This window comes from Agrococcus sp. AC640b (assembly GCF_979255995.1).
The window spans coordinates 84,900-179,204 of record NZ_CEEDMM010000001.1 but is presented as its reverse complement, the minus strand read 5'-3'; the positions used below and the strand labels follow the sequence as shown (position 1 = coordinate 179,204).

Annotated in this window: 92 protein-coding genes and 1 riboswitch; of the genes, 39 read left to right on the top strand and 53 right to left on the bottom strand. The window is 72.6% G+C overall.

From position 1 onward, the window contains the following. Positions 1-1,316 (top strand): HNH endonuclease signature motif containing protein (locus ACZ6H8_RS00915; RefSeq protein ID WP_464143491.1); only part of this gene is annotated, 1,316 nt, incomplete at its 5' end. A gap of 9 nt (positions 1,317-1,325) precedes the next feature. Here ACZ6H8_RS00915 and ACZ6H8_RS00910 read toward each other — a convergent pair. Beyond that, on the bottom strand, positions 1,326-1,973 hold the full coding sequence (locus ACZ6H8_RS00910) for a LysE/ArgO family amino acid transporter (protein WP_464143490.1): 648 nt from the start codon (positions 1,971-1,973) through the stop codon (positions 1,326-1,328). 85 nt (positions 1,974-2,058) lie between these two features. On the opposite strand from ACZ6H8_RS00910, the gene ACZ6H8_RS00905 reads away from it, so the two are divergent. Next, positions 2,059-3,000 carry an ArgP/LysG family DNA-binding transcriptional regulator gene (locus ACZ6H8_RS00905; protein WP_464143488.1) on the top strand — a complete coding sequence of 314 codons (942 nt, stop codon included), beginning with the start codon at positions 2,059-2,061 and terminating at the stop codon, positions 2,998-3,000. On the opposite strand, the gene ACZ6H8_RS00900 is transcribed toward ACZ6H8_RS00905, so the two are convergent. Next, the gene (locus tag ACZ6H8_RS00900) at positions 2,945-3,484 is read right to left on the bottom strand and encodes a YflT domain-containing protein (protein ID WP_464143486.1); all 540 of its coding nucleotides are present in this window, start codon (positions 3,482-3,484) and stop codon (positions 2,945-2,947) included. The genes ACZ6H8_RS00905 and ACZ6H8_RS00900 overlap by 56 nt on opposite strands. Positions 3,485-3,560: 76 nt before the next feature. Between ACZ6H8_RS00900 and ACZ6H8_RS00895 the strand changes: the two genes are divergently transcribed. The 3 genes from ACZ6H8_RS00895 to ACZ6H8_RS00885 are packed head-to-tail and all read left to right on the top strand — an operon-like array spanning position 3,561 to position 6,425. Next, positions 3,561-4,793 carry a magnesium transporter MgtE N-terminal domain-containing protein gene (locus ACZ6H8_RS00895; RefSeq protein WP_464143484.1) on the top strand — a complete coding sequence of 411 codons (1,233 nt, stop codon included), beginning with the start codon at positions 3,561-3,563 and terminating at the stop codon, positions 4,791-4,793. After that, positions 4,786-5,346, top strand: coding sequence for a DUF1003 domain-containing protein (locus tag ACZ6H8_RS00890; RefSeq protein ID WP_464143482.1), 561 nt, complete (start codon positions 4,786-4,788; stop codon positions 5,344-5,346). Before ACZ6H8_RS00895 ends, ACZ6H8_RS00890 begins: the two co-directional genes overlap by 8 nt. Further along, positions 5,343-6,425, top strand: coding sequence for an Mrp/NBP35 family ATP-binding protein (locus tag ACZ6H8_RS00885; RefSeq protein WP_464143480.1), 1,083 nt, complete (start codon positions 5,343-5,345; stop codon positions 6,423-6,425). The genes ACZ6H8_RS00890 and ACZ6H8_RS00885 overlap by 4 nt, the downstream gene beginning before the upstream one ends. 17 nt (positions 6,426-6,442) lie before the next feature. Here ACZ6H8_RS00885 and ACZ6H8_RS00880 read toward each other — a convergent pair whose 3' ends face one another. From ACZ6H8_RS00880 to ACZ6H8_RS00870, 3 genes are all read right to left on the bottom strand, one after another. Beyond that, on the bottom strand, positions 6,443-7,861 hold the full coding sequence (locus ACZ6H8_RS00880; RefSeq protein WP_464143479.1) for a pyridoxal phosphate-dependent decarboxylase family protein: 1,419 nt from the start codon (positions 7,859-7,861) through the stop codon (positions 6,443-6,445). Then, positions 7,858-9,213: an MFS transporter gene (locus tag ACZ6H8_RS00875; protein WP_464143477.1), complete on the bottom strand. Its 1,356-nt coding sequence runs from the start codon at positions 9,211-9,213 to the stop codon at positions 7,858-7,860. The genes ACZ6H8_RS00880 and ACZ6H8_RS00875 overlap by 4 nt, the downstream gene beginning before the upstream one ends. 69 nt (positions 9,214-9,282) lie before the next feature. Further along, a complete protein-coding gene (locus tag ACZ6H8_RS00870; protein WP_464143475.1) occupies positions 9,283-9,705 on the bottom strand; it encodes a twin-arginine translocase TatA/TatE family subunit in 423 nt (140 codons plus the stop codon). 107 nt (positions 9,706-9,812) lie between these two features. On the opposite strand from ACZ6H8_RS00870, the gene ACZ6H8_RS00865 reads away from it, so the two are divergent. Further along, a complete protein-coding gene (locus ACZ6H8_RS00865; RefSeq protein ID WP_464143474.1) occupies positions 9,813-10,445 on the top strand; it encodes an O-methyltransferase in 633 nt (210 codons plus the stop codon). A gap of 83 nt (positions 10,446-10,528) precedes the next feature. Here ACZ6H8_RS00865 and ACZ6H8_RS00860 read toward each other — a convergent pair whose 3' ends face one another. From ACZ6H8_RS00860 to dapE, 3 genes are all read right to left on the bottom strand, one after another. After that, the gene (locus ACZ6H8_RS00860) at positions 10,529-10,702 is read right to left on the bottom strand and encodes a DUF3117 domain-containing protein (protein WP_144718937.1); all 174 of its coding nucleotides are present in this window, start codon (positions 10,700-10,702) and stop codon (positions 10,529-10,531) included. Positions 10,703-10,800: 98 nt separating this feature from the next. Next, positions 10,801-11,964, bottom strand: a complete 1,164-nt coding sequence (locus ACZ6H8_RS00855; protein ID WP_464143473.1) for a hypothetical protein — start codon at positions 11,962-11,964, stop codon at positions 10,801-10,803. Positions 11,965-11,992: 28 nt separating this feature from the next. Then, positions 11,993-13,081 (bottom strand): succinyl-diaminopimelate desuccinylase, encoded by a 1,089-nt coding sequence (gene dapE, locus ACZ6H8_RS00850; RefSeq protein ID WP_464143472.1) that lies wholly within the window; start codon positions 13,079-13,081, stop codon positions 11,993-11,995. Between the two features lie 24 nt (positions 13,082-13,105). On the opposite strand from dapE, the gene dapD reads away from it, so the two are divergent. From dapD to ACZ6H8_RS00830, 4 genes are all read left to right on the top strand, one after another. Beyond that, the gene (gene dapD / locus ACZ6H8_RS00845) at positions 13,106-14,044 is read left to right on the top strand and encodes a 2,3,4,5-tetrahydropyridine-2,6-dicarboxylate N-succinyltransferase (RefSeq protein WP_464143471.1); all 939 of its coding nucleotides are present in this window, start codon (positions 13,106-13,108) and stop codon (positions 14,042-14,044) included. Between the two features lie 71 nt (positions 14,045-14,115). Further along, the gene (locus ACZ6H8_RS00840) at positions 14,116-14,877 is read left to right on the top strand and encodes an ABC transporter ATP-binding protein (protein WP_464143470.1); all 762 of its coding nucleotides are present in this window, start codon (positions 14,116-14,118) and stop codon (positions 14,875-14,877) included. Then, the gene (locus ACZ6H8_RS00835) at positions 14,859-16,448 is read left to right on the top strand and encodes a hypothetical protein (RefSeq protein WP_464143469.1); all 1,590 of its coding nucleotides are present in this window, start codon (positions 14,859-14,861) and stop codon (positions 16,446-16,448) included. Before ACZ6H8_RS00840 ends, ACZ6H8_RS00835 begins: the two co-directional genes overlap by 19 nt. Before the next feature lie 44 nt (positions 16,449-16,492). Beyond that, positions 16,493-17,158, top strand: coding sequence for a Type 1 glutamine amidotransferase-like domain-containing protein (locus tag ACZ6H8_RS00830; RefSeq protein WP_464143467.1), 666 nt, complete (start codon positions 16,493-16,495; stop codon positions 17,156-17,158). Between the two features lie 40 nt (positions 17,159-17,198). On the opposite strand, the gene ACZ6H8_RS00825 is transcribed toward ACZ6H8_RS00830, so the two are convergent. The 7 genes from ACZ6H8_RS00825 to msuE all read right to left on the bottom strand — a co-directional run bounded on the left by ACZ6H8_RS00825 (position 17,199) and on the right by msuE (position 24,184). Beyond that, positions 17,199-18,143, bottom strand: coding sequence for a hypothetical protein (locus tag ACZ6H8_RS00825; protein ID WP_464143466.1), 945 nt, complete (start codon positions 18,141-18,143; stop codon positions 17,199-17,201). 48 nt (positions 18,144-18,191) lie between these two features. Next, positions 18,192-19,640: an NCS2 family permease gene (locus tag ACZ6H8_RS00820; RefSeq protein ID WP_464143465.1), complete on the bottom strand. Its 1,449-nt coding sequence runs from the start codon at positions 19,638-19,640 to the stop codon at positions 18,192-18,194. A gap of 47 nt (positions 19,641-19,687) precedes the next feature. Then, positions 19,688-20,977, bottom strand: coding sequence for a citrate synthase (locus tag ACZ6H8_RS00815; protein ID WP_464143463.1), 1,290 nt, complete (start codon positions 20,975-20,977; stop codon positions 19,688-19,690). 9 nt (positions 20,978-20,986) lie between these two features. Then, on the bottom strand, positions 20,987-22,087 hold the full coding sequence (gene dapC / locus ACZ6H8_RS00810; RefSeq protein ID WP_464143462.1) for a succinyldiaminopimelate transaminase: 1,101 nt from the start codon (positions 22,085-22,087) through the stop codon (positions 20,987-20,989). 18 nt (positions 22,088-22,105) lie between these two features. Beyond that, positions 22,106-22,423 (bottom strand): ferredoxin, encoded by a 318-nt coding sequence (gene fdxA / locus ACZ6H8_RS00805; RefSeq protein ID WP_464143460.1) that lies wholly within the window; start codon positions 22,421-22,423, stop codon positions 22,106-22,108. A 68-nt stretch (positions 22,424-22,491) separates the two neighbouring features. Beyond that, a complete protein-coding gene (locus ACZ6H8_RS00800) occupies positions 22,492-23,544 on the bottom strand; it encodes a PIG-L family deacetylase (protein WP_464143458.1) in 1,053 nt (350 codons plus the stop codon). 61 nt (positions 23,545-23,605) lie between these two features. Further along, entirely contained in the window at positions 23,606-24,184 is a 579-nt protein-coding gene (gene msuE, locus ACZ6H8_RS00795; protein WP_464143456.1) for an FMN reductase, read from the bottom strand. 119 nt (positions 24,185-24,303) lie between these two features. Between msuE and ACZ6H8_RS00790 the strand changes: the two genes are divergently transcribed. Next, entirely contained in the window at positions 24,304-25,692 is a 1,389-nt protein-coding gene (locus ACZ6H8_RS00790; protein WP_464143454.1) for an LLM class flavin-dependent oxidoreductase, read from the top strand. A gap of 99 nt (positions 25,693-25,791) precedes the next feature. Here the strand turns inward: ACZ6H8_RS00790 and typA are convergent, their stop codons facing one another. After that, complete coding sequence (gene typA, locus ACZ6H8_RS00785) at positions 25,792-27,702, bottom strand: translational GTPase TypA (protein WP_464143452.1); 1,911 nt, start codon at positions 27,700-27,702, stop codon at positions 25,792-25,794. 133 nt (positions 27,703-27,835) lie between these two features. Then, positions 27,836-29,719 carry an ABC transporter ATP-binding protein gene (locus ACZ6H8_RS00780; protein WP_464143451.1) on the bottom strand — a complete coding sequence of 628 codons (1,884 nt, stop codon included), beginning with the start codon at positions 29,717-29,719 and terminating at the stop codon, positions 27,836-27,838. Positions 29,720-29,776: 57 nt separating this feature from the next. Here ACZ6H8_RS00780 and ACZ6H8_RS00775 point away from each other — a divergent pair, with 57 nt between their 5' ends. Beyond that, on the top strand, positions 29,777-30,412 hold the full coding sequence (locus tag ACZ6H8_RS00775) for a PH domain-containing protein (protein ID WP_464143449.1): 636 nt from the start codon (positions 29,777-29,779) through the stop codon (positions 30,410-30,412). Positions 30,413-30,415: 3 nt separating this feature from the next. On the opposite strand, the gene ACZ6H8_RS00770 is transcribed toward ACZ6H8_RS00775, so the two are convergent. The 3 genes from ACZ6H8_RS00770 to ACZ6H8_RS00760 all read right to left on the bottom strand — a co-directional run bounded on the left by ACZ6H8_RS00770 (position 30,416) and on the right by ACZ6H8_RS00760 (position 34,835). Next, entirely contained in the window at positions 30,416-31,366 is a 951-nt protein-coding gene (locus tag ACZ6H8_RS00770; protein WP_464143447.1) for an ABC transporter permease, read from the bottom strand. A gap of 1 nt (position 31,367) precedes the next feature. After that, a complete protein-coding gene (locus ACZ6H8_RS00765; RefSeq protein WP_464143446.1) occupies positions 31,368-32,903 on the bottom strand; it encodes an ABC transporter permease in 1,536 nt (511 codons plus the stop codon). 123 nt (positions 32,904-33,026) lie between these two features. Further along, positions 33,027-34,835: an ABC transporter family substrate-binding protein gene (locus ACZ6H8_RS00760; RefSeq protein WP_464143444.1), complete on the bottom strand. Its 1,809-nt coding sequence runs from the start codon at positions 34,833-34,835 to the stop codon at positions 33,027-33,029. A gap of 323 nt (positions 34,836-35,158) precedes the next feature. On the opposite strand from ACZ6H8_RS00760, the gene ACZ6H8_RS00755 reads away from it, so the two are divergent. The 3 genes from ACZ6H8_RS00755 to ACZ6H8_RS00745 are packed head-to-tail and all read left to right on the top strand — an operon-like array spanning position 35,159 to position 36,688. Beyond that, on the top strand, positions 35,159-35,437 hold the full coding sequence (locus ACZ6H8_RS00755) for a hypothetical protein (RefSeq protein WP_464143443.1): 279 nt from the start codon (positions 35,159-35,161) through the stop codon (positions 35,435-35,437). 46 nt (positions 35,438-35,483) lie between these two features. Continuing rightward, positions 35,484-35,882, top strand: a complete 399-nt coding sequence (locus ACZ6H8_RS00750) for a thiol-disulfide oxidoreductase DCC family protein (protein ID WP_464143440.1) — start codon at positions 35,484-35,486, stop codon at positions 35,880-35,882. Continuing rightward, on the top strand, positions 35,879-36,688 hold the full coding sequence (locus tag ACZ6H8_RS00745) for a CPBP family intramembrane glutamic endopeptidase (protein WP_464143439.1): 810 nt from the start codon (positions 35,879-35,881) through the stop codon (positions 36,686-36,688). The genes ACZ6H8_RS00750 and ACZ6H8_RS00745 overlap by 4 nt, the downstream gene beginning before the upstream one ends. Before the next feature lie 24 nt (positions 36,689-36,712). Here ACZ6H8_RS00745 and ACZ6H8_RS00740 read toward each other — a convergent pair whose 3' ends face one another. From ACZ6H8_RS00740 to gcvT, 4 genes are all read right to left on the bottom strand, one after another. Continuing rightward, a complete protein-coding gene (locus ACZ6H8_RS00740) occupies positions 36,713-38,476 on the bottom strand; it encodes an ABC transporter substrate-binding protein (protein ID WP_464143437.1) in 1,764 nt (587 codons plus the stop codon). Positions 38,477-38,575: 99 nt separating this feature from the next. After that, positions 38,576-41,401, bottom strand: coding sequence for an aminomethyl-transferring glycine dehydrogenase (gene gcvP, locus ACZ6H8_RS00735; protein ID WP_464143436.1), 2,826 nt, complete (start codon positions 41,399-41,401; stop codon positions 38,576-38,578). Continuing rightward, the gene (gene gcvH / locus ACZ6H8_RS00730; protein WP_464143434.1) at positions 41,401-41,757 is read right to left on the bottom strand and encodes a glycine cleavage system protein GcvH; all 357 of its coding nucleotides are present in this window, start codon (positions 41,755-41,757) and stop codon (positions 41,401-41,403) included. The genes gcvP and gcvH overlap by 1 nt, the downstream gene beginning before the upstream one ends. Further along, positions 41,754-42,854 carry a glycine cleavage system aminomethyltransferase GcvT gene (gene gcvT, locus ACZ6H8_RS00725; protein WP_464143432.1) on the bottom strand — a complete coding sequence of 367 codons (1,101 nt, stop codon included), beginning with the start codon at positions 42,852-42,854 and terminating at the stop codon, positions 41,754-41,756. Before gcvT ends, gcvH begins: the two co-directional genes overlap by 4 nt. Before the next feature lie 62 nt (positions 42,855-42,916). Next, positions 42,917-43,005, bottom strand: a riboswitch (glycine riboswitch). Positions 43,006-43,206: 201 nt separating this feature from the next. Between gcvT and ACZ6H8_RS00720 the strand changes: the two genes are divergently transcribed. Beyond that, positions 43,207-44,043: an endonuclease domain-containing protein gene (locus ACZ6H8_RS00720; protein ID WP_464143431.1), complete on the top strand. Its 837-nt coding sequence runs from the start codon at positions 43,207-43,209 to the stop codon at positions 44,041-44,043. A 49-nt stretch (positions 44,044-44,092) separates the two neighbouring features. Here the strand turns inward: ACZ6H8_RS00720 and mnhG are convergent, their stop codons facing one another. From mnhG to ACZ6H8_RS00690, 6 genes are read right to left on the bottom strand one after another with little or no spacing between them, the layout of a single operon-like run. Continuing rightward, positions 44,093-44,437, bottom strand: coding sequence for a monovalent cation/H(+) antiporter subunit G (mnhG, locus tag ACZ6H8_RS00715; protein WP_464143430.1), 345 nt, complete (start codon positions 44,435-44,437; stop codon positions 44,093-44,095). Beyond that, a complete protein-coding gene (locus tag ACZ6H8_RS00710) occupies positions 44,434-44,721 on the bottom strand; it encodes an MrpF/PhaF family protein (RefSeq protein ID WP_464143429.1) in 288 nt (95 codons plus the stop codon). Before ACZ6H8_RS00710 ends, mnhG begins: the two co-directional genes overlap by 4 nt. Then, positions 44,718-45,263, bottom strand: coding sequence for a Na+/H+ antiporter subunit E (locus ACZ6H8_RS00705; protein WP_464143495.1), 546 nt, complete (start codon positions 45,261-45,263; stop codon positions 44,718-44,720). Before ACZ6H8_RS00705 ends, ACZ6H8_RS00710 begins: the two co-directional genes overlap by 4 nt. Then, positions 45,263-46,759, bottom strand: a complete 1,497-nt coding sequence (locus ACZ6H8_RS00700; RefSeq protein ID WP_464143427.1) for a Na+/H+ antiporter subunit D — start codon at positions 46,757-46,759, stop codon at positions 45,263-45,265. The genes ACZ6H8_RS00705 and ACZ6H8_RS00700 overlap by 1 nt, the downstream gene beginning before the upstream one ends. Further along, complete coding sequence (locus ACZ6H8_RS00695) at positions 46,759-47,310, bottom strand: Na(+)/H(+) antiporter subunit C (RefSeq protein ID WP_464143426.1); 552 nt, start codon at positions 47,308-47,310, stop codon at positions 46,759-46,761. The genes ACZ6H8_RS00700 and ACZ6H8_RS00695 overlap by 1 nt, the downstream gene beginning before the upstream one ends. Next, a complete protein-coding gene (locus tag ACZ6H8_RS00690; protein ID WP_464143424.1) occupies positions 47,307-50,183 on the bottom strand; it encodes a Na+/H+ antiporter subunit A in 2,877 nt (958 codons plus the stop codon). The genes ACZ6H8_RS00695 and ACZ6H8_RS00690 overlap by 4 nt, the downstream gene beginning before the upstream one ends. A gap of 144 nt (positions 50,184-50,327) precedes the next feature. Between ACZ6H8_RS00690 and ACZ6H8_RS00685 the strand changes: the two genes are divergently transcribed. After that, a complete protein-coding gene (locus tag ACZ6H8_RS00685) occupies positions 50,328-50,906 on the top strand; it encodes a hypothetical protein (RefSeq protein ID WP_464143422.1) in 579 nt (192 codons plus the stop codon). Here the strand turns inward: ACZ6H8_RS00685 and ACZ6H8_RS00680 are convergent, their stop codons facing one another. After that, positions 50,907-51,386 carry a glutathione peroxidase gene (locus ACZ6H8_RS00680; RefSeq protein WP_464143421.1) on the bottom strand — a complete coding sequence of 160 codons (480 nt, stop codon included), beginning with the start codon at positions 51,384-51,386 and terminating at the stop codon, positions 50,907-50,909. 49 nt (positions 51,387-51,435) lie between these two features. Beyond that, the gene (locus ACZ6H8_RS00675) at positions 51,436-53,007 is read right to left on the bottom strand and encodes an APC family permease (protein ID WP_464143419.1); all 1,572 of its coding nucleotides are present in this window, start codon (positions 53,005-53,007) and stop codon (positions 51,436-51,438) included. Between the two features lie 81 nt (positions 53,008-53,088). On the opposite strand from ACZ6H8_RS00675, the gene ACZ6H8_RS00670 reads away from it, so the two are divergent. Further along, on the top strand, positions 53,089-54,192 hold the full coding sequence (locus ACZ6H8_RS00670) for an LOG family protein (RefSeq protein ID WP_464143417.1): 1,104 nt from the start codon (positions 53,089-53,091) through the stop codon (positions 54,190-54,192). 38 nt (positions 54,193-54,230) lie between these two features. Here ACZ6H8_RS00670 and ACZ6H8_RS00665 read toward each other — a convergent pair whose 3' ends face one another. Together ACZ6H8_RS00665 and ACZ6H8_RS00660 are read right to left on the bottom strand one after the other, a co-directional pair. Continuing rightward, complete coding sequence (locus ACZ6H8_RS00665) at positions 54,231-54,950, bottom strand: hypothetical protein (RefSeq protein WP_464143415.1); 720 nt, start codon at positions 54,948-54,950, stop codon at positions 54,231-54,233. Between the two features lie 71 nt (positions 54,951-55,021). Beyond that, entirely contained in the window at positions 55,022-56,521 is a 1,500-nt protein-coding gene (locus tag ACZ6H8_RS00660; RefSeq protein ID WP_464143414.1) for an MDR family MFS transporter, read from the bottom strand. 182 nt (positions 56,522-56,703) lie between these two features. Between ACZ6H8_RS00660 and ACZ6H8_RS00655 the strand changes: the two genes are divergently transcribed. Continuing rightward, on the top strand, positions 56,704-57,282 hold the full coding sequence (locus ACZ6H8_RS00655) for a CDP-alcohol phosphatidyltransferase family protein (RefSeq protein WP_464143412.1): 579 nt from the start codon (positions 56,704-56,706) through the stop codon (positions 57,280-57,282). 13 nt (positions 57,283-57,295) lie between these two features. Here the strand turns inward: ACZ6H8_RS00655 and ACZ6H8_RS00650 are convergent, their stop codons facing one another. Next, a complete protein-coding gene (locus ACZ6H8_RS00650) occupies positions 57,296-58,210 on the bottom strand; it encodes a LysR family transcriptional regulator (protein WP_464143410.1) in 915 nt (304 codons plus the stop codon). Positions 58,211-58,311: 101 nt separating this feature from the next. Between ACZ6H8_RS00650 and ACZ6H8_RS00645 the strand changes: the two genes are divergently transcribed. The 3 genes from ACZ6H8_RS00645 to ACZ6H8_RS00635 all read left to right on the top strand — a co-directional run bounded on the left by ACZ6H8_RS00645 (position 58,312) and on the right by ACZ6H8_RS00635 (position 62,508). Continuing rightward, positions 58,312-59,640 (top strand): MFS transporter, encoded by a 1,329-nt coding sequence (locus ACZ6H8_RS00645; RefSeq protein ID WP_464143409.1) that lies wholly within the window; start codon positions 58,312-58,314, stop codon positions 59,638-59,640. Continuing rightward, the gene (locus ACZ6H8_RS00640) at positions 59,637-61,289 is read left to right on the top strand and encodes an amidohydrolase (protein WP_464143407.1); all 1,653 of its coding nucleotides are present in this window, start codon (positions 59,637-59,639) and stop codon (positions 61,287-61,289) included. Before ACZ6H8_RS00645 ends, ACZ6H8_RS00640 begins: the two co-directional genes overlap by 4 nt. Before the next feature lie 163 nt (positions 61,290-61,452). Beyond that, positions 61,453-62,508 carry a Glu/Leu/Phe/Val dehydrogenase family protein gene (locus ACZ6H8_RS00635; RefSeq protein WP_464143406.1) on the top strand — a complete coding sequence of 352 codons (1,056 nt, stop codon included), beginning with the start codon at positions 61,453-61,455 and terminating at the stop codon, positions 62,506-62,508. A gap of 12 nt (positions 62,509-62,520) precedes the next feature. On the opposite strand, the gene ACZ6H8_RS00630 is transcribed toward ACZ6H8_RS00635, so the two are convergent. The 8 genes from ACZ6H8_RS00630 to ACZ6H8_RS00595 form a co-directional block, all read right to left on the bottom strand. Beyond that, positions 62,521-63,102, bottom strand: coding sequence for a DinB family protein (locus ACZ6H8_RS00630; protein WP_464143405.1), 582 nt, complete (start codon positions 63,100-63,102; stop codon positions 62,521-62,523). Between the two features lie 80 nt (positions 63,103-63,182). After that, positions 63,183-65,306 (bottom strand): DEAD/DEAH box helicase, encoded by a 2,124-nt coding sequence (locus tag ACZ6H8_RS00625; RefSeq protein WP_464143404.1) that lies wholly within the window; start codon positions 65,304-65,306, stop codon positions 63,183-63,185. A gap of 223 nt (positions 65,307-65,529) precedes the next feature. Continuing rightward, positions 65,530-66,819: an SRPBCC family protein gene (locus tag ACZ6H8_RS00620; RefSeq protein WP_464143403.1), complete on the bottom strand. Its 1,290-nt coding sequence runs from the start codon at positions 66,817-66,819 to the stop codon at positions 65,530-65,532. A 9-nt stretch (positions 66,820-66,828) separates the two neighbouring features. Continuing rightward, positions 66,829-67,734: a lysylphosphatidylglycerol synthase domain-containing protein gene (locus ACZ6H8_RS00615; RefSeq protein ID WP_464143401.1), complete on the bottom strand. Its 906-nt coding sequence runs from the start codon at positions 67,732-67,734 to the stop codon at positions 66,829-66,831. Next, positions 67,731-68,471, bottom strand: a complete 741-nt coding sequence (locus ACZ6H8_RS00610; RefSeq protein ID WP_464143399.1) for a class I SAM-dependent methyltransferase — start codon at positions 68,469-68,471, stop codon at positions 67,731-67,733. The genes ACZ6H8_RS00615 and ACZ6H8_RS00610 overlap by 4 nt, the downstream gene beginning before the upstream one ends. Further along, on the bottom strand, positions 68,471-70,750 hold the full coding sequence (locus ACZ6H8_RS00605; protein WP_464143396.1) for a hypothetical protein: 2,280 nt from the start codon (positions 70,748-70,750) through the stop codon (positions 68,471-68,473). Before ACZ6H8_RS00605 ends, ACZ6H8_RS00610 begins: the two co-directional genes overlap by 1 nt. 5 nt (positions 70,751-70,755) lie before the next feature. Next, positions 70,756-71,736 (bottom strand): glycosyltransferase family 2 protein, encoded by a 981-nt coding sequence (locus ACZ6H8_RS00600; RefSeq protein ID WP_464143394.1) that lies wholly within the window; start codon positions 71,734-71,736, stop codon positions 70,756-70,758. Between the two features lie 63 nt (positions 71,737-71,799). After that, a complete protein-coding gene (locus ACZ6H8_RS00595) occupies positions 71,800-72,165 on the bottom strand; it encodes a winged helix-turn-helix transcriptional regulator (RefSeq protein ID WP_464143393.1) in 366 nt (121 codons plus the stop codon). Between the two features lie 118 nt (positions 72,166-72,283). On the opposite strand from ACZ6H8_RS00595, the gene ACZ6H8_RS00590 reads away from it, so the two are divergent. From ACZ6H8_RS00590 to ACZ6H8_RS00575, 4 genes are all read left to right on the top strand, one after another. After that, a complete protein-coding gene (locus tag ACZ6H8_RS00590) occupies positions 72,284-73,132 on the top strand; it encodes an NAD(P)H-binding protein (protein WP_464143391.1) in 849 nt (282 codons plus the stop codon). 106 nt (positions 73,133-73,238) lie between these two features. Then, a complete protein-coding gene (locus tag ACZ6H8_RS00585; RefSeq protein WP_464143389.1) occupies positions 73,239-73,574 on the top strand; it encodes a hypothetical protein in 336 nt (111 codons plus the stop codon). 139 nt (positions 73,575-73,713) lie between these two features. Continuing rightward, complete coding sequence (locus ACZ6H8_RS00580; RefSeq protein ID WP_464143387.1) at positions 73,714-74,070, top strand: hypothetical protein; 357 nt, start codon at positions 73,714-73,716, stop codon at positions 74,068-74,070. A 32-nt stretch (positions 74,071-74,102) separates the two neighbouring features. Continuing rightward, on the top strand, positions 74,103-74,438 hold the full coding sequence (locus ACZ6H8_RS00575; protein ID WP_464143385.1) for a TraR/DksA C4-type zinc finger protein: 336 nt from the start codon (positions 74,103-74,105) through the stop codon (positions 74,436-74,438). A gap of 64 nt (positions 74,439-74,502) precedes the next feature. Here the strand turns inward: ACZ6H8_RS00575 and ACZ6H8_RS00570 are convergent, their stop codons facing one another. Beyond that, a complete protein-coding gene (locus tag ACZ6H8_RS00570) occupies positions 74,503-75,732 on the bottom strand; it encodes a CHRD domain-containing protein (protein WP_464143384.1) in 1,230 nt (409 codons plus the stop codon). Positions 75,733-75,974: 242 nt separating this feature from the next. Here ACZ6H8_RS00570 and ACZ6H8_RS00565 point away from each other — a divergent pair, with 242 nt between their 5' ends. The 3 genes from ACZ6H8_RS00565 (at position 75,975) to ACZ6H8_RS00555 (ending at position 77,548) form a co-directional block, all read left to right on the top strand. Beyond that, on the top strand, positions 75,975-76,538 hold the full coding sequence (locus tag ACZ6H8_RS00565) for a sigma-70 family RNA polymerase sigma factor (RefSeq protein ID WP_464143383.1): 564 nt from the start codon (positions 75,975-75,977) through the stop codon (positions 76,536-76,538). After that, the gene (locus ACZ6H8_RS00560) at positions 76,531-77,289 is read left to right on the top strand and encodes a hypothetical protein (protein WP_464143381.1); all 759 of its coding nucleotides are present in this window, start codon (positions 76,531-76,533) and stop codon (positions 77,287-77,289) included. Before ACZ6H8_RS00565 ends, ACZ6H8_RS00560 begins: the two co-directional genes overlap by 8 nt. Before the next feature lie 82 nt (positions 77,290-77,371). Further along, positions 77,372-77,548, top strand: coding sequence for a hypothetical protein (locus ACZ6H8_RS00555; protein WP_464143380.1), 177 nt, complete (start codon positions 77,372-77,374; stop codon positions 77,546-77,548). On the opposite strand, the gene ACZ6H8_RS00550 is transcribed toward ACZ6H8_RS00555, so the two are convergent. The 3 genes from ACZ6H8_RS00550 to ACZ6H8_RS00540 are packed head-to-tail and all read right to left on the bottom strand — an operon-like array spanning position 77,549 to position 81,036. After that, positions 77,549-77,764 (bottom strand): hypothetical protein, encoded by a 216-nt coding sequence (locus ACZ6H8_RS00550; protein ID WP_464143379.1) that lies wholly within the window; start codon positions 77,762-77,764, stop codon positions 77,549-77,551. 46 nt (positions 77,765-77,810) lie between these two features. Next, a complete protein-coding gene (locus ACZ6H8_RS00545) occupies positions 77,811-78,644 on the bottom strand; it encodes a M23 family metallopeptidase (protein WP_464143377.1) in 834 nt (277 codons plus the stop codon). Positions 78,645-78,684: 40 nt separating this feature from the next. Beyond that, positions 78,685-81,036, bottom strand: coding sequence for an excinuclease ABC subunit UvrA (locus ACZ6H8_RS00540; RefSeq protein ID WP_464143493.1), 2,352 nt, complete (start codon positions 81,034-81,036; stop codon positions 78,685-78,687). 387 nt (positions 81,037-81,423) lie between these two features. On the opposite strand from ACZ6H8_RS00540, the gene ACZ6H8_RS00535 reads away from it, so the two are divergent. Continuing rightward, on the top strand, positions 81,424-82,602 hold the full coding sequence (locus ACZ6H8_RS00535; RefSeq protein WP_464143376.1) for a N(5)-(carboxyethyl)ornithine synthase: 1,179 nt from the start codon (positions 81,424-81,426) through the stop codon (positions 82,600-82,602). A 16-nt stretch (positions 82,603-82,618) separates the two neighbouring features. On the opposite strand, the gene ACZ6H8_RS00530 is transcribed toward ACZ6H8_RS00535, so the two are convergent. Then, the gene (locus tag ACZ6H8_RS00530; RefSeq protein ID WP_464143375.1) at positions 82,619-83,440 is read right to left on the bottom strand and encodes a DUF1206 domain-containing protein; all 822 of its coding nucleotides are present in this window, start codon (positions 83,438-83,440) and stop codon (positions 82,619-82,621) included. 122 nt (positions 83,441-83,562) lie between these two features. On the opposite strand from ACZ6H8_RS00530, the gene arfB reads away from it, so the two are divergent. Further along, a complete protein-coding gene (gene arfB / locus ACZ6H8_RS00525) occupies positions 83,563-84,003 on the top strand; it encodes an alternative ribosome rescue aminoacyl-tRNA hydrolase ArfB (protein WP_464143374.1) in 441 nt (146 codons plus the stop codon). A 58-nt stretch (positions 84,004-84,061) separates the two neighbouring features. Then, positions 84,062-84,217 (top strand): hypothetical protein, encoded by a 156-nt coding sequence (locus ACZ6H8_RS00520; protein ID WP_464143373.1) that lies wholly within the window; start codon positions 84,062-84,064, stop codon positions 84,215-84,217. A gap of 40 nt (positions 84,218-84,257) precedes the next feature. Here ACZ6H8_RS00520 and ACZ6H8_RS00515 read toward each other — a convergent pair whose 3' ends face one another. After that, positions 84,258-84,851: an IMPACT family protein gene (locus ACZ6H8_RS00515; RefSeq protein ID WP_464143371.1), complete on the bottom strand. Its 594-nt coding sequence runs from the start codon at positions 84,849-84,851 to the stop codon at positions 84,258-84,260. Between the two features lie 169 nt (positions 84,852-85,020). On the opposite strand from ACZ6H8_RS00515, the gene ACZ6H8_RS00510 reads away from it, so the two are divergent. The 4 genes from ACZ6H8_RS00510 (at position 85,021) to ACZ6H8_RS00495 (ending at position 87,983) form a co-directional block, all read left to right on the top strand. After that, on the top strand, positions 85,021-86,019 hold the full coding sequence (locus ACZ6H8_RS00510) for an NADP-dependent oxidoreductase (protein ID WP_464143369.1): 999 nt from the start codon (positions 85,021-85,023) through the stop codon (positions 86,017-86,019). A gap of 44 nt (positions 86,020-86,063) precedes the next feature. After that, positions 86,064-86,930: an alpha/beta fold hydrolase gene (locus tag ACZ6H8_RS00505; RefSeq protein ID WP_464143367.1), complete on the top strand. Its 867-nt coding sequence runs from the start codon at positions 86,064-86,066 to the stop codon at positions 86,928-86,930. Between the two features lie 74 nt (positions 86,931-87,004). Continuing rightward, positions 87,005-87,601 (top strand): TetR/AcrR family transcriptional regulator, encoded by a 597-nt coding sequence (locus tag ACZ6H8_RS00500; protein WP_464143365.1) that lies wholly within the window; start codon positions 87,005-87,007, stop codon positions 87,599-87,601. Positions 87,602-87,713: 112 nt separating this feature from the next. Continuing rightward, positions 87,714-87,983 carry a hypothetical protein gene (locus tag ACZ6H8_RS00495; RefSeq protein ID WP_464143364.1) on the top strand — a complete coding sequence of 90 codons (270 nt, stop codon included), beginning with the start codon at positions 87,714-87,716 and terminating at the stop codon, positions 87,981-87,983. 42 nt (positions 87,984-88,025) lie between these two features. Here ACZ6H8_RS00495 and ACZ6H8_RS00490 read toward each other — a convergent pair whose 3' ends face one another. The 3 genes from ACZ6H8_RS00490 to ACZ6H8_RS00480 all read right to left on the bottom strand — a co-directional run bounded on the left by ACZ6H8_RS00490 (position 88,026) and on the right by ACZ6H8_RS00480 (position 90,964). After that, a complete protein-coding gene (locus tag ACZ6H8_RS00490) occupies positions 88,026-89,003 on the bottom strand; it encodes an NAD(P)H-quinone oxidoreductase (protein WP_464143362.1) in 978 nt (325 codons plus the stop codon). Between the two features lie 9 nt (positions 89,004-89,012). Then, positions 89,013-89,936, bottom strand: coding sequence for a helix-turn-helix domain-containing protein (locus tag ACZ6H8_RS00485; protein ID WP_464143361.1), 924 nt, complete (start codon positions 89,934-89,936; stop codon positions 89,013-89,015). Positions 89,937-90,019: 83 nt separating this feature from the next. Continuing rightward, entirely contained in the window at positions 90,020-90,964 is a 945-nt protein-coding gene (locus ACZ6H8_RS00480) for a zinc-binding metallopeptidase family protein (protein ID WP_464143360.1), read from the bottom strand. A 274-nt stretch (positions 90,965-91,238) separates the two neighbouring features. On the opposite strand from ACZ6H8_RS00480, the gene ACZ6H8_RS00475 reads away from it, so the two are divergent. From ACZ6H8_RS00475 to ACZ6H8_RS00465, 3 genes are all read left to right on the top strand, one after another. Further along, positions 91,239-91,391: a hypothetical protein gene (locus tag ACZ6H8_RS00475; RefSeq protein ID WP_464143359.1), complete on the top strand. Its 153-nt coding sequence runs from the start codon at positions 91,239-91,241 to the stop codon at positions 91,389-91,391. A 106-nt stretch (positions 91,392-91,497) separates the two neighbouring features. After that, the gene (locus tag ACZ6H8_RS00470) at positions 91,498-92,895 is read left to right on the top strand and encodes a serine hydrolase domain-containing protein (RefSeq protein ID WP_464143358.1); all 1,398 of its coding nucleotides are present in this window, start codon (positions 91,498-91,500) and stop codon (positions 92,893-92,895) included. A 115-nt stretch (positions 92,896-93,010) separates the two neighbouring features. Next, positions 93,011-93,634, top strand: coding sequence for an endonuclease III (locus ACZ6H8_RS00465; protein WP_464143357.1), 624 nt, complete (start codon positions 93,011-93,013; stop codon positions 93,632-93,634). A 45-nt stretch (positions 93,635-93,679) separates the two neighbouring features. On the opposite strand, the gene ACZ6H8_RS00460 is transcribed toward ACZ6H8_RS00465, so the two are convergent. Continuing rightward, positions 93,680-94,305: Na+/H+ antiporter NhaA (locus ACZ6H8_RS00460; RefSeq protein ID WP_464143356.1), on the bottom strand; the 626-nt coding region annotated here is incomplete at its 5' end.

Sequence of the window (94,305 nt, the reverse complement as noted above, 5' to 3'; positions counted from 1 at the left end):
CGGCGATCGTCGCGGTGGCGGCGGAGGTCGGTGCGCGTTCGAGCGGTCGCCCTGTCGACGAGTCGCTCGTGCGTCGCGCCGGCTACGGCTCGGTGGAGCGGATGCTGCAGTCCCGCATCGGCGTGCGCTGGCACGAGGCGAAGCAGCTGTGCAGCGTCGCAGCGGCGACGACCACGACGGTCGCCGTGTCCGGCGGCACGATCCCGGTGTCGTTCGCGCATGTCGCCGACGCGCTGCAGGCAGGGTGGCTGTCGGTGGCGCAGGCGCACGCGATCACCACCGGCCTCGACAGGAACGGCGGCCGCGCGTCGCTCGAGGATCTCGACGACGCGGAGCGGCTGCTCGTCGAGGTCGGGTGCGGCACGGGCGAGGATGCGGAGCCAGCGACACCCGAGACCCTCGCGACCGCCGCGCGGCGGTGCCTGGACTGCATCGATCCCGACGGCGACGAACCCCGCTACGACGACCACCTCGCGAGGCGGTTCCTGCGCATGTCACGTCGCCGCGACGGTGACTACGCGATCGAGGGCCGCTGCACCGCCGAGCAGGCCGAGGTGCTGCTGACGGCGTTCGACGCGCACGTCAAGCCACGCCGCGTGCAGTTCGAAGACGCGTGCGGCGCGACCGACGAACCCGACACCGACCTGCCCAGCGGTGACGAAAACGGCGACGTCGAGGTGTCCGTCGACGAGCGCACCACCGAGCAAGGTCGCATCGACGCGCTCGTGACGATCGTGAGCCGGCACGCCGAGACCACCTCGCCGCGCATCTCGGGCGAGGCCCCGACGCTCACGATCACCGTCGCCGAGGACGCCCTCCATGGCCGCCCCGACACCCTCGACGACCTCGCGACGCTCTCCCGCTCCGGTGACACGATCCCCGTCAGCATCGCCGCCCGCATCCTCTGCGACGGCTTCGTGCAGGTCGTCGCGCAGGATCCCTCGGGCGAGCCGCTGCGGCTCGGCCGCCGCCGGCGCCTGTTCTCCAAGGCCCAACGCCGCGCGATCGTCGCCCGCGACCGCCACTGCAGGGCTCCGGGCTGCACCGCCCCGCCCGGCTGGTGCGAGACCCACCACGTCCTGCCCTGGTCGCACGGCGGCACCACCGACGTCGACAACGGCATCCTGCTCTGCCAGCACCACCACACCGAGGTCCACCGCGGCGCCCTCACCATCCACCACGCCACCCACGACCATCCGAGCACGGCCGCATCCGTGCCCCGCAGCCCGCGCTCCCGTCGCACCCGCCGCCGCCGCTGGCGCATCACCACGGCCTACCCCAGACGCGCACGCACTCGAGCACCGCTGCGCAGCTGACGCGCAGGCTCAGAACGTGACGAGCGCGATCGCGATGCCGACCATGACGACGGCGATGCCGGCGTCGAGGATGCGCCAGGCACGCTCGGTGCGCAGCAGGGGTGCGAGGAACCTGGCGCCGTAGCCGAAGCCGACGAACCAGACCACCGCGGCCAGCAGCCCTCCCACGAGGAACGACCAGCGGCCGTCGCCGTGCGTCGCCGCGATCGAGCCCATGACGAGCGTGGTCTCGATCACGGCCTGCGGGTTGAGCCACGTGAGCGCGAGGATCGTGAGCACCGCGGTGCGCCGCGTCGTGCGCTGCCGCACGGCCACGCCGCCCGCACCAGCGTCCGCAGCGTCGGCAGGCGCCTCCACGAGCGCCCCGCCACCCCTCCACGCACGCCGGACGCACAGCGCGGCGTAGCCGAGCAGGAAGATGGCGCCCACCCACCGCGCGACGGGCTCGAGCCACGGCACGTGCTGCACGAGCAGGCCGACGCCCGCGACGCCGGCCGTCTGCAGCACGACCTCGCTCGCGATGCACGCGACGACGATGGCACCGACATGCTCGCGTCGGATGCCCTGACGCAGCAGGTACGCGTTCTGGGCACCGATCGAGATGATGAGACCGAGGCAGAGGGCGAGGCCGGCGACGAAGGCAGCGAAGGAGAGCACGCCTCGACGCTACGGCCGCCGCATCTGCAGGTCCAGCGCAGGATCCTGCACCACCTGTAGCCACGCTTCAGGTAGCGTGCAGCACATGGAGCTGCCCCGCGACCTGCTGCGCACCCTCGTCGCCGCCGTCGACGCCGGCACGCTCGACGGTGCCGCGACGGCGCTCGCCCTCACTCCCTCGGCCGTGAGCCAGCGGATCCGCGCCCTCGAGCGCCAGCTCGGTCGCGTGCTGCTGACCCGCACGAGGCCCGTGGCGCCCACGCCCGACGGCACCGTGCTGCTGCGGCTCGGTCGCCAGCTCGCGCTGCTCGAGCACGAGGCCCTCACCGAGCTCGGCGCCGAGCAGGGCACCGCCACCGTGCGGCTGGGGGTCAACGCCGACTCGCTCGCGAGCTGGTTCCTGCCAGCCGTCGCCGCCGTCGCCGCCGAGCACGACGTCGTCGTCGAGCTGCACCGCGAGGATCAGGATCGCACGGCGGCGCTGCTGGAGTCGGGCACCGTCATGGGTGCCGTGACGGCGCAGCGCGAGCCCGTGCCCGGCTGCGTCTCCTCCCCCATCGGCGGCATGCGCTACGTCGCCGCCGCGAGCGCAGGCTTCGCAGCCAGGTGGCTGCCGAACGGCGGCACCGCCGAGGAGCTCGCCATCGCACCGTACGTCGACTTCGACGACTCCGACGTGCTGCAGTCCAGGCATCTCGCCGCACGCGGCGTCGACGGCTCCCCGCCGCGGCACCTCGTGTCAGCCTCCGCCGAGTTCGGCCGCGCCATCGAGCTCGGTCTCGGCTGGGGCATGCTGCTGCCGTCGCAGCTCGCCGACGGCGCGTTCGTCGCGCTCGACGGCGACCCGATCGACGTGCCGCTGCACTGGCAGCGCTGGAACCTGTCGTCGACGCTGCTCGACGCCATCACCGACGCGATCGCGTCGGCGGCGGCCCACGCGACCGACATCGTGCCCGCGTCGGGCGCGAGGGCTACGGCTGCGGCGCCTCGGGCGTCGGCTCGACCGGCGCCTCGGCGGGGGTCGTGACGGGCGCCATGGCACCGCGCTGACCGATGACGTGCATCGCCTTGCCTGCGATCTCCTGCGGCGCGACGATGTCGTACCGCGTGGCGAGCACCTGCTGCACGCTCGAGAACTGGCGGCGCTTGCGCCCGATCGAGTGGGTGACGATCGCGAGGATGATGCCGATCGCGGCACCCAGCAGCGGCAGCACGAGCGCCGACTGCAGCGACTCGGGCATGAGCAGGTAGATCGCGAGCGCGAAGAAGATGCCGAACGAGAGGCCGCGCACGAGGCCGCCCATCGCGACCCTGCCCCACGTGAGCCTGCCCATGACGCGCTCCACGAGCTTGAGGTCGTTGCCGACGATCGCGAGCCCGCGGATCTCGGTCTCCGACTCCGACACCGTGTTCACCGCAGCCTGCGCCTCGGCGTAGGTCGGGAACGAGGCGACGACGATGCCGTCGGGCAGTCGCTGCTCGCCGCGGTCGGAGGGCTGGAGGATGCTCACCTCCCCATCGTCCCACGCCGCTCGCAGCCCGCGTGGCCCGTTCGCGCCCCGCGAAGCGCACAGGTAGCGTTGCACCGTGAGCAGCAAGGCGTTCGTCGCACGGCTCGCGGGCTGCCCCGTCTTCGACCCTCAGGGCGACAAGGTGGGCCGGGTTCGCGACGTCGTCATGGTGCCGCGCGAGAGCGCACCGCCGCGCATCGTCGGCTTCGTCGTGGAGGTCTCGGGCAAGCGACGCGTGTTCCTGTCGATCGGTCGCGTCATGTCGATCGGCGGCGGGCAGCTCATCACGACGGGCCTCATCAACCTGCGCCGCTTCGAGCAGCGAGGCGGCGAGCAGCTCGTGCTCGCCGAGGTGCTCGGCCGCAGCGTCACCCTGCGCGACGGCACGAGGGCGACGCTCGAGGACCTGTCGATCGTCGAGCAGCACTCCGGGGACTGGATCGCGCAGCAGGTGTTCCTGCGCAAGCCGCGCACGTCGCCGTTCGGCAAGGGCCCGACGACCCTCGCAGGCTGGAACGACGTGCTGCACTCGTCGGAGGGCGAGCAGGAGTCGGACCACATCCTCGCCCAGCTGCAGGACCTCAACGCCGCCGACGCTGCGACGGCGCTGCGCGACCTGCCTGCGCAGCGCATGCTCGAGGTCGCGGAGGACCTCTCCGACGATCGCCTCGCCGACGTGCTCGAGGAGATGGGCGAGGACGACCAGGTCGCGATCCTCGACGCCCTCGGCGACGACCGCGCCGCCGACGTGCTCGATCAGATGCAGCCCGACGACGCCGCCGACCTCATCGCGCAGCTGCCGGCGGCGCGCGGCGAGGCGCTGCTGGAGCTCATGGAGCCCGAGGAGGCCGAGGACGTGCGCATGCTGCTCGCGTACGGCCAGGACACCGCCGGCGGCCTCATGACGACGGAGCCCGTGATCCTCGCATCCGACGCGACCGTCGCGGAGGCGCTCGCGACGATCCGCAAGCACGAGATCGCTCCGGCGCTCGCCGCAGCCGTGTTCGTGACGCTGCCGCCGTACGAGGCCCCGACGGGCGCGTTCCTCGGCGTCGTCCACTTCCAGCGACTGCTGCGCTATCCGCCGAACGAGCGGCTCGGCACGCTGCTGGATCCCGCGATCGAGCCCGTGCGCGTCGACGAGACCGCCGCGGAGCTCACGCGCACGATGGCGACGTACAACCTCGTGTCGGTGCCCGTGGTCGACGCCGCCTCGCGCCTCGTCGGCGTCGTGACGGTCGACGACGTGCTCGACCACATCCTGCCCGACGACTGGCGCAGCAACGACGGCGAGGTGCGCCGTGGCTGAGCGTCGCGACCGAGGCGAGCGGCAGGATCGGCTCGCGACCCCGAAGGGATCCGGCCCGGGACTGCTGAGCCGTCGCCGAGGCAAGCGCGAGTCGAAGGACCGCTTCGGCGGCTTCAGCGAGGCGCTCGCGCGCGGCATGGGCACGCCGTGGTTCCTCATCGGCATGACGATCTTCGTCGGCGTCTGGCTCGGCTACAACTCGATCGCACCGCACGACTCGCAGTTCGACCCGCAGGATCAGGGCTTCCCGCTGCTGACGCTCGCGCTGTCGCTGCAGGCCTCGTACGCGGCGCCCATGATCCTGCTGGCGCAGAACCGGCAGGACGACCGCGACCGCGTGCAGATCGAGCAGGATCGCGTGCGCGCCGAGCGCAACCTCAACGACACCGAGTACCTCGCCCGCGAGGTCGTCGCCCTCCGGCTCGCGATCAAGGACATGGCGACGAAGGACTTCATCCGCGCCGAGCTGCGCAGCCTGCTCGAGGACATCGACGAGCAGCGCAAGGCCGACGAGCACGCCGACGAGCAGCGGCAGCCCGGCCACCGCCCGTGACCGTCGACGCGATCCGCGCGGCGCTCGCCGGCGTCATCGACCCGGAGATCCGCAAGCCCGTCACCGAGCTCGACATGATCGGCGAGGTGTCGCTCGTCGGCTCGACGGCGCACGTCGACCTGCGGCTCACGATCGTCGGATGCCCGGCCGCCGACCGCATCGAGGCCGACGTGCGGGCCGCGGCAGGCTCGGTGCCTGGCGTCGAGTCGGTCGACGTGGCCGTGGGGGTCATGACGCCGTCCGAGCGGCAGGCGCTCGTCGAGCGGCTCCGAGGCAAGCGCACCATGGCGTTCGGACCCGACTCCCTCACGCGCATCCTCGCGGTCACGAGCGGCAAGGGCGGCGTCGGCAAGTCGACGCTCACCGCGAACCTCGCCGTCGCGCTCGCCGCGACGGGGCTCAAGGTGGGGCTCGTCGACGCCGACGTGCACGGCTACTCCATCCCTGGCATCCTCGGCGTCGAGGGCGTGCCGACGCGGGTCGGCGACCTCATGATGCCGCCGAGCGCGCACGGCGTGCACGTGGTGTCGATCGGCATGCTCGTCGAGGGCAACCGCGCGGTGTCGTGGCGCGGCCCCATGCTGCACCGCACGCTGCAGCAGTTCCTCACCGACGTGTGGTGGGGCGATCTCGACGTGCTGCTCATCGACATGCCGCCTGGCACGGGCGACGTGGCGATCTCGCTCGGGCAGCTGCTGCCGCATGCGGAGGTCGTCGTCGTCACGACGCCGCAGCGCGCTGCGGCCGACGTCGCCGAGCGCTCGGCCGAGGTCGCGAGGCAGACGGGGCAGCGCGTCGCGGGCGTCGTGGAGAACATGGCCGGCCTCGTGCAGCCCGACGGCTCGGTGCTCGAGCTGTTCGGCTCCGGAGGCGGCACGGAGGCGGCGCGGCGCCTCGACGTGCCGCTGCTGGCGAGCGTGCCCCTGTCGATCGCGCTGCGCGAGGACGGGGACGCGGGCACGCCCGTCGTCGTCACCCATCCCGACGACCCAGGGGCGCAGGCGATCGTCGCGCTCGCGCGACGACTGCGCGGCGGGCTCGGGCTCGCCGGCAGGTCGTTGCCCTTCTCGACGCGCTGACTCCCGTGCCCGCTGCGTCAGTCGCCGAGGCGGCGCGCGAGCAGCTCCACGAGCAGCCGGTGGATGACCGAGCGCGGCGTCGCCTCGATGATCGCGATGAGCTCGGCGCGGTCGGTGCCGAGCTCGTCGACGCCGAGCTGCGCGAGGATCGCGCCCGCCGTCGTCGCATCGAGCGGCACGCCCTCGAGCGCCTGCAGCGCCGCCGCACCCTCGCCGGTCGCGGCAGCGACGCCGCGCACCTCCTCAGCGCAGTCCCGCAGCGCCGCGAGCAGCTCGTCGAGATGCTGCGCGAGCGCGGGCGTCACCGTGAGGTGCAGCGTCGTCGGCAATGCGGCGGCGCCCACCTGCTGCAGCCCGGGCTGCGCCTGCGCGAGGAAGCCGCGGCTCACGAGCGCGTCGCCGAGGCGCAGCGGATCGACCGGCGACGGCGACGTGGCATCCGAGGCGATCGCGATCGCGACGCCCACCGGGCTGCCGACGACGCGCAGGCCCTCGATGCCCTCGACGGCAGCGACGATGGCGCCGGAGATGCGCGCGCACTGCGACTGCAGCTCGCCGAAGCCGGCGGTGCCGAGCGACTGCAGCACCGCCCACGCCGCGACGAGCCCGGCCGACTGCCTGGAGCCCAGCAGCGTCGACGTCGCGACGGGGTAGCCGGGCCAGTCGGCATCGGCGAACATCATGCTGCGCTGCCGATCGGCGCCGCGCTGCAGCAGCACGGAGGCGCCCTTGGGGCCGTAGCCGTACTTGTGGAGGTCTGCGGAGATCGACGTGACGCCGGGCACCGCGAGGTCCCACGCAGGCAGCCCGGGCAGGAACGGCAGCACCATGCCGCCGAAGCACGCGTCGACGTGCACGTCGATGCCACGTTCGAGGCATGCGGCCGCGACGTCGGCGATCGGGTCGACGACGCCGTGGGGGTAGCTGGGCGCCGACACGACGGCGAGCGCGACGTCGTCGCCGAGGGCTGCCACGAACGCGTCCACGTCGACGACGCCCTCCTGCGTGACCGGCACGACGTCGAGCGTCATGCCCAGCAGGTGCGCGGCCTTCGCGAACGCGGGGTGCCGCGTCGTGGGGGCCACGATGCGCCGACGCCCCGGGGACGCCTCGCGGGCGGCGAGCACCGCGAGGATGATCGACTCGGTGCCACCGGAGGTGCACGTGGCGACGACGCCGTCGTCGCCGTGCAGCAGCGTCCGCATGGTCGCGCCGATCTCACGCTCGACGACGGCGAGCGAGCCGTACACGAACGGGTCGAGGCCGTTGAGGTGCAGCACCTCGAGCGCCGCATCGTCGACGAGCGCATGCAGCTCGGGCACGCCGGGGTCGTACACGTACGACAGCACGCGGCCACCTCGCGTGGGGGCGTCGTGCTCCGCACGCAGCGTTCGCAAGCGCGCGAGCACCTCGTCGGGTCGGATGTCGAAGATCACCGTGCGGTCTCCTGCTCGGGTGCCACGTCGGCGTCGACGACGGCGCGGGTCAGACGGTAGCCGCGCAGCGGCAGCAGGGACACGAGCGCGATGCCTGCCGGCACGACGCTGAAGGCGACGGCGATGGCGATGAGCACGCCTTCCGGCTGCTCCGCGCCTCCCCGGCTCTCGACGTAGCCGGAGGCGGCGAGCACGAGCGCCATGACGAGGCCGCCGAGCGCGAAGCCCGTCGTCTCCATCGCCGTCCACACGCCGCCGATGACGCCGGAGCGGTCGACGCCCGAGCGCTTGCGGTCGTGGGCCATGGCATCCGGCAGCATCGCCATCGGCAGCGACTGCATGCCCGCGTAGCCGAGGCCCGCGAAGGCGACGGGCGCGTAGACCCACAGGTCGGGCACGAGCAGCGCGGGCACGAGCATGACGCCGCCGACGATGAAGACGATGGATGCCAGCTGGAACGCGAACCGCTTCGACGTGCGACCGGAGAGCCACTGCCAGCCTGGCGCCGCGACGATCGCCGGGGCGATGAGCGCGACGAAGAGGAAGGTGATCGCGTCCTCGTCCTGCAGCACGTACGTCGCGACGTACTGACCGCCGGCGAGCATGAGGCCGGTCGCGACGGCCTGCAGGAAGAACGGCACGACGAGCGCGCGCAGGCTCGGGCCGTGCGCGAGCACGTCCCACGTCTCGCGGTAGATCGCGCCGATCGAGCGGCGCTCGACGACGCGCGGCGCGTGGCGGGGCGCGCTCGAGACGGCGACGAGGCCGCCGACCGCGAGCAGCGCGGCGCACACGAGGGCCATGAGCAGATAGCCGGAGTGGTCGTCGCCCCCGAGGCTGCGCAGCGCGGGTCCGCCACCGCCGAACGCGAGGATCGCGATCGTGAGGATGACGACGCGCGCCGTGAGCAGTCGCGTGCGCTCGTCGTAGTCGTGCGAGATCGCGGCAGGCAGCGCCATGTACGGCACCTGGAAGACGCTGAACGCCGTCGCTGCGCCGAGGAATGCGATGCCGACCCAGATGGCGGCGGCGATCGGTGCGAGATCCGCGGGCACCGCGAAGGTCGCGACGAACAGCACGGGCAGCGCGAGCGCGCCGACGAGCATCCACCGCCTGCGGGACCCCGTGCGGGCGTCGTCGTCGTCGGAGAGCGCGCCGATGACGGGGTCCGCGACGATGTCCCACACCTTGACCGCGCCGATGAGGAGACCCGCCCACAGCGCCGACACCCCGAGCGTGTCGGTCATGAAGTAGAGGAGCACGAGGCCGGGCAGCGTGCTGAACCCGCCCGTGCCCAGCGATCCGATCGCGTAGCGCCAGACCGTGGAGCGCGGGATTCGGTCAGCGGGCATGCAGCAGACTCTACGGTAGGAAGTGAGACATCGTCACTGCCGCGCCCGAGGTCGTGCGACGCGTCGCGCTCACGTCGCCTCGACGTCGTACGGCGCACCGTCCGTCAGCGGGTCGCGCGGCGTCGGCCTCCGCTGCGGGCGGCTGGAGGATCCGGCTGCGGCTGCGGCTCCCGCAGCACCCATCGCGGCCCCCGTCGCTGCGCTCGCCGCGGCCTTCGCACCCGCAGCGGGCGCGTCGTCGAGCAGCGCCTCGCGCACGATGCGGCGCGGGTCGTACTGCCTCGGGTCGAGCCTGCGCCAGTCGACCTCGTCGAACTCCGGGCCCATCTCCTCCCGCATGCGGTCCTTCGCACCGTTCGCGAGGTCGCGCACGCCGCGCACGAGGCCCGCGAGCCGCTCGGCAGCCGCAGGCAGACGCTCGGGACCGAGGATGATCGCAGCGATCACCGCGATGACGATGAGCTTGTCGAGGGTCAACCCGAGGAACGTCACGGCCCTCTCCTCTCGACGCCCACCAGCCTACGCGGTGCACGCAGCACGTGCGGCGCGGCGTGGCATCGAGCGTCGCGCACCCGGCTAGCCTCGCACTCGGAGGCACCGTGGAGACTGCACTGACGTCGAAGTACCTCGACGACCTGAGCCCGGAGGATGCGATCCTCGCCGGCGCACGCGACGCCGCAGAGGAGCTGGGCGTCGCGGCGATCGAGCCTGCCGTCGGAGCGCTGCTCGCGCTCACGACCGCGACGGTCGGCGCTGGCGCGATCCTCGAGATCGGCACCGGCACCGGCGTGAGCGGCCTGTGGCTGCTGCGCGGCGCCCCCACGGCGACGCTCACGTCGATCGACACCGAGCTCGACCACCACAGCCACGCGCGATCGGCCTTCACGCAGGCCGGCTACGCGCAGGCGAAGGTGCGGCTCATCACCGGCTCCGCAGGCGAGATCCTGCCGCGCATGAACGAGGCGAGCTACGACGTCGTGCTCGTCGACGCCGACCCCGCCGACCGCATCGAGCACGTGGAGCATGCGCTGCGGCTCGTGCGCGTCGGCGGCACGGTGCTCGTCGCGCACGCGCTGCTGGGCGGCCGCGTCGTCGACCCCGCGCAGCGCGGCGACGACGTCGCCGACGCCCGCGCGCTGCTCAGGGAGCTCAGCGGCAGCGACGCCGTCGCGATCGCCGTGAGCCCCGTCGGCGACGGCCTGCTCCACGTCACGCGCCTGCCGGAGCCCTGACCGGACCGACCTCAGCCCGCTGCAGCGGGCGAAGACGTGAGCAGGGGGCGAGCCGAACGGCTCGCCCCCTGCTCACGTCGGCGTCAGGCCGAGACGACGACGCCGCTCAGCGCAGCGTGCAGCTCGGCCGCCTCCGCATCGTTCACGGACACGACGAGGCGACCGCCGCCCTCGAGGGGGACGCGCACGACGATGAGCCGTCCCTCCCTCACTGCCTCCAGCGGACCGTCACCAGTACGAGGCTTCATAGCAGCCATGTGGGGGTTCCCCTCTCGTTCCCAGGCATCCAGTATCCCACGGAACTTCGAGGCGACCCTGGGATGCGGCGTGATGCGACAGGAATGTCACGCAATCGTCATGGGATCGTCCAGTCGACGCCGACGACCAGCCAGCACGCCCACAGCCATGCCGCCTGCCCGGCGACGCATGCGACGAGCGCGACCGGGCGCCACCAGCGGCCGGGCAGCACCGCGATCACCGCGACGAGCGGGAACGCGGGCAGCAGGATGCGGAACGTCGACGACTGCGGGAACCACACCGCCAGCAGGTACAGCAGGTACGCGACGACCCACGCCCACGCCTCCACCCCCATCGCGACGCGACTCGCACGCCTGGCGAGCACCCATGCGAGCGCACCCACGACGAGGGCGAGCACCGTGAGGCCCGCCCCGCCGAGCCACCACTGCGACCCCGCGACCCATCCGGTGCCTGGCACGAGCTCCATCGGCCCGACGTACGGCGCGCGCCACCGCAGCTCGGTCGCGACGTAGGCGCCCGGCTCGCCCGTGCGGACCGCGGCCCACGCAGGCCACGCGAGACCCCACGCGAGCGACCATGCGGCCAGCACGGCGAGCGCGACCCGATCTCGGCTCGGCCACGCATCCCTGCCCCGCGTCAGCGCCCACGCGAGCACGATGCCGAGCGCGAGCGCCGTCGCGAGGCCCGACGGCCGGGTGAGCGCCAGCAGCGGCACGAGCGCCGCGAGCATGCCCCACGACCGATGCCGCACCGCCAGCAGCGCCCCCGCGAGCAGCGCGAGGTGCAGCGACTCGGCGTAGCCGACCTGCAGCACGGGCGACACGGGGCCCAGCAGCACGAGCGCGAGCGCGAACGGCGCGGCCTGCGGGATCGTCTCGCGCAGCAGCCGGAACGCGAGCACCGCGAACGCCGCGGATGCGACCCACGCGATCGCGAGCGCCGCGACCTGCCAGTCGAGGCCGAGGCGCACGAGCGCGCGCACGAGCATCGGGTACACGGGCATGAAGGCCCACGCGTTGTCGACGACCGCGCCAGACGCGTCGCGCGGCAGCGCGTCGGGGTAGCCGTTCGTCGCCACGTGCTCGTACCACCTGGCGTCCCACATCGTCGAGAACGTCGTGAGCGAGGGCGAGGCCGCCGTGTAGACGTTCGCGGCCTGCGCGGCGGCGAAGCCCGCGAGCAGCGCCGTCGACACGACGCGGCTCGCTGCCCAGATCGCGAGCGCCTGCCCCCACCACGGCACCCGCGCCCACATCGTCATCCCGCGCCGTGCCGCGTCGGCGCGCTGCTCAGCCGGTGACGCCGGTGAGCCAGGCGCGCAGGCCCCGCTCGACGTCGACGATCTGCTGCAGCTCGACGCGCTCGTCGTCGGCGTGGGCCTTCAGCGGGTCGCCGGGGCCGTAGTTCACGGCGGGGATGCCGAGGCTCCAGAATCGTGCGACGTCGGTCCAGCCGTACTTCGGCCGCGGCTCGACGCCCACGGCCTCGACGAACTCGCGTGCGAGGGCGGCGTCGAGGCCGGGCCTCGCCCCCTCCGCCGCGTCGAGCACCTCGACGTCGAAGCCCTCGAAGAGCTCGGTGACGTGCTCGATGGCCTCGCGCACGGTGCGCGAGGGGGCGAAGCGGTAGTTGACGTGCACGCGGCACTCGTCGGGGATGACGTTGCCTGCGACGCCGCCTGCGATGCCGACGGCGTTGAGCCCCTCGCGGTAGACGAGCCCCTCGACCTCGACGTCGCGCGCGCGGTAGTCCTGCAGCGTCTGCAGCACCTGCGCCGCATCGTGGATGGCGTTGTGGCCCACCCACGAGCGTGCCGAGTGGGCGCGCACGCCGCGCGTGCGCACCTCGACGCGCAGGGTGCCGTTGCAGCCGCCCTCGATGTGGCCGTTCGACGGCTCCCCGAGGATCGCGAAGTCGCCGTGCATGAGGTCGGGCCGTTCGGCGGCGAGGTGGCGCAGCCCGTTCTGCTCCTCCCCCACCTCCTCGTGGTCGTACCAGATCCACGTCACGTCGACGACGGGCTCCGCGAGCTGCACCGCGAGCAGCAGCTGCACCGCGACGCCCGACTTCATGTCGACGGCGCCGCGACCCCACAGGTACTCGACGGCGCCGAGCGTCTCGAGCCGCGAGGGCACGTTGCCGTTGATCGGCACCGTGTCGATGTGGCCGGCGATGACGACGCGGCGGTCGCGGCCGAGCTCGGTGCGCGCCACGACGGTGTCGCCGACCCTCGTGACATGCAGATGCGGCACGGCGCGCATGGCCGCCTCGATGGCGTCGGCGAGCGGACCCTCGTCGTCGGAGACCGAGGGGATGTCGAGCAGCTGCCGTGTGAGATCCACGGCGGATGCGTTGAGGTCGAGCGTGGGGACAGCCATGCGACCCAGCCTAGGCTGGGAGCCATGGTTCGCCTCGCTCACGGTCACGCACTCGCGACGTTCGCGCACGAGCAGCTGCTCGACGCCTGGTTCCCCGAGCCGACGCTCGGCGCCGCCCCGGATGGCGACGCGCGCTGGCTCGCGTCGCGGGCCCTCGACGAGCACGCGGGCCCCATCGCGGCGCTCGGGGTGGAGCGTCGCGTCGTGCACGCCGAGATCGACCTCGACGCCGCCCCCGTCGATGCGCTCGACGTGCACCTGCGCCTCCACCTGCTGAGCCATCGCCTCGTGCAGCCGAACACGATCGCGCTCGACGGCGTCTTCGGCCTGCTGCCGGTCGTGGCGTGGACCACCCACGGTCCGACGACGCCCGAGCATGCCCGCGCCGCGGCACCCGCGCTGCGCCTCGCCGGCGTGCAGGTGCAGCTGATCGACCGATTCCCGCGCATGACCGACTACGTGCTGCCGGAGGGCGTGCGCATCGGCGACGCGTCCCGCGTGCGGCTCGGCGCGCATCTGGCACCCGGCACCGTGGTGATGCACGAGGGGTTCGTGAACTACAACGCGGGCACGCTCGGCGCCTCGATGGTCGAGGGACGCATCTCGCAGGGCGTCGTGGTCGGCGACGGCTCCGACGTCGGCGGCGGCGCCTCCATCATGGGCACGCTCTCGGGCGGCGGCACCGAGCGCGTGCGCGTCGGCGAGCGAGTGCTGCTGGGCGCGAACGCCGGCGTCGGCATCTCGATCGGCGACGACTCGATCGTCGAGGCCGGGCTGTACGTCACGGCCGGCACGAAGGTCACGGTGCTGACGCCAGGCTCGGATGCCCCGCCAGAGCAGGTGAAGGCGTCGCGCCTGTCCGGCGTGCCCGGCCTGCTGTTCCGACGCAACTCGGTCACGGGCGCCGTCGAGGTGCTGCCGCGCGAGGGCGCGGGCGTCGCGCTGAACGCCGCGCTGCACTAGGGAGCGCTCCCCCGCCCGGACTCCCCCTCCGGACGGATGCCGCGTCCAGCCCGTGCTGGTGGGATGGGTGCATGACCGACTCCGTGCTGTCCCTCCGATCGCTGCACAAGCGGTTCGGCCAGAAGGTCGCCGTCGGCGACGTGTCGCTCGACGTGCCCGCAGGATCGATGCTCGGCCTCCTCGGCCCCAACGGGGCAGGCAAGACCACGACGCTCTCGATGGCGACGGGCCTGCTGCGCCCCGACGCCGGCACGGCGCACGTGCTCGGCGTCGACGTGTGGGCCGACCCCGTCGCCGCGAAGGCGCGCATGGGCGTGCTGCCGGACGGGCTGCGCATGTTCGACCGCCTCACGGGCGCCGAGCTGCTGCGGTACACGGGCCTGCTGCGCGGCATGGCCGAGGCCGACGTCACCTCGCGCGCTGGCGAGCTGCTCACGGCGCTCGGGCTCGACGAGGCCGCCACGACGCTCGTCGTCGACTACTCGGCAGGCATGCGCAAGAAGATCGGGCTCGCGTGCGCCCTCATCCACGCACCCCGGCTGCTCGTGCTCGACGAGCCGTTCGAGGCCGTCGATCCGGTCTCGGGCGAGGCCATCCGATCCATCCTGCGCGGCTTCGTCGCCTCCGGCGGCACGGTCGTGCTCTCGAGCCACGTCATGGAGCTCGTCGAGTCGCTGTGCGACCGCGTCGCGATCGTCGCAGAGGGCCGCATCCTCGCAGACGGCACCCTCGACGAGGTGCGGGCGGGCGACTCGCTGCAGCAGCGGTTCCTGCAGCTCGTCGGCGTCCACGAGCTCGGAGAGGGGACGCTCGCATGGCTGCGCTCCTCGTAGGGCTCCGCCTCAAGCAGCTCGGGCGGTCGCTCACGCGCAGCCCATGGCACATCGTCGGGCTCGCGTTCGGCGTGCTCGGCGCCATGTCGATCCTCGGCCTCGTCGCGACCGCCGCGATCGGGCTGCGCATCGGCGCCGCCCAGTCGCCCGAGATCGTGCCGCTCGTGCTCGTGCTCGTCACGAGCGTGCTCGTCGTCGGCTGGAGCGTCGGCGCGGTCCTCACGAGCGCCGACGAGTCGCTCGCCCCCGAGCGCTTCGCGCTGCTGCCCGTGCGCGCGCGTCAGCTGCTGCCCGGCCTCGCGCTCGCGCAGCTGCTCGGCATCGGCGGCATCGCCACGACGCTCGCGCTCGGCGTGCTGCTCATCGCGTGGAGCACGTCCGGCGCCGCGCTCGCCTCGGCGATCGTCATGCTGCCCGTGACGCTGCTCACGTGCATGCTCGGCGCGCGCGTCGTCGCAGGGGTCCTCGCCCGCACCCTCGCGTCGCGACGCTCGCGCGACGTCACCGCCATCGTGCTCATGCTGCTGCTCATCTCCTCGGGGCTGCTCATCAACGTCGCCGTGCAGGCGATCTCGACGTCCGCATCGCTGCAGGCCATGCTCGAGTCGGCCTCGGGCGCGCTCGCGTGGACGCCGCTGGGCGCGACCGCAGGCGTGCCGGCGGCGATCGCGAGCGGCGACTGGGTCGCCGCCGGCATCCGCCTGGCCGTCGCCCTCGGCACCGTCGCGCTGCTGTGGTGGGCGTGGGGCTCGCAGCTCGCGGCACGGCTCGTCGCGCCGGTGCAGGCATCCGGCGGTGGCCGCGTGCACTCGGGCGGCCTCGTCGACCGCCTGCTGCCTGCCACGGCCGTCGGCGCGATCGCAGCCCGCGGCGTGCGGTTCCAGCGGCGCGACCCCAGGCACCTGCTCAACGCGATCGCGACGCTCGCGCTGCCGCTCATCCTCGTCGGCACGCAGCTCGTCACGGGCACCGTCATCGCCGAGCTCGCCATCTTCCTGCCGCTCGTCATGGCGCTCATGGTGCTGCAGATCGCGCAGCTCTCCCTCGCCTACGACAAGGACGCGCTGTCGCTGCACGTGCTCTCCGGGGTCTCCGGACGCGCCGACCGCGCAGGTCGGCTGCTCGGCGTCGGCGTCGTCATCGGGCCCATGATCGTGCTCGCGCCCGTGCTCGTGTGCGCCTTCACGGGCCGATGGGACCTCCTGCTCGCCGGGATGGGCGCAGCGGTCGGCACGTCGCTCGTGGCCGCGGGCGTCGGCACCGCGGTCGGCGCGTTCCTGCCCGGCCGCGCACCCGCACCCGAGCAGGGCCCGTTCGGCCGTGGCTCGTCGGGCGGCGCGCAGTCGCTCGTGGCGCTGCTCATCATGGCGCCCATCACGGCCATCGCCGCGGCACCCGCCGTGGCCCTCGCGATCATGGGCGTCGCATGGATGCCGTGGCTCGGCTGGCTCGCGCTGCCCGTCGGACTCGGCATCGGCGCGCTCGCCGTGTGGCTCGGCATCCGCATCGGCGGCGACCGCCTCGACCGGGCGTGGCCGGAGGTGCTCGCGGCCGTCTCGAGCGACGACTGACCCGCGACCAGGTCGGGCCGGAGGCGAGGAGTACCGTCGGGCGCATGCGGTACCTCCTCACCTCGGGCGGGCTCACGAACCCGACGATCCGCGGCACGCTCGATGCGCTGCTGCCACGCCCCCGCGCCGAGTGCTCGGCGCTCGTGATCCCCACGGCGGGCCACTGGTTCGACGGCAGCATCGCCGCGCGTCTCGTGTCGGGTGCCGACGGGAGCGGCTTCGCCGACGCCGGCTGGGCGTCGCTCGGCGTGCTCGAGCTCACGGCGCTCCCCAGCATCCCCGAGGAGGCGTGGCTGCCTCGCCTGCAGCAGACCGACGTCCTGCTCGTCGGCGGCGGCGACCCCACCTACCTCGCAGGCTGGATGCGGCGCTCGGGCTTCGCCGACGCGCTGTCGACCCTGCGCGACGACGTCGTCTACGTGGGACTGTCCGCCGGCAGCCAGGCGGTCGGCGCGAGCCTCGGGGCCACGTACAACGACCGCGTCCTCGACCCCGCCGGGCCCGAGGCGCCCCTCGCGCTCGTCGGCCTCGCCCTCTACCCGCATCTCGAGCATCCCGAGATGGAGGACACCCGCATCGACGCCGTCCGAGCCTGGGCGCGGGACGTGCCGTGCGCCGTCTACGCCATCGACGACGCGACGGCCGTCGTCGTCGACGGCGACGACGTGGACGTCGTGTCCGAGGGACGATGGGAGCGCATCCCGGCATGAGCCGCTGCGCCTGGGTCGCCGCGCGCGTGCAGCACGCCGATCAGCGCTCGGCGTCGGCCCACCGCAGCACGCGCAGCGCCCGCAGGGTGTTCCATCTGCTGGGCTCGCCTGCTGGGACGTCGAGGTGCAGCTGCACCGCGCCGGGGTCGTCGTACTCCGACGACCAGCGCCCGTCGGCTCGACGCTTGCCGCGCACGACGGCGACGGTCTCGTGCATGCGCGGCTCGGGAGCCACGCCCGCCGCCCGCAGATGGTCGAGCGCCCGCAGCACGTCGTAGCGCCACCGCGGCGGGAACGGGAAGGCGAGGAACGACTCCGACACCACCTCCCCCGATCGCAGACCACGCAGCAGCGACCGCTCGAGCAGGTACTCCATGCCGCGCTGCCGCATCGTCGCCGTCGACTCCCCCGTCGCGAGCTCGTGCTCGAGCAGCCCCTCGAGCACGCTGAGCGTGCTCGCGAACGATGAGCGCGACGACCCCTCGTGCTCGAGCCGGAAGCAGTTCCAACCGCCGTCGGGCTGCTGGTCCTCCCCGCAGTACTCGACGATGCGCGAGACGTCGGCGCCGAACTGCGCCCCCGCGCGCATCGTGCGGCCGTTGATGCACGAGTCGACCTCGCCGTGCCAGAAGGGCTGGCCCTCGTGCTCCCACCGTCCGTGCTCGGCGATGAGCGCCACGGTCTCTGCCATGACGGGCGCGTCACCCGGCATGCCGAGATCGCAGAGCGACTCGAGCACCCACGACGTCGACGACCACGGCTGCGGCTCACCGAGGTCCCACGACCACCCCGCCGGCGCCCACGCGCCTCCAGCCCACAGCCCGTCGTCGCCGCGCGCTGCGAGCAGCGCAGCACCGAGGCCCGCAGACGCCACCCGCTCCCGCTCGGCCGCGACCACGTCGCCGGGGGCGTCGAGCAGGTCCTGCAGCACCTGCCAGCGGATGCCGGGGTCGCCCTCCAGCAGCCACGCCGTCACGTCGTCCATGCCCGCAGGCTACGACGATCCTGTGACGCGGGGCGCCAGGGCGACGCGTCAGAGCCCCAGCAGCGCCTCGATCGGCCCACGCACGAAGAACACGACGAACAGCCCAGCGACGATCCACAGCAGCGGGCTGATGGTGCGCGCGCGACCCGACACGGCGTGCACGAGCACCCAGGCGATGAAGCCGACGCCGATGCCGTTCGCGATGTTGTACGTCAGCGGCATGACGACGATCGTGAGGAACGCGGGCAGGGCGACGCGGAACTCCGTGAAGTCGATGTCGCGGATCTGGCTCATCATGAGCGCGCCGACGATCACGAGCGTCGCGGCCGCGACCTCGAGCGGCACGACCTGCGTCAGCGGCGTGAGGAACATCGCTGCGAGGAACAGCACGCCGGTCACCACCGAGGCGAGCCCCGTGCGAGCGCCCTCGCCGATGCCTGCGGCGGAGTCGATGAACACCGTGTTCGACGATGCGCTCGCGCCGCCACCGGCGACCGCGCCGACGCCCTCGACGATGAGCGCGCGCTTCAGGCCGGGGAACGTGCCATCCTTCGCCGCGATCCCCGACTGCTTCGCCAGGCCCGTCATCGACCCCATCGCGTCGAAGAAGTTCAGGAAGAAGAGGGTGAAGACGAGCATCGACGCCGCGAGCGGCCCGACGCGTGCGAACGCGCCGAACGGGTCGACCTGGCCGACGAGCGACAGGTCCGGCAGCGCGAGCAGGGCGGTCGGCAGCGCAGGCTCGTTGAGGTTCCACGCGTTCGGGTCCGCGCCGAGCGACGGCCCCACGTGGAAGATCGACTCCGCGACGATCGCGACGGCGGTCGCCGCGACGATGCCGATGAGCAGCGCCCCGCGCACCTTGCGCGCCACGAGGACGCCCATGAGCGCGACGGCGAGCAGGAACACCGCCGTCGGCAGCGACACGATCGACCCGCCCTCGCCGAGCTGCAACGGCGGTGACGCGCTGCCCGTCGCGCGCACGAAGCCCGAGTCGACGAACCCGATGAACGCGATGAACAGTCCCACGCCCACCGCGATCGCGCTCTTCAGCTCACCGGGGATCGCGTCGAAGATGCGGCGCCGCAGCCCCGTGACGCTCAGCACCACGATGAGGACGCCGTTGATGACGACGAGGCCCATCGCCTCCGGCCACGTCAGCTCTCCCACGAGCGTGAACGCGAGGAACGAGTTGATGCCGAGACCCGCGGCGAGCCCGAACGGCACGTTGGCGACGACGCCCATCGCGATCGTCATGAGCCCGCCGACGAGGGCCGTCACCGCCGCGACCTGACCGTTCTCGAGCCAGCCGCCGACCACGTCGGTCGCGGCCTGATCCTCGGAGAAGCCGCCGATGATCAACGGGTTCAGCACGATGATGTACGCCATCGCGAAGAACGTCACGAGGCCGCCGCGGACCTCCTGCGGGATCGTCGAGCCGCGCTCGCGGATCTTGAAGTAGCCGTCGAGCCTCGACGCGAACGCGGTGCGTGCCATGGCGGGATCTCCTGGGTGCGGCCGCGGCGCTGCGGAAACGGGTGCTGCTACGGGATGTTGCGCTCGGCAGGGCCGACGTACAGCTGCTGCGGGCGGCCGATCTTCGTCTGCGGGTCGTCGACCATCTCGCGCCAGTGCGCGATCCACCCCGGCAGGCGACCGATGGCGAACAGCACCGTGAACATCCGCTCCGGGAAGCCCATGGCCTTGTAGATGACGCCCGTGTAGAAGTCGACGTTCGGGTAGAGCTTGCGCTCGATGAAGTACTCGTCCTCGAGCGCGACCTGCTCGAGCTCCTTCGCGATGTCGAGCAGCGGGTCGGAGACGCCGAGCGCCTCCAGCACCTCGTCGGCCGACGACTTCACGAGCTTCGCACGCGGGTCGTAGTTCTTGTACACCCGGTGGCCGAAGCCCATGAGGCGCACGCCCTGCTCCTTGCGCTTCACGCGCTCCACGAAGCGCTGCACGCCCTCGCCGGACTCCTGGATGCCGCGCAGCATGGTCAGCACCGCCTCGTTCGCGCCGCCGTGCAGCGGACCCGACAGCGCGTGGATGCCAGCGGAGACCGACGCGAACAGGTTCGCCTCCGTCGAGCCGACGAGGCGCACGGTCGACGTCGACGCGTTCTGCTCGTGGTCGGCGTGCAGGATGAGCAGACGCTCGAGCGCCTTCACCATGACCGGGTTGAGGTCGTACTCCTCTGCCATGAGGCCGAAGTTGAGCTTGAGGTAGTTCTCGGTGAACGACAACGAGTTGTCGGGGTAGAGGAACGCCTGCCCGATCGACTTCTTGTGCGCGTACGCCGCGATCACGGGCAGCTTCGCCAGCAGACGGATCGTCTGCAGCTCGACGCGCGCGGGGTCGTGCGGGTCGTGGTCGTCGGCGTAGTAGGTCGACAGCGCCGACACGGCGCTCGAGAGCGCGCTCATCGGGTGCGCGTTGCGCGGCAGCGAGTCGAAGAACCGGCGGAGGTCCTCGTGCAGCAGCGTGTGGCGACGGATGCGCGTGTCGAACTCGCCGAGCTCGTCGGCCGTCGGCAGCTCGCCGTAGATGAGCAGGTACGCCACGTCGAGGAACGACTTCTGCTCCGCGAGCTGCTCGATCGGGTAGCCGCGGTAGCGCAGGATGCCCGCGTCGCCGTCGATGTACGTGATGGCGCTGCGCGTGGCGGCGGTGTTCACGAATCCGTAGTCGAGGGTGGTGTGGTCGGTCTCGCGCATCAGCTTCGACACGTCGATGCTCGACCGACCATCCGCGGCGGCGAGGACGGGCAGCTCGATCGTACGACCGTCGACGGTCAGGGTCGCCGTCTTGGGCGTCTCGTCAGCGTGGGTCACCATCACACCCTACGGCGTACGCAGTACCGGTCGGAAACCGGCGAGGCGCCGCGCCGCCTCCGCGATGCGCTCGTCGGATGCCGTGAGCGCGACGCGCACGTGACGCCCGTCGCCGTAGAAGTCGCCGGGGGCGGCGAGGATGCCGTGCGCGGCGAGATCCGCGACCTGCTCGCGGGCGGGACGGCCGTCGCTCGACCACAGGTAGAGGCCTGCGTCGCCGCGCACCGTGAAGCCCGCAGCCTCGAGCGCCGGGCGCAGCGCGTCGCGCCTGGCGCGGTAGCGCTCGCGCTGCTGGGCGACGTGGTCGTCGTCGGCGAGGCCCACCGTCATCGCGTGCTGCACGGGCCCCGGCGGGATGAGGCCGATGTGCTTGCGCACCTCCAGCACGCGCCCCACGACCTTCGCGCATCCCGCGACGAACGCCGCACGGTATCCCGCGACCGAGGACTGCTTCGACATCGAGTGCACGACGAGCAGCCCCTCGCGCGTGTCGCCTGCGACCCGCGGATCGAGGATCGAGGGCACCTCGTCGACGTCCCACGGCAGCAGCGCGTAGCACTCGTCGCTCGCGACGACCGCGCCGATCGCGCGTGCGCGCTCGACGATGCGGCGCAGCGCGTCGACGCCGAGCACGTCGCCCGTGGGATTCGACGGCGAGTTCACCCACACCAGGCGCGTGCCGGCGGGCCACTCGTCCGGATCGTCGGCGGGCACGGGCGTCGCGCCCGCGACGCGCGCACCGATGTCGTACGTCGGGTACGCGACGCTCGGGTGCACCACGACGTCGCCCGGGCCGAGGCCGAGCCACAGCGGCAGACCCGCCACGGTCTCCTTCGACCCCACCGTCGGCATGACGTTCGCGTGGCCGAGCCCTGGCACCCCGCGCGCCCGCGCGAACCAGTCGACGATCGCGTCGCGCAGGGCCGGGGTGCCCCAGCACGTCGGATACGTCGGCGCGTTCGCGGCATCGGCGAGCGCAGCCTGGATGATGGCGGGCGTCGCATCCACGGGCGATCCGACCGACAGATCCACGATGCCGCCCGCATGCGCGGCGGCCGTGGCCTTCGCGTCGGCGAGGGAGTCCCACGGGAAGGCGGGCAGCTGGTCCACGGCGGGTCCTTCCGCTGGTCAGGCCTGCGGCGGGAGGGCCTTGACGATGGCGTGGTCGTCGGCGATGACGCCCACCTTCGCCGCGCCGCCGGGCGAGCCGTGCGTCTCGAAGAACTGCACGTTGACGTCGTAGTACTGCGCCCACTCCTCGGGCACGTCGTCCTCGTAGTAGATGGCCTCGACGGGGCACACCGGCTCGCACGCGCCGCAGTCGACGCACTCGTCGGGGTGGATGTACAGCATCCGCTCGCCCTCGTAGATGCAGTCGACGGGACATTCGTCGACGCACGCGCGGTCCTTCACGTCGACGCATGGCAGCGCGATCACGTAGGTCACGAGAGGGGTCCTTCCGACCGACCCAGCCTACCGGCGACGAGCATGCGCTCTGCGTCACCCACCGCGTGTCAGCCGCGGGCGGCGTCGCGGATGCGGCCGATCGCGGCGCGCGTCGGCCATGCGAGGGCGACGAGCGCCGCGGCGCCCGGCACCAGCACCCACAGCCAGCCCACCGCGTCGGCCTCGAGCAGGCCGGAGGAGCCCGCGGTGCCGAACGGGTCGAGCGACACGACGCCGATCGGCACGAGCACGCCCACCGCGGCGGCGATCGATGCCGCTCGCGAGCCCAGCAGTCGCGGACCGACGATGATGCCGACGGCTGCGACGAGCGCGAGCACGAGCCCCCACGGCTCGACGGCGCGGCTCGTGAACGTGCCCACGACGCCGATCACCGCCGCGACGAGGCCGACGACGACCGTCGTGCCCCATCCGATCGGCGACGCCGCCCGCACGAGGCGGTAGTGCTCGACCTGCGCGAGCGGCTCGCGCTGCCCGCCGACGTGCACGACGACGTCGCCGTCGCGTGCGAGCTGGCTCGCGTGCGCTGCGAGCGCGTCGTGCACGCGATCGGCGACGGGCGCGAGCGGCACGGCGACGTCGGCGGGCTCGTCGACGCGCACGTACAGCGGCAGACGGAGGTCTCTCGCGACGGCGACGACCGCGTCGTGCACGGCGCGATGGTCGGGGTGGCCGTAGCCGCCGTCCTCGTCGTACGTGACGATCGCCGATGGCCGCAGACGCTGCACGACGTCGAGGATCAGCAGCTCGACGTCGGCCTGCCGCTGCGCGGTGAGGGCCCTCGGCCCCACGTCGGCCGCCGGCACCGCCAGCTGCCCGTCCCACGCCATGCCGGAGTCCTCGAGGCGCGCCTCGGGCTCGATGCGCGTCGCACCGAGCGCGACGATCGCACGGTCGAGCTCCACGTCGCGCAGCCTCGGCAGGCTGCCGGCGGCCGCGAGCGCCGACTGCGCCTCCGGTCGGACCTCGCCGCGCTCGCCGAGGGTGAGGGTGAGCACGGAGGCGAGGCCGGTCTGGGCGATCGTCGCGATCGCCGCCCCGGTCGAGAGCGTCTCGTCGTCGGGGTGCGCGTGCACGAAGAGCACGTGCTCGCCGAGGTCCATCCCCCCATCCTCGCACCCGTGCGGCGCCGTCGACGCCGCACGCGGGCCCCGCGCCCGCTCGCTACCAGCGCGCGGGGACCGTGGGTCGCACGCGGTGCAGGATGAGCGGCAGCGAGCGGTCGACCGCGGCGTCGATGCGCTCGAGCAGGTCGGGCGACGCGACGCGGCCGTCCGCGAAGTCGCGCGACGAGCCGTAGACGCCCGTGGGCAGCGTGAGCGCCTGGAAGAAGCCGAAGAGCGGCCGCAGCTGATGCTCGATCGTGAGCGTGTGGCGGTCGCTCCCACCCGTCGCCGTCAGCAGGACGGGCGTGTCGACGAGCGCACGCTGCTCGACGAAGTCGAAGAAGTGCTTGAAGAGGCCCGTGAAGGACGCGCGGTACACGGGCGTGCCGACGACGAGCAGGTCGGCGCCCTCGACCGCGACGAGCGCATCCTCGACGTCGGCGGAGAGCTGCTCGCGTGCGAGGGCGCCCGAGAAGCCGGGCGCGAGCCGTGCGAGGTCGATGTGCCGCAGCTCGGCGTTGGTGCGCTCGCCGATCGTGCCGAGCACGGCGTCGAGCAGCGCACCCGTCTTCGACACGGCCTGCAGGCTGCCGTTGACGCCGACGACGCGCAGCGGGGTCTCGGGGCTGTCGCTCATGCTGGCACGCTACGACGGCGCGGCGCCCGAGCGCGGGTGCGTTGCGTCGCATGACGACGCATTGCGTCGTGCGACGGCCGGGGGTCGACAGGCGTGCGGCATCTCGATTGCATCCCTGCATGACCAGGCAGATCCGCTTCAACGCGTTCGACATGAACTGCGTCGCCCACCAGTCCTCCGGCCTGTGGCGCCATCCCGACGACCGGTCGCGGCACTACACGACCATCGAGTACTGGACGGGGCTCGCGCGCCTGCTCGAGTCGGGCACGTTCGACGGCATCTTCATCGCCGACGTCCTCGGCACCTACGACGTCTACGGCGGCACGAACGAGGCGGCGATCCGCAACGGCGCACAGGTGCCGGTCAACGATCCGATCCTGCTCGTGAGCGCCATGGCCGCCGTCACCGAGCATCTCGGCTTCGGCATCACCGCCGGCACGGCGTTCGAGCATCCCGTGCCGTTCGCGCGTCGCCTCACGACCCTCGACCACCTCACGCGAGGCCGCATCGGCTGGAACGTCGTCACGGGCTACCTCCCGAGCGCCGCGCGCAACATGGGGCAGGAGGACCAGCTCGCGCACGACGATCGCTACGACCACGCCGACGAGTACCTCGAGGTGCTCTACAAGCTGTGGGAGGGCTCGTGGGAGGACGACGCCGTCGTCGAGGACCGCGAGCGCGGCATCTTCACCGACCCCGCGAAGGTGCACGCCATCGCGCACGAGGGCACGCACTTCCGCGTGCCAGGCATCCACATCTCCGAGCCGTCGCCGCAGCGCACGCCCGTGATCTACCAGGCGGGCGCGTCACCGCGCGGCATCCGCTTCGCGTCGCAGAACGCGGAGGCGATCTTCGTCGCCGCGCGCTCGAAGGAGGTGCTCGCCTCGACCGTCGCGCGCATCCGCGACGCGCTCGAGGCCGAGGGACGCGACCGGCGCTCGGCGCGCATCTACACGCTGCTGACGGTCATCACCGCCGCGACGCACGACGAGGCGGTCGCGAAGGAGGCCGACTACCGCTCGTACGCGTCGGAGGAGGGCGCCCTGACGTTCCTCTCCGGCTGGATGGGCGTCGACCTCGCGGCGTACGAGTCCGATCAGCCGGTGGGCGACGTCGAGTCGAACGCGATCCAGTCGACGCTGCAGCATCTCAAGGAGGAGGCCGACCTCGGCCGCGAGTGGACCGTCGGCGACCTCGGCAGGCACGCGGCCATCGGCGGCCTCGGTCCGACGATCGTCGGCTCGGGCGAGGAGATCGCCGACGAGCTGCAGTCGTGGGTCGAGGAGACCGACGTCGACGGCTTCAACCTCGCGTACGCCGTGACGCCAGGCACGTGGGAGGACGTCATCGAGCACGTCATCCCCGTGCTGCGCGCCCGCGGCGCCTACCCGGAGTCCTACGCGCCGGGAACGCTGCGCGAGAAGCTGCACGGCGCGGGCCCGCGGGTGGCCGACACGCACCGAGCGGCCCGCTACCGCCTCGCCCCGTCGCAGGCGCCCTCCACCTGATCGGTCGCCTCCGGCGCTCGATCGGGCAGGAGCGGCTCGCGACACGGGCGTGTCGCGAACCACCGCTGCCCGATCACCCGGCAGCAGCGACCGATCGGGTCAGGACTGCGACTGCTTCTTCAGGCGCGAGGCCGCACGGGCACGCAGCGTGCCGTCGAGCTCGACCTTGCGGATGCGCACCGCCGTGGGCGTGACCTCCACGCACTCGTCGTCGCGCGCGAACTCCAGCGACTCCTCGAGCGAGAGCTGACGAGGAGGCGTGAGGCGCTCGAGCTCGTCACCGGTCGCCGACCGGATGTTGTTGAGCTTCTTCTCCTTGGTGATGTTCACGTCCATGTCGTCGGCACGCGACGACTCGCCGACGACCATGCCCTCGTAGACGTCGTCGCCCGGCTGGATGAAGAACTCGCCGCGGTCCTGCAGCGTCATGAGCGCGAACGTCGTCGAGACGCCCGAGCGGTCCGACACGAGCGAGCCCGAGCTGCGCACGACGATCTGGCCCGCCCACCGCTCGTAGCCGGCGGAGATCGCGTTCGCGATGCCCGTGCCGCGCGTGATGGTGAGGAACTCGGTGCGGAAGCCGATGAGGCCGCGGCTCGGCACGATGAACTCGAGGCGCACCCAGCCGGTGCCGTGGTTCGACATCGTGACCATGCGGCCCTTGCGGCCGGCGAGCAGCTGCGTCACGCCACCCAGGTACTCCTCGGGCACGTCGATCGTGAGGTCCTCGAAGGGCTCGTGCACGACGCCGTCGATCCGCTTCGTGACGACCTGCGGCTTGCCGACAGTCAGCTCGTAGCCCTCGCGACGCATCTGCTCGACGAGGATGGCGAGCGCGAGCTCGCCGCGACCCTGCACCTCCCACGCGTCGGGCTGGCCGATGTCGAGCACGCGCAGCGACACGTTGCCGATGAGCTCGCGGTCGAGACGCTCCTTCACCATGCGCGACGTGAGCTTCGAGCCCTTGACGCGGCCGACGAGCGGCGACGTGTTCGTGCCGATCGTCATCGAGATGGCGGGCTCGTCGACGTGGATGGGCGCGAGCGGCCGCACGTCGTCGGGGTCTGCGAGGGTCTCGCCGATCGTGATGTCGGAGAATCCTGCGACCGCGACGATCTCGCCTGCGGATGCCGACTCGGCCGGCACGCGCTCGAGGGCCTTCGTCACGAGCAGCTCGGTGATGCGCGCCGACTGCACGGAGCCGTCGTGCCGCACCCACGCGACCGTCTGGCCCTTGCGCATCGTGCCGTTGAAGATGCGCAGCAGCGCGATGCGGCCGAGGAACGGCGACGCGTCGAGGTTCGTCACGTGCGCCTGCAGCGGCGCCTCGTCGTCGTACGTCGGCGCGGGGATGTGCTCGAGGATCGACGCGAACAGCGGCTCGAGGTCCTCGCTCTCTGGCAGGTTCCCGTTGCCGGGCGACGCGATCGACGCACGGCCGGCCTTGCCGGAGGCGTAGACCACCGGCACGTTCAGGACGGCGTCGAGGTCGAGGTCGGCACGGTCCTCCGACAGGTCGGAGGCGAGGCCGAGGAGCAGGTCCTGGCTGTCGCTCACGACCTCGTCGATGCGGGCGTCGGGACGGTCGGTCTTGTTGACGAGCAGGATGACCGGCAGCGACGCCTCGAGCGCCTTGCGCAGCACGAAGCGCGTCTGGGGCAGCGGACCCTCCGACGCGTCGACGAGCAGCACGACGCCGTCGACCATCGACAGGCCGCGCTCGACCTCGCCGCCGAAGTCGGCGTGCCCGGGGGTGTCGATGACGTTGATCGTCACGGGCGAGCCGTCCGACGACGGACCCGCGTAGCGGACCGCCGTGTTCTTGGCGAGGATCGTGATCCCCTTCTCGCGCTCGAGCTCGTTGGAGTCCATGACGCGATCGTCGACGGTGCCGTGCGCGGCGAACGAGTTCGTCTGCTTCAGCATGGCGTCGACGAGGGTCGTCTTGCCGTGGTCGACGTGCGCCACGATGGCGACGTTGCGGATGTCGGGTCGCGTGGCAGTGGCCATGCTCAGCCTCTCGGGCTCGGATGCGGCTCGCAAGGCACCGCTGCACGACCAGGTCGGCAGGCGGCACCGACAAGCTGAAGCCGCTGCGTGTACGGGTGTCGGGGCTGCGCGAAGACGCGCCCCTGCGACCAGCCTACCGGCTCGACGGCGGGTTCGCCGATCGGTGGGCGTCGGCCTCCGACTCCTCGACCTGGATCCCGGCCTCCTCGGTCATCGGCACCTGTCCCTCAGCCTCGGCCGCGGTCTGCAGGAGCACCTGGTGGCGCAGGGCGCGCCTGGCCGTCTGCTCGTCGGGATCCGGCACGGGGATGGCCGCGATGAGGCGCTGCGTGTACGGGTCCTTGGGAGCGCGCAGGATCGCGTCTCGGGGGCCCTGCTCGACGAGCCTGCCGTGGTGCATCACGGCGATGCGGTCGGCCATGAGGTCGACGACGGCGAGGTCGTGGCTGATGAACAGGCATGCGAAGCCGCGCTCGGCCTGCAGCTCCTTCAGCAGCTCGAGCACCGTCGCCTGCACGGAGACGTCGAGCGCGCTCGTCGGCTCGTCGGCGACGAGCAGGCGCGGATCCATCGACAGCGCCCTCGCGATGCCGACGCGCTGCTTCTGCCCGCCGGAGAGCTCGTGGGGGTACCGGTTGCGGTACGACGCTGGCAGCCGGACGGACTCGAGCAGGTCGACGACGCGCTCGTCGAGCTCCTTGCCCTTCGCGACCTTCGCCAGCAGCATCGGCTCGCCGATCGACTCGCCGATCGGCAGTCGCGGGTTGAGCGACGACGACGGGTCCTGGAACACGATGCCGACGGCCTTCACGAGCTTCGCGCGCGTCTGGCGATCGCGAGCCGTGACGTCGATGCCGTCGACCGTGAGCGTGCCGGCCGCGGTGGGCTGGAGCCCGATCGCCGCGCGGCCGATGGTCGACTTGCCGGAGCCCGACTCGCCGACGAGGCCGAGCACCTCCCCCTCGCCGATGTGCATCGAGACGCCGTCGACGGCGCGGAACGTGCCGAGCTTGCCCTTGCGGCCGTACTCGACGACGACGTCCTCGATCACGAGCACGTCGGTGCGGGCAGCCTCGGCGGCAGCGGCCTCGGATGCGGCGCGCTCGGCGATCCGCAGGTTCTCGGCGGCGCGCGCCTCGAGCTCGGCCGACCCCGCGTCGCCGTCGGCGCTCAGTGCGAGCGCGGCCGTGACGTCGATGGCCTCGCCTTCGCCGCCGGCGCCGAGCCGCGGCACGGCTGCCAGCAGCATCTGCGTGTACTCGTGGCGCGGCGCCGAGAAGATCTGGCGCACGTCGCCCTGCTCGACGAGGTCGCCCTTCTGCATGACGACGATGCGGTCGGCGAGGTCGGCGACGACGCCCATGTCGTGCGTGATGAGCAGCACGGCGGAGCCGAGGTCGTCCTTCAGGTTGCGCATGAGGTCGAGGATCTCGGCCTGCACGGTCACGTCGAGCGCCGTCGTCGGCTCGTCGGCGATGAGCAGCTCGGGGTCGAGCGACAGCGACTGCGCGATCATCGCGCGCTGCCGCTGCCCACCGGAGAGCTGGTGCGGATACGACTTGAACGCCTTCATCGGGTCGGGCAGCTCGACCATGTCGAGCAGCTCGAGCGCACGCGCCTTGGCGGCGCTGGGCAGCATCGACCGATGCGTGCGCAGCGCCTCCATGATCTGGAAGCCGACGGTGAAGACGGGGTTGAGCGCCGTCATGGGCTCCTGGAAGATCGCGGCGACGCGTTCGCCGCGCAGCGAGCGCATCTGCGCGGGCGTGATGCCGAGCAGCTCCTCGCCGTCGAGCTTGATGCTGCCGCGCACGCGCGCCGTCTTCGGCAGCAGGTCGAGGATCGCCATCGAGCTCACGCTCTTGCCGGAGCCCGACTCGCCGACGACCGCGACGACCTCGCCGCGGTCGATCGAGTAGGTGAGGTGCTTCGCTGCCGGGGTCCAGTACCCCTCGACGGCGAAGTCGACGCTGAGGTCCGTGATCTCGAGCGCTGGAGGTGCGAGGCGGTCGGTCACCGTGTCTTCCTTCCGTCGAGGCCGCGCCTGTGGGCGTCGGCCTGCGAGAATGCTTCGGTGCCACAGGGGGAACCGGTCGTCGTCCACTCGCGAACGCATCGCGCGTTCGCCATCGTCATCTGGCTGCTGCTGTGCGCGCTCGGCGTGGCGCTGTGGATCAGCGGCGCAGAGGCACCCGAGGCGCGTGCCGCGATCCCGGCGCTCGTCGCCGTCGCGATCGCCGCGTGGGCGGTGCTGTGGCGGCCATCCCTGAGCGTCGACGCCGACGGCGCGACGGTGCGCAACGTGCTCTCGACGCGTCGCGTGCCGTTCGACGCGCTCGTCGACGTCTCGACGCGGTGGTCGGTGGCGTTGCACACGCCGCGCGGCGCCGTGTCGGTCTTCGTCGCGCCGCAGCCGAGCAGGCTGTCGGCCTGGGGCGCCGAGCGTCGCGTGCGCCGCGAGGGCACCCCGGACGAGCGCGCGCGGCTCGAGCGCGTCGTCCACGTCGGCGACGTGCCCGGCACGGAGTCCGGCGACGTCGCGGCGCTCGTGCGCGACCGCTGGCAGCGGGCGCTCGACGAGGGCCGCGTCGCGGTCGGCGACGCCGACGAGGTCGCGGTGCCGCGGACGTGGCACGTCGCGACGATCGCCGTCGTGGTCGCCGCGATCGTCGCCGCGCCCGTCGCAGCCTGGCTCATCGCCGGCTCCTGACGATCACTGCGCATCGGCGGGCAGCTCCTTCGTGCGCCGCCGCGAGAACCGCTTCTGTCGCGGGTCGAACGCGTCGCGCAGCCCATCGCCGATGAAGTTGATGAGCAGCGCGGGCGCGACGATGAAGAGCGCGGGCCACCAGTAGAGCCACGGCCTCGTCGCGAACGACGTCTGGTTCTCGGAGATGAGGCGCCCGAGCGACGACTCGGGCGGCTGGATGCCGTACCCGAGGAAGCTGAGCCCCGTCTCGAGCAGGATCGCGGCAGCGGCGAGCAGCGTCGAGGCCACGATCACGACGCCGACGGCGTTCGGCAGGATGTGCTTGAAGATGATGCGGGCGTCGCTCGCGCCCGCGACGCGGGCTGCCTCGACGAACTCGCGCTCGCGCAGCGAGAGGAACTCGGCGCGCACGAGGCGCGCGATGCCCATCCACACCGTGAAGCCGAGCAGGATCGCGAGCAGCCACACGCCGAGCGAGCCCGAGACGAGCTTGCCGACGATGGCGCCGATGACGATCGACGGCAGCACGATGAAGACGTCGGTGACGCGCATGAGCACCGCGTCGACCCAGCCGCGGTAGTAGCCGGCGATCGAGCCGACGAGCGTGCCGACGACCGTGCCGACGCCCGCGATGATCACGAGGACGAAGTACGAGTTCTGCAGGCCGCGCATGACGAGCGCGAAGTAGTCGATGCCGATGCGGCTGAGGCCGAACGGGTGCTCGGCGGTCGGCGACCTGCCGGAGCCCGGCAGCGGCGTCGTGTAGTCGTACTGCCACCATCCGGGGATGGGTCCGAGACCGATCGCCGAGACGGAGAACACCCAGATCGCGACGAGCAGGATGAGCGACACCATCGCCACGGGGTTGCGCACGAAGCGCAGGAGGATCAGCTGACCCTGGCTGCGGCTCTCCTTGCCCTCGACGTGGGCGGACTGCTGCGTGGTCGTCGTCATGTCACTTCACCCGCACTCTCGGGTCGAGGGCTGCGTAGCAGAGGTCCGCCACGAAGTTGAACAGGATCGCCATGATCGCGATGACGACGAAGTAGCCCATGAGCGGGTTGAGGTCGCTCGTGCGCAGCGAGTTGTTGAACAGCTGTCCCATGCCCGCGATCGCGAAGATCGTCTCGGTGATGATCGCGCCTCCGAGCAGCGCGCCGATGTCGGCCGCGACGATCGTGGTGAGCGGGATGAGCATGTTGCGGAACGCGTGGCGCATGATGACGGTGCGCTCGGCCAGGCCCTTCGCCCGCGCGGTGCGCACGTAGTCCTGGTTGAGCACCTCGAGCATGCCTGCACGCGCGTAGCGCGTGTACCCGGCGAACGAGATGAGCAGCAGCGCGATCGTCGGCAGCATGTAGTGCATCGTCGCGTCGATCGTCGTCGCCCACACGTCGCCGGAGAAGCCTGCCGTCTCGCCGCTGACCGTCGCGATCGGTCGACCGCGGATGCGCGAGTGGTCGAGGTAGGCGGGCCACGACTGCATGACGCGGTCGAGCACGACGAAGGAGCCTGCGACGAAGGCGGTGATGCCGGAGGCGAGCATCGCCTGGCCGCGGTCGGGGCCGCCGAGCACCGCGCCGATCGCGACGCCCACGACCACGGCGGCGATGCCGAGGATGAGGATCGTCCAGATCGAGGAGACGTCGAAGAGCGGCTGCAGCAGGAACGAGCACACGTACGCGATCGCACCGCTGATGCCTGCGGACAGCAGCGCGCGACGGTTCTGGAAGCCGGACACGAGGGCGACGACGCCCGCGACGGTGCCTGCGATGAGCACGAGGAGCCCGACGGGGCCGAGCGACGGCGTGAGGAAGAAGTTGGTCGCCTGCATCGCGATGAGGAGTCCGGCGGTCGCGACCGCTGCGACGACCGCAGTGGTGAGGCGCCGCCTGAGCGCACCGCCGATGATCGACTGCCAGACGAAGGCGGAGACGATCGTCATCACGATGAGGATGACGATGGGGATCTGCGGATCTCGGAAGAAGTCGTTGCCACCGATGGCGATGAACTCCTTGAGGAGCACGGCGATCAGGAACGACGGCAGCGAGAAGAGGAAGAAGCTGATGAACGTGACGGTGACGTCGAGGCCCGAGTACTGACGCAGGGCCGAGACGACGCCGATCGTGATGCCGAGCGCGATCGCGACGACCGTCGCGATCGACACGAGACGGATGGTCGAGACCATCGCGCTCGGCAGGAGCGTGGTGACCTCGATGTTCTGCAGGTTGACGCCGAGGTCGCAGCCCGCGAACGGCACGACGCAGCGTGCGGCTCCAGAGAGCCACAGCACCCACCGCAGCGGCGGCGGCACGTCGAGGTCGAGCGCCGCGATGCGCGCGGCGATGAGCTGCTCCTTGTTCGGCGCGTTCGACGCCTCGAGCTCCTGGAGCGGGTTGCCCGCATACGCCGCGAGCACGTAGATGATGAACGATGCCACCACGAGCGTCAGGATCGATGCGAGCACTCGCCGCACGATGAAGCCGATCACGCTGCCTTCTTCCGTCGTCGGAGCGTGCGACGGATCGCGTCGCACGCACACGCTAGTACACGAACGGAGGGGGGCGCCGGAGTCGTGCTCCGACGCCCCCCTCCGTGTCGTGGTCCTGCTGGATCAGCCCTCGAGCGTCCAGTCGAGGACGTTGTAGAAGATGCCGGTCTGGCCGCCGAAGTACTCTCCGACGCCGCCCACACGACCGTTGCCTGCAGTGAGGCCCGGCGTCTGGAACAGCGGGAGGCCGTAGGCGTCAGCCTGCGTCAGCGCGTCGATCTGCACCTGCAGCGCGTCGATCGCCTCGGCGTCGTCGATGATGACCTGCGTCTGGTCGACCAGCGCGTCCACCTCGGGGTTCGAGTAGGCGTTGTAGTTGCCACCGCCGCCGGTCTTCCAGATCTGCGGAAGGCCCGCGTAGCCGGCACCGGGCGAGACCCAGCCGAAGATGGAGGCGTCGTAGCCGCCGCCACCCAGCAGCGAGGACCACTCGGGGTCGCCACCGTCGTTCACGATGAAGCCGGCCTCCTGGGCGCTCTGCTGGATCAGCTGGAACGTGTCCACGCGGTTCGGGTTCGCCGTGTTGTACAGGATGGTGATCTCAGGCGTGGCGCCTGCGAGCAGTGCCTGCGCACCCGCGATGTCGACGTCGCCGTATGCCTCTGCGTAGCCGTTCTCGGCGGTCGCGTCGGCGTACTGCGGCTGCGACGAGACGAAGAGCTGCGAGTTGAGCACCTCGGCCTCGGGGCTGATGGGCGTGATGATCGACTCGAGGATCTGCTGACGCGGGATCGTGAGCAGGAACGCCTCACGGTACGCCGGGTTCGAGAACACGGGGCTGTCGAACGACAGGTCGAGGTGGTCGTACGAGAGCGCGTCGCCCAGGTCGACCTCGAGGCCGGCCTCCTCGAGCGCCTGCGTCGTGTCCGCCGTGATGCTCGACGGGGCGATCAGGTCGACCTCGCCGTTGCGCAGCGCGGAGACCTGTGCGGTCGTGTCACCGATGAACGACATGATGACCGTGTCGAAGGCCGGAGTCTCGCCCGCCCAGTTCTCGTTGAGCGAGAACACGGCCGAGCCGCCGTCGTCTGCCGTGAAGTCCGACAGGACGTACGGGCCGACGCCGACGAGCACGTTCTCGTCCGACGGCATCTCGGTGATGTTGAAGCCCGTGAGCCATGCCTCGGCGAGCGCCGTGAGGGTCGCGTCGGGCTCTGCGGGTGCTGCGGGGTCGCCTGCGGTCTCGTTCGCGAGCGCCGTCTCGACGTCCTCGAGCGTGACGCCGGCGATCTCGGCCATCGCGTGAGCAGGCTTCGTGAGCATGTTCACGAGCTCCCAGTCGACGTACGGCTCGCCGTACGTGATGGTCATCGTGCCCGCCTCCTCGTCGATCTCGGGGTACGAGGTCGTGTCGAGGCCTGCCGTGCTGCCTGCGAGCTGGAAGTACTGCGTGCCGGAGACGGGGTCGCCCGTCTCCTCGTCGAGCGTGACGTCGTCGTAGTAGCCGGAGCCGATGGCCCACGAGAGCAGCATGTCGGTCGTCGTGATGGGCTCGCCATCGGACCACACGGCACCGTCGTTGATCGAGTACTCGACCGTCAGCGGGTCGTCGCTCACGAGCTCGTACGACACGTTCGTCTCGTCGGGGACGATGTTGTAGTCGCCATCGAGCGTCCAGAACGTGCCGAGGCCACCGTTGCTGCCGGTGATGTACTCGGCCATGCCGTTGGTGTTGAGGTTCGTGTCGGGCGTCGCCGAGTTCATCGACGTCAGGGCGTTCGTGACGGCGACCGTCACCGACTCGCCCGAGCCCTCTGCGCCGCCTTCGTCGTCGCCACCACCGGTGGTCGTGCATGCCGACAGGGCGAGGCCCGCGACTCCGACCGCAGCGACGGCAACGAGGCCCCGCGCACGCGTCTTCTTGTGGAACAAGATTCCTCCTGCTGTTGAAAGGGGACTGCGCCGCACAGCCGAGGCATGACGAGACGCAGGGTTGACCCGACCCTAGCCGCGCGCCGTCACCCGAGTCCTCGCACACCGCGAAACGTTACGGAGCGGTGATGTTCCTCGGTGACGACCAGCGCCGAGCACAACGACGCTGCGCACAGCCCGGTGTCGACGCACGATCGTTGCGATCCTCCGCAAACATGAGCGTTCCCTCACCAATGCTCGCGCGCCTTCCGTAGCATCGCCGGTCACGGGACCTCGGGCACCCGCTCGACGGTCGAGCAGAAGGATGACGAAGGAGACAGGACATGAGCAGGAAGCCGAGATGGATGGCCAAGGGCGCTGCGACGGCGGCCGTCGCGATGGCCCTCGTCGTCGGGTCGGGCGTCGCGGGAGCGTCGGCGCACACTGGCAGGGAGAGGATCCCGACGCAGCAGACGCAGTACCAATGCCAGCAGCAGCTCAGCGTGCAGGCCAGCTACTGGCGAGGCTCCGGGCATCAGCTCATCTTCGACGAGCCCTGCCACCTGACCTCGACCGGCTGGACCGCGTCGTTCCAGTACTACCACCCTGGCGGACCGCTGTGACCGGGGTCCGCGGCCTCTGAACGCGGCGCGGGGATAGGCTGGCGCCGTGCGCCCAGCCCTCCTCGTGTTCGACGGCGACTGCGGATTCTGCACGACGAGCGTCGAGCGTCTGCGCGCCGTGCTGCCCCGGTTCCCCGAGGCGAAGCCGTGGCAGCGGCTCGACCTCGACGAGCTCGGGCTCACGCTCGACGACGTGACGACGTTCGCATGGCTCGTCGACCGCGAGTCCGGCCGACGCTGGCACGGCGCCCAGACGTTCGCTGCCCTGCTGTCCGGGCAGCGCGGCGCGCTCCCCCGCCTCGCCGGCGCCGTGCTCGCAGCCCCCGTCGTGCGCACGATCGCCGCACGCGGCTACGACTGGGTGTCTGCGCACCGGCACGCGTTGCCAGGTGGCACGCCGGCGTGCGCGATGCCGGAGCCGCCGCCGCGCGGAGCCGACAGGTGACGACCCCCGCGACGGCCCGCACCTGGTTCCCCGCCGCCGATCCCCTCACGGGCTCACGCCGATCGCGCTGGGTCGAGATCGCATGCGTGCTGCTCGTGTCGCTCGGTGCGAGCGCCATCTACTCGATCATCCAGATCGCCGACCTCGCGACGCGGCCGGATCCCATCGGCGACCAGGTGGTCGCGCTCAACCCGCAGCGCAGCGACCGCGCCTGGCTCGACCTCTCCTACCAGCTCACGGGTCACCTGCTCGACCTCGTGCCCGTCGTGCTCGTGTGCTGGCTGCTGTGGCGCTCGCGCAGGCCGCACCTGGCCAGGCTCGGCATCACGTTCGACCGGCCGGGGCGCGACCTCGGCTGGGCCGGCGTGCTGCTGCTCGTCGTCGGCATCCCGGGACTGGCGATCTTCGCTGCCGGCCGGGCGATCGGCGTCACCGCCGCCCTCGCGCCGAGCCCGCTCGATGCGCAGTGGTTCACGGTGCCGATCCTCCTCCTCGCGGCGTTCCGCGCCGGCGTCACCGAGGAGGTCATCGTCATCGGCTACCTGTTCGAGCGGCTGCGGAGCCTCGGATGGGGCAGGTACCAGATCATCGTCGGCGCCGCCGTGCTGCGCGCGACGTACCACCTCTACCAGGGCGTCGGCGGGTTCTTCTCGAACCTGCTGCTCGGCCTGCTGTTCGGCTGGCTCTACACGCGGTTCGGCAGGCTGCTGCCGCTCGTGATCGCCCACATCCTCATCGACGTCGTCGCGTTCGTCGGCTACCCGGTGGCCGCAGCCGCATGGCCTGCGCTGTTCGGGCTCGACTGACCGACGACGAGCCGCCCGCGACCGCTACGCGTCGGGCAGCGCCCACTGCGAGAGCTGCCACGTCAGCCGGGCGTCGGGTCCGTTGCGCGGCTGCACGCTCTCGACGTCGGGCCCCACGACGGTCGCTACGATGACGTTCGACAGCGGCAGCACGACGGCCTGCGCGACGATCGAGGTCTCGACGAGCACGAGGTCGTCGCGCTCGGCGAACGGCTCCGTGCGCGTCCCCGACGACGCGATCCACTCGTCGCGATCCGATGCGCCGATGCCCGTGAGGTTCTCAGGCCCGCCCGTGCCCCACTGTGCCGTGACCTCCGCCGCAGTCGTCGGTAGCTCGACCTGCGCGATCACCGCGTCCCAGCCGCCCTCCGCGATGCGAGCGTCGACGTCGTCGGCGCCGCAGTCCGCCACCGCCCAGCCCGACTCGGCGACGCCGAGCGCGAGTGCCTGGAACGCGCGCACCGCGTACGGCTCGGTGCGGTCGTAGACGACGCAGACGGCCGTGCCGGCCGCGACCCCCGCCTGCTCCCGTTCGAGGGCGGAGACCTCGGCGTCCGACGTTCCCCACGCGGCCGCGAAGCCGGCATCCTCCTGCGACACGGAGTACCCGTCGCTGCCGGTGGGGAACAGCACCGAGTCCGTCGACGACGTGCTCGACGCCCACTGCCCGGCTCCGGCCTCCATCACCGCGTCGCGCGGGATGGCGTGGAGCAGCGATCGGCGGGCGAGCGTCGACTGCAGCACGCCGCGGTCGCCGCGCAGCTGCAGCGTCCAGATCGACCCCGTGTCGACGGGGATGAGGGTGAAGCCATTGCGCGAGAGGTCGCGGATCGGCACGAAGTTCTCCTCCGTCGGCTCGACCTCGACGACGTCGAGATCGGGTCCGACGGCCGTCAGCAGACGATCGGGAGGCAGCACGGTGAGCTCGACGGTCTCGATCGTGGGCGTCGAGCCTGCGAAGCGGCGGTTGACCTCGAGCACGACCCCGTCGTCGCGCACGTCGGCGACGACGTACGGTCCGCTCGAGACCAGCAGGCCAGGATCGGGGTCGCCGTCGATCGCGAAGCCGTCGTTCCACACGGCGGCGATCGCTGCGAGCGCCTCGGGGTCGGCGATGCGGATCGCGTCGACGACGGCCTGCTTCGCCTCCATCGGATCCTCGACGCCGAACGCCAGCTGCCCCACGACGTGCGCAGGCACCGCGACCTGCAGCATCGTCTGCCAGTCCTCGACGGGCGACGACAGCGGGATGTCGATCGACCGTGCGAACTCGTCGACGTCGGGCTCGCCGTCCGCGAGCGCGAGCCCACCCGCCTCCGCGACGTCGAACCATGCCACGTCGTCGGGCACGACGAGCTCGCCCGTCTCGTCGACCGCGTCTGCGGGATCGAAGCCCTCGGGTGCGAGCGCGTTCGACCCCGCTGCCCACGCGAGCAGCAGATCGGCGGCGTCGAGCGGCACGCCGTCGGACCACGGCACGCCGTCGGCGACGTCGTAGCGCACCGTGAAGGCGTCCTCGTCGACGATCTCGACCGCTCCGAGCTCGGTGTTGGCCACGAGCGTGCCGTCCTGACCGATCGACGCGAACTGCGACCGGGTCGCCGCGGCGACGTCGAGGTTCGCCGGGGTCAGCCCCTCGCGAGATGCGACGTTGACGCTCGTCAGCTCGCCCTGCCAGCCGACGGAGACCTCGCTGCCCTCGACGACGCTCGCAGGCAACGACGCCCCGCACGCGCTGAGCAGCAGGGTCGCGACGATCGCTGCAGCGAGCGGGCGCGCACGGCGCATGGCCACCTCCGGGAGTCTCGAGCGCATCGAGGATGCGCCGACGATCCTACGGACGCACCCTGACCGCCGGCCGCAGCCGGCGGTCAGCGCGCGAATCCGCTACGCGAACGCCTCGGGCGGCGGGCACGCGCACACGAGGTTGCGGTCGCCGAACGCCTGGTCGATGCGCGACACCGGCGGCCAGTACTTCGCGTGCTCCACGCCGGGCACGGGGAAGACGGCCTCCTCGCGCGAGTACGGACGATCCCAGTCGCGCACGATGCTGCCCGCCGTGTGCGGCGCACGACGCAGGGGGCTCTGCTCGAGCGACCACTCCCCCGCAGCGACGCGCTCGGCCTCCTCCTTGATCGCGATCATCGCGTCGCAGAAGCGATCGAGCTCGGCGAGGTCCTCCGACTCCGTCGGCTCGACCATGAGCGTGCCCGCGACGGGGAACGACATCGTCGGTGCGTGGAAGCCGTAGTCGACGAGCCGCTTCGCGACGTCGTCGTTCGTCACGCCCGTGGCCTCCTTCAGCGGCCGCAGGTCGAGGATGCACTCGTGCGCCACGAGCCCGCCGGGGCCCGCGTACAGCACCGGGAAGTGCTCGCGCAGCCGTGCCGCGACGTAGTTCGCTGCGAGCACGGCAGCTGCCGTCGCCGCCGTGAGGCCCTCGGTGCCCATCATGCGCACGTAGCTCCACGAGATCGGCAGGATCGACGCGGAGCCCCACGGCGCCGCCGACACGGGCCGGTCGCCCAGCACGAGGCCGTCGACGGTGATCGGCGCCTCGCGCGGGTCGCGCGGCAGGAACTCGGCGAGGTGCCGCTTGGCCGCGACGGGGCCGACGCCGGGCCCGCCACCGCCGTGCGGGATGCAGAACGTCTTGTGCAGGTTGAGGTGGCTCACGTCGCCGCCCACGTCGCCGAACGACGCGTGGCCGACGAGCGCGTTGAGGTTGGCGCCGTCGATGTACACCTGGCCGCCCGCAGCGTGCACGAGCTCGCACACGCGCCGCACGCCCTCCTCGTAGACGCCGTGCGTCGAGGGGTAGGTGATCATGAGGGCCGACAGCCGGTCGGCGTTGGCGTCGATCTTCGCCTCGAGGTCGGCGAGGTCGACGTCGCCTGCCTCGTCGGTCGCGACGACGACGACGCGCATGCCCGCGAGCACGGCCGAGGCCGCGTTCGTGCCGTGCGCCGACGCGGGGATGAGGCACACGTCGCGCCCCTCGTCGCCGCGGGAGCGGTGGTAGCCCCGGATCGCGAGCAGGCCTGCGAGCTCGCCCTGGCTGCCCGCGTTCGGCTGCAGCGAGACGACGTCGTAGCCCGTGAGGGCTGCGAGCCACTCGGAGAGCTCGTCGATCATCGCGAGGGTGCCGGCGGCGTCCGCGGCGGGAGCGTACGGGTGCAGCTCCGCGAACTCCGGCCAGGTGACCGGCTCCATCTCGGTCGCCGCGTTGAGCTTCATCGTGCACGACCCCAGCGGGATCATGCCGCGGTCGAGCGCGTAGTCCTTGTCGGCGAGCCGCTTCGCGTAGCGCATGAGCGACGTCTCGGAGCGGTGGCTCGCGAACACCTCGTGCGTGAGGTACTCCGTCGTCCGCGGCATCGCGATCGACGGGGCGACGGCACCGGCGTCGGCGAGGTCGAGCGCGGCGAGCAGGTCGCCGATGCCCGTCTCGGCCCACACCTCGTCGACCGACGCCTGCAGGGTGTCCTCGTCGATCACGTGCACGAGCACGCCGCGCGAGCGCGCCGTCTCGCCCGCCTGCCTCGCACGGCCGGGCAGCCGCAGCCGCACGGTGTCGAAGACGTCGTCGTGCACGACCTCGACGCCGGCCGCGCGAGCGGCCGCCTGCAGCCGCAGGGCCGCGAGGTGCACGTCCTCGGCGATGCGACGGATGCCGTCGGCGCCGTGGTAGACGGCGTACATGCCCGCCATGACCGCGAGCAGCACCTGCGCGGTGCAGATGTTGCTCGTGGCCTTCTCGCGGCGGATGTGCTGCTCGCGCGTCTGCAGCGTCAGCCGGTACGCGGGGTAGCCGTCGGCATCCTTCGAGACGCCGACGAGCCTGCCGGGCATCTGCCGCTCGAGGCCCGCGCGCACCGCGAGGTAGCCCGCGTGCGGGCCGCCGAACCCCATGGGCACGCCGAAGCGCTGCGTCGAGCCCACGGCGATGTCGGCGCCGAGCTCGCCCGGCGACTCGATGACGGCGAGCGCCAGCAGGTCCGCGCCCGCGACGGCGACGCCGCCGGATGCCTTGACCGCGTCGATGACGGGGCGCGGATCCCACACGCGGCCGGAGGCGCCCGGGTACTGCACGAACGCGCCGAACGCCTCTGGCAGGTCGTCGCCGACCGTCTCGCCGTCGAAGGGCGTGACGACGAGCTCGATGCCCACGGCCTCGGCACGGTGCGCGAGCAGCGCCTTCGTCTGCGGCAGCGCATCCGCGTCGACGAGGAAGACGTTCGAGGTCGACTTCGACACGCGGCGGGCCAGCAGCATGCCCTCGACGACGGCCGTCGACTCGTCGAGCATCGACGCGTTCGCCGTGTCGAGGCCCGTGAGGTCGGAGACCATCGTCTGGAAGTTGATGAGCGCCTCGAGCCGGCCCTGCGAGATCTCCGGCTGGTACGGCGTGTAGGCGGTGTACCAGGACGGGTTCTCGAGGATGTTCCTGCGGATCGGGGCGGGCGTGATCGTGCCGTGGTAGCCGAGGCCGATCGCGCTGCGGCGGACGGTGTTGCGGCGCGCGAGCTCCGCGAGCCGCTCGGTGGCCTCGCGCTCGGTGAGCGCGGCGCCGATGCCCTCCGGCGTCGAGCGGATGCCCGCCGGCACCGCCGCATCCATGAGCGCCTCGAGCGAGTCGTGGCCGAGCAGCTGCAGCATCGTCTGCTGCGCAGCCGCCGACGTGCCGATGTGGCGGTCGCGGAAGGCCCGCATCAGGCGAGCGTCGCCTGGTAGGCGGCGGCGTCGAGCAGCTCGGGCTCCGACGTGAAGCGCACCTTCACGAGCCAGCCCGCGCCCTCGGCGTCCTGGTTGACGAGCGTCGGGTCGTCGGCGACGGAGTCGTTGACCTCGACGACCTCGCCGTCCGCGGGTGCGAAGAGCTCGCCGACCGACTTCGTCGACTCGATCTCGCCCAGCGCCTCGCCGCCGGCGAACGTGCGGCCGACGGCGGGCAGGTCGACGTAGACGACGTCGCCGAGCTGCTGCTGCGCGTGGTCGGTGACGCCGATGACGTGGACGTCGCCCTCGGCGCGAACCCACTCGTGATCTGCGGTGTACTGCGTGGTCATGCTCGCTCCTGACGGCGATAGAAGGGGAGGTCGACGATGGTGACGGGGATGCGCGTGCCGCGCACGTCGATGGCGAGCGACCCGGAGTGGCCGGGCCGCACGAGCGCCATCGCGATGGGGTGGCCGAGCGTCGGCGAGAGGGCGCCGGAGGTGACGACGCCGACCTCGGCGTCGCCGTCGCCGTCGACGACGGGGTAGCCTGCGCGACCCGCGCGGCGCCCCTCGGCGACGAGGCCGACGAGCACGGGCGCGTCGGCGGCGGGGCCGGCCTCGACGGCCGCGCGCCCGACGAAGTCGCCCTTCGTCTTCAGCGCGACGGAGCGGCCGACGCCGACCTGCGCAGGCAGGGTGTCGATGGAGAGCTCGTGGCCGTAGAGCGGCATGCCCGCCTCGAGGCGCAGGGTGTCGCGGGCGGCGAGGCCGCACAGCGTCAGCCCCAGCGGCGCGCCGACGCGTGCGAGCGCATCCCAGAGGTCCTCGGCGGCGTGGCTGGGCACGTACAGCTCGAAGCCGTCCTCGCCCGTGTAGCCCGTGCGGGCGACGAGCACGTCCTCGCCCTCGAAGACGGCCTCGGCGACGCGGTAGTAGCGCAGCTCGTCGAGCGGGTCCGACTCGAGGCCGATCGCCTCGACGATCGCCTGCGACGCAGGGCCCTGCACGGCGATGAGCGCCGTCGACTCGGTCTCGTCGACGATCGTCGCATCGAAGCCCGCGACGCGCTCGGCGAGGGCAGCCACGACCGCGTCGCGGTTGCCTGCGTTTGCGACGACGAGCCACTCGCTCGCGCCCGTGCGGTACACGATGAGGTCGTCGAGGATGCCGCCGGAGGGGGCGAGCAGCAGCGTGTAGCGTGCCTGCCCGACCTCGAGCGCCGACAGCCTGCCCGCGAGTGCGTGGTCGAGGAACGCGCCTGCATCGGCACCGCCGACGCGCAGCTCGGCCATGTGGCTGAGGTCGAACAGCCCGGCGCGCTCGCGGACGGCCGCGTGCTCCGCGAGGTCCGAGCCGTAGCGCAGCGGCATCATCCAGCCGCCGAACTCGGTCAGCTGCGCTCCGGCGGCGACGTGTCGCGCCTCGAGCGGGGTGTGCAGGGTCATGAGAGTCCTCCGTGGTCGGGACTCCCCCTCAGTCGCACCGGTCGACGGATGCTCCTGAGCGGCCTGCGCATGCGGTCTTCGGACCTGAGAGGTTGGCGGGGAGTGCTTGCTCCTTCGGTGTCGCGCGAGGCGACTCTTCCGCATGGGCTGCGACGGCCGTGTTCTGCAGTTGTGCCTCGATCGTAGCCGACGCGCAGCGCCGTGGGCGCGCTCGTCGCGCCGAGATCACGCGAGTTCGGAGCATCGGGTGGCATGTGCGCCCGACGTCCCGCACAGGCGTGGATCCGGCGGACGATCCACAGCGCCACCGCACCCGACCGGTCGCGGCTCGGGCTCGCAGCATGCTCGTCGGGTGATCGATCCCCCGCTCCTGAGGCTCGGCGTCCTCACGGCTGCGCAGCTCGATGCGCTCGGCGTCTCGAGGCCCGACCGCGACTCCGCGCTCGCCGATGGGCGGCTTCGCCGTGTTCGACGAGGCTGGTACCCGCGAGCGGACGCGGACGCGCGCGTCGCCGCCGCGGTCGGGTCGCACGGCTGCGTCGCGTGCGCGGACGCGCTTCGCCTTCGCGGTGCCTGGGTGCCCGAGTCGCTCGGCCGCGGCCACGTCCGTCGGCCGGCGCACCTGCGTCGGCTGTCGGTGCGGGGTTGCTCGCCCTTCGGGGTCGCACCTCCCGTCCACGCTGCCGTCGACGACGTCGAGACCGCGTTCCGATGCCTGCTCCGCTGCGGCAACGCGGAGGATGCCATCGTCGTCGCAGACTCCCTGCTGCATCTCCGGCTCGCGAGCCGCGACGAGCTCGAGCGATGGTGCCTCGGCGCCCCCGCCAGGATGCGCACCATCACCCGACGCGTCGACGTCGCCGAATCGGGGCTCGAGAGCATCGCGCGGGTGCGGCTGCGCTCACGCAGGGTGCACGTGCGCGCGCAGGTGTGGATCGACGGCCGACGCGTGGATCTGCTCATCGGCGACCGGCTCGTCATCGAATGCGACGGCGCCGAGCACCACGCGCGCTGGGATGCCCAGTCAGCCGACCGCGCTCGCGACCGCGCCCTGACGGCGGCCGGCTACCTCGTGATCTGCCTGACCTACCGGCAGATCCTCGACGACTGGCCGGGCGTCGAGCAGGACGTCCTCGCCCTCGTCCGTCGAGGCGCGCACCGCTGGCCGCGCCGCCGCATCCACGGCTGAGGGGACCATCACGCGCACATGACGCCCGACGTCCCGCACAGGCGTGGACTCAGCGGGCGTCGTCGGTCGTCTCGTCCTCGACGAGCAGCTCCTGCTTGTACTGCCCTGCGCGGTAGGCGCTGCGCGCGATCATCTGGCTCGCGACCGGCGCCGTGAGCAGCTGCAGCAGCGCGACCAGCAGCAGCATGCCCGTCGCCGCCGGCTGCTGCAGCTCGAGCGCGAGGCCGACCGCGAGCATCGCGATGCCGAGGGTCTGCGGCTTCGACGCGGTGTGCATGCGGCCGAGGGCGTCCGGCAGTCGCAGCACGCCGAACGCCGCGATGGCCGTGAACAGCGCGCCGAGCAGGATGAGCACCGCGCCCGCGATGGTCATGGCGTCGGAGATCCAAGTCATGCCTCCTCCTCCTCGCTGCGGACGGTGCTCGTGCGGCCCGCGACGAAGCGTGCCATCGCGACGGTGCCCGCGAACGCGACGAGGGAGAGCGCGAGCATGACCGGCACGGTGTACGAGTGCTGCGACACGGCCGCCTCGATCGCGAGCGCGCCGACGACGACCGCGATGAGCACGTCGGTGGCGATGACGCGGTCGATGGGCGAGGGCCCGCGCACGAGCCGGACGATGGCCATGGCCGCGGCTCCCGCCAGCAGCACGCCGGCGACGATCAAGACCCAGGTCATGCTGCGACCTCCTGCTGGTAGCGGTCGCGCTCCTCGCGCGAGGCGAAGGCCCGCACGAGCAGGCGCTCCGCGTCACGCACCTCGCGCCTGGCCTTGTCGATCGACGCCTCGCTCGACGCGTCGAACACGTGCAGCACGAGCTCCCCGCGCTCGAGCTCGACGACGATGGAGCCTGGGATCAGCGACACCACCTCGACCGTCATCGCCTGCACGAAGGCGCTGTCGGTGTGCAGCCGCACGCGGATGAAGGCGTGCTGCACCGGCCGTCGCACGGCGAGCACCCCGACCGACAGCTCGACGCTCGCTCGCACGAGGCCCACGCCGATCCACGCGAGCAGACGCGCGAGCGCGATGGGGCGGAACCGCTCCATCTCGGGCACGTCGGGCAGCGGGAAGGCGAGCTGCACGACGATCGCGACCACGAGGCCCAGCGCGAGCGTCGCGATCGCGAAGTCGCCCCAGAGCACGGCCCACACGATGGTGAGGCCGATGGTCGCCGTCCACGACAGCCTGGCCTTGACGCGGGAGTGCATGCTGCGCATCACGGCACCGCCTCCTCGACGGCCTCGACGTACGCGCCGTCGCGCAGGTCGTGCGCGGCATCGGTCGAGAAGCTCGACAGCGGACCTGCCACGACGGTGATCGCGCACGTCACCGCGACGAGCGCACCCGCCGTGACGAGCCAGCTCGCGGGCAGGCGACGGTGCTTCGCGTCCTCCTCGCGTGCCGGCTCCCAGAAGGCGCGGTGCCAGACGCGGATGATCGCGAGCAGCGTCAGCAGGCTCACGGCGATGCCGCCGAAGACGAGCGCGTACGCGAGCGGGGTGCCGACGTCGATGCCGGCCTGGATGAGCGCGACCTTGCCGAGGAAGCCGGAGAACGGCGGAAGGCCCGCGAGGTTGATCGCCGGGACGAAGAACAGCACCGCGAGCACGGGGATGGAGGCGAGACCGCCGATCTTCGACATCGACGTCGACCCGCCTGCGCGCTCGATGAGCCCGACGACGAGGAACAGCGCCGTCTGGATGAGGATGTGGTGCGCGACGTAGAAGATCGCACCCGCCATGCCCGCCTCGGTCGCGAGCCCGATGCCGAGCACCATGTAGCCGATGTGGCTCACGAGCGTGAACGACAGCAGTCGCTTGATCTCGTTCTGCGCGAGCGCGCCGAGGATGCCGACGACCATGGTCGCGAGCGCCGCCCACAGCAGCAGGTCGGTGAGCGGGCTGTCGGGGAAGAACAGCGTCTGCAGGCGGATGATCGCGTACACGCCGACCTTCGTGAGCAGGCCTGCGAACACCGCCGTCACGGATGCGGGTGCCGTCGGGTACGAGTCGGGCAGCCACGACGACAGCGGGAAGATCGCGGCCTTCACGGCGAAGACCGTCAACAGCAGCAGCTGGATCGTCAGCTGCAACCCGTCGCCGAGGTCGCCGAGTCGCTCCGACATCTGGGCGAAGTTCACGGTGCCGACGGCCGCGTAGACGATCGCGATCGCGAGCAGGAACAGCGTCGACGACACGATGCTCACGACGATGTAGGTGCTGCCTGCGCGCACGCGCTCGCGGGGGGCGCCGAGGGTCAGCAGCACGTACGACGCGAACAGCAGGATCTCGAACCCGACGAAGAGGTTGAACAGGTCGCCTGCGAGGAACGCGTTCGCGACGCCCGCCGACAGCACGAGGTACGTCGGGTGGAAGATCGACACCGGCGCCTCGGTCGTGCCGGCGTCCTGGTCCTGCCGCGTCGCGAACACGAGCACCGTGATCGTCACGATGCTCGACACGAGCACCATGAGCGACGAGAGCCGGTCGGCGACGAGCACGATGCCGAGGCCCTCTGGCCACGCACCGACCCACAGCACCTGCGGGCCGCCGGTGGAGAACGCCACGAGGAACCCGGCGACGATGAGCACGACCGAGAGCGACGTGGCCGACACGATGCGCTGCACGCGCGGGCTGCGCGGGAAGCACAGCGCGACGCCCGCGCCGATGAGCGGCAGCAGCACGGGCAGCGGCACGAGGTTGGCTGCGTCCATCAGCCCCTCCCCTGCGGGTCGATCGCGGCGTCGTGGTCGTCGGTGCCGCGCGCTGGCAGGTCGGACGAGGTGGCTGCATCGGGGTCTGCCAGGGCGTCGACCTCCTCCGGGGTGAGGTTCGGCGCCTGCACGCCGCCGGACTCCGTGTCGTCGCCGAGGCCGGGGCGCTCGGCGAACGACGCGCTCGTGAGGTCGGCGTCGGCACGACGGCGCACGAGGGCGTCCTCGACGTCGTCGGCGACCTCGTCGTGGCCGTCGAGCTGGAACGAGCGATACGACAGCGCGAGCATGAAGGCGCTCGCCGCGAGCGAGATGACGATCGCGGTGAGCACGAACGCCTGCGGCAGCGGGTCGGCGATCGCATCCGCCCCCTCGCCGATGATCGGCGAGCGTCCCGCGGGGCCGCTCGCGACCATGAAGAGCAGGTTCACGCCGTTGCTGGCGAGGATGACGCCCGCCATGATGCGCAGGATGGAGCGCTCGAGGATGAGGTAGACGCCGCACGCGAGGAGCGCGCCGCCCGCCACGACGAGTGCGAGGCTGGGGATCATCGCGCATCCCCCGTCTCGACGCGGTCGGAGGAGGCGATCGGCACGGGCGCGAGGCCCTGACGGACCTGCACGTCGATGCCTGCGCCGAGGCTGCGGACGAAGTCGAGCATGGCGCCGATCACGATGAGGTAGACGCCGACGTCGAACACGACGGTCGTCACGAGGTAGGACTCGCCGAGGATCGGCAGGTCGAGGTCGATGCGGTACGACTCGCCGATGCGGCCGCCGATGAGCCACGGCCACAGCATGCTCGCGACCGCCGTGGCCATGCCGACGCCCAGCAGGCGTCCCGCGTCGAACGGCGCCGCGTTCGCGAGCTCGTCGCGGCCGGCCGCGAGGTAGCGCAGCGCGAACGCGAGCCCGCCGACGAGGCCGCCCGCGAATCCGCCGCCAGGCAGGTTGTGGCCGACGAGCAGCAGGTAGAGCGACACGACGATCATCACCGGGAAGATCAGGCGCGTCATCATCTCGAGCACGGGCGCTGCATCCTCGACGCGGATGCCGCGTGCGCCGCGCAGGAACGCGCCGGAGCGCTCGGTGCCCGTGGAGGGGCGGCCGCGGTCGCCGCGGAGCGTGCCGCGCGGGTCGGCAGAGCGGGTGCGGATGAAGATGAGGCTCGCGACGCCCGTGGCCGCGACGAGCAGCACGGCGATCTCGCCGAGGGTGTCCCAGGCGCGGATGTCGACGAGCGTGACGTTGACGATGTTCGAGCCGTACCCGAAGTCGTACGCCCGATCGTAGAACCGGTCGGAGATGGGCGTCGCGACGCGGGCACCGGCGGCTGCGACCGTCACGAGCGACGCGACGGCCCCGACGCCGACGGCGAGGGAGGCGCGCAGCCACCGCGCGGAGCGCACCGGGCGGTCGGTGAAGTACTTCGGCTGCCTGCGCAGCACGAGCACGAGCAGCACGAGCAGCACCGTCTCGCACAGCACCTGCGTGAGCGCGAGGTCCGGCGCGCCATGCAGCAGGAAGATCACGGCGACGCCGTAGCCGACGACCGACAGCAGCATGAACGTCTTGAGCCTGCCGCGGGTGTTGGCGGCGAAGATCGCGGCGACCGTGATGGCGATCGCGACCGCCAGCTGGCCGATGCCGTCGGCGACGCGCACCTCCTGCAGGAACGCGCCGCTGGCGAGCACGACGACGCCTGGCAGGGCGACGACCGTGAGCAGGATGGCCGACACGTGCAGCGGCAGCGAGCCGGTCTGCGTGCGGCCCGTGACCTCGACGGCGAGGCGGTCGATGCCACGGATCATGCCGCGGAAGCCACGCTCGAGCGGGTCGCGGTCGTGGACCTCGCCGAGCCTGCGCCCGATCGACCACCACACGACGATGCCGACGACGATCGCGGCGATCGTGAGGATGAGCGGCAGCGTCACGCCGTGCCACAGCGCGAGGTGCTCGATGTCGTCCGCGGCCATCGCGGGTGCGAAGGCGGGTTCGAGCACCGCGGTGATCGCGTCGCCCGCGAAGCCCAGCGCGAGGCTCGACGCGGCGAGCGCGACGGGGAAGGCGACGATGGCCCAGCCGATCGACGTCGGCGTCGTCGCCTCGTCGCGGCGCGCGCCGAAGAAGACCGTCACGACCAGTCGCATCGTGTACGCGACGGTGAGCGCGGCGCCGACGGCGAGCGCGATGAGCCCCACGTAGCCGACCCACGGGTCGAGGCCCGGCAGGTGCGTCGCCTGCTCGGCTGCCGCGAGCCCGGACTCCTTCGCGACGAACGCGAGCGCAGGCGGCACGCCTGCCATGGCAGCGGCCGCGACGATCGCGGCGGCGGCGAGCACCGGCTGCTCGCGGGCGACGCCGCCGAGCCTGCGCAGGTCGCGCGTGCCGTACGTGCGGTCGACGACGCCGACGACCATGAACAGCGCCGCCTTGAACATCGCGTGGGCCGACAGCATCGCGAGCCCCGCGAGCATCGCCTGCGCCGTGCCGATGCCGAGGATCGTGATGAGCAGGCCGAGCTGGCTGACGGTGCCGTGCGCGAGCAGCACCTTCGCATCGACCTGACGCAGCGCTCGCACGGCCCCCAGCAGCATCGTCACCGCACCGAGCACGATGAGCGACGGACGCCACCACGGCAGGTCGGCGAACGCCGGGGTAAGCACGACGACGAGGAAGACGCCCGCCTTCACCATCGCGGCGGCGTGGAGGAACGCCGACACGGGCGTCGGCGCCGCCATGGCGCCGGGCAGCCAGAACTGGAACGGCACGATGGCCGACTTCGCGAGCGCACCGACGACGGCGAGCGCGACGCCGACGGAGGCGACGGCGGAGTGCGGGGCGTCGGCGAGGACCGCGGCGAGCGAGAGCGACCCGGCCTCGTGCCCCACCATGAGCACGCCCACGAGGAGCGAGAGTCCGCCGATCGTCGTGACGACGAGCGCGGAGTGCGCGGCGATGCGGTTCTTGCGGACGTGGTGGTTGAGGCCCACGAGCAGGTAGCTGAAGACGGTCGTGAGCTCCCAGAACACCGCGAGCAGCACGAGGTCGTCGGAGAGGACGAGGCCGAGCATGCTGCCTGCGAAGCCCGTGAGGAGGCCGACGGTGCGGGGCGCGAGCGACGAGGAGCGGAAGTACCAGGCGCAGTAGGCGAAGATGAGCGCGCCCACGCCCGTGACGACCATCGCGAGCAGCCAGGCGGGCGCCGTGAGCCGCAGGTCGATGGCGATGTCGAGCGTCGGCATCCACTCGATGCGCTCCTGCAGCACCTCGCCTGCCGCGACCGCGGGGCCGTGCGCAGCGAACCATGCGGCGCCCGCGGCGCTGAGCGCTGCGGGCACGAGGAACACCCAGCGCCCCATGACGCGACTGAGCATGCTCGCGCCGACGGCCACGAGGGCGAATGCGGCGACGAGTGCAAGCACGGCGGCCTCTCTCCGCACCCTGTCGGTGCGGTGGGGTCGGAGTGTGCTCCCAGCATACCGTCAGCGGCATGCGATGCGATCGGCAACGGCGCGGTCCGCGCACGCCGTGGGCGAACGTCGCCCGGATGCGCGAGGATCGTCACCATGCGCAGCCGCCGAGCGTCCGTCCCCGCCGCACTCGCACTCGTGCTGTGCGCCGCGCTGTCCGGGTGCGTCGTGCTGCCGAGCGCGGCTCCGGTCGCGGCGCCCTCGACCATCGAGAGCCCCGGCGCCGAGCCCGGCGGCACGGCGGCGCCCTCCGACGACGACTCGGATGCCGAGCCCACCGCCGACGCGGTGCCCGGTGAGGCCTCGAACACCGTCGACGACGGGGTCGGCGACACCTGGACCTACGCGGTCGTCGACGTCGAGCGCGCGCCCGCGCTCGACTCGGGCACCGCCCCAGAGGGCTTCGAGGTGCTCGCGGTCGTGCTCGATGCCACCCATGACGAGGGCTACGCGAGATGGCGCGTGTGCTTCGACGTGCGCGTCGAGACCGCGGGCGGCGTCTTCTCGTCGATCGACGACGCATCGCTGGCCGTCGTGCCCACGGGCGACGCCTCCGACGAGGTGCTCGACTTCACCGGCGGTCGCATCGCCGTCGTCGTGCCGGAGGGCACGACGACGGGCACGATCGTCGTCGTCTCCGTGTACGGCGACGACGCCAGGTCGTTCCCGCTCTAGCTACGCCGCGAGCGCCCGCTCGACGTCGCCTGCGATGTCCTTCGGCTCGACGGTCGGCGCGTACCGGCGCACGACCGAGCCGTCGCGCCCGACGAGGAACTTCGTGAAGTTCCACTTGATCGCATCGCCCAGGATGCCGCCGCGCTCCTTGCGCAGCCACTGGAACAGCGGATGCGCCGCCTTGCCGTTCACGGCGACCTTCGTCGACAGCGGGAAGGTGACGCCGTAGTTCACCTGGCAGAACTCGGCGATCGACTCGTCGTCGCCCGTCTCCTGCTTGAACTGGTCGGACGGGAAGCCGAGCACGACGAGGCCGTCGTCGCCGAAGCGCTGGTACAGCTCCTCGAGGCCCTCGTACTGCGGGGTGAAGCCGCACGACGACGCCGTGTTCACGACGAGCACGACCTTGCCCCGGTATGCGGCGAGCGACTCCTCGACGCCGTCGTTCCTGGTCATGCTGAAGTCCGCGATCGTCGTCATGGTCTCAGCGTCCTCCCGCATCCTCTGCGTCTCCTATGCCGCGCGACCGTCATGTCGCGTCGGAGCGGGAGGCTGCGCCCGCGAGCTCGATGGGGCCGAGCGCAGCCGTCGCGATCTCCTGCGTCACCGTCTCGCCTCCCCTGCGCGAGAAGAACGCCCGACCCTGCCCCAGGTACCAGAGCACCATGAGCACGAGGCCGACGACGAACAGCCCGATCGCGATCGCCAGCGGCGCCCCGATGCCGAGGATCGGCGTGCCGGAGTACGACGCCTCCGGGTCGGCCTGCTCGATCGCGGCGGCGACGAGCAGCACGATGAGGGTCGCCGACCCGATCGCGGGCCCGAGGCCGACGAGCAGGAAGCCCTTGACGCTCCGCAGGAGCGCATGGCGCCAGTAGACGATGCAGGCGACTCCGGTGAGGGCGTAGTAGAACGCGACGACGATCGACAGCGCCGTGAGGGAGTCGAAGAGGAAGTTCTCGCTCACGATCGACGCCGCGACGTACCAGACGATCGCGACGCCGCCGATGACCCACGTGCCGAACGCGGGCGTCTCGAACCGCTCGTGCACCTTCGCGAACGCCTTCGGGAAGGCGCCGGACACCGCCATCGACAGGGAGGTGCGCGACGCGGGCAGGATCGTCGTCTGCGTCGATGCGAGGCCCGAGATGATGATCGACAGCACGAGGATCCAGCCGAACGGTCCCATGACCTGGCTCGCGACCGCGCCGAAGAGCCCCGCGTCGTCGTCGAACTCCTGCACGGTCGACAGGCCGGCGACGCCGATGATCGCGATGGCCGTCGTGATGTACGTGACGAGCAGCAGCACCGTCGAGACGACGCCTGCGAGGCCGGGTGCCGTCGCCGAGTCCTGCGACTCCTCCGTGAGGTTGACCGCCGACTCCCAGCCCCAGTAGATGAAGACGCCCAGCAGCATGCCCGCGATGAGGCCGCTCGGCGCGACGCCCACGGGGTTCAGCCAGTCGATCGAGAACGTCGGCGCGTCGGCCGCGACGTTCCCCGTCGCCATCGCCGCGATGCCGAGACCTGCGAACAGCAGCACGGCCCCGACCTGCGCGAGCACCATGACGCGCTGCACCGCAGCCGACAGCTCGGTGCCGATGACGCAGATGAGCGTCATGACGACGATGATGACGACCGCGAGCGCGATGACGATCCAGCGCGTGTCTCGCAGGTCGTGGAGCCCGACGATGTCGAGCAGGTAGTAGGCCGAGACATCTGCCTGCGCGCCGATGACGAGCACGCCGGTCGTGAAGATGGCCCAGCCGCCCATCCACCCGACCCACGGCCCCATGGCCCTCGTGACCCACGAGAACGTGGTGCCGCAGTCCTGGTCGGCGCGGTTCATGTAGTAGAACGCGCCGGCGATGAGGAACATCGGGATGAACGACACCAGCAGCACCGCTGGCGCCTTGACGCCCACGATGACGACGATCGAGCCGAGCACCGCCGCGAGCGAGTACGCGGGCGCCGTGGAGTCGAGGCCGATCGCGAGACCGTCCCAGAAGCCGATCGCGCCGGGCTTGAGGCCCTTGCCGACGCGCTCGGCGCCGTCTGCGCGTGCCGGTGCCGTGCCCGTGGGCTCGTCGGATGCCTGCATGGCGCCTCCTTCGCTCGTGAGGGTGATTCTGCACCCTCGCGCGCGAGCGACGTCCCCCGTGGCGCGGCTAGGCTCCCGATCATGCGCGCCGAGCACGGCAGGATCGTCGACGTCGACTCCCTCGACCAGCTGGATCGCCTGCTCGTGCGCGGCGCGAGGACCATGGCGGGATGGCGGCTGCAGGACCTCGACCTGCGCGGCCGCGACGAGCAGCTGCGGCGGCTGGACCCGCACGGCGCGGTGCTGCTGGGCTGCGACCTCACCACCGAGCAGGAGGCTCGGCTGGTGGCGGGCGGCGCGCTCGTGTTCCGCGACGTGCCCGAGACGCCGTTCAACGCGTACCGCTCGAGCCTGTACTCCCCGGACGAGCTGCTCGACGTGCCCGCCGACCACCATGAGCAGAGCCTCGACGCGCGCGTCTACGCATGGTCGCGGCAGCGCTCGCGCGACGTGGCGCACACGCTCGCGAGCGCGATGCACGACCACGCGATCGACGACGCGCTCACGACGTGGGCGCGCGGACGTCGCATCGTGGGCGTCATGGGCGGCCACCGCGTGCAGCGCGACGACCCCGCCTACGTCGACGCCGCGCGGCTCGGACGCGCGCTGACCATGGCGGGATGCACCGTCGCCACGGGCGGCGGACCCGGTGCCATGGAGGCCGCGAACCTCGGTGCGCGTGGCGCGCGCTCCGACGACGCGGCGCTCGGCGAGGCGCTGCGCATCGTCGCGACCGTGCCCACCTACGTCGATGCCATGGCGGCGTGGCTGCGCACGGGGCTCGAGGCACGCGCCCTGCTGACGCCCGCATCCGACACGCTCGGCGTACCGACGTGGCACTACGGGCACGAGCCGCCGAACCTCTTCCAGACCGTCGCGGCGAAGTACTTCCAGAACTCGGTGCGCGAGGATCTGCTGCTGCGCGTCGCGACCGCCGGGCTCGTCGTGCTGCCCGGCGAGGGCGGCACGGTGCAGGAGATCTTCCAGGACGCGTGCGAGGTGTCGTACGCCGACGAGTCGGGGTGGACCCCCATCGTGCTCGTCGGCAGGGCGTACTGGACGCAGCGCTACCCCGCGTGGCAGCTGCTCGAGGCGGTCATGCGCGGCCGCCCCGGCGCGCAGGGCATCCGACTGGTCGACTCCGTCGACGAGGCCGTCCAGGTGCTCGCGACCCTGGGTCGCTGAACGACCGTCCGCGCGCCTCGTGCGAGCGCGCCGCCGGATCAGGCGGTGGTCGAGCCTCGTTCGATCGCGCCCGCGATGCGCTGCTCGATGTCGGCAGCCGCCGCATCCGGCAGCACGATGAGGCCGTCGAGCTCCGCCCGGGCCCTGCGATACGCGCTCTGCCGCTCGGCAGCGGTCGCAGCGTCGTCGATCGCGATGCCCACGAGCATCCTCGCCGTCTGCAGCCGCTTGCGCTCCACGTCGGTGAAGTCGTGCTGCGCGCGCCTGCGCGCCTCGGCGAGGGCGACCTCGAACGCGTCCTCGAACGCGTCGACCGCATCGCGGTACTCGGCGACGCGCGCGGCATCGGGCGCCTCGTGCTCCTCGGGCCGCAGCGCGTCGGCGCGTCGCTTCGCGCGGTGGAAGTCGCGCGTGAGGGGCTCGCGCATGTCGGTCATGAGCGGGTAGTCGATGATCTTCGCGGCGTCGAGCTCGTGGTCGAGCCACCGCCGCGAGACGGCGTCGTGCGCCGCGACGACGCGTGCGAGATCGGGCACGGCCGACCCATGCGGAGCCTGCTGCCACGGCGCTGCCGGCATCGGCGAGACGGGAGCGCCCGCGACGCCGTGCTGCAGCCGCAGCCGCTCGAGCTCGAGCTCGTGCCGGTCGCGCCTGCGCCGCTCGAGCATCTTCCCGGCGCTCGCGACGGCGCCGCCGATCGCGGGGCCGACGAAGAAGATGAGCCACCAGCGGTCGGCGAGGAACTGCAGCACGTCCACGCCGCCGACCCTAGCCCCCGCATCCTCCACGGATGCAGTGGCGGCGCCGCTGCCGGCGTCGAGCCGAGGCGTCAGGCCGCAGGCGCCTCGACCGGACGGTCGCGATCGACGACGACGTCGTCGGGCCTGCGCACCATCGTCGCGAGCACGATGCCCACGATCCACAGCGCCGCGGCACCGAGGAACGCGAGCCGAGCGCCGTCGACGAACGACGCCTCGAACGTCGCCCCCGACTCCTGCAGCGACGCCGATCGGGTGGCGAGCACCGTGACGAACAGCGCCGTGCCCGCAGCCCCCGCCACCTGCTGCACCGTCGAGACCATCGCCGACCCGTAGGAGTACAGCCTGCGCGGCACCGAGCCGAGCGCGACCGTGAACAGCACGGGGAACGTCGCTGCGAACCCCAGGCTCATCGTCACGTGCAGCACGAGCACGAGCCAGAAGGGGGTGTCGACCGACAGCAGCACCGCGAAGCCCACGAGCGCGGCGAGCACGACCAGCGAGCCCGGCACGAGCAGCACGCGCGGACCGTGGCGGTCGTACAGACGACCGACGACGGGCCCGAGCAGACCCATGAGGAGCGCGCCCGGCAGCGTCACGAGACCCACGAGCAGCGGGTCGAGCCCGAGGGCGCGCTGCAGCACGAGCGGCAGCGCGATGATGGCGCCGAACATCGCGATCATCGCGATCGCCATGACGGCGAGCGCCCGCGTGAACAGCGGATAGCGGAAGGTGCGCAGGTCGAGCAGCGCCTCGTCGGTGCGCTGCAGCACCCGCTGCCGCAGCACGAAGCCGGCGAGCGAGCCGACGCCCACGATCGCGGCGAGCGGCAGCTCCCACGACGGCGCCTCCGCATCGCCGATGAGCGCGAGCGCGTAGACGCTGCCGCCGAATCCGAGCGCGGCGAGCGGCACCGACGGCCAGTCGAGACGGGCTGGGCGCACCTCCCCCACGTCGCGCAGGCGCCGGAGGCCCACGACGGCGAAGCCGATCGCGATCGGCAGCACGACGATGAAGATGAAGCGCCAGTGGAAGGCCTGCAGGATGACGCCCGAGAGCGTCGGGCCGAGCGCGGGGGCGCACGAGATGACGAGCGACACGTTGCCCATCACCATGCCGCGAAGGCTCGGCGGCACGAGGTCCATGATCGTCGTCATCATGAGCGGGAAGACGATCGCCGTGCCCGCTGCCTGCACGATGCGGCCGCCCAGCAGCATCCAGAAGCCGACCGACGACGCGGCGATGAGCGTGCCAAGCACGAACAGCGCCATCGCGAGCGCGTACGTCTGCCGCGTCGTGAGGCGCTGCTGCAGCCAGCCGGTGATCGGGATGACGACGGCCATCGTCAGCAGGAAGCCCGTCGTGAGCCACTGCGCCATGCGCTCGGTGATGCCGAGGTCGTCGATGATCGCGTCGAGGGCGACGTTCATCGCCGTCTCGTTGAGGATGACGACGAACGCCGACAGCAGCAGCACCGTGATGGTGACCTTGTCGGCGGGCGCGAGCCGCGGCGAGATGGGCTGCGAGCCGGTGGCGGGGCGCGGGATGCGCTGCGCGTCGGTGGATGCCATGGGGAGCTCCGAGCGGTGGGGCGACGGGCGATGCGTCGAGGGCGTCGAGCCGCACGCGGATGCGCGTCGCGACGAACGGAGGCAACGCGGCCGCGTGGGCCGGCATTCCCCTGCCGCGCTGCGCGCGACACGGTCTGCGGCCGCATGCCGCAGGCGGGTCTCCATGCTGCCAGACTGACCGCATGGAGTCGACGCAACGAGACGCCGGCTGGAAGACGTGGCCGAACCTCATCACCGTGGTGCGGTTCCTGCTCATCGTGCCCGTGTGCGTCGTGCTGCTGCGCGGCGGCGAGGGCGACTGGCTGCCGGTCGTGCTGCTGGGCGTGTGGGCCTCGACCGACTGGGTCGACGGCCAGCTGGCGCGCAGGACCGGCCAGGTGTCGGTCATCGGGGCGAAGCTCGACCCGTTCGTCGACCGCCTCGGCACCGCGATCATCGCGGTCGTGCTCGCCGTCATCGGGGCACTGCCAGTGTGGATGCTCGTCGTGCTCATCGTCTTCGACGTCGCGGCGACGCTCTTCGGCGTCAAGGCCGCCGCCGAGGGCAGGCTGCCGGTGACGTGGGTCGGCAAGGTGCGCACGTTCGTGCTCTTCACGGCGCTCATCGCGCTCGTCGCCGCCGTGACGATCGCGCCGTGGCTGCTCGTGCCCGCCTACGTGCTGCTGGGCGCCGGCCTCGTGCTGCACGTCTGGGCGGCGCTCGGCTACGTCATCTCGGCCGTGCGACAGGGCCGCGACCGCCGGGCGCGCACCGCCGGCTGAGCGAGCCGACCGCTCACGTCTCGAGCGTGCGGGCGACGCGCTGCAGCCGCCGACGGGTCGCGCGCAGCATGTGCCTGGCGAAGCGCGCGACGACCTCCTCGACGAGGTCGGCGTTCGGGTTCGCCGGATCCCACCCCGCGATGAGCGGAAACGTGACGGGCACGCGATCGGCGACGACCGGCACGGCGACGCAGCCGGGGAACGGGTCGTCGGTGAGCACCGCGACCCCCTGCCCGGTACGCACGAGCACGCGCGCGATCGAGGGGTGCCGCACGACGACGTGGTCGCGGTAGGCGGCGCCGCGGGCGTGCACGGCCGCGTCGAGCACGCGACGCGCGGCGCTGTTGGGCGTCAGCAGCACGAGCGGCTCGGCGAGCAGCTCGTCGACCTCCACGCCCCCGCGGCGTGCGAGGGGATGCGTCGCAGGCATGTGCGCCCGCACGACCCCGTCGGCGAGGCGGCGGTGCGTCCACCCGGGTGCAGGGGTGCGGGTCGAGACGCCGAGGTCGGCGCCGCGGGCGCGGGCGACGTCGAAGACGCGGAACGGGTCGGCGGCCTCGCAGTCGAGCACGGGCAGCCCCGCACCGTCCGCGACGAGGAACGGCACGATCGCCGAGTCGATCGTCGCCGACGGCGCGATGACGTGCAGGCTCGTGCGCTGCTGCTCGGCCTCCTGCTTCGTGCGGCCGACGACGTGCTCGGCCTGGGCGAGGAGGTCGGAGACGCGATCGTAAAATCTCGCACCGTCGTGGGTCGTGCGGAGGGCGCCCGCGCCGCGCACGAGGAGCGTGACACCCAGCTCGTCCTCGAGGCCGCGCATCTGCCTGCTCATCGCGGGCTGCGTGATGCCCACGCGGCGCGCGCCGCCGGAGATCGACCCCTCCTGCACCACGGCGACGAACGAGGCGAGCACGCGAAGATCGGGCATGCATCCAGAGCATAGAGGCCTGCCGAGAATGCATTCGACAACGAGCCGCGCTCGTCGCAGCATGGTCGCGACGCGTTCCCCCGCGCACCGAGAGGACTCCCATGACCACCACGACGGCAGCGACCGACCCGCAGACGCGGGCTCGTCGCGCACGCTTCGGCTCCTTCGTCGGCACCGCGATCGAGTGGTACGACTTCTACCTGTTCGGCACCGCGGCTGCGCTCGTGCTCCCCCAGGTGTTCTTCCCAGACGCCGACGCGGCCACCGGCCTGCTCGCATCCTTCGCGACCTTCTGGGCGGGCTTCCTCGCCCGCCCCATCGGCGGGCTCGTCTTCGGCCACTTCGGCGACCGCCTCGGGCGCAAGCACACCCTCGTGATCACGCTCATGATCATGGGCGTCGCGACGTTCGGCATCGGCCTGCTGCCGGGTGCCGACGCGTGGGGCGTCGCCGCCCCCGTCCTGCTGATCGCGCTGCGCGCCTTGCAGGGCATCGCAGTCGGCGGCGAGTGGGGCGGGGCCGTGCTCATGGCCTCCGAGAGCTCCGAGCAGGGCCGCGGCGTGCGGTCGGGCATGTGGGTGCAGCAGGGCTCGCCCGTCGGCAACATCCTCGCGACCGTCGCCTTCCTCGCCGTCGGCACGCTCGACATGGATGCGTTCGTCGCGTGGGGCTGGCGCGTGCCGTTCCTGCTGTCGGCCGTGCTCGTGCTCGTCGGCCTCATCATCCGGCTCAAGGTCGAGGAGTCGCCCGAGTTCGAGGAGCGCGCTGCCGAGCACGTCGTGCCGCGCCTGCCGCTGGGCGAGCTGCTGCGGCACCACTGGCGCATGCTCGTCGTCGGCACCCTCGCGTGCGGCCTCGGCATCGGCGGCGCGTACTTCACGTCGACCTTCATGCTGTCGTACACGACCACCGAGCTCGGCGTCGACCGGCAGACGATGCTCATGGTGCTGCTCGCGACCGTCTTCGTGCAGTTCGCGTGGCAGCCGGTCGCGGCACGCCTGGCGGAGCGCTTCGGCACCACGCGGTTCATGGTCGCGGTGCTGCTCATCGCGATCGCGATCGCCTTCCCCGCGTTCCTGCTCATCTCCAGCGGCGAGACGTGGGCGATCCTCGTCGTGCTGTGCGCCGTCATGCTGCCGACGTCGGGCTACTACACCGTGCTCGCCGGGTTCCTCGCGCAGGCCTTCCCCGTGCAGATCCGCTACACCGGCATCTCGGCGTCGTACCAGCTGTGCGCGACGCTCATCGGCGGCACGACGCCGCTGCTGGCGCAGCTGTCGCTCAACCTCGCAGGCGGCAGCTGGGTCGGCATCGCGATCTTCTACGTCGTGCTCATCTCGGTGACGCTCGTCGGCGTCGTCGGCGTCGGCCGCCTGTCGGGCTTCTCGGCCTCGGCGGAGCGCGCCGAGCGCGAGGGGGTGTCGGCATGAGGCTCGACGCCATCCTCCAGCACGGCCGCATCTGGACGGGCGACGCGACCCGGCCCACCGCGTCGCGCGTCGGCGTCATCGGCGGCCGCATCGTCGGCATCGACGACGAGCTCGACGGCCTCGCAGCCGACTCGGTCGTCGACCTCGGCGGCGCACCCGTCGTGCCCGGCTTCCACGACGCGCATCTGCACTTCTCGCTCTACGGGCAGAAGCTGCTGCGCCTCGACGTGTCCGCCTCCGCGTGCCCCACGCTCGACGACGTGTACGAGACGGTGCGTGCAGCGGTCGCCGACGCACCAGCGGGCACGTGGATCCTCGGCAGGGGCCACGACCAGAACAAGCTCGGCGGGCATCCCACGCTCGCCGTGCTCGACCGGCTCGCACCCGAGCACCCCGTCTACCTCGAGCACACGTCGGGCCACATGGGCGTGACGAACTCCGCGGGGTTCCGAGACGCCGGCCACGCAGATCTGCGACGACTCCCCGACCTCGAGGGCGGGCACGTCGAGCGCGGCGGCGACGGGATGCCGACGGGGCTGCTGCAGGAGCGTGCCCAGGAGCTCGTGAACCACCGGTTCCTGCCCGTCGACCTCGAGACCCACCGAGCGGGCTCGCGCCTCGCGTCGCGCGAGCTGCTCGCGATGGGCATCACGTCGGTCACCGAGCCCGGCATCGGCGCGCCCGGCCAGGTCGGGCAGACGCCCGTCGAGCTGCGCGCCTACCAGGACGGCATCGAAGCGGGCGACATCCGACTGCGCATCGACGCCATGCCGTACCACCGGGTGCTGCACGACCTCGGCGGCATCGGCGGCGACGAGACCGGCTTCGGGCTCGACCTCGGCATCCGATCGGGCTTCGGCGGCGACCGGCTGCGCATCGCAGGCGTGAAGGTGCTCAGCGATGGCTCGCTCATCGGCCGCACCGCGGCGATGTGCTGCGACTTCGACGACGATCCCGGCAACAACGGGTTCCTCATCGACGAGGTGGACGACCTCACCCGCACGATCGTCGCCGCGCACGCCAACGGATGGCAGGTCGCCACGCACGCGATCGGCGACCGCGCCCTCGACGCCGTGCTCGACGCCGTCGCCGAGGCGCAGCGCGTCGCGCCCAGGCACGATCCGCGTCACCGCATCGAACACTGCGGCGTCTCGCGCCCCGAGCAGCTCGACCGCGTCGCATCCCTCGGGCTCATCCCCTCGCCCCAGGGTCGCTTCGTGTCCGAGACGGGCGACGGGCTGCTGTCGGCCGTCGGCCCCGATCGCACGGCGTGGGTCTATCGCATGCGATCGTGGCTCGACCGCGGCATCGTGCTGCCCGGCTCCACGGACGCGCCGATCGTCCACGCCGACCCCATCTGGAGCATGCAGGACATGGTGTCGAGGCTGACGGCCGCCGGGGCGCCGCTCGCGCCCGACGAGGCCGTGACGGCCGAGGAGGCCCTGCGCGCCTACACGTTCGGCTCCGCCTACGCCACGCGCGACGAGGCCAACCGCGGCACGATCGCCCGCGGACGGCTCGCCGACATGGTCGTGCTCACCGACGACCTGCTGCAGGTCGATCCGTCGCGCATCGCGAACGTGCGGGTGGGCGCGACGATCGTGGGCGGCGAGGTCGTGCACGACGCCGGCGCGGTGACGGTGCGCTGACGCGCTGAGGACTCCGTGACGACGGGCAGGATGCGCCATGCGATCGGCTGCATGGCGCATCCTGCCCATCGTCACGGATCGTGATTGCGCGAACCGCTCGCTGCAGTCACGATGTGAGGCATGCCGCGCGATCCGCGGCCTCCCCCGCGAAGGAGCGAACGCCATGAGCGCCATCCCCGAACTCACCCACGAACGCGTCGTCACCGCGGCCGGCACGAGGTCGGGGCTGCCGATCACCGTCGCGCTGCACTCGTCGGTGCTCGGCCCCGCGCTCGGCGGATGCCGCATGTGGACGTACCCGACGTGGGCGGACGGACAGGCGGACGCGCTGCGACTGTCTGCGGCGATGACCTTGAAGAACGCAGCCGCCGGCCTCGACGCCGGCGGTGGCAAGGCCGTGATCGCGCTGCCGATGGGCACGGTGCTCGGCGACGACCTGCGGCGTGCGGCGCTGCTCGACCTCGGCGACCTCGTCGAGACGCTCGGCGGCCGCTACCGCACCGCGGAGGACGTCGGCACGACAGAGGACGACATGGTCGTCGTGCGCGAACGCACCGCCCACGTCGTGGGCCTGCCCGCCGACCGCGGCGGCGCAGGCGAGCCCACCGTCGGCACGGCGCTCGGCGTCTACGCCGCCGTCGCCCCCACCCTCGAGGAGGCCTTCGGCGACGGACGCATCGCCGGTCGCAGCTTCGTCGTCGCAGGACTCGGCCAGGTCGGCGGTCGTCTGGCGCGCATGCTCGCCGACGCGGGCGCCGACCTCGTCGTCACCGACGTCGTGCAGGCGAAGCGCAGCCTCGCCGACGAGCTCGGCGCACGCTGGATCGCACCGGAGGAGGCGCTCACGACCCCTGCTGACGTGCTCGTGCCCGCCGGCCTCGGCGGCGTGCTCACCGCCGCCGCCATCCGTGCCCTGCCTGTGCGTGCCGTCGTCGGCCCCGCGAACAACCCGCTCGACGAGCGCGAGGGTGCGGCGCAGCTCGCCGAGCGCGGCATCGTGTACGCACCCGACTTCCTCGTGAACGCAGGCGGCGTCGTCCACCTCACCCTGCTCGACGCCGGCGCCTCCCGGCGCGAGGTCGACGCGCGCGTGCTCGCGATCGGCGACACCGTCCGGCGCGTGTTCGCCGCCGCGCGAGAGCACGACACGACGCCGCTCGAGGCGGCGGAGCGACTCGCGCTCGCCAGGATCGACGCCGCGCGCCTCGTGCACGCCTGACGCGCCGCGCGGTCAGTCGACCGCGGCCTCGGCCACGGCCCGCAGCCGCTCGACGTACGACGACCACCATGCGGCGTCCTGGTCCGGCAGGTTCGACGACGATGCGCGATGGCCGACGGCGCCGTCGACCTGCTCGCGCAGCACGTCCATGTGCCCCGCATGCCGCGCGACCTCGGCGACGAGGTGCACGAGGATGCGGTGCAGCGTGACGTCGACGCCGTCGTCACCCCACCACGGCACGGTGCCCGTCGACGTGAGCGTGAGCGCGGCGACGGTCGCGTCGCCGTGCGCCTGCACGCGCAGGTAGCGGTCGACGACGTCGGCCATCGACTCGTCGGCCTCGGCCCACATGTCGGCGTTCGCCTCGGCCTCGTCGGCCATCCACGGCATGGGCTCCGGCCACGGCCTGCCGAAGACGCTGCCGAGGTAGTCGGCCTCGACCGACGCGACGTGCTTGACGATGCCGAGCAGGTTCGAGCCCGTCGCGGTGCGCGGCATGCGCGCCTCGCGCTCGGAGAGACCGTCGAGCTTCCACAGCAGCGCATCTCGGTGCTGCTGGAGGTACCGCAGCAGCGCCGCCTTCTCGTCGTCCAAGCCTCGAGGATGACGCATGCCACCGACGCGGGCGGCGTCGCGGCGCCGGTCGGTCGCAGCCGACCGGCACCGCGCACGCCTCAGTCGCCGCGCTGGCGCAGCGACTGCTCGAGCAGACCCACGAGGGTCTCGAGCCGCATGTCGACGCTCGTGACGTCGCGCTCGATGCCGTCGAGCGCAGCCTGCGCGAGCCCGGCCTTCGAGTCCAGCAGCTCCGCGATGCGGGTGTCGACCGTGTGCGCTGCGACGATGCGCCACACCGTCACCGGCATCGACTGGCCGATGCGGTGGATGCGGTCGATCGCCTGCGTCTGCTCGGCATCCGTCCACGACAGCTCGGCGAGCACCATGTTCGACGCGACCTGCAGGTTGATGCCGATCCCGGCCGCCGTGAGCGAGCAGACCGCGACGGACACCGACGGGTCGTGCACGAACGCGTCGATCGCGGCCTGCCGTGCCGCTGGCGTCTGGTCGCCGCGGATCGACACGGTCTTCATGCCGCGCTCGGCGAGCGTGCGCTCCGCGATGTCCATCGCATCCACGTGCTTCGCGAACAGCACGACCTTGCCGGCGCTGCGCGCGAGCTGCGCGGCGTAGTCGGCGGCGAGCGCCGCCTTCGCCGTGCCGATCTGCCGCACGAGGCGGAAGACGTTCTCGCCGGAGCTCGCGCCGTCGTCGCCATCGACCTCGCTCGTCGCGATGCGCCGCACGAGGGCGTGGTCGATGCCGTCGGTCGGCTCGGTGCGCGCCGCCACGGCGCGGTCGTAGCGCTGCACGAGCCTCGAGGCGAGCTCGCGCTCCGCCTCGCGGATCGAGCGCGCCGCGACGGCGTCGAGCTCGACGGGCAGGTCGGCGATCGTGCGAGCGGGGATGTCGGAGGCCACGTCGACCTTGCGGCGACGCACGATGCCCATGTCGACGACCGCGTGCCGCGCGGCACGGTAGAACGCCGAGTCCATCGGCGTGAGGTGCGTCGCCTCGAGCGCCTCGGTGAGCTCCGCGTTCGGCTGACGGCCGTCGATCCACCCCAGCAGCTGCCAGATGGCGCGGAAGTCCTCGATGTCGTTGATGAGCGGCGTGCCCGTGAGCGCCATCAGCAGCGGCCGCGCATGGCGGGCGCGGATCGACGCCGAGATGTCGAGCACGTGCCGCGATCGCTTCGAGGCCGTGTTCTTGATGAAGTGCGCCTCGTCGACGACGAGACCGCGGAACCCGTGGCGGCGCAGCCAGCCGACGTGACGGTCGAGCACCTCGTAGTTGATGACGATGACGTCGGCGAAGCCGTCGAGGCGGGCACCGTCGCCCTGCACGATCGACACGGTGCGACCGGGGATCCAGCGCTCGGCCTCGCGCGCCCAGTTCATCTTCACGACGCTGGGGCTCACGACGAGCAGCGGGAAGGCGCCTGCGGCCTCGGCCGCGAGCAGCGCCTGCGCCGTCTTGCCGAGCCCGGGCTCGTCGGCGAGCAGGAACGAGCGGTGGCCGTCGTCGACGGCACCCACGAGCTGCGCCTGGTGGCGCATGAGCTCGAGGCCCTTCGGCGTGAAGCGGTCGATGCCCTCCGGCAGCTCCATCGTCGCCGCCGTGCCGTCCGCGCCGTACTCGAACGAGTGGAACAGGGGGTCGAGCAGGTCGAAGCCCGCGAGCCTGTCCGGTCGCGGCGTGCGACGGGGCGCGTCGAGGTCGGGTGCGAGGAACGGGTTCGCGAGCTGCTGCGCCTCGACGGACGCGGGCACGACCTGCCGCTCGAGCTCGATCGTCGTCACGGGGTCCGGCGTGGGCTGCGGCTCCGGCTCGACCTCGATGCCCGCCGCCTGCAGCATCGTGCGACGCGCCTCCTGCGCGGCCGCCGACGGCGGTGCGCCCTCGCCGAGCAGCGGCAGCAGGGAGGGGTCGCGCGATGCGGCCTTGCCGAGGATGAGCGCGACGCCGTCGAGGCGCTTGAGCTCCTCCGCGCGACGCTCGTGGCCGAGCGATGCGTCGCCCTTCACGCGGGCGCGCTCCTCGCGCACGAGCATCGCGGACGCCTGCAGCTTGGCGCGAGCCGTTCGACTCGCCGCGCCGCGCTGCACGCTGCCCTCGACCTCGCGCGCCGCGCGCGCGAGCCTCGGGATGATGCCGCCCTCGCGGCGCTGCTGCTGCTGCTGGCGCTGCGCGTCCGGCCGCTCGGCCGTCGCGGTGCCGGCACCCTGCGGATCTGCCACTGCGTCTCCTCTCGACGCGTACGCGTCACAAGTCTGCACACGAGGCGTCGAGGTCTCCGTCGACGAGCCATGCGGATCCTCGAACGCGGATCGGCAGGTGCCGGACGGTGGCGGGGGCGGGAACGGTCGTGCCTGGGATCGTGGCGACGACCGGCCGGACGCCGGTGCTGCCGACCATGCTACCCCGTCATGGGCTGGATCCGCCCTGTGCGCGCGGCGCGCGTCACCGACGTGCCGTGCGGCGCTCCCTCGTCGTCGCTCGGATCGCGTCGATCGCGAGCGCCGCCACGAGCACGACGGTGCCGACGACCGCGAGCGCGGCGGCCAGCACCATGCCGGGCAGCACGCCGAGACCGACGATCGCGGGGACGACGAGCGCGAGGCCCAGCAGCACGCCTGCGACGACGATCGCGGCCCCCACGGCGGCGAGGATGCGCAGGACGCGGCGATCCAGCGCGCCGAGCACGAGCCTGTCGTGCCAGGCGTGCCAGCCGTCGAGCACGTCGTGCATCGCGGGCGCGTCGCGATCGTCGACGTCGACGCGGGCGACGGCGAGCCCGAGCGACGTCGCCACGATGGCGACGCGTGCGACGCCGCCGTCGATGCGGTCGGCGACGACGGCGGCGACGTCGGCGTGCATCGCCGCGAAGCCCGGCGCCGCGGCGATGGCGAGCCCGTCTCCCACGACGACGTCGACGTCGCGCTCGTCGAGCCGTGCCAGCAGCACGGGCAGCTCGGCGGGGTCGTTGCGTCCGTGACCGCCGAGCGTCACGACGACGTCTGCGCGACGTGCGGCATCGCGCAGCGCGTCGGCGAACGCCGCAGCGCCCTCCGAGCCCGGCGCGACGGGCGCGACGTCGACCCGGGACTCGGCGGCGGCGTGCTCGGTCGCCGCGAGCGCGACCTCCGCGGTGGCGGGCACGACGACGACGTCGAGGTCGAGGTCGGCTCCGTCGGCGGTGCCCAGCAGCTCCGGCACGAGCACGTCGAGCACCTCGGCCTCGTGCGCGGGCACGACGACCACGACGTACGGTGCCGATGCGGCGGTCGCGGTGGCGTCGGCAGCGGGATCGAGCCGCTCGGCGAGCGCGGCGAGCAGGTCGATCGACGCCAGCAGCCGATCCACGGTCGTCGCGCGGGCCCGCTCGAGCCGCCGCTCGTCGTGCAGCGCCGTCCAGTCGTACGTGTGGGTCACGCGGCTCGAGCCGTCGCCGAGGTCGTCGACGTCCCAGCGCCACTCGTGACCGACCGGGGCCGATCCCGGCTCGGCGGGCCGCCACGCGATCGCACGCCCCTCGTCGAAGGCGACGACGTGGTTCTCGCGCACGCCGCCGGTGGTGATCTGCATGGCGAAGACGTCGCCGACGGCGTGCACGCGCTGCCCGGCGGCGGCGTGCGCGAGGTTGGCGTTGCCATCCCACTCCGGCTGCCGGGAAGGATCGGCGATGAGCTCGAAGATCGTCGCCGCAGGTGCGTGCACCACACGCGACGCCTGCACGATGCGCTCGTCCATGGGGCGAGCCTATTCGCGTCGACGACGGCCCGCCCAGGTCGCGACCGCGGCCGCTGCGACGTCGACCGCAGCCGCCGCGACGCGCGTGACGAGCGCGGTCGCGAGGGCCGGTCCCGCACCGAGCGTGGGCGCGAGCAGCGCGGCGAGCACGCCCTCGCGCACGCCGATCCCCGCGGGTGCGAGCACGACGACGACGCCACCCGCGTACGCGGCGGCGAAGCCCGCGACGACCTCGGGCGTCGCCGCCGTCCATCCCGCGCCCGTCGCGAGGGGCACGATCGCGAGCGTCTGCAGCGCCCAGCCGCCCAGCAGCGCGCCGACGACGACGCCCCACGCGGGCCACGGCAGGCGCGCGGGCACGCCCGTGGCGACGCGCAGGATGCGGCGGAGCACGGCGGGCACGAGGCACGCCGCGACCGCCGCGAGCACGACGACGGCGACGAGCGGCACGGCGCCCAGCGGCCCCGCGCCGACGATACCGACCCCCGCGACGACGATCGCCGCGCCCGCGAGCTGGCTGACGACGAGCAGCGCACCCACGCCGACCGCGACGCGCACCGGCACCGCGTGCCTGCGCAGCAGCGCCGCCTGCGCCCCCACCGACCAGACCGAGCCCGGCAGGTACTTGCCGAGCTGCCCGACCGAGAGGATGCGCGCGGCCTCGAGCCACGGCAGCCGATGTCCGCTCGCGGCCAGCAGGCCACGCCAGATCGGCAGCAGCGAGCCGACGGCGACGGCGGCACCGACCACGGCGAGCGCGATCGTCCACGGTGCCGTCGTCGAGAGCGCGCCCACGAGCGCTGGCCCGTCGTCTCGGAACCCGACGACGAGGGCGGTGAGCGCCGCGGCGACGAACGCCCACCCGAGCACGCCGCGCAGGATGCGACGTCTGCGCGAGGCGCCCTCCTCGCTCACGCCGCGCTCGCCACCGCGAGGACCGAGAGCCCGAAGGGCAGGCGGACGCCGCGGCGCACGAGCGGCACCTCGGTGGCGAAGGCGGCGCCCAGCAGCCGGTTCACCGCGGCGGGGGGCACGGCGGAGCCGGGGCTGCGGTCGATGCGCAGCGCCGTGAACGCGCCGCGTGCCAGCGCCGCGGCGGGGAGCAGCACGGCGTTGAACGACGTGATGGCCTCGACCTGCAGCCCAGCGGCGGCGAGCTCGTCGCGCAGCCCTCGCATCGTGTATCGGGTGCGATGGTGCAGCACGCGATCGTGGGCGCTCCACATCCACCGGTACGCAGGCACCGTCACGACGACGCGGCCTCCGGGTGCCAGCCGTGCACGCACCTCGTCGAGCGCGGCGGCGGGATCCTCCACGTGCTCGAGCACGTCGAGCATCGCGATGAGCTCGAAGCGCTCGTCTGCCGCCAGCGTGGACGCGTGCGGCCACATGCCCTCGCGCAGGTCGAGCTCGCCATCGACGCGATCGCGGGTCAGCGCGCGACCGATCTCGCTCGGCTCGAGGCACGTCAGCGTGCCGTGGCGGCGCAGCATCGGCACGTTGCCTCCCGTGCCGCTGCCGATCTCGAGCACGCGCGAGCCGATGGGATCGCGAGGCGCGCCCAGCACCGCCTCGACGATGCGGCGACGGCCGACGCAGAACCAGTGCGTGCGCTCGCGGGCGGCGAGCGACCGGTAGGCCTCCGGCTCCATCAGCGACCTCCGTCCCACTCGACGCCGTCGATGCGCGCGACGGCCCGGGCGCCGGCGCCGTCGCCGACCACCTCGACGCGCACGACGATCCTGCCATCGACGATCGCGGCGGCGTCGACCGGCACGACCGCCATGAGGACGCCGTCCTCCGGAGACGCCGCGACGGTCTCGTCGCCGACCGTCAGCACGACCGTCGCGGGTCCCTCGGTGTAGCCGGTCACGACGAGTCGGTTCGGCACGGCGTCGACGTCGACGTCGAGCACGACGAACGCCTCGCCAGCAGCCTCGTCGAGCAACGTCATCTGCGGGTCGCGGCCGAGCCAGCCGCCGAAGAGGTGGTCGCCCGCCCCTGGATCGAGCAGCGAGAGCCCCTCGTCGCCCACGTCGAGGTCGAGCGTGCCTGCGACGAGCCCGGGGGCGACCTCCTGCGACGTGAGCCAGTCGCGGCCGACGGCAGCCTCGGCGTCGACGAGGAACGCGTCGCCGACGGGATCCTGTGCCGACGCGTACGTCGCATCCATCGAGACGACGGCGGTGGGGACGAGCAGCGGCACGAGCGTCGTGCGGTGCCCGCCGTCGAGGTCGACGTTCACGATGGGCTGCGCCGCGAGCGCCTCCGACGCGGCGAGCTGCATCGTCGAGGCGGGCAGCACCAGCTGGACGCGCGTGAGCGGGCTCGCCGCGAGCACCGCGACCACGCCCACCGCGCCCGCCAGCACGGGCGCGACGAACGCGCGCGCCTGTGGCACGGGCACGCCGTGGCGCATCAGCGCCCCCACGCCCGCGGCGAGCAGCGGCGGCACGGCCAGCGGCGCCGCGACGCCCAGCCACTTCGCCGTCGAGTAGCCGTCGATGCCGTAGACGACGCCGAGGCCGGCGAGGCTCAGCGCGAACGTCGCCGTGACGACGAGCGCTCCCGCCGCATCCGGCGTCCGTCGCCACCGCCAGGTCGCGCCGAGGATCGCGACCACGACGACGACCCATGCGGCGACCGCGACGAGGCCGGGCACGCCGCCCGCCACCTCGAGCCCCACGACGCCGGCAGGAGACACGAGCGGGATCGCGATGCCGGCGCTGCCGTCGACCTGCGCCACGAGCGAGCGCGCGAAGCGTCCGGCCTGCGGCAGCAGCACGACCGCCGCGGCGAGGGCTGCCGCACCGACGCTCGTGACCACGAGCCTCCTCGGCATCCGCCAGCGCAGCACGACCCATCCCGCGAGCGCGAGCGCGACGGGCATCGCCGACAGCGAGAGCGTCGCGTTCGAGGCGACCGCGACGGCGAGGATCGCCCCCGCGACGAGCCCGACGCGCGCCGCCTCGCCGTGCGTCGCCACCGTCGGCACGAGCGCGACGCTCGCGACGGCGCCGACGAGCAGCGCCGCCGCCGCGAGCCCTCCCGGCTGCGCCTGCGCGATCGGCAGCATCACGACCGCCGAGAGCGTCGCCGGCACCGCCACGAGCACCGCGGTGCGGGGCGACGCCGCGAACGCGATGCGCACGAGCGCCATCGCAGACGTGACGAGCACGATGAGCATCACGAGCAGGAACGGCGTGAGCAGGCCGACGGGGTGGATGCCCGTGAGCCGTGTCATCGCGACGAGCAGCGCCGTCACCGCGGGCTTCTCGAACCCGGCCCGCAGCGCCTGCGACGCCCCGTACTCGTCGGGATGGCTCGCCAGGAAGGCCGCCTCCCCGTCGAGCCAGACGAGCACGCTGCCCGCGTACCGGTGCCAGTCGAGGATGCCGAGCGTCCATGCGGTGAGGCCGTGCCTCGCGACCGGCAGCATCGCCACGCCCGCGAGCGCGATCGCGACGACGTCGAGCGACGTCGCCCGCGCGCCGACGCGAGCACGCAGCGCGACGCCGAGGGATCCGGGAGTCGCGGCACGCACGGCGCGCACGAGCCGCACGACCACCGCCACGGCGGCGACGCCGACGACGGCGAACGGTGCGACGAGGACCCGCCCCGTGATCGCGTGCTCGAGGAGGCACGGCAGGGCGATCGCCGTGGCTCCGATGGCCAGCAGCAGCCCCAGCGGCAGTCCGTGCCGCACCCGCGCCGGCAACGCCGACGCCGCCGATGCGCCCACGATGGCGAGGAGCGCCAGGATGCCGCCGCTGGCGACCCCCACCTGCAGCACGCCCAGGGCGTCGGCGGCTGGCGACGAGCTCGCAGGCAGCAGCCATCCGAGCGCGACCACGAGCGCGGCGATCGCCGCGACGCCCAGGCCGACGACGACGTCGCGGCGCGCGATCGCCGGCGCAGCAGTGCTCGTCATCGGGATCAGTGCTCGTCGTCGAGCCAGGCGCGATCCCGGTGGCGACCGGCGACGACCAGCTCGGCGAGCAGACCGAACAGCAGCATCTGCAGACCGGCGAGGAACAGCAGCACGCCCGCGATGAGCAGCGGTCGCTCGCCGATGTCGTTGCCGGAGAGCCGCTCGACGAGGAGGTACGCGAGGATCACGGCTCCGACGATCGAGGTCAGCGCGCCGATGCCTGCGAACAGGTGCGAGGGGCGGTGCTCGTAGTCGAGCAGGAAGCGGATGCCGACGAGGTCGACGAACCCGCGCCAGAACCTCGCGAGACCGTACTTCGACCTGCCGTGGCTGCGCGGTCGATGGTGCACCTCGACCTGATCGATCGCGAAGCCCCTGCGGTGCGCGATGACCGTGAGGTAGCGGTGGTACTCGCCGTAGAGCATGGGCACGAGCGCACGAGCGACGTCGGCCCGCATGACCTTGAAGCCCGAGTTGTGGTCGGTGCCGGGCGTGCGCGAGACGAGGCGGGTCGTCGCGTTGTACAGCCGCGACGTGTGCCGCTTCACGAAGCGATCCTGCCGCGCGGAGCGTGCGCCGGTGACGAGGTCGACCCCGTCTGCCAGCCGCGCGAGCAGCGCGGGCAGCTCGGCGGGGTCGTCCTGACCGTCGGCGTCCATCATCACGACGATGTCGGCACCGTCGTCGAGCGCGACGCGGAACCCCCTGCGCAGCGCGTTCGCCTTGCCGCGGTTCGTGCGCGACGGCAGCACCCGCACGCGCCGGTCGCGAGCACCGTGCTCGGCGACCACGGCCGGCGTGCCGTCGCTCGAGCCGTCGTCGACGACGAGCACGACGAGATCGAGCGCGTGCGCGTCGGCCACGCCGAGGACCTCGGGGATCAGCACGTCGAGGCTGCCTGCCTCGTCGAGCGCCGGCATGACCACCACGATGCGCCCTGCCCCCTGGGTGCGCGCGGCGTCTGCTGCCGGCTGGGCACTCGTCATCGGGACCGGATCCTCTCGTGGGTACGCCAGAACCCTCGTAGGGTAGCCGAGCCCTGCCGACCGTCAGTCGTCGCCGGCGAGGATGTCGTCGGCGTTGTCGCCGATCCACGCCAGCAGCGGGAGCATGCGCTCGACGAGCGCACGGCCGCGGGGGGTGAGGCGGTAGTCGACGTGCGGCGGCACGGTCGGGCGCGACTCGCGCTCGACGAGACCGTCGGCGACGAGCACGCGCAGCGTCTGGCCGAGCATCTTCTCGCTGATGCCGTCGACCTCGCGCCGCAGCTCGCTCCAGCGATGCGTGCCCTCGCCGAGGGTGCACAGCACCAGCACGCCCCACCGGCTCATCACGTGGTCCAGCACGGTGCGGGTCGGACATGCCGCCGTGAAGGCGCCTGGCACGACAGCCCGGATCTCCGCAAGACTTCCCATGAGGTGAGTACCGTACCAGAAGGTGGGTACCCATCGAGAGGAATGCTTTCGCGCCGTCCGTCGCTGCACTCCGATGACCGCGCGCACCGGCGAGCGGCATGCGAAGGGAAGGACCCCCATGACCATCCTCGTCACCGGAGCCACCGGCCAGCTCGGACATCTGATCGTCGAGCGCCTCGTGGCACGCGGCGCCGCCCCCGCCGACGTCGTCGCCGGCGCCCGCTCCCCCGAGCGCGTCCAGGCGCCCCAGGGCGTGCGCACCGCGCTCGTCGACTACGACCGGCCGGAGACCCTCGCTCCCGCGTTCGCGGGCGTCGACACGCTCGTGCTCGTCTCCGCCTCCGAGCCCGGGCAGCGCACCCGCCAGCACACCGCGGTCGTCGACGCCGCCGTGGCCGCCGGCGTCGGCCGCATCGTGTACACGAGCATCCTCGGTGGCGACGCCTCACCCCTGCCGCTCGCGCCCGAGCACGTCGAGACCGAGGCGGCGATCGCCGCATCCGGCATCCCCGCGACCATCCTGCGCAACGACTGGTACACCGAGAACTACGCCGCCGACGTGGCTCGCGCCCGCGAGACGGGCGAGATCGCAGGCTCGGCGGGCGACGGCCGCGTCGCGAGCGCCAGCCGCTTCGACTACGGGGACGCCGCGGCGGTCGTCGCCCTCGACGACGCCCACGCGGGCGCGGTCCTCGAGCTCGCCGGCGACGTCGCGTGGACGTTCGACGACCTCGCGGCCGCGATCGGCGAGGTCGTCGGTCGCGACGTGCGTTACCGACGGCTCACGAGCGACGAGCATGTCGCCGCGCTCACCGACGCGGGTCTCGACGCGGGCACCGCTGGCTTCGTGACGGCGCTCGACGCCGGGATCGCCGCCGGCGCGCTCGACTCCGACGACCGCACGCTCTCGCGGCTCATCGGTCGACCGACGACGCCGCTCGTCGAGGGGCTGCGCGCGATCGCGTGACCGACGGGACTCGCGTCGCGCCGGCGGTGGTAGCGGGCCTGCCACCAGAAGGCTCGTACCATCTTCTCCTGCGTCCACGGCGCAGGAGAGACCACGAGGAGCACCGATGTCGACGGCCAAGAAGCTGCAGGCGATCCGCGACGAGACGACCGCGCGCGCGATGCGCGCAGACATGCCGGACGAGATGACCGAGGCGATGCTCGGCATCTGGGCCGCGCTCGAGGAGATCGCGACCGCCGTCGACTCGCGTGGCCGCACGCCCTCGGGTGACGGCATCACCCCCCGTGAGCTCAGCAGGGAGCTCGGGCTGCCCGACAGGCGCATCCGAGCGTTCCTGCGCGAGCCCGACGACGGCGGCCCCGCCTTCACGCACACGAAGCACAAGCACTGGAGCCTCGGCCCCGACGACGCCGCGCGGGTGCGCAGCCGCTTCGCGGACTGACGCCGTCGCACCACGATGCCCGGACCCGATGGGTCCGGGCATCGTCGTCTCGTGCCTGAGTGCGCGCTGGATGCGATGGGCCATGCACGCAGATAGCATCGACGACACCCGGAAAACCCTATGTCGCAGGAGGATTCCGATGGGCGCCGCTGGAGACGTTCGCGCGATCCGCGAGCGGTCGATGGACCGCATGCGGTCGGAGCAGGATCTCGACCGCGCCGTCGCCGTCGCGCTGTCCGGGCTCTGGGACGCCGTCGAGGCGCTCGCGCTCGCGCTCGACGAGGACTCCCCCGCCGCCGACGACGCTCGCGCCGACCTGGCGGAGCTCGTGCGCTCCCTGCCCGACCGCCTCGCGAGCCTCGGCGGCGAAGGCCACGCCACCACGGCCGTCGTGCACCACCTCGCCGAGATCGTCGCGCTCTCGGCCGCGCGCGCTCGCGGGGCCGCCGGCTTCGAGGGAGCAGGCAGCGCCGCCCGCCGGCAGTCCGCCACCTGACGGGCGTCGGTGGCTCGTGCTGTGATGGCGTGATGGACCAGCCCCACGCCGAGCGCATCGCCAGGGCGCGCCTCGCAGCGACGGCGCGGCTCGCGCTGCTCGAGCAGCAGCTCGTCGAGCTGCGCGCCCTGCGCCGCGGCGAGTCCGACGACGACGAGCACGATCCCGACGGGGTGCCGCTGTCGGAGGAGTGGTCGCGCCTCGAGGGGCTGCGCGAGACGGCGGTGCGCACGCTCGCCGACCTCGACGCCGCTGCCGACGTCGCCGCGACCGGCGACGCGCCTCGCTGCATCCGCTGCGGCCGCGTCATCCCGTCGGGTCGGCTCGAGGCGCGACCGCAGGCGCGCACGTGCGTCGCGTGCGCCTGACGCGCGCGACGCACGCCAGGCGGCGGCCGGCGCGAGCACCGACCGCCGCCGACGCGACGCGGGATCAGCCCTGCTGCGCCCCGCGACGACGCACGATGAGGATCACGACGACCGCGAGGGCGGCGAGCACCGCGACGATGCCGACGATGAGGCCGACCGGCGGGCCCGTGGCCTCGTCGCCCGGTGCCGCAGCCGACTCCTCGGGCGCCTCGACAGCCTCGCTCGCCACCGGCGATGCCTCGACCTCCGACTCCTCGAGCTGGCCGCGCACGACGCCAGGCACGAAGTCGACGGTGTGCGAGTCGCCCGTGAAGGCGGCCGGGTCTGCCTCGATCTGCGCGAGCGTGAAGCCCGTGCCGGTGTCGACGCCCTCCGGGCTCAGCACGCCGGTCGCGAACGGACCCTGCAGGCATCCCTCGCTCGTGCGCGTGTCACCGCTGCCCTCGGGGTTCGGGAAGGCGATGCGCGGCGGACCCGCAGCGCCCGCCGCCGCCTCGTGGATGTGCGTGGCCGTGATCGCCGGGCTCTGGTAGTCGCCCGTGACGCCCGTGAGCGTGATGGCGTAGCAGATGATCTCCTGGTCGGCGTCGATGCGGAAGGTGAAGTCGCCCGTCGCGCCCTGCTCGCCCGGCGCCTCGGCGCCGTCGCTCGCGATCACCGCATCGGGCGTCGCCGCGACCGTGAAGGCGCTCGTGAACGCCTCGGGCTCGGCGACCTCGAGCGCACCCTGCGCGAGCTGCCCGCGCACGACGCCCGCCGGGAAGTCGACGGTGTGCGAGTCGCCCGTGAACCCCGCGGGGTTCGCCTCGAGCTCGGCGAGCGAGAAGCCCTCGCCGGTGTCGACGCCCTCAGCGTCGAGCACGCCGGTCGTGAACGGGCCCTGGAGGCAGCCCTCGCTCGTGCGCGTGCCGGTGCCGTCGTCGACGGGGTTCGGGAAGGCGATGCGCGGGGGTCCCGGCTGACCGGCCTCCGCCTCGTGGATGTGCGTCGCCGTCGTCGCAGGGCTCTGGTAGTCGCCCGTGACGCCCGCGAGGGTGATCGAGTAGCAGATGATCTCCTGCTCGGCATCGATCTGGAAGAGGAAACGACCCGTCGCACCCTCCTCGCCCGGCGCCTCGGCGCCGTCGTTCGTGATGACCTGGTCGGGCGTGGCGGTCACCACGAAGGCGCTCGAGAACTCGGCGGGCGGGTCGACGTCGGTCGCGGCCTGCGCGAGCGTGGGCACGGCCATCGCGAGCGCGACGACCGCGACGCCGCCGATCGCGACCATCCGTGCTGGTGTTCGGGTGTGCATGCGGTGCTCCCTCTTCGACGGGCGGCCGCTTCGGTCGAGGCCGCTCACCAGGGCATACGCGCTGCCATGCCCATGCGTTCATCGGCATTTGAGATTCCTGCGTGTCGCGCGCCGCCGCGTCGGATGAACGCCGAGGCCGGTCGCGGCGTATCCCCCATCGAGGACGCCACGAGGGCGCGGATATCCTGGAGGGGGCAGCGATGACCATCGCGATGCCACGACGCACGGCGGGACGGAGAGCGATGCTCGATCGCCCGGCCGACGTCGCCCGCCCGGCTGCGCGATCGCTGCCGGAGACGGCCGCGCCCGCAGCGACGTTCGACGTGCGTGCCGCGTTCGCGCAGCACGGGTCGGCGCTGCTCGGCTTCGCCGTGAACGCGCTGCACGACCGCGCCCTCGCAGAGGACTGCGTGCAGGAGACGTTCCTGCGCGCGTGGCGCGCCCGTGCATCGTTCGACGCGGAGCGCGGCAGCGTGCGCACATGGCTGTTCGCGATCGAGCGCCGCGTCGTGCTCGACGCGTACCGCGCACGCGAGCGCACGCCGAGGCTCGTGCCGCACGACGACGCGCCCGAGCAGGCCTCCGACGATCGGGATCCGCTGGAGCGGCTCGGGATGGTCGAGGCGCTCGCCCGGCTCAGCGAGCCGCACCGCGCGGCGATCGTCGCGATCCACCTGCAGGGCATGACGTACGCGGAGCACGCGGCGGCGACGGGCGTCGCGGTGCCGACGCTGCGCACGCGCGTGTTCTACGCGCTGCGCTCCCTGCGCGCCATCCTCGACGAACAGGACACGACCGATGCATGACCCCAACGCCGAGCGGCACGCCGAGCTCGCTGCCGCCGCGCTCGCAGGCGAGCTGACCGCCGCGGAGGAGGCGGAGCTCGCGGCGCTCGACGCGGCGCACCCCGACGCCGAGACCGAGCGCGAGCAGCTCGCCGCGCTCGTCGCTCGACTCGAGGGCGTCGAGGCATGGGACGACGTCGAGCCCTCTGGCGACCTCGTGGCGCGCATCGCGACGATCGGCGACGACGCGACGCCCGAGCCGCAGCCTGCACCCGCGGCCGCATCCGCATCCGCATCCGAGCGCGCCGCGGCCCCCGTCTCGCTCGACGCGCGCAGGCGACGCCGTCGCCTGCTGCTGCCCGCCGCGGCCGCCGCCGCGGCATGCCTCGCGATCGGCGTCGGCATCGGAGCCGCCGCCTTCGGCGAGCGCGACGCGCAGGCCGTGCAGGGCCCGGCGGGCACGCTCGGCGCCGTCGAGGAGGTCGACTTCGTCGGCGCCCCCTCCGCCGTGGCGATCGAGGGTGCCCTCGTCGCGCACACCTGGGGCACCGAGACGGTGCTGACGATCGACGGCCTGCCGAGCGGCGAGGCGTTCACGGTCGTCGTCGTCGGCGAGGACGGCACCGAGTTCGCCTCGGGTGCGATGCTCGGCACCGACGTCACGATCGACTGTCGCCTCAACGCGGCCGTGCTGCGCGAGGACGTCGCGTCGGTCGAGATCCGCGCGGCGTCGGGCGACGAGATCGCCCACGCCGACGTCGTCGACGTCTGAGGCACGACGCCGTCACCGTGGCACGCACCGGTCGCCGTGTCCAGGCCGCGCGGTGCGCTCGCGGCAGCCCTAGCGTGGCCGCATGAGCACCGAGCACCCGGACGCCGACCCGCAGCACGACCCCGACGACGCCCGCCTGGGAGGCGCGGAGGATGCTGCGGTCGACGAGCGCGCCGAGGCGCTGCGCGACCAGGGCATCATGCCCGACGTCGCGGCCATCCGAGAGGACGACCGCGACGGTCGCGACGACGGAGCCTGATCAGCGGCGGTAGCGTTCGGCCTTGCGCCGCAGCGCCTCGCCGCGAGTGGGATCGAAGGTCCATCCAGCCGTGCGCGCCGGTCGCCGCGTGTCCTCGCGGAGCACGTCGGCCTCGAGCGCGGCGACGTCGAGCCGGCCCGTCGTGAAGCCGAGGCGAGCGAGCTGCGTGTGGAGCGCCTCGACTGCCTGATCGCGTGTGTCGTAGTGTTCGCCCATCTTCGAAGCATGACAGGTCGGCGGCCGGCGGGTGCGCACGCGCCGCTCACGGAGCAGATGCGACCTCGAGCGTCGCCGTCTCCGCGGTGCCGGGTATGCCGCGGTCGCGGAGCGTCCACGGCAGCCCGACGGCTCGCGCGGTGCTCGCGACGTCCTGCCGCTGGCAGTGCACGTGCGGCTCGGTCGAGTTGCCCGTGTTGCCGCACGCTGCCAGCAGCGCACCGGCCGCGACCCGATCGCCCGCCGCGACGACGACGCTGTGCCGGCGCAGATGCGCGATCGCGAAGTGCGTGCCGTCGGCGAGGCGCAGCACGACGTGGTTGCCGAGCATGCCGCGAGCGCCGCGCAGCTCGCGCGGCACCGACTCGACGAAGAACCAGGCCAGGGCCAGCCACGAGGAGCGGCTGCGATGGTCGCGGATGCCGTCGACGACGCGCACGACCTCGCCGTCGGCGGGCGCGTGCACCGGCTGCCCGAACGCGGGGAAGCGCTCTGGCGGCAGGAACCCGCCGCCCGCCTTCCCGAGCTCGGGACGCGGGATGCCATCTGGCACGGCGATGAGGTCGACGGCGTACGTCTGCCCGTACCCGTGGGTGCCGTGGCTGGGCACCGTCGTCGTCGGCGAGTTGATCGCCATCCACGCACCCGCGACGGGGCTGTCGACCACGAGCGGCTCGCCGCCGACCGCAGGAGCCGCGGTCGTCATCGCGAAGGCGACGCCGAGCAGCAGCACCCCCACCACGACGACGAGCGCTCCCCCGCCCCCGAGGTCGACGCCGACCCCGAGCACGTCGAGCACGATCGCGACGAGCGCGAGCGCGACGACGAGCGCACCGATCGCCTGCAGAGGGGCCCGGAGCCTCGCGCACAGCACAGCCATGCCCATGACCCTCGCATCCGCGCCTGAGCGTGGACGCCGCTCACGCCGCGCGCGCCGCCCGCCTGCGCAGCGCGGCAGCCAGGTACGGCGCCGTCGCACTGCCGTCGGCCTCGGCGACCGCCTCCGGCGTCCCCTGCGCGACGACCTCGCCGCCCGCGTCGCCCGCCCCGGGCCCGAGGTCGATCACCCAGTCGGCCTCGGCGACGATCCGCATGTCGTGCTCGACGACGACGACGGTGCTGCCGCCGTCGACGAGGCGCTGCAGATGCCCGAGCAGGCGATCCGCATCCGCAGGGTGCAGGCCGGACGTCGGCTCGTCGAGCAGGTAGAGGGTGTCGCCGCGCGACGTGCGCCGCAGCTCGGAGGCGAGCTTGACGCGTTGCGCTTCGCCTCCCGACAGCTCGGTCGCCGGCTGCCCGAGCGACACGTAGCCGAGCCCGACGTCGAGCAGTGCGTCGAGGTGGCGGACGAGCTCGGGGTCGTCGAACGCGGCGCGCGCGTCGGTGACGCTCATCGCGAGCACGTCGGCGACGCTCCTGCCGTCGAGCTCGATCTCGAGCGTGTCGGCGGCGAACCGGCTGCCACCGCACGTGGCGCACGGCGCATGCACCGTCGGCAGGAAGAGCAGCTCGACCTCCATCGTGCCCTCGCCCTTGCACGTCGGGCACCGCCCGCTCGGACGGTTGAACGAGAACCGGCTCGCGCCGTAGCGGCGCCTGCGCGCCTCGGGCGTCGCTGCGAACAGGGCGCGCACGCGGTCGAAGAGCCCCGTGTAGGTCGCGACGTTCGACCTCGGCGTGCGACCGATGGGCCTCTGGCTCACCTGCACGACGCGACGCACCCTCCCGTCGTGTCCGACCGCGCGACCCGTCGTGGCCGCGTCCGACGGCGCGAGGATGAGATCCGACGCCTCGCCCGCGTCCGCCGCGTCGACGGCGTCGTCGGCGTCGACGTCCTCCCCGGCACCGAGGAGGTCAGGGAGGATCCGCGTCACGAGCGTCGACTTGCCGGAGCCCGACACCCCCGTCACCGCCGTGAGCGCCCCCAGCGGCACGCCGACCGACAGCCCGCGCACGTTGTTGCGCGTCGCGTCGACGAGCTCGAGTCGCTCGGCCGTCGCGCGACGAGCGCGCGACGGCAGCGGCAGCGCCTCCGCGTCGTCGAACAGGTACCGCCGCGTCACCGACGCCTCGACGTCGCGGAGGCCCTCGAGCGGTCCGGAGTAGACGACCGCCCCGCCCTGGGCGCCCGCGCCCGGGCCGATGTCGACGATCCAGTCGGCGGCGCGGATGACGTCGAGCGCGTGCTCGACGAAGAACACCGAGTTGCCGGCCTCGTGCAGGCTGCGCAGGATGCCCAGCAGCGCCTCCGTGTCGGCAGGGTGCAGCCCGGCGGAGGGCTCGTCGAGCACGTAGACGACACCGAACAGCTGCGAGAGCACCTGCGTCGCCAGGCGCATGCGCTGCAGTTCTCCCGACGAGAGCGTCGGGGTCGCGCGGTCGAGCGACAGGTACCCGAGCCCGAGGTCGATGAGCGGGGCGATGCGCGAGCCCATCTCGCTGGCGAGCCGCTGCGCCGCGAGCCGACGCTCGGGCGCGATCTCGCCGCGCTCGCCCAGCGGCGTCCACGCCGGATCGAGCGCACGCGCGACGAGCCGCGCGACGTCCTCGAGCGGCATGCCGGCGATCTCGGTGATGTCGTGCCCCTCGAACGTCACCGCGAGCGCATCCTGCCGCAGCCGCCTGCCGTCGCAGGCCGAGCAGACGACGCTCGCCATGAACCCGGCTGCCTTCTCGCGCATGCGCGCGCTCTTCGACCCCGCGAACGTGTCGAGCACGTACCGCTCCACGCCGACGAACGAGCTCATGTACGACGGCTCGTCACCCGCCTCGACCGCTGCCCACACCTGCCGCGGCGTCAGCCCGCGGAACACCGGCACCTGCGGCGTCTCCCGCGTGTGCAGCGCCCACTCGCGCCGCTCCGCCGAGATGTCGCGCCACGGCACGTCGGGGTCGTAGCCGAGCGAGACGAGGCTGTCGCGCAGCTGCTGCCCGTGCCACGCGGTCGGCCATGCCGCGAGCGCGCCCTCCGCGATCGAGAGCGAGTCGTCAGGCACCATGCGCGCCACCGGCACGTCGTAGACGCGGCCCAGCCCGTGGCAGGCGGGGCACGCGCCCTGCACCGTGCTCGTCGAGAAGTCCTCCGCGAGCAGCATCGGCGCGCCCTCGGGGTAGGTGCCGACGCGCGACAGCAGCATGCGCAGCACGTTGGCGATCGTCGTCGCGCTGCCGACGCTCGAGCGTGCGCTGCCTCCGGAGCGCTGCTGCGGCAGCGCGACGGCGGGCGGGAGGCCCTCGATCGCGTCGACGTCGGGCGCGGTCACCTGGCTCATGAGCCTGCGCGCGTACGGCGCGACCGACTCGACGTAGCGCCGCTGCGACTCGGCGTAGATCGTGCCGAACGCGAGCGAGCTCTTGCCGGAGCCCGAGATGCCGGTGAAGGCCACGAGCGCGTCGCGCGGGATGTCGACGTCGACCCCGGCGAGGTTGTGCGTGCGCGCCCCGCGTACCGCGACGCCGTCTGCTCCCGGCCTGCGTCCCTCTGGTGCTGCGTGCTCCACGGCATCCCCTCGTGCATCGTCGGCCAGGCGCCCATCCGTCGCGTCACCTGCAGCCCTCGCCAGCCTGACAGCCGGGACCGAGGCCGGCGAGGCCCGTGCGCGCGCAGCGTAGGCTGCGCACAGGAGCTGACTCGAGGTTCCCCGATGATGGGAGCCCGGATGTCCGGCTCGGTCCACGAATCCTCAGCGTTGCGCACCCTCGGGCTGCTGGCGACCTCGTCGATGGAGAACGAGCGGCGGCTGCCGATCCATCCGCACCACCTCGATCGCATCGACGCCGACGTGCGTGCGGCGATGATCGTCGAGCACGGCTACGGCGCCGACTTCCAGCTCGCGCCCGGCTACGTCGAGTCGCGCGTCGGCAGGGTCGCGTCGCGTGCCGAGGTGCTCGCCGATGCCGACGTGCTGCTGCTGCCGAAGCCGCAGGCCGCCGACGTCGCCGCGATCCCCCAGGGTCGGGTGCTGTGGGGCTGGCCGCACTGCGTGCAGGACGCGCGCCTGACGCAGACGGCGATCGACCGCAGGCTCACCCTCATCGCATTCGAGGCCATGCACCACTGGAACCGTCGCGGCGAGTACAGCCTGCACGCCTTCCACAAGAACAACGAGCTCGCCGGCTACTGCTCGGTGCTGCACGCCATGCAGCTCGTCGGCTCGAGCGGCGACTACGGCCCGCGCCTCAGGGCCGTCGTCATCGGCTTCGGCGCGACGGCGCGCGGCGCCGTCACGGCGCTCATGGCGCACGGCGTGCACGACGTGCAGGTGCTCACGCAGCGCGACGTCGCCGCCGTGAGCGCCCCGATCCACTCCGCGAGCATCGTGCAGCTGAACACGGTCGAGGGCGAGAGCGCCACGCACCGCACCGAGGTGCTCACGCCAGACGGCGACGTGCTGCTGCCGGACTTCCTCGCCTCGCACGACATCGTCGTCAACTGCACGCTGCAGGACGTCGCGGCTCCCCTCACCTACCTGCGCACCGAGGACCTCGCGGGCTTCGCACCCGGCAGCCTCATCGTCGACGTGTCGTGCGACGAGGGCATGGGCTTCGAGTGGGCGCTGCCGACGACGTTCGACGACCCCATGTTCACCGTCGGCGACGGCGTGCACTACTACGCGGTCGATCACAGCCCGTCGTACCTGTGGAACTCGGCGACGTGGGAGATCAGCGAGGCGCTGCTGCCGTTCCTGCGCACCGTGCTCGAGGGGCCGGATGCGTGGGCGGGCGAGCGCACGATCGAGCGGGCGATCGAGATCCGCGACGGCGTCGTCGTGAACCCGAGCATCCTCGCCTTCCAGGGTCGCGAGGCCGCCTACCCGCACGCGCTGCTCGCGACGTAGCGCCGCGGCGCGACCGCTACAGCAGCGCGAGGCGCGTGCGGGCGAGCAGGAAGACGCCGAACACCGCCAGGCCCGTGGCGATGAGCACGAGCAGCACGACGCCGAGCGGCACGTCGAGCAGCGAGCGCAGCGCGCCGTCGAGCCCCGTCGCACGATGCGCATCGCCCGTGACGACCGCCGCGACCACGACGACGCCGACGATGCCGAGCGCGACGCCCTTCGCGACGTAGCCGATCCTGCCGAGCACCATCACCACGCGTCGCCTGGCGCCGGTGGGCACGCGGATGAGCTTCGTGAACGTGCCGCGGATGCCGATGCTCGTGAAGCCGATGCCGACGCCGAGCACCGTGAGGCCGATGGCGAGCAGGATGACGACGCCCGCCTGGCTGCGCAGCAGCGCGTCGGCGACGCGTGCGACGTCTTGGGAGCTCGGGCCCGAGGCGCCGAGCGCGACGAGCAGGGCGCTGCCTCCGAGCGCGAGGTAGACGACGCCCTTCACGGCCTCGACGACCCGCTTGCCCCAGCGCACGAGCCTGCGGGGTGCGTCGATGAGCACGAGGGCCTGCGTGACCTGCCAGAGGCCGAGCGTCAGCAGCCCGACGACAGCGGCCCACAGCAGCACGCGGCCGAGCATGGTGCTCGCGAGCTGGTGCAGCACGCCCGACTGGTCGACGGAGGCGCCGTCGGCGTCGCCGAACGCGAGGCGCAGGGCGATGCCGGCCAGCAGCAGATGGAGGAGGCCGTTGAGGGCGAACCCGGAGCGGGCGACGCGACGGAACCGGCGGACGCTCGCATCGCCGCGTGACGAGGCGGTGTGGGTCGCGCGTGCAGCCGTCATGCCCGCCCCTCCCGGTCGTCGGCTCGACGCGCCGATCGGTCGATCGTGCTGGCGGCCCCGGCCGAGACTACGCGTCGCACGGACGCTGGGCGCGCGCACCGGGCGTGCGGCATGCTCGAGGCATGGACGACCTGCGCGTGCCCCCGGGCCCAGGTGCGCCGCGTGGTCTCACGATCCCGGCGGCGGAGCTGCGCGAGCAGTTCTCGCGGTCGTCGGGCCCTGGCGGCCAGGGCGTGAACACGACCGACTCGCGGGTGCAGCTGAGCATCGACCTCGCGACGACGACCGCGCTGAGCGACGTGCAGCGGGCTCGGGTGGTCGCGCGGCTCGGCGAGCGACTCGTGGGATCCGTGCTCACGATCGCGGCCTCCGAGCATCGCGCGCAGCGGCAGAACCGCATGGCCGCGCGCGAGCGGCTCGCGACGCTGCTGCGCGACGCCCTCATGCCCGCGACGCCGCGGCGCGCGACGCGCCCGACGCGAGGCTCGCAGCGTCGCAGGCTCGACGCGAAGCGGCAGCGGTCCGAGACGAAGCGCGGCCGTGGGCGACCGGGCGTGGAGTGAGGCGGGGCACGACGCAACGGGGTCGCGCATCCGCTCCCGATCGAGGATCGTGGCTGGCATGAGCGACACCATCAGCGAGAGCATCGGCGACCCCACCGCCTCCGACCCCGACTTCGCCACCGATCCCGAGACCGAGGAGCCTGTGACGGAGACGTCCGAGCGCGACGGCGACGGCGACGTCGAGCCCGAGGAGTACGCCTCGCCCACGGCCTAGTCGGCGCGAGGGCCGGGCCCCTGGCGGCTGCCGCCGGCGCTCAGGCGAGCGGACGGAGCCACTCGGCCCCGCCCTGCGCGAGGTCGTCGATGCGGGCCACGACGCCCGCGGCCGCCGCCTCGTCGATCGCGAACGTCGCGGCGACCGCCGTGCCGTGCGCGACGCGATCGAGCCCGGCGCCGCTCGCCTCGAGCTCGCGGCGCAGCGCGCCCTCGAGCGCGTACGGCACCGAGACCTCGAGCTCGACGAGCCGGCGCACCGCGACGAGCTCGGCCTGCTGCATGGCGGTCGCGACCGTCGACGAGTACGCCCGCACGAGCCCGCCCGCGCCGAGCCTGACGCCCCCGAAGTACCGCACGGCGGTCGCCAGCACGCCGTCGAGGTCGTGGTGGCGCAGCACCTCCATCATGGGCCTGGCCGCCGTGCCCGACGGCTCGCCGTCGTCGACGGCCGCCGACTCGCCGCCGGCGACGAGCGCCCAGCAGACGTGCGCCGCATCGGGGTGCGCGCGCCGCAGCGCTGCGACGACGCGCTGCGCCTCGTCGCGGCCCGAAGCCGGCTCGACCCTGCCGAGGAAGCGGCTGCGTCGGATGACGAGCTCGCTCGTGACGGGTGCGAGGACGGTCGAGGGCATCGTGCGACCTCCCTGGATGGACCGACTCCATCATCGCGGATGCGTCGCGCCGCCTGTGCGCTCGCCGACGTGCGGCATCGCAACGACGGCATCGTCCTCGCCGGCATTGCGCCATCCGTATTTCTGAGTATGCTCACTCTTGAGTGGAGTCAGGAAAGTGGAGCGCAGCATGCGAGCATTCGCCGTCACGAAGTACGGGCAGCCGATCGAGGAGATCGAGGCGCCAGAGCCCGTCGTCGGCGACGACGACGTGCTGATCCGCATCGAGGCCGCCGGCCTCAACCACATCGACGAGCGCATCCGCAGCGGGGACTTCCGCCAGATCCTGCCCTTCCGCCTCCCCCAGATCCTCGGCGCGGACGTCGCGGGCACCATCGTGCGAGTCGGCGCAGGCGTCCGCGACCTGCAACCGGGCGACGAGGTCTACGCGAGCCCTGCATCGGGGCGGATCGGCACGTTCGCCGAGCGCATCGCCGTCCGCGCGAGCGACGTCGCGCTGCGCCCGACCTCGATCGATGTCGTCGAGGCGGGATCGCTGCCGCTCGTCGCGCTCACGGCCTGGCAGGCGCTCGTCGAGCGCGGTCGCGTCCAACCCGGCCAGCGGGTGCTCATCCACGCAGGCGCCGGCGGTGTCGGATCCATCGCGATCCAGCTCGCGAAGCATCTCGGCGCGACGGTCGCGACGACCGCGAGCGCCGCCAACGCCGACTTCGTGCGCTCCCTCGGTGCCGACGTCGTCATCGACCACCGGTCGCAGGACTTCGTCGAGATCGTCCGCGACTACGACCTCGTGCTCGAGAGCCTCGGCGGCGAGAACCTCGAACGCTCGATGCACGTGCTGCGCCCCGGTGGCCTCGTCGTCGGCATCGCAGGCCCGCCGGATCCCGCGTTCGCCCGCACGCAGGGACTCGCGTTGCCGCTGCGGCTCGCGATCGGCGCGCTGAGCAGCCGCACGCGCCGGCGCGCGAGGCGGCTCGGGGTGCGGTACGAGTTCCTGTTCATGCGCGCCGACGGAGCGCAGCTGCGCGAGCTCGCCGCGCTCGTCGACGCGGGCGCCATCCGGCCGGTCGTCGGCGCCGTCGTCGGCTTCGACGACACCGCTCGCGCCGTCGAGAGCCTCGGCACGGGTGGCGGTCGCGGCAAGCGCGTCGTGCACGTCCTCGCCTGACCGGCACCCGCCCGCACGCCAGCGTCCATCCCTCGAGGAGCAGCATGTCGACCGACGACCCACGACCCGAACCCATCGTCACGTCCTACGCCCATGCGCCCACGGCGACGATCACCGCAGGACGCACGACGTTCGCCTACCGAGACCTCGGCCCCCGCGGCGGGGTGCCCGTGGTGCTCTTCGTCCACCTCGCCGCGACGCTCGACAACTGGGATCCGCGGATCGTCGACCCCATCGCGCAGCACCGCCGCGTCATCGCATTCGACAACGCAGGGGTGGGTGCCTCGAGCGGCACCGTACCCGGCACGATCGAGGAGATGGCCGACGACGCGTTCGCATTCCTCTCGGCGATGGGCTTCACGCAGATCGACGTCCTGTCGTTCTCGATGGGCGGCATGATCACCCAGGACCTCGTCGTGGCGCATCCCGACCTCGTCCGCAGGCTCGTGCTCACCGGCACGGGACCGCGAGGCGGCAAGGACATGGACAAGGTCGTGCGCACCACCTACTGGGACATCCTGCGCGCCACCGTCACGCGGTCGGACCCGAAGGAGTTCCTCTTCTTCCCCCGCGACGACGCCGGCAAGCGTGCGGCGAAGGACTTCGTGCGGCGTCTGCGGGAGCGCACGGTGGATCGCGATGCCCCCATCGGCACGAAGGCGTTCCAGACGCAGCTGCGCGCCATCCAGCGCTTCGGCCGCTCGGCACCATCGGACCTGTCGGTCTGCACGATGCCGACGCTCATCGCCAACGGCGACCAGGACCGGATGGTGCCCTCGGTGCTGTCGGAGGACCTGCATCGACGCATCCCGGGATCGCAGCTCGTCATCTACCCCGGGTCGGGGCACGGGGGCATCTTCCAGTTCCATGAGCGCTTCGCCCCGCTCGTGGTCGACTTCCTCGGTCGCTGAGGCGTCTCCGCGGTCGTGGGAAGATGACGGCGGCGCCCTCGGCATCACCCACCCACGACGCAGCGGAGGAACGGATGGACGTCGCCTCCCGGACCGGTCGGCGCGAGCGCAACAAGCAGCTCAAGCTCGATCGGATCGTCGCCGCTGCGAGCGAGCTGTTCGCCGAGCACGGCGTCGACGAGGTCACGACGCAGCAGATCGCAGACCGGGCCGACATCGGCACGGGGACGCTCTTCCTCTACGCGCGCAGCAAGGGCGAGCTGCTCCTGCTCGTGCAGAACGCGCACTACGCCGCCGCCCTCGAGCGCGGGATCGTCGATGCAGCGACCGCAGCGGACGCGCTGTCGGCCGTGCTGGCCATCGTGCGCCCCGTGGTCGAGTGCAACCGGGCGCATGTCGAGAACGGCCGCACCTACCTGCGCGAGATGGCGTTCGGCGACGCGAACGAGCCGCACCACGCCGCAGCCCTGGCCATCGTCGCGCAGACGGAGGCCGCGATGGTCGAGTCGCTGCAGCGTCACGGTCTCGACCCTGAGCGGGCGGCGGTCGTCGCCCACGTCGTCACGGCGATCACGTTCGTCGCGCTGGCCTCGGCTGCCGACCCGGCCATCGGCATCGACGCGATCGTCGACGACGTCGCCAGGCAGGTCCGCGTGCTGCTCGATCGCTGACGGGCGAGCCGCGCCGTCGCATCCGGCCGAGGCCTCTCGCCGCCACTAGCACACCCGACCACGGCGAACGCCCGCCTGTCCAGCCGGTCGGACGCTCGCCTACGCTCGCGGCATGTCATCCCTCAACACCCAGGCCATCTCGTACACGGGTGCAGACGCGGCGGAGGCGGCGGCGGCGCTCGACGCCGCGATCGCCTCGCTCGACTTCCCCGCCGAGGTCGCGTGCGTCGCGCTCGCCTCCCACGAGGGACTCCTGCACGGCGTGGCGACGGTGCGGCTCGTCGAGATCGTGGCGCCGGACGCGCTGCACGTCGAGGCCGCGGACTCCGCCTCCGACGTGGAGCCGGGGATCGACGACCTCGCAGGCGTCGGCCGGCTGTAGGAGGGGACCCGAGCGCGCCGTGACCGCATCGCAGCCAGAGGGTCAGCGCGGCGCCGCGACCTCGAGGACGACCTTGCCGTAGTGGCCTCCGTCGCGCAGCATCGCGTGCGCCCGCGCCGCCTCTGCCAGCGGCAGGCGCGCGTGGATGGGCACGGCGATGCGACCGGACTCGAGCAGCGGCCAGGCGATCCGCTCGACGGCCTCGAGGATGCGGCGCTTGTCGGCGATCGACCGGGAGCGCACCGTCGTGCCGATGATGCGTGCACGCTTGGCCATGAGCGCGCCGAGATCGAGCGACCCCGAGGAGCCGCGCATCGTGCCGATCACGACGACTCGGCCGAACTCGCGCAGCATCGCCACGTTGTCATCGAGCGCGTCGCCGCCGAGGACGTCGAGCACGAGGTCGGCGCCGCCCTCATCCCGCACGGCCTGCACGAGGTCGACGGCGTGGCGGTCCCACGCGGCAGCGGCACCGAGGCTGCGGAGGCGCTCGGCGCCGTCGCGAGAGCCCGCGACCGCGAGCACCCGTGCACCGAGCGCGCTCGCGAGCTGCACGGCGAACGTGCCGACGCCACCGGTGGCGCCGTGGACCAGCACCGTCTGCACCGACGCGGCATCCCGGTCGCCGGCCGGGGCGACGGGGCGCAGGCCTCCTTCGAGCACGAGGTTGGAGACGGCCGTGGCGGCGACCTCGACGACGCCAGCCGCGTCGACGAGGTCGATCCCGTGCGGCACGGGCAGCAGCTGCGCGGTCGGGACGGCCACGACGTCGGCGTAGCCGCCGCCCGCGAGCAGCGCGACGACGGCCTCGCCCGTGTCGCGGCGGTGGCCGGAGACCTCGAGACCCGGCACCTCGGATGCGCCGGCAGGCGGCGGGTAGTGGCCGGCGACCTGCGCGAGGTCGGCCCGATTGACCCCGGCTGCGACGACGTCGACGAGGACCTCCCCGTCGCCGGCCGACGGCTCATCGACCTCGACGAGGGACATGCGGTGATCGTCGGTCACGGTGATGGCGCGCATCCTCCGAACCTACTCGTCGCCGCTTCCGCCGCCCGGCGGCGGCAGCGTGCCGGCGTCGACGTCCATCACGAGCGCCAGCTCCATGCAGCGCAGGCGTGCCGGCGAGAGGTCGTAGGGCATCGCCCGCATGGCCTCCGGTACGCTCCGCATCGAGCACGCCGCTCCCGCCTGCCCGGACCTGCCCTCGTCGGCATCACCGGGATGCAGCGCATCCCACTCGTCGAGCAGCGCCTCCTCCTCCTGCGCCAGACCGGACGCGTCGATGCGGGCGTGCAGCGCCTGCTCGAATGCGTGCCGCTGCGCCGCCACCTGCGCCACGCGCGGGTCGTCGACGGCGACCGCGTCGTCGAGCGCCTCCTCGGCTGCGTCGACGCGGTCGGAGCCCTCGCGCAGATCCGGGTGGGTCGCCAAGGCGATGCAGCGCGACGCCTGGACGGCCGCGACGAGCGGCCCGAGCATGCGCTCGGTCACGAGCAGGGCGTCGAGGTCCGCCCGTCGCAGCGCCCCCTCGGCGAGGCCCTCGAGACGATCGGCGACGATGTCGGAGAGCAGGCCCACCCTGCTGCCTCGCGCTCGCATCCGCTGCACCTTCGCGCGCTGCTGCCGCAGCTCGGCCTCCTGCGCGGCAAGCCGCCGCTCCAGCCGCTCCAGGAGGTCCTCGACCTCGTGGTCGTCCGCGGCATGGGCGGGAGCCGTGTCCGCGAAGGCATCGCGGATGTCGTCCAACGCGATCCCGGCGTCGGCCATCGTGCGGATCCACAGCAGTCGGAGCATCTCGTCGTAGCCGTATCGGCGTCGGCCGTCGCCGCCGCGCTCGGGCTCCGGCAGCACCCCGATCTGGTGGTAGTGGCGGATCGCTCGCGGCGTGACGCCGACGAACGAGGCGGCGTCGCCGATCTTCACCTGACGCGGGGGACGAAGCGACGGATGCATGCGTGGACCTTCCTTCGGTCGGGCTCGATGCGTCCAGCCGACCACATGCCGCTACGGAAGGCGCAAGCCTGGGTGCGACGACGTCATGCGCGCAGCGAGTCCATGAACGCGATCTTCGCGACGACCGCGTCGGGCAGCACGAACGGGTAGAGGTCACGTCGACCGAGGGAGCGGTTGACGACGTTCATCGCGGTCGCGAACGGCAGCCACGCGGTGACGATGAGCTCGTGCGCGGACGCATCCACCGGTGGCGTGAGCCCGAATGCCGTCGCCGTCTCGAGGGTGTCGTGAATGTGCAGGAAGTGCGCCCACGACTCGGCGAAGTCCTCGTACGGATGCATCGTGGCGTACGCGCTGAGGAAGCGTCGCTGCCACCCCTCGGGCGGGCCGTCGCGGTAGTGGCGGTCGATGGATGCCCGATAGTCGGCGCGTTCGTCGCCGAAGAGGTCGCGTGCCTCGTCGATGCGGTCCGTGCCCTCGACGAGCCGCCATTCGAAGTAGTGGCCGCTCTCGTGGCGCACGTGCCCGAGCATGGTGCGGTAGGGCTCCGCGAGCCGCTCCCGCACCCGCTCCCGGTGGCTGTGCTCCCCCTCGGCGAGGTCGATGGTGATGACGCCGTTCGCGTGACCGATCGTGACGTCCCGCTCGACGCTCGAGAGCAGGTCGAACGCGAGTGGCGGCTCGTCGTCGCCGGGCAGCGGGAAGCCGAGCCTCGTGATGTCGCGCACCAGCTGCCGCTTCGCCTCCTCGGCCGCGGGCCACAGACGCATCCCCTCGGCGTCGTCGTCGTCCGGCCGAGTGCGTGTGAGCACGCAGGATGCGCAGAGCGCGTCGGATGCGGCGGCTGCCCAGTTGCACCGCACGAGCTCGGCGTTCGCGCAGGGGCTGCGACCATCGCCGTCCTGCTCGGTCGCCGCGAGCATCGTGTCGTCGGTCAGGTCGTACAGCAGCGTCGTGTGGCATCGGGAGCAGGTCAGGGAGTCGAAGAAGACCTCCTGCGCGCACGAGGGGCACGCGAAGCGGCGCACGTCAGCGTCCCCGCACGGATGCGACCGGTCGGGCGGTGAGGTGCGGGAGGATGTGCGCCTCGTCGTCGGTGGGGAGCATGGTCGAAGGCTAGGGAGCGTCGCGCGGCGGCGGAGACGGTTGACAGCGCCGTCGGAGGATGGCACCGCCGACGACGCATGTGTGTCACAGTGGGAGTCGAGCCGAGACCCCGCTCCGCACACCCTTGCGAGTCCTGTCGCCCATGGCAGCGGGGCCCGCAGCCGCGGTGCGCGTCGAGCGAGGGAAGCCGGACCCATGGCAGCACGGAACGACGACGGCGCCGACGACGCCGAGCTGCGACAGGCGTTGGACGAGACGTGGGATGCGCTCGAGCGCATCGCCGCTGCGATCGACGAGGTGTCGCCACGCGGTGCGCTGCCGACGCGCCCGCCATGCCCCAGGGCGTGACGGCACGGACGACGCGCGGCGGCTTCGTGCGATCGCACGAGCCGGCGGCCGGCACGTCGTCCGATCGGCCGAACGCAGGCGACCGCCTGCCTTCTACGGTCATGCCATGACGAACACCGTCGCCGCTGCGGACGAGATCCGCGAGTGGCTCACGAGCGAGCTCCCCCGTCTCATCGACGCGCACGGCGTGCCGGCCGCCGCGAGCGCCGTGCTGACGGGCGGCGAGATCGTCGATGCGGCGAGCGGCATCCTGCACCTCGGCACGGGCGTGGAGGCGACGACCGACTCGCTGTTCCAGATCGGCTCCCTCACGAAGGTGTGGACGGCGACGCTCGTCATGCAGCTCGTCGACGAGGGACTGCTCGACCTCGATGCGCCCATCCGCGCCGTGCTCCCCGACTTCGCCGTCGCCGACGAGGCCGCCTCGGCGGCCATCACCGCCAGGCACCTGCTCTCGCATCGCGCGGGCTTCGAGGGCGACGTCTTCACCGACACCGGCAGAGGCGACGACTGCGTCGAGCGCTACGTCGCCGCGCTCGCCGACATCCCGCAGCTGTTCTCCCCCGGCACCGAGTTCTCGTACAGCAACGCGGGGTTCGTGGTGCTCGGACGCATCGTCGAGGTGCTGCGCGGCACGCACTTCGAGCAGGCGCTCGCCGAGCGCCTCATCCAACCGCTCGGGCTCACCCACACGGCCCCGGGCCCGTACGAGGCGATCGTGCATCGCGTGGCGCAGGGACATCTCGCCACACCAGACGGATCGATGCCAGCTCCCATGTGGGCGCTCGCACGATCGAACGGCCCCGCAGGCTCGAGCCTCGCGATGCGCCTGCGCGACCTGCTGACGTTCGTGCAGATGCACGTCGACGGCGGCGTCGCAGCCGACGGCACGCGGGTGCTGAGCGAGGCGTCGGTCGCTGCGATGCAGGACGTGCAGGGCGTCATCCCCGACATCGGCATCATGGGCGACGCATGGGGGCTCGGCTGGGACATCGTCGAGACGCCGCTGGGACGCATGGTCTCGCACGACGGCGGCACCGTCGGCCAGTCGTCGTTCCTGCGCGTCATCCCGTCGGCAGGCGTCGCGATCGCGCTGTCGGTGAACGGCGGCGACGCGATGGCGATGGGTCGCGAGCTGCTCGCCGCAGCGTTCGAGCGGCTCGTGGGCGCCGACGTGCTGAAGCCGCGACCGACCCCCGAGTCGACGGACGCGACGCTCGCGGAGCAGGAGGCGGCGCGCTTCGTCGGCACCTACTCGACCTCGATCATGGAGACGACCATCTCGCGCGACGACGACGGCCGGCTCTGGGCCGACGAGGTGCCGCAGGGCATCCTCGCCGCGATGGGGCAGCCGGCGAGCCGCACCCTGGTCGTGCCGCACGGCGCAGGCAGCCTCATCGGCGTCGAGCCGCGCATGGGCATGCACACCGTGTACGCGTTCACGGGCGACGAGGGGCCTGCGGCGTTCCTGCACGCAGGGCGCGCGATGCCGCGGCGGTCGTAGCCGCGACGCGGTCGGGGGAGGCCTCCACCGTGAGACGATCGTCGGGCCCATGCCAGCCCCGCACGCTCCGCCCCTCCCCCTCCTGAGGGCCCTCCACGACGCGCTGCTGGCGCGCATGGGACCGCAGGGCTGGTGGCCGGCCGAGACCCGCTTCGAGATGATGCTCGGCGCCGTCCTCGTGCAGCGCACGCGGTGGGAGAACGCCGTCATCAGCCTCACGAGGCTGCGGGCGGCGGGGCTGCTGCATCCACCGTCGCTCGCCGCCACCACGCCGGAGCACCTGGTGCCGTCGCTCGATCGCAGCGGCTTCATGCTGGCGAAGGGTCGCGCGATCATCGCGCTGGCGCGGTGGACGACGGTCGAGGTCGACGGCGAGCACGACATGCTGGAGCACCTCGACGACGACGCGTTGCGCGCGTCGCTGCTCGAGGTCACCGGAGTCGGCCCCGAGACGGCCGACGTGATCGCGCTCTACGCCTTCGCGCGGCGCGTCTTCATCCCCGACGCGTACGCGTGGCGCCTCCTCGACGGGCTCGGCATCGCAGCGCCTCGCCCCTACGAGGCGCTGCGACGGCACCTGGCGCCGCTCGTGACGGAGGCCGACCTGTCGGTGGCCGAGCTGCAGGAGCTGCATGCGCTCATCGACGAGTTCGGCAGGCTCGCAGCACGCGACCCGTCGCTCGTCGACGCGGTGCGCGCCGAGCTCGGCGACGCGCTGCGCGCGCCCCTGCCACGGTGATGCCGATCCGCCGCGCAGCACGCGGTGCCGGCGGCGAGCAGCCCGTCAGGAGCCGCTGCCGCCGATGACGGGCCACGGCCGGTCGACGACGCCGTCCTCGTTCATGTCGCGGCTCCTCGCGCGGCGGGCGTCCCGGCGCAGCTCGATCGCAGCGAGGATCGCGGCGATGGCCGAGCCGATCAGGATCGCGAGCTTCGCCGCGTCGGTGTGCACGGCGTCGGGGAACGAGAGCTCGGCGATGAGCAGCGAGACCGTGAAGCCGATGCCGGTCAGCAGCGCGATCGGCCGCAGGTCGCGCAGGCCGATGCCATCGGGCAGTCGCAGCGGCGTGACCCTGGTCACGAGTGCCGTGACGCCGAGGACGCCGACGAGCTTGCCGACGATGAGGCCGACGACGATGGCGATCGCGACCGGCTGGGTGACGAGCTCGCCGAAGCCGTCGCCGACGACGCTGACGCCTGCCGAGAGGAAGGCGAACACCGGCAGGGCGACGGCGGTCGAGATCGGCCGCACCGCGTGCTCGTACCGGTGGGTGCGCGGCTCGGCCTCGCCGTGGATCACCTTCGCAGGCACCACCGCGCCGAGCATCACGCCGGCGACCGTCGCGATCGAGCTCACCGCGCTCACGCACGCCGCGTAGCCCACCACGGCCCTGCCGTGCCCCTGTGGGA

What these genes read in the sequence shown, in the direction of transcription:
- ACZ6H8_RS00640 (WP_464143407.1), top strand. Translation starts at nt 59,637, where the DNA reads ATGAGGCTCGACGCCATCCTCCAGCACGGCCGCATCTGGACGGGCGAC.
- ACZ6H8_RS00800 (WP_464143458.1), bottom strand. Translation starts at nt 23,544, where the DNA reads ATGGACCTCGGCGAGCACGTGCTCTTCGTGCACGCGCACCCCGACGAC.
- ACZ6H8_RS00655 (WP_464143412.1), top strand. Translation starts at nt 56,704, where the DNA reads ATGGAGTCGACGCAACGAGACGCCGGCTGGAAGACGTGGCCGAACCTC.
- ACZ6H8_RS00675 (WP_464143419.1), bottom strand. Translation starts at nt 53,007, where the DNA reads ATGCAGGCATCCGACGAGCCCACGGGCACGGCACCGGCACGCGCAGAC.
- ACZ6H8_RS00515 (WP_464143371.1), bottom strand. Translation starts at nt 84,851, where the DNA reads ATGCCCTCGACCGTCCTCGCACCCGTCACGAGCGAGCTCGTCATCCGA.
- ACZ6H8_RS00470 (WP_464143358.1), top strand. Translation starts at nt 91,498, where the DNA reads ATGACGAACACCGTCGCCGCTGCGGACGAGATCCGCGAGTGGCTCACG.
- ACZ6H8_RS00840 (WP_464143470.1), top strand. Translation starts at nt 14,116, where the DNA reads ATGACCGACTCCGTGCTGTCCCTCCGATCGCTGCACAAGCGGTTCGGC.
- gcvH (WP_464143434.1), bottom strand. Translation starts at nt 41,757, where the DNA reads ATGACCACGCAGTACACCGCAGATCACGAGTGGGTTCGCGCCGAGGGC.
- gcvP (WP_464143436.1), bottom strand. Translation starts at nt 41,401, where the DNA reads ATGCGGGCCTTCCGCGACCGCCACATCGGCACGTCGGCGGCTGCGCAG.
- msuE (WP_464143456.1), bottom strand. Translation starts at nt 24,184, where the DNA reads ATGAGCGACAGCCCCGAGACCCCGCTGCGCGTCGTCGGCGTCAACGGC.
- ACZ6H8_RS00530 (WP_464143375.1), bottom strand. Translation starts at nt 83,440, where the DNA reads ATGACGGCTGCACGCGCGACCCACACCGCCTCGTCACGCGGCGATGCG.
- ACZ6H8_RS00475 (WP_464143359.1), top strand. Translation starts at nt 91,239, where the DNA reads ATGGCAGCACGGAACGACGACGGCGCCGACGACGCCGAGCTGCGACAG.
- ACZ6H8_RS00830 (WP_464143467.1), top strand. Translation starts at nt 16,493, where the DNA reads ATGCGGTACCTCCTCACCTCGGGCGGGCTCACGAACCCGACGATCCGC.
- ACZ6H8_RS00535 (WP_464143376.1), top strand. Translation starts at nt 81,424, where the DNA reads ATGTCCGGCTCGGTCCACGAATCCTCAGCGTTGCGCACCCTCGGGCTG.
- ACZ6H8_RS00570 (WP_464143384.1), bottom strand. Translation starts at nt 75,732, where the DNA reads ATGCACACCCGAACACCAGCACGGATGGTCGCGATCGGCGGCGTCGCG.
- ACZ6H8_RS00645 (WP_464143409.1), top strand. Translation starts at nt 58,312, where the DNA reads ATGACCACCACGACGGCAGCGACCGACCCGCAGACGCGGGCTCGTCGC.
- ACZ6H8_RS00825 (WP_464143466.1), bottom strand. Translation starts at nt 18,143, where the DNA reads ATGGACGACGTGACGGCGTGGCTGCTGGAGGGCGACCCCGGCATCCGC.
- ACZ6H8_RS00635 (WP_464143406.1), top strand. Translation starts at nt 61,453, where the DNA reads ATGAGCGCCATCCCCGAACTCACCCACGAACGCGTCGTCACCGCGGCC.
- ACZ6H8_RS00605 (WP_464143396.1), bottom strand. Translation starts at nt 70,750, where the DNA reads ATGACGAGCACTGCTGCGCCGGCGATCGCGCGCCGCGACGTCGTCGTC.
- ACZ6H8_RS00590 (WP_464143391.1), top strand. Translation starts at nt 72,284, where the DNA reads ATGACCATCCTCGTCACCGGAGCCACCGGCCAGCTCGGACATCTGATC.
- ACZ6H8_RS00520 (WP_464143373.1), top strand. Translation starts at nt 84,062, where the DNA reads ATGAGCGACACCATCAGCGAGAGCATCGGCGACCCCACCGCCTCCGAC.
- ACZ6H8_RS00500 (WP_464143365.1), top strand. Translation starts at nt 87,005, where the DNA reads ATGGACGTCGCCTCCCGGACCGGTCGGCGCGAGCGCAACAAGCAGCTC.
- ACZ6H8_RS00790 (WP_464143454.1), top strand. Translation starts at nt 24,304, where the DNA reads ATGACCAGGCAGATCCGCTTCAACGCGTTCGACATGAACTGCGTCGCC.
- ACZ6H8_RS00565 (WP_464143383.1), top strand. Translation starts at nt 75,975, where the DNA reads ATGCTCGATCGCCCGGCCGACGTCGCCCGCCCGGCTGCGCGATCGCTG.
- gcvT (WP_464143432.1), bottom strand. Translation starts at nt 42,854, where the DNA reads ATGACCCTGCACACCCCGCTCGAGGCGCGACACGTCGCCGCCGGAGCG.
- ACZ6H8_RS00495 (WP_464143364.1), top strand. Translation starts at nt 87,714, where the DNA reads ATGTCATCCCTCAACACCCAGGCCATCTCGTACACGGGTGCAGACGCG.
- ACZ6H8_RS00820 (WP_464143465.1), bottom strand. Translation starts at nt 19,640, where the DNA reads ATGGCACGCACCGCGTTCGCGTCGAGGCTCGACGGCTACTTCAAGATC.
- dapE (WP_464143472.1), bottom strand. Translation starts at nt 13,081, where the DNA reads ATGGCTGTCCCCACGCTCGACCTCAACGCATCCGCCGTGGATCTCACA.
- ACZ6H8_RS00510 (WP_464143369.1), top strand. Translation starts at nt 85,021, where the DNA reads ATGCGAGCATTCGCCGTCACGAAGTACGGGCAGCCGATCGAGGAGATC.
- ACZ6H8_RS00580 (WP_464143387.1), top strand. Translation starts at nt 73,714, where the DNA reads ATGGGCGCCGCTGGAGACGTTCGCGCGATCCGCGAGCGGTCGATGGAC.
- ACZ6H8_RS00610 (WP_464143399.1), bottom strand. Translation starts at nt 68,471, where the DNA reads ATGGAGCCGGAGGCCTACCGGTCGCTCGCCGCCCGCGAGCGCACGCAC.
- ACZ6H8_RS00560 (WP_464143381.1), top strand. Translation starts at nt 76,531, where the DNA reads ATGCATGACCCCAACGCCGAGCGGCACGCCGAGCTCGCTGCCGCCGCG.
- ACZ6H8_RS00695 (WP_464143426.1), bottom strand. Translation starts at nt 47,310, where the DNA reads ATGATCCCCAGCCTCGCACTCGTCGTGGCGGGCGGCGCGCTCCTCGCG.
- ACZ6H8_RS00905 (WP_464143488.1), top strand. Translation starts at nt 2,059, where the DNA reads ATGGAGCTGCCCCGCGACCTGCTGCGCACCCTCGTCGCCGCCGTCGAC.
- ACZ6H8_RS00835 (WP_464143469.1), top strand. Translation starts at nt 14,859, where the DNA reads ATGGCTGCGCTCCTCGTAGGGCTCCGCCTCAAGCAGCTCGGGCGGTCG.
- ACZ6H8_RS00600 (WP_464143394.1), bottom strand. Translation starts at nt 71,736, where the DNA reads ATGACGAGTGCCCAGCCGGCAGCAGACGCCGCGCGCACCCAGGGGGCA.
- ACZ6H8_RS00575 (WP_464143385.1), top strand. Translation starts at nt 74,103, where the DNA reads ATGGACCAGCCCCACGCCGAGCGCATCGCCAGGGCGCGCCTCGCAGCG.
- ACZ6H8_RS00555 (WP_464143380.1), top strand. Translation starts at nt 77,372, where the DNA reads ATGAGCACCGAGCACCCGGACGCCGACCCGCAGCACGACCCCGACGAC.
- ACZ6H8_RS00490 (WP_464143362.1), bottom strand. Translation starts at nt 89,003, where the DNA reads ATGCGCGCCATCACCGTGACCGACGATCACCGCATGTCCCTCGTCGAG.
- ACZ6H8_RS00545 (WP_464143377.1), bottom strand. Translation starts at nt 78,644, where the DNA reads ATGGCTGTGCTGTGCGCGAGGCTCCGGGCCCCTCTGCAGGCGATCGGT.
- ACZ6H8_RS00705 (WP_464143495.1), bottom strand. Translation starts at nt 45,263, where the DNA reads ATGCGCAGCATGCACTCCCGCGTCAAGGCCAGGCTGTCGTGGACGGCG.
- ACZ6H8_RS00660 (WP_464143414.1), bottom strand. Translation starts at nt 56,521, where the DNA reads ATGGCATCCACCGACGCGCAGCGCATCCCGCGCCCCGCCACCGGCTCG.
- mnhG (WP_464143430.1), bottom strand. Translation starts at nt 44,437, where the DNA reads ATGACTTGGATCTCCGACGCCATGACCATCGCGGGCGCGGTGCTCATC.
- ACZ6H8_RS00505 (WP_464143367.1), top strand. Translation starts at nt 86,064, where the DNA reads ATGTCGACCGACGACCCACGACCCGAACCCATCGTCACGTCCTACGCC.
- ACZ6H8_RS00485 (WP_464143361.1), bottom strand. Translation starts at nt 89,936, where the DNA reads ATGCATCCGTCGCTTCGTCCCCCGCGTCAGGTGAAGATCGGCGACGCC.
- ACZ6H8_RS00700 (WP_464143427.1), bottom strand. Translation starts at nt 46,759, where the DNA reads ATGGACGCAGCCAACCTCGTGCCGCTGCCCGTGCTGCTGCCGCTCATC.
- ACZ6H8_RS00875 (WP_464143477.1), bottom strand. Translation starts at nt 9,213, where the DNA reads ATGCCCGCTGACCGAATCCCGCGCTCCACGGTCTGGCGCTACGCGATC.
- ACZ6H8_RS00755 (WP_464143443.1), top strand. Translation starts at nt 35,159, where the DNA reads ATGAGCAGGAAGCCGAGATGGATGGCCAAGGGCGCTGCGACGGCGGCC.
- ACZ6H8_RS00540 (WP_464143493.1), bottom strand. Translation starts at nt 81,036, where the DNA reads ATGAGCCAGGTGACCGCGCCCGACGTCGACGCGATCGAGGGCCTCCCG.
- ACZ6H8_RS00710 (WP_464143429.1), bottom strand. Translation starts at nt 44,721, where the DNA reads ATGACCTGGGTCTTGATCGTCGCCGGCGTGCTGCTGGCGGGAGCCGCG.
- ACZ6H8_RS00650 (WP_464143410.1), bottom strand. Translation starts at nt 58,210, where the DNA reads ATGCCCGATCTTCGCGTGCTCGCCTCGTTCGTCGCCGTGGTGCAGGAG.
- ACZ6H8_RS00585 (WP_464143389.1), top strand. Translation starts at nt 73,239, where the DNA reads ATGTCGACGGCCAAGAAGCTGCAGGCGATCCGCGACGAGACGACCGCG.
- arfB (WP_464143374.1), top strand. Translation starts at nt 83,563, where the DNA reads ATGGACGACCTGCGCGTGCCCCCGGGCCCAGGTGCGCCGCGTGGTCTC.
- ACZ6H8_RS00465 (WP_464143357.1), top strand. Translation starts at nt 93,011, where the DNA reads ATGGGACCGCAGGGCTGGTGGCCGGCCGAGACCCGCTTCGAGATGATG.
- typA (WP_464143452.1), bottom strand. Translation starts at nt 27,702, where the DNA reads ATGGCCACTGCCACGCGACCCGACATCCGCAACGTCGCCATCGTGGCG.
- ACZ6H8_RS00860 (WP_144718937.1), bottom strand. Translation starts at nt 10,702, where the DNA reads ATGGCTGCTATGAAGCCTCGTACTGGTGACGGTCCGCTGGAGGCAGTG.
- ACZ6H8_RS00685 (WP_464143422.1), top strand. Translation starts at nt 50,328, where the DNA reads ATGCGCAGCCGCCGAGCGTCCGTCCCCGCCGCACTCGCACTCGTGCTG.
- ACZ6H8_RS00855 (WP_464143473.1), bottom strand. Translation starts at nt 11,964, where the DNA reads ATGACGATGTGGGCGCGGGTGCCGTGGTGGGGGCAGGCGCTCGCGATC.
- ACZ6H8_RS00770 (WP_464143447.1), bottom strand. Translation starts at nt 31,366, where the DNA reads ATGACGACGACCACGCAGCAGTCCGCCCACGTCGAGGGCAAGGAGAGC.
- ACZ6H8_RS00740 (WP_464143437.1), bottom strand. Translation starts at nt 38,476, where the DNA reads ATGCGCCGTGCGCGCCCGCTCGCTGCAGCGATCGTCGCGACCCTGCTG.
- ACZ6H8_RS00670 (WP_464143417.1), top strand. Translation starts at nt 53,089, where the DNA reads ATGCGCGCCGAGCACGGCAGGATCGTCGACGTCGACTCCCTCGACCAG.
- ACZ6H8_RS00620 (WP_464143403.1), bottom strand. Translation starts at nt 66,819, where the DNA reads ATGGACGAGCGCATCGTGCAGGCGTCGCGTGTGGTGCACGCACCTGCG.
- ACZ6H8_RS00550 (WP_464143379.1), bottom strand. Translation starts at nt 77,764, where the DNA reads ATGGGCGAACACTACGACACACGCGATCAGGCAGTCGAGGCGCTCCAC.
- ACZ6H8_RS00680 (WP_464143421.1), bottom strand. Translation starts at nt 51,386, where the DNA reads ATGACGACGATCGCGGACTTCAGCATGACCAGGAACGACGGCGTCGAG.
- dapD (WP_464143471.1), top strand. Translation starts at nt 13,106, where the DNA reads ATGGTTCGCCTCGCTCACGGTCACGCACTCGCGACGTTCGCGCACGAG.
- ACZ6H8_RS00595 (WP_464143393.1), bottom strand. Translation starts at nt 72,165, where the DNA reads ATGGGAAGTCTTGCGGAGATCCGGGCTGTCGTGCCAGGCGCCTTCACG.